Source organism: Lacticaseibacillus suihuaensis (assembly GCF_054785075.1).
This window is the reverse complement of sequence record NZ_BAAGBJ010000004.1, coordinates 1-115,343: the sequence shown is the minus strand read 5'-3', so window position 1 is coordinate 115,343 and position 115,343 is coordinate 1. Positions and strand designations below refer to the sequence as shown.

The window sequence follows — 115,343 nt, the reverse complement described above, 5'->3', positions numbered from 1 at the left end:
TTGGGCTACGGGCTGGGCGAGACCATCTGGGCGGCGACCTTGGCCGAGGTGGTGGCGCTTTTGGCGCTGGGCCTGTTCAACTGGCTGACGCTGCGCGTGAGCTGGCGGCTGGCGCCTCACGCCGGCCGCACGGCGGCGCTGGTCAGCCTGCCGGCGCTGGGCGTCGCGGTGATCCTGGCGGCGACCACGCGCTGGGGGGCGGTGCAGCAAACCGCGGCGGTGGCGGCCGGTACCGTCTTGTACAGCCTGGTCGGGGCCGCCTTGCGCGAGGGGCTGTTTCGCGGGTTGCTTTTGCCCAGCATGCTGCGCCGCGACCGGCTGTGGTACGCGGTGTTGATCGGCGGCATCGTCGAGGCCTGCATGACGCTTGTGATGTCTTTGACTGGGATGTCCGGCTACGCCATCTTGGCCCAGGGGGTCGCGGCGTTGGCCTTCAGCTTCGTCTACGCGGCCTTATACCTGAAAACCGGCAGCCTGCTGTGGGGCATCGGCCTGCATGCGGTGGTCGACGTGGCGACCACCTTCAACGCGGCCGGCGGCGGTCCGCAGTCGGGGACGCTGTACGGCGTGATGCTGGCGCTTGACCTGCTCGTCGCCGCCGCGGCCTGGGTGGTGCTCTTGAGGACCCAAAAGGCCGCGGCGCTGGCGGCACTGGGGCTGTCGGAGGACTGACTGGAAGCAACTGGCGTAATACGACTAAAACGGCACAGAGACCGCCAAAGAGGCGGCTGTGCCGTTTTTGATTGGGTCACACAAAAAGGCCCCGCATGTCTGCGGGGCCAGGCGTGTGGCCGAGGGGGCTCGGTCGCACGTGGTGTTTGAAGGTTAGGCGGCGGTGAGGTGGCTCACCGCCGGCCGGTGGTCGCGCCTGGTACACAGGCGCAACGGGAATTTCAACTCACGCACTTGGCGTGGTTACGCCTGGGTCTTGCCCTCAGCGGCCAGCTGCTTGCGGTAGGCTGCTTCTTCCGGCGCGTTGCAGTAGACGAAGTGGCCTGGCAGCAGCTCGACGAACTTCGGCTTGTCGGTTTCGTAGTGGTGCTGGCTTGGATCGTAGACGATCGGCTTGATGTGCCGGGCAATCTGCGGATCCGGCACCGGCACGGCCGACAGCAGCGACTGCGTGTAAGGGTGGATCGGGTGGCGGAACAGCTCTTCGGTCTCCGCCAGCTCCACGATGCGGCCGGAGCGGATAACGGCGATGCGATCGGAGATGAAGCGAACGACGGAGAGGTCGTGGGCGATGAAGAGGTAGGTCAGCTGGGATTCACGCTGGAACTTCTTCAAGAGGTTCAAGACCTGGGCACGAATCGAGACGTCCAGGGCCGAAATCGGCTCGTCGGCGACAACCAAGTCGGGCTTCATGATCAGGGCCCGGGCGATGCCGATGCGCTGACGCTGGCCGCCCGAGAATTCGTGCGGGTAGCGGTACAGCTGCTCCGGCAGCAGCCCGACTTCCTCGAGCATGGTGCGGACCTTGTTGATGCGGTCTTCTTCGTTCTCGAACAGGCCGTAGTTGTACAGGCCCTCGGAGATGATGTAATCGACCGTCGCGCGTTCGTTCAAGGAGGCGGTTGGGTCTTGGAAAATCATCTGGATCTTGCGTTCCAGTTCGTGCTTGGCCTTGCCCTTCAGGCCGCCGTTGATCTGCTGGCCCTCGAAGGTGATGGTGCCGTTGCTGGTCGGGTTGATGCCCAGAACCGCGCGGCCGATGGTGGTTTTACCGGAGCCGGATTCACCGACAAGCGAGAACGTTTCGCCCTTGTAGATGTCGAAGTTGACATCCTGGACGGCGACGAACTTGCCGAAGGTGATCTCCAGGTCACGGAGCGATAGGAGAACTTCTTTTTCAGTCGTCAACGTGCTCACCCTTCCCATAAGTCGTGTTTGCCAAAAGCTTCTCGTGCAGGTTCTGAATCAGTTCCGGCTTTTCAACCTTGGGCGCCCGGGGATCCAGGAGCCAGGTCTTGGCGTAGTGCGTGTCGGAGACCTTGAACATCGGCGGGTCGGCCTTGAAGTCGACCGCCATCGCCCATGGGTCGCGCGGCGCGAAGGCGTCGCCCACGATGTCTTTGTACAGTGACGGTGGGGTACCCGGAATGGAGTAGAGTTGACCGCCGCGGGTCGCAAGTTGCGGCAGTGAAGAGAGGAGACTCCATGTGTACGGGTGCTTCGGGTCATAGAAAATTTCGTCGCAGGTGCCGACTTCGATGATGCGCCCGGAGTACATCACGGCGATGCGATCCGCGATCGAGGCGACAACGCCGAGGTCGTGGGTGATGAAAATCGTCGTGAACTTGTATTCCGCCTGCAGCTCGCGGATCAGCTCCAGGATCTGGGCTTGAATCGTCACGTCAAGCGCGGTGGTCGGCTCGTCGCAGATTAGGATGTCCGGGTGGCAGGCCAGGGCGACCGCGATGACGATGCGCTGGCGCATGCCGCCGGAGTACTCGAACGGGTACTCGTCGTAGCGGTTCTTGGCGTTCGGGATGCCGACCTTGTCCATCAGGTCGATGGCCATGGTCTTGGCTTCCTTCTTGCCCTTGCCCTGGTGCTTGATGATGACTTCGGAAATCTGGGAGCCGATCGTCTTGATCGGGTCCAGCGAGGTCATCGGGTCCTGGAAAATCGTGGCGATCTGCTTGCCGCGGATGCCTTCCCAGTCCTTGTCCTTCTTCAGGGTTTCCAGGTGCTTGCCGCGGTAGTCGATGGTGCCACCGACGATGTCACCGTTGCCTTCCAGCATCCCGGTGAAGGTCTTGGTGAACACGGACTTGCCGGAGCCGGACTCGCCAACGAGGGCGAAGATTTCGCCTTCGTGCAGCTCCATGGAAACATGGTGGATCGCTTTGAGAATCTTGCCGCGAACCTTGAAGTTCACGGACACGTCGTCAACTTTGAGAATTACGTCGTCTGCCATAGTATTACCTCCCTAGTAAATTTTGACTGCAAAGCTTAACGGTGCGTCCGTGGATCGGATGCGTCGGCCAGGTTCTGACCAACCACGTAAAGCGAAATGGTGATCAAAGCCAAAACCAGAACCGGCAGCCAGAACAGGTAAGGGTAGCTGGTGATGTATGGCGCGTAATCGGAAATCAGACGGCCCAACGACGGCACGTTTTGGCTCAGCCCAACGCCTAAGAAGGACAGGAACACTTCGTAGGAGATGAAGCCAGGCAGCGTGGTCGACGCGTTGGTCACGACAACCGAGGTCAGGTAAGGCAGGATGTTGCGGAAAATCATCCGCACGGTCGGGGTCCCGAGGGTCCGGGAGGCGATGTTGTACTCACGGTCACGCATGATCATGACCTGAACACGGATGAAGTAGGCGGTCCCAATCCAGCTGGTGACGGTCATGGCGAAGATCAGGTTCCAGAAGCCGGAGCCGAAGGTGTAAGACAGCACGATGACGATCAAAAGGCTTGGGACGTTGCTGATCACGTTGTAGACTTCCAGCATGATCCGGTCGACCCGCTTGGAAACACCCCAGATGGCGCCGACCAAAACGCCGATGACCATGGTGATCAAGGTACTGATGACCCCGATGGAAATCGAGGTGCGAGCCCCGGCCCAGATGGCGTCAAACAGCGACTTACCATCCTTGTCGGTCCCGAACCAGTACTGCATGGACGGCCACTTGAAGCGGCGGGACAGGTCGTTCACGCCGGTCACGTCGGTCAGGCTGTAGCCGGAAAACATCGGCTGGATGAAGGACATGAGCAGCACGACAACCATGACAACCAGGACGATGATGGTGATCTTATTGGAGAAGAATTGGCGGCCAACCGAGCGCCAGTACGAGTACTTCGGCGTGTCGATTTTTTCGCTTGCCTCTTCATCCAGCTTGACCAGCTTGAAATCGGAATCTTTGATCTCTGGATTTTCCATCACTAATCATCTCCTGACGTTGTAAGTTTGATGCGTGGATCGACGACGACCATCAGCAGGTCACCCAGCAGGACGGACAGCACCCCGATGGTCGTGAAGATGAAGACCAAGGCGATGACGACCGTGTTGTTGTGGGCGAGAATCGAGGTCGGCAGCATTTTACCCATCCCGGGCATCGCGAAGACTTGCTCGGTGATGGTGGCGCCGCCGATCAGGCCGATGATCGAGCCTGGAATCCCGTTGACAATCGGAATCGACGCGTTCTTGAAAATGTGCTTGCGGTAGATTTCGCCTTCGTTCAGGCCCTTGGCCCGGGCGAAGTTGACGTAATCGGACTGCTGCTGGTCGATCATGTAACGACGGAACCAGATGACCAACCCGGAGACCCCGAGCAACCCGAGGATGACGGACGGCAGAATCCAGGAGCGGATGTCACCGGCGCCGTAAGTCGGGAACAGGCCCGGCAGACCGAAGCCGTTGGCCCCGACGTAGCGGAACGCGAAGATGAAGGCCAAGGAAGGAATCGCGATGAAGGCGGTGACGATGGCGGTACCGATGCGGTCGAACAGGCGGCCCTTGTAACGCGCCATCAAAATGGCCATTGGAATGGCGATCAGGTACTGGATGACCAGCGCAATCATGCCGGCGCGGAACGAGGTGCCGATCATCGACGGGTCGCTCATGGTCGAGGTGGTGCTGGTGTAATCATCCTTGAAGCGGTCGTAGGTCATTTCGTCGCGCTGACTCTTCTTCTGGTAGGCACGGGTGTAGACGTTGTTGGACAGGTTCAAGGTCTGGCCGTTGAGCTTGTACTGCTTGGCCACGGTCTGGCCCTGACCACCACCGATGACCTGGCTGACCTGGTTGCCGGCGTAGGTCGGGTAGGAGATCCCGAGGTCGAACTTCAGGAAGTTCTGGTGAATGTACGGGAACTTGTCGTTGAAGTAGATCTGGTAGCGGTACTTGGTGCCGGAGCCGACCAGAGCCCAGCCGACCAGCGGATCCTTTTGAATCTTCAGGTAGCGCTTGAGGCCGGGGTTGGACTTGTCGTGAATCGCCCAAGGCGTGTCAATCTGGATCAGGCGGCCGTAGAAGCGGCCGAGACGCTCAAAGATCGACAGCTCGCGCGTGGCGTAGTAGTCCTTGCTGCGCTTGAAGCGCTGGATGGTGTAGCCCGTCTTCTTGGCCCAGGCATCGAACAGCGCCTTGTTGGCGGCGGTGTGGGCGGTGGTGGCGGTCTTCTTATCGTCCTTCTTCACTGCGGCGATCAAAGACTTGGTGTCCTTGTACTCGATATAGTTCATCTTCTGGAACGCATTGTTCTGGTAGTCGACGTACTTATCGGGGGTCGCAAGCAGCTTGCGGATGTTCGGGTCGTCCTTGAGCACATCGCTTCGGGGAACCAGTGAGTAAATGATGATGTACGAAAGCGTGGTCACCAAGAAGATACTCACAAGCGAGCGCAGGATCCGGAAAAACAGATATTTCTTCATATAAAGTCCTCTCTCTCTTTTTCAGAAGAAAAAGGGCTGGTCACCCGAAAGTGCCAACCCTTCAACGCACTTCTAAGTTCTCATTATACTACCCTTGAACTTAGTTTTGGTTTTCCTTTGCGATTTCCGTACGCTTTGCTTGCCATGCGGCTTTCGCCTTGTTGAATTGCTTGGTCGTAACGGTCTTCTTTTGAAGCTTCATGAACTTGAAGGTTGGGGCAACGGAACCGCTCCAGCTGTAAGCACGGGTGTAAGGCACGACCTTCGTGACAGATGGGGTACCACCATCGGAAACCAGCGGAATCTGAACGGCGGAGTCGTTGAACGTTGCTTCGGCCTTAGCGAAGGCTTCGTAACGGGCGTTGACGTCATCCGTGATGGCCTCAGCCTTTTCGAGCTGGGTCTCAAGCTTGTCCAGACCAACCGTCTTTTCGACAGACTTGGTCTCGGCGTTCGCGTTGCCTGAGGATTCGGCATCCAGGCCCAGGGTGATCAGAGAAGAACCGGTGGATGGCTTGTAGACATCCAGGTAGGTCGATGGGTCTTGGTAGTCAGGAGACCAGCCGGAAGCGGTGGACAGGTCGAAGTCGGAAGCCTTGCCGGCGGTTGCGGCGTAGGTTGCGGCGTTGTACTTGTCGAGGTTCAGCATCTGAACGTCAACGACGACGTTCTTCTTGCCGAGGGACGCTTCGATGGATTCCTTGATGGACTTCGCGGAGTTGACCAGACCTGAAGAGGTCTCAAGTGTTGGGTAGTCCAAGTGGATTGGCAGGCTGACCTTGGAGCCGAGTTCCTTGATCGCCTTGGCGAAGTAGGTCTTGGCCTTAGAAGCGTTGTAGGTCGAGTTGTTACCATCGGTGTAGTCGATGTCGCCGAAGGCTTCCTTGTTCAGGGCCTTGGTGTCGGCGGAAACGACATCGCCGTAAGCCTTACCGTCCACGTTGACGAAGTTGTAAGGGGTCCAGGTGTTACGCAGGGCCTTGGTGGCCGCAGCCTTACCGTTGGTCTGCGCGTTGTAGGCGCCCTTGTCGATCGCGAACTGCACGGCGAGACGGAAGTTCTTGTTCAAGATCGCAGCCTTGGTTGCGGACTTTTGAGCGCTGGTCGTCTTGCTGGTGTCGTGGTAGGACTTGCGGTTCAGGTTGAACGTCATGTTGTAGGTCGCGGCACCTTGGTCGGACCACACGATGTTGTTGCCGTCTTGCTTTTGAACCGTCTTGTAAGATGGGTTAGCAGGGTAGACACGGGCGGTACTGAATTCGCCCTTCTTGAAGGACTTGTACAGACCATCCGGATCGGAGCCGTCGTTGAAGGTCAACTTAACGTCTTGAACGTGAACGTTCTTCTTGTCCCAGTAGTTCGGGTTAGCCTTGAATTCGATGACGGACTTCGCGGTGAAGTTCTTCAGGATGTAAGCCCCGTTGTACAGGATGGCGTCGGCGGAAGCCTTCCCGAAGTTCTTGCCCTGTTGCTTCAGGAACTTCGCGTAGACTGGGTACATAACACCGTACGTGGTCTTGGATGGGAAGTAGGATTCAGCCTGGTTCAAGGTGTATTGAACGGTGTACTTGTCAACGGCCTTGACGCCGACATCGTCGAAGTTCTTGTCCTTGCCGGAGATGTAGTCGGCCAGACCCTTGATGGAGTCTTGAACGACGTACAGGGTTTCGGACTTGCCGTCAACCGCGTGCTTCAGGCCGGTGACAAAGTCTTGGGCGGTCACGTCGGCAACCGTGTTGCCTTCGCTGTCGGACCACTTAGCACCCTTGCGCAGGTGGAAGGTGTAGGTCTTGCCGTCCTTGGAGACGTCGTAGGACTTCGCCAAGGCGCCTTCGAGTTCGCCGTACTGGTTGGTCTCAAGAAGGCCATCTTCCCAGTTTTGCAGCTGATCGGAGTTCGTCGCACGAGAGGTGATCGTGTAGTCGAACGTGTCCGGGTCGGTAGAGTAAACGTACTTATAAGTTGTAGGTGCGGCCGACTTCTTCGCGGAGTCACCGTTACTGCTCTTGCCCCCACATGCTGCCAGTGCTACTGCACATACAAGACCGACAGCGAGCAGTCCAGATTTCTTTTTAGTATCCAAATTGCAAACCTCCAAACAATTTTTTGACTTGGCATTGATTGCCGGGTCATTTAAGAATTGTTCAAATTATAAGTCCATGAGAATTTGGTGTCAACTGAATCTGCGAAGAAATTTCAAATAATTTTCTCATATGCCGCCAAATGGGCATTCCTGGGGCAAAGTTTTTTTCCGAGTTTGACGAAATTGTGACCATCCACACACAAATTCTTATTTGTGTTCTCCAGCCGCGGACAATTGTTCAACCGTGGCGAGACGGTGGCCGGGGAAAATTAAGTTTCTTAGCAAGTGCTTAGGAAAAAACGGTGAGAAGGCGAGGCCCAAAAAAGGCACCGCCTCGCTGAGAGGCAGTGCCTGGGTGTGGTTGTGTCGCGTGGCGCCCTTATTCGGCCGCGGTCTCGCTGGCCACCGGGGCTTCTGCCGCGTCGTCCGGCGCGAACGTCGGCAGCCCGGCCAGCAGGTGGAACTTGCGCATCGCGGCCATCGCGGCCAGCACCAGTCCAATCAGGATGACGCCGGTACCGGCCATCAGCCAAAAGGCGGCGACGTGGTCGAACAACACGCCGTAAAGCAGCGTCCCAAGCGGCATCAGCATCATCGACAGCGCGGATTGCAGCGAGAACACGCGGCCCTGCATGTTGGCGGGAATCAGCTGCTGCATGTAGGTGCTGAGCGGTGTGTTGACGAACACCAGCAGGATGCCTTGCAGGGCGTTCAGCACCAGGTAAAACCCGGTGTTGACGCCGCTGCCCCAGCCGGTCAACGTCGGCAGCCCGAGAACCCCCATCAGAAGCGACAGGCCGAGCAAAAAGGCGTAGGAAACGTAGATGGGATGGTGACGCAGCGTGATCTGCGACAGCAGCAGGCCCCCGAGAAACATTCCGACGGCAAAGGCCGAGTCCGTCCAGCCGTACTGCGTGTTGGACAGGTGCAGCGTGTGAACCAAGACGTAAGGCAGCCCGACGTTGAGGGCGGCGAAGAAGAAGTTGATGGCGGCGCCGGTCGCCGTCAGCAGCAGGAAAATCGGCCGGTCGAGCAGGAAGCGGAACCCTTCGGCGAAGTTGCGCCAGAGGCTGGGCTTGACGGGGGCAGCCGGGGCCGTGGCGGTGGCGTCGGTCGCTGGCTCGGTGGTCGTCGCCGGCTGCGTGGTGGCAAGCGCTGCGGCCGCCGGTTCGGTCGTGCTTGGCTCAGCAGGGGCGTTTGCGGCTGTCGCGGCGGTGGCGGTGGTTTCCGACTGAGTGGTGGTGGCGGTTTCCGCGGCGGTCGCGGCTTCACCGGCGGTCGCCGGTACCGCGTGGAAGTTCAGGGTCAGGATGCCGACCAAGGCAATCAGCTCGAAGCCGACTTCGATCAAGGCGAAGCTGCCGATGGCCACCAGCGTGTAGACCAACGCGCCGATCACCGGGGCCAGGAAGCTGGCCAGGGACTGCAACGACTGGTTCAGCGAGTTGACGTTTTGCAGGTCCGTTTTGGCGAAAAGCTGCACCAGGCTGGCGGTCAGGGTGGTGCTCAGGAAGCTGTCGGTGATCTGCAGCAGCACGATCAAGGCGATCAGCTCCTGGTAGTAGGCGGCCGGCCACAGGGCGAAGGCGGCGGCAAAGGCGATCAGCCCGAGGGTGGTCCCCAGCTGCGCCAGAACCATGATCGCGCGGTGGTTCTTGGTGTCGACGATGTAGCCCAGCAAAGGCGTCAGGCACAGCGACACCAGGGGGCCGGTGATCAGGCTGATGCCCATGCCCAGCGCCGAGCCGGTGCGTTGGAGAATGTAAAGGCCGATGGCGAACGACAGCATCCCCGAGCCGAAGGTGCCGGCGAAGCGGATGATCAGAATCTTGATGGTTTGTGCAGATAACTTGCGCATGATTGCCTCCTGCGGTGCGATTTTTGGGTAAAAAAAACACACCCCACCCCATGTGAGGTGTGTCCTTACTTTTAATTAGATGTAATGGATCGTGACGTCGCCGATTTTGAAGTCGCCGGTCAGGTAAACCGTCGGGCCGGTGCCGGTCGGCGTCACGCCCTTCTCCTCCAAGTCGCCGATGAAGGCGTTGAGGTGGGACTCGATGCGCCAGTCGCGCGGCACGTACAGGGTGACGTCGCCCATGGAGCCTTGAATGTCGATGGTCGCCTGCTCGGCCGTGATCTTGGCCTCGTCGAAGTAAACCTTGGCGTCGCCCATGGAGACGCGGATGCTGGCGTGTTCGAAGTGGTCGGATTGGATGTACCGCACCGCGCTGCCCATGCGAACGTTGACGTCGACCTGGTCGTCGTGCGTGGTGGTGGTGCTGTCGGTGAAGCGGTGGTCGTCGCCGATTTCGATTTTGCGGCCGCCCTTGGAGACGAAGGTGAAGCTCGGGTGGCGCTTCTTGTGCAGCGGCGCCAGGATCAAGGACAGCCCGATGCTGAGCAGGGTGGCCCCACCCAAAAGCGTCCAAGGCACCAGGGGTTCAATGCCCAACGGCTTGGCCCAGACCATGCCGAGAAAGGCCAGGGCGAACACGACCACCGGGGCGGAAAGGTCGAAGAGGCCCTTCAAGGCGGCGGCGCCTAAAATCAGGCTCAACAACCACGGCCAAAAGCCGATAGAAAAGCTCAGCCAGCCCATTTTGCTGGCGACCAGGACCCCGGCGCTGGTCAGGAAGAACAGGCCCCAAAACAGGCGGCTCAAACTGGTTTTGACGTTCATCACGCATTCCTCATTTCATCTAGGCGTTCTAACAGTTGCTTGGCGTTGCGGCGGGAGGCGAAGACCTGCTTGTGCGAGCGGTGAAACGACACCTCGCAGTTGGAAATCGAGCGGTTGACCGCGGCGACCTGCTTCAGGTTCACCACCGTCGACTTGGCGACCTGCAGGAAGCTGTGCGGCAGCTCGTCCAACGTCTCACGCAGCGTTTTTTTGCTGGTGTAAATCTCGTCGGTGGTGTGAATTTGCAACTGCCTTGATTCGGTTTCGATAAACAGCACGTCTTTCAGCGGCAGGTAGTACTCGGTGCCGCGCTTGTAGCAGGCGATGGTCGCGGGTTGCGGCGCCAGCAGCTCCTGGAGACGCGCCACGGCCGGGTCGTCGGGACGGCCGTGGATGACCACGGTGACGTCCGTTGCGGCGGGATCCGGAACAAACTGAATTTTCATGGCGAGCCTCCTTTCGTGAGAGGGCAAAAAAGCGCGGGTTTAGCGGGACGCCTAGCCTAGCTGTGGCACTTGGGCCTGAGAACTTGGCCCGAGGGCCGCGGCGTAGCTAGGTGATCCCGCGTTGCGCTTTGAAGCCCGTTTGGTGAGAGGGTAAAGCCGAGCGGTTAGCCGACCGGCTAGCGCGGGGCGGGGCAATGGGCCCGAACTTGGCCCAATGCCCCGCCCAAGCTGGACGCGCCGGCGATGCCCGGCGGCGCCCGTGTGGTGAGCGGGCAAAGCGGCGCGAACTTAGCGGGTCGGGTAGCTTAGCACTGGCGCTAGGGCGGCCCTAGATAGAAAGAACGGCGCGACGCGAACCCAGTTCGGCGGTGCGGTCTGCGATTTGCGGTCACCGCTGAGCCAAGAGAGAGGGGGTGGCTCAGAGGCGGCCGCAAGTCGCAGGTCGGCGCCTGTTCAATGCTCAGTCTAGCAGAGAGCGGTGCAATTTCACTCAAGCAGTCGTTGAGCTCCTGCCTGCATGGTCTATTACACACCTTGCGTCCGGTGAACGGAAGAATTCCTGCGCGAGCGGTCCAAAACAATGCGCAAGTGGTCTTGAGGATTGCGCCTATTTAATAGAAGAAAGCGCTTCATTTTCGGATTAAATCTGTGAGAACGCTGGCATTTCGCTGAGCGTCCTGCTATTCTTAACCCAATCATACCACGAGGGGGAGATGCAATGAGGCACGATTCGGCATGGTGGCATTACGTCGTTCACCGGTACCTGGCGGCGGCCTACGCGCTGGTGTACCTGCTGGGGACGCTGCTGTTTTTCAAGCTACACTTCTACCGATTGGCGGCGACCAACGACCCGGCCTACCGGGCGCGACACGCCAACTACACGACCTGGGGACTCAACCGGCTGCAGGGCAATCTGACCGCGCTTCATGCGCCTTGGATGTGGCTGCTGTTGCTCGCCGGGGTGGGGGTGGGAATCTGGATTTTCCATAATAGTAAGGGGATGCCGGTTCGCGCCTACGCGGGGCTCGTGATCGCGGTGGCGGCCGCGGTGCCGCTGCTGCCGCCTTACAGCGAGAACCTGATGGCGCGATTCTACATGGCCTGGGGCATGATGGCGGTCGGCGTCTTTTGGCAGCAATTGGTGGCCAAGGACGTCGCCCGACCGCGTCGAGCAATGGGATGAAAGCGTTCGCGGATTCGACCCTTAATGAGTAAAAATGAAGGAGCAGTGAGAAAATGCTGACCTGCGAGAATTTACGCTTTGGCTTCCGGCACCATCCCGTCTTGACCGACATCAGCTTCGAGCTGGCCCCCGGCGAAATCGTCGGCCTGGTGGCGCCCAACGGTACGGGCAAAAGCACCCTGCTGCGCAACCTGACCGGGCTGTTGACGCCGCAGGCCGGCACGGTGACCCTGGACGGGGCCGACGCCAGGCGCCAGCGCCGTGCGTTTTTGCGCGGCCTGTTCTTCCTTGAAGACGGGCAGGGGTTATTACCCACCCTGACGGCCCGGGAGCACTTCGCCTACGTGAAGGCCGCCTGGGGGTCCACCGTCGGCATCGACGCGGTGCTCAATGCCTTGCACATGACCGCTTACGCGGATAAGCGCGTCGGCCGGATGTCGTTGGGGATGCGCCAGCACGTGCTGTTGGGGCTGTACATGATCGCCGATGCCCAATACCTGCTGTTCGACGAGCCGCTCAACGGGCTGGACCCGACCAGCATTCGCCTGTTCACGCAGATTTTCACCAAGCTGAAAATGCGCGGCAAGGGCATCATCATGTCGTCGCACCAGCTGGGCAACGTGACGGCGATGGCCGACCGGGTGTTTTTCCTCAAGGATACGCGGTTGCAGGTGTTCGACGCCGCGGCGATCGACTTGGACGCCACCTACGACGCGCTGTACGGCGTTCAGGAGGCGGATTGGTGACGGCCGGGTGGCGCTTCGCCTGCTGGCGCGTGTTTCGCGGCCGCGCCTGGTGGGGGCTGCCGCTGTGCCTGTTGGTGATGCTGTTGTGGGGCAACTTCCAGCGGGTGCGTGAAACCACGACGATGAGCAACATGCCGGAGTTCTCCGCGATGTACTCGCTGCGCTACCGCTACGGCGAGGCGCTGAACACCTGGCGCCAGCAGCCCAGGCCGCGGCCGGTTTTGACCAATCCCAGCGTCAAGCAGATGGAAAATGACGTCGATGCGACCGACGCCTTGAACCGCATGGTGCGGCTGGACGAGTACGACAACCGCGCGGCGCTGGTGCGAGCGGAGCTTGCGATGGACCGCTACTTCCTGCGCCAGGCCGCGGCCGGCCACGGCAACACCGACATGGACGTGCTGACACTGCAAAAGCGCGTGGTGGAGCTTCTCGCCAACCAAAAGGCGCATCGCACCCAGTACTACAGCCGCGAGCGGCGGCTGCCCGGTGCGTTGAGCCTGGCGCGAAGCCTAGCCACCGACACCCCGAGCAGCTGGTTTGCGGTGCTGTTTTGCTTTTGGGCCGGGTTGTTCATTTTGCCGGACAAACGCGGCGGCGCCAGGGCGCTGCTTGACCTGGCGCCGGTCGCAAAGGGCGACGTTTACTGGCGCCGGGCCGCGTTGGTCGGTGGTTACGGCAGCGTGGCGATTGTGCTGGCGGTCGCCGCGGCGCTTGGTGGCTCGATCCTCTTGGCCGGCACGGTCGGGTGGCAGTACCCGCTGGTTTACTCACCGGACGGCAGCCACGCGGCGCTGATGACGGCCGGGGCGTTCATTGTGCAGGCGACTTGCTGGCTGGTGGCGGCCTTTCTTCTGACGGTCGGGCTGGCCACGGTCATCCAGTTGCTCACGCGGCAGCTGATGGTGTCGCTGTTGGCCTTGGTCGCGCTGGTGCTGGTCGGTAGCGCCAGCGGCTGGGGGTGGCTGCCGATGAGCTACCTGGACCTGCCGCGGGTGCTTTTGCCGGCGAGCGGCTACGCGCTGCCACTGCGGCTGCCGGCCGCCGCCGCCTTAATGGCCGGCTGCGGCGTCTTGCTGGCGGCGCTTGGCGGCTGCTGGGCGAACCGCCGCCAGCGGCTGTGAGGGGGATGACAATGGGAGAATTTCGGTTTCAAGGGCGGTTTTTGCGCCGCCGCTGGCAACTTTGGCTGGTGCCGCTGCTTTTGGTCGTGCTGCTGGCCGTGCCGTTGGTCAAAAAATCAGTCAGCATCCAAAAAACCAACCACGCGGCGCTGGTCAAGGAGCTGTCCTTTAGCGTGACGGCGACGACTATCAAGGACCTGAAGCAGACGATTAAGGCCGACCCGGGCGAGTCGATCACGCAAAATGCCAAGGATTCGCTCAAGGCGGCCCGGCAGCTGCAAAAGGCCGCGGCCCAAAACGACACCTGGGCCTACACGTTGGCGTTGGCCAAGTACCGCAAGCTGGGCGGCAGCGCCGATCCGGTGCTGGATGCGCTGGTCAAGCGCCACATCCCGATGGTGTCCTTCTACGCACCGCACAAGCCGGCCTTGAACGCGCTGCCGCGGCCCAAGCCGCTGTGGCTCCTGGTGGTGCTGGCCTTTGGCATCGCCGACGCGCTGAGCGCGTTGACGCCGCGGCAGGAGGACCTGATTGCCTTGGTGCCGCGAGCCAAAATCGGGATTTTCTGGCGGCGGCTGGCCTGGAGCTTTATTTGGACCTTCGGCAGCTTTTTGGCGGCCAACGCCATCGTGTTCGCCTACCTGGCGGCTCGCGGCGGCGTCGGTCACCTGAACTACCCGGTGGCCAGCCGCATCACCGGCACCTACCCGCTGTGGCAGGAACTCGCCGCGTATCTGGCGATGATTGCGGCCTGGACGGCGCTGCTTTGCGCGGTGGCCGGGTTGGTGCGGTGCCTGACGGCGAAATTCACCAGCGTGTTGGCGGTGCTTTTGGCCGTGCTGCTGCTGAGCCAGACCACCGTGTTTCAAAGCGTGAACTTCCCGCACCTGGCGCTTTACTGGCTGCCCAATTATGTGGACATCGGGACCCCCATTGACCTGACGCTGAGCGTGACACCGCTTGAGGCCGCCGAGTGGGGAAGCGTGCTGCTGCCGCTACCCCAGGCGCTGGTCCTGATGCTCGGGGCCGCCGCGGCGCTGGGCGGCGCTGCGACCCTGCTGGTGAGCCGCAGGCGGTGGCGGTGATCCCGCAAGCACCGGTCGCGTGTCCTCTCACCACGCTGTTGCGTGATGCGCAAAAAAGGCTCAGCTCTTGCAAGTTGCAGGAGTTGAGCCTTTTTGGCGGCCATCACGTCGCGCAGGCGGCCGGGGGAGTGGTCACCACCGCGGTGGCAATGGTCGGTGGTTGTGGCTGTCAGCCGCAACCACCTGTGCGATTACAGGGTGAAGGCGACGGTCAGAACTTGGTACGGCGTGGCGGTCAGCGTCACGCTGCCGTCTGCCGCCGGCGTCAGCGCCTGGCGCGGCGTTTCGTCCAGGCGGGTCAGGCCAACTGCCTTGGCCGCAAAGTGTGGGGTGACCGTGAGCGTCGTGTCGATGCCGGTGAACTCGTGCAGGCGCAGGATGACGCGGGTCTGATCCTCCGAGAGCTTGATTGCGTCGACCTCGACGTCGTCAGCGCCTTGCAGCGTGAAGAGTTGCGGCAGCTCGGCGTCCGTTTGGCTGACGGCCAGCGGGGCGTTGAGCAACATCGCCTGCTGCTCGACTTGCCCCTGGGCAAAATCACCGGCATGGGCGAACAGACTGTAGGTGAAGCGGTGTTCGCCTTGGTCGGCTGCGGTGTCCGGGTAGGTGCCGGCCTTGATCAAAGACAAGGACAGGGTCTGGTTGAGGGCCGCGTAGCCGTACTTGCAGTCGTTCAGCAAGGCGACGCCGTAATCCGGCTGCGACAGGTCGGCCCACTTGTGGCCGACGACCTCGAACCGTGCGGTGTCCCAGCTGGTGTTTTGGTTAATCGGGCGGCGCAGGTTGCCGTACTGAATGTCGTAAGTGGCAAAATCGGTGCGGATGTTCAGGTCAAACGCGGTCCGAAGCAAGAGCTCCTGCTCGTGCCAGTCGGCGACGGTGTCAAAATCGATGCGGCGGCTGTCTTCGGCCAAAATCAGCTTCTGGGTGACCGTTGAGCGGTCGAAGCGGTAGGTGAAGGTGACCACGGTGGCGGCGTCTTGCCGCTCACTTGTGATGCTTGCGGCGGTCAGGTCCACGCTTTTGGCCACGTAGTCCTCATCGATGTTCCAGTTGTCGAAGTTCATCGGCCGGTCCTCGTAGATGGTCAGGCGGTTGCCGACGTGGCCGGGCAGTAGGACTTCGCGCTGGTTATCCTTGTCGAAGACGCGGGTCAGCTGACCGGCAGCATTCCACGCCACCAGGTAGTGGGTGGATTCGATGCTGTCGCCGGACAGTGCCTGGCTGCTCAAGGTTGCCGGCGTGAAGGAAAGCTTGGTGCTGGCCAGCGGCGCCAGCGGCACGTTGATCAGGCGGTAGCCTTGGTCTTGGCGGATTGCCGCCAGCGGGGTGCCGTCGGCCAAGGCGAAGCGGCCCTCACGCGGCTCATCAATTGCGGCCTCACCAAGCGCCAGGGTGCCGCTTGGGTTGGTCAAAGTCAGCGCGGTACCGCCGGCCGGGGTCAAATCGGCGATGGTCTGGGTCATGGTCGCGACGTCGGCGTGAACGTCCTCGTAAGTTTCCTGAATCGCAGAACCCGGCAGAACGTCGTGGAACTGGGTCTTCATCAAGATTTCCCAGGTGCGGTTCAGGTCTTCCTTGGGGTAGGCGACGCCGTCGAAGACGCGCTGGATCGTGCGAGCCAGCTCCAGGTTTTTGAGCGCGAACTCCAGCTTGCGGTTGGCGCGTTTGACGAACGCCTGGGAGGTGTAGGTGCCGCGGTGGTACTCCAAGTACAGCTCGCCGGCCCAAACCGGGTACTGCTCACCGTTTTGGGCGACCTGGTCCTCCAAGGTGTCGAAAAAGTCGTCGACGCGTTCGTTGTGAATGCGCGGCATGCCCGGCAGCTCGTTAATCACCCGAATGTTTTCGACCATCTCGCGGGTCGCACCGCCGCCGCCGTCGCCGAACCCGTAAGGCATCATGATGCGGTGGTTGAGCTGCTTATCCTTGTAGGCGCGGTAGGATTGCAGGATGACCCGCGGCGTGATTTCGCCGTTGTAGGTGTACTTGAACATCTCGGGCTTGCTGTAATCGTAGGTGACCTCGGTGGTGGTCAAGAAGTACGTCAGCACCTCGGAACCGTCCAGACCGCGCCAGACGAAGGTGTCGTGCGGCGCCCGGTTGGTGTCGTTCCAGGAAATTTTGGAGGTGACGAAGTGATCGATGCCAAACCCCTTCATGATCTGCGGCAGCGCGTAGGAGTAGCCGAACACATCGGGCAGCCACAGCACGGTCTGCTTGGCATTGAGTTTGTCGTTGAAATAAGCCGACCCGTACAGGAACTGGCGGGTCAGGGATTCGCCGCTCGGCAGGTTGGTGTCGGGTTCGACCCAGGTGCCACCGTCGGCCTCCCAGCGGCCGTCCTTGGCGTAGTCCTTGATCTGAGCGAACAGCTCCGGGGCGCGTTGTTCGATGAAATCGTGAACCTGCGGGGTGGAGTAGAAGAACTTGAATTCCGGGAACTCTTTGAGCAGGCGCAGCGCCGTGGTGAAGGACCGCGTGGCCTTTTCGGCGGTGTGGCGATAGCGCCACAGCCAAGCGACGTCGATGTGGGTCTGCCCGATGGCCGCGACATCAAAGCCGAGCTTCTGCCCGGCATGGGCCTTGGTGAACGCGTGAATCTCGGCCAAGGCGGCGGTGCAGGCCGCCGTGATCGCCGCGGTGTCGGCGGTGGCCCAGAAGAAGCGCTTGAAGGTGTTGCGAACCAGCCGCACGTAATCGTACTTGAGCGGCTCGTCATCGGCCAGCTCCGGGATCAGGTCGATGATGTTCCACAGGTAGGTGTAGGCGTCGCGAATTGGCATGCGTTCCCGCCCCACCGCCGCGGTTTTGATCGCGTAGTGCTGAATTTTCTTTGGCCCGCCGCCTTCAAGGCCGGACCACATCAGAACCGACACCACGTTATCGCCGCCGAACTCGGCGGGGTCCAAAAACAGCTCCTCATGGTTGGTGTCGACGGCCTGGTACCGCTCGCCGTTGATGTAGGCCAACCCTTCGTAGCCGTCGTTGTAACCGTCGCCGGTGCGGCCAAGATCCAGCCGCACCACCGCACGTTCCGCAGCCGTCGGGTCCAAGTGCAGCGGGAACTGCAGCCAAAAGTACTGGTCGCGGCCCTCCCACTGGGTGCCGATGGCGGCGTCCTGCCAGTCGGCCTCGGCTTCGGTCGGCACGGCGCGGTGATCGGCCCGGGTGTCGTGCCACATGCGCAGACCCGACAGGTCGGTGAAGCCGGTGTAACGGGCGGCCCCCAGCAGCCGCAGCTGCTGCCGCGCCTTTCTGGCGTTAAAGATCTCGATTGAATCGTTTCCCTGGTAAGGCATTTTTTCCTCCTCGCGGCGCATCGCACGCCTTATTTTCACCAGATTATAGCCGAATTTTCATCCATAAACAATGAACTGAGGACAAAATTTGTCTATGAATCCTAGAATTTGCGCTGGGTAGGCAGCTGTCTGCAAGGGGCGAACGACTTCGACGCAATCGCGCGATTATGAAATTTCGAGAAGCGTGGCGTTCTCACGGGTAAGCCTCACCCCAGTCCGTGAGGTGGGGTGGAATTTTGGGCACACAAACGCCTCCAGCCGGGTCAACCGGTTGGAGGCGCTTTGGTTTTTAGACACACACCGCGGCGCGGCAAAGCCGGCGAGGTGTGTGTCACGCGTATGCGAGAGGGGATGGTGCTCGACGACCCAGCCAATTTCTGGACTCAAACCAGTTAAGCTGTTTTCTTTTACGCGAATTTCTTCGTCGCTAGACACTCACGCCGCGGACGTGGTCGACATAGGTCGACGTTCATCAGATGAGGATGAGGAAATTGGCCGGGTCGTCGCCGTGCATGGATCACCCATGCTTGAAGTCTATCATGTCGCGCCAGCAAATGCAAGCGTTTTTATGCCGAGCGAATTGTAAAAGTTGTGTAAATGGGGCATATAGGTAACCAAAAAACATTCCTACAAGCATATAAAGTTACAAATTAGCTCATTTGAAATATAATTATTACGGAGGTGAGGGGATGACAAAGACGTTTTTTCGGGCTTTGGTGACTGGCGGATATTTGGGCGAGGCCATTATCAATACTGAGCGACTGCAGCCGGTTCAGTTACTCGAGGTACGGTTTTTGGCGTTGCTGGATGGGGAGGGCAAGACGCGACAGGAGACTGATGAGATCGGGTTTGTCGCTTTCACCGCAGCCTTCACGCTGGCGCCGGTGGCCTGGGGTGTGGGAGACGAGTTCTGGGCGACCGGGGAGATGGGGTTTGTGCAACTGAAACTGGTCGGGAATGCCATGCGGCGCGTTCAAACTCTAAGGCATCGCACAAGGACGCATATTGTTGCGGCGGCCAGCGGCCTTGCCAAGCGTCACCCCAAGTCGCCGGCCTGGCGCCGGCTGACCGCGGCGTTTTTGGCCGACGAGATCACATTCGACCAATTCGTGAAGCGGGAGCTGGCGCTGATGGCGCGGTGGCAAGACATTGTGCCGCGAGCGGCGCTGGTTCGACGGCAAAATGCGCTGCAGGCCGAGCTGACGCGCAAGCTCGAGGCGCTGGCTCCGTCAATGCCGCTGGTGCAGGTCCCGCGTGAGGTTCACCGGCTGCAGTTGGGCGGTCACGACGCGGTTTACCCCAAAACCACGGTGAGCGACCACGCGCTGGCGCGAGACCCCAATTACCAGCGCATGGTGTTGGGACGCATCATGCGCCAGGCCACCTACCGCAAGCAGCACGGCATCGCGACGCCAATCCCAAGCGATGCATCCCAGGTGAGGCGATGACCATGGCAACCAAGCAGCCTAAGAATCAGGTGGCCGCCACGCTGACGGTGACCGGCGGCAGTGTGGTGACCGCGCTGCGGCCGGCCGGCGATGTGTTCAAGGCACTGTGCCTGATCACGGCGGTGGAAAGCGTGACCGCAAGCGGCGACGCGGCCACCCAAGACGATGGGATGACGGTCAGCACCACGCTTTTGCTGCCGTTCACCGCGACGCTGGCGGCCGCCCGGGTCAATCCAGGCGATGAGCTGCAAGTCGGCGGAACGCTGGCGCTGCTCAACCGCCTGGATCCAGATTACGCGGGGGTGGCGCTGCGGCTGCAGGATGAAAACCTGCGCCGGGTGCGTCACCTCAGCAGTCGGTGGCAGCGGCGCCACGGTTTTGTCCCGGGGCTCGCTGCCTTGGACGCTCAGCTTTCGGCCGGCAGCCTGACCTTTGGCGATTACCAAAAACGCGCGGCGGCCTGGGTGCCGGATGCCAAGACCGCAAACTTCGTGGCGCTTCAGGCCGCCCAACGCAGCGTGATGGCCAGGCAGCACGGCCGCCTGGCGCCTCACGCAAGACTGTTGTCGGCCATCTGGAAACCGGTGCTGTTGACCCCGCCGACCAGCACCAGTGCGGCGCCGCCGCTGCGTATTGACCGCGAGCGGCTGACCGATTCGGCTTACCTTGAGCGGCTCTTTGGCGCGTGGCTGCGCAATGCCGAGAATCCGCAGTCGTGATCCGCGGCGGGAGGCGTCGCACTTGGTCGTCCCGCGGTTGGACTGCGACTTGCAGCCCTGAATCGCTCTGCCGCTTTGAACCGCTTTGGGCCCTGCGTCGGTTCGTGGCCCTGAACCGGCTCGCGCCCTTGAATCGGTTCGCATCCGTTCGTCGGTTTGCAATTCTGCGTCGGTTCGCGACCTTGCAGCGGCTTTCGGCCCTGAACCGCGGCGGCCTGACCGTCATCTGCGGCCGCCGCTCGACAATCAAAACGCGCCTGTCGCCGCCCTGAAGTCCGGGTGATGCGACAGACGCGTTAAGTTGGTTGACCCTCGGTTTTGGCCACGAAACGGCGAATTAACGCGGTCAGGACCCGCTTGGTTTTGGCCGGGTCGCTGGTGGCGTTTTTGAGCTGCATGTCGATGGCCTCGGTGTCCCAGCTCCAGCCGACGGTGTCGCCGAGCAAGACCAGGTAGGTGGCGAACTGCGGCGGCTCGTGAACGATGGTCAGCGTCGCCGCCGGGTCGGTTTTGTCCACCGGGTCGATGGCCAGCGAGGCGTAGATCTCGCACATGGGAAAATCGCCCATCAGCGAATCCGCCAGCTGCTCGGCCAGCTCCTGGTAGGTCATGGCCGACCACCGAACGCCGCTTGGGCGGCCTCATCGTAGCCGCGCTCGCGGTTGATGCGGCCGAGCAGCGCCTGGTCGTGGGTGATCGTTTCGCCGGTTTCGCGCAGGTGGCGGTACAAGTCGGCATAAGGCAGACCGGCGGCCTCGGCCCGGGCGATTTCCCGGGAAATATCGTAAGGCACCTTGCGGAACGCGACGTCGAGCCGCCCGGCGGGGTCGATGGTGAGGAGGGCGTAATGGGCGCGTTGATCCTTGAAAAACTGCGGCCACGGGCTGTACGGCTGACCGACTGCGCCGGGATTCACAATCAGCTGACCTTGTGAACTCGACCGCATGAGCTGCTGGTGCGTGTGACCGTACACGGCGAGATCGGCATCGCCGACCAGCGCGTCGAAGGCCGGCTGCGGCTGGCTCGGGTAAAGCGAGCGGCCGTCCGGGGCCAGCCGCGAGTTGTGGGCGGCGACGATGGTCAGGCCGTTGACCTGGCGGGTGGTGACGAAGGGCCGCGCGGCGACCTGCTGCCACTGGGTGCTAGAGAGGTGGCGCTGGGCGTACCGGGTCAGCATCGCCAGGTAGACCACGGTCGGACCGTCAAGCGGCTGGGTGCCGTCGGCGATTTCAAGCATCGCGCCTTCCCAGTTGCCGTTGAGCCACACGCCCGGGTGCCGGGCCTCAAGCAGCGCCACCAGCCCCGCGGTGCTTGGGCCGGGCAAAAACAGGTCGCCGAGAAACCAGGTCGCGGTGGCGCCTTGCGCGTCGGCATCCGCCAAAACGGCCTCCAGCGCGGTTTGGTTGCCGTGAACATCGGCGAGTAAGGCGATGCGTTGTGTTGTGTCAGCCATCTGTAACACTCCTTTGACGAGATTCGCTGCCTTAATCCTACACTATTTTGGCGGCAGGTAAAGTCTGAGGTACAATGCCTGCAGGAGGTGGCACATGACAACAGACAAACTCGATGAACTGTGGGACCTATACGACCGCGACTTTCGCGTCTGCGGCACCCAGCGGCGCGGCGACGCGATGCCGGTCGGTTTTTACCATCTGACCGTGGCGGTGTGGGTGTTCGCGCCGGACGGGCGGGTTTTGATTCAGCGGCGCGGCCACCAGAAGCTCAACCAACCCGACACCTGGGATGTCGCCGCCGGCGGCTCGGCGCTGCAAGGCGAAACCGGCGCCGCGGCGGCCTCCCGCGAGCTGCAAGAGGAGCTCGGGCTGACCGTGCCGCTGACCGCGGCCGACTGCTTTGCCACCACCTGGTACCGCGACTGGGTCGAGCAAAGCTTTGCGGTGGTGCTGCCCCACTTGTTGCGTGAGCCACTTCACCTGCAGGCGACGGAGGTTGCCGACGCGGCGCTGGTCCCTGCGGCTGACGCGGTGGCGCGGCTGACGCGGCCGAACCACGGCGGGTGGCAAGCGGTGCTGGACGCGGCCTGGGCGCAGGCCAGCCGTTAGTCGCAGGTGCCGGCACCGCGGCCGGTCGCGATACCGCAGACGCAGACGCCACGAAGCGCCGCTGCGGCAGATGTAGACCCAGACGCAGACGCCCCGCAATGCCACTGCCGCAGACTCAGACGCTAAGGCTGCCGTTCACCGCGGCTGCTGGGCCGACACACAAAGGCCTGTCAAATCCGAATTTGCCGGGTTTGGCAGGCCTTTTACAGTTTTGCGCGGCCTGATGAAGCGGCCGCTTTGAGCCTGAGGCAGCCGTGCAGTCGTACCCGGCCGCCTAGCGCGGCCGCTGCGGTTCGCGGTGGCCGTACGTCAGCAGGCCGCCGATGAACAGCGCGAGGCTGGCCAGCGCCAGCAGGTCGAAGCGGCCCGTCGTGGTGACCTGGCCGGTTTCGAAGTCGTGGTTCTGCAAGAACGCGGCAATCAAAAAGCCGTTAGCGACCACCGCCGCGGCCTGCGCCAGGACGTAGCCGGCCAGGCGAGCGGTCAGCGCCCGGTGCTCGCCGGCCCCAAGCACGGCCAGCATAAGCTGCAGGCCCAGCACCAAGGCCCCGGCGGCAAAGAGCAGGGTTTCAACTTTTGTCATCGCACTCCCTCCTTTTGCGCCAGAGTCTAACAGGCGGCGGCGCGAACCGTCAAGCAATCTGCTTGCAAGCCCCGTGCGACGGCCTTTTCGCCGATCAATTGTGGCAAGCTGGCGACCGCAGCCCAAAAAAGCCGCGATGCGGCGGCTTTTTGGTCAGTTCGATTGCGTTGGAGTCTGCGGGGTTTCGGCCTGCAGGCGCCGGTCGTAGGTGCGGGTGGCCGGCAACAGCCAGGTCACGGCGCCGCAAAGCAGGGTGCCGACGCCGGCGATGACGAAGAGGGTCGCCACGCCGAAGCGATCCGCCAGCGGCCCGGCGAAAATCAGGCCGACCGGGCCGGTCAGGCTCATCAAGGCGTTCAACACGCCGAGGACGCGGCCGAGCCGCTCGGGCGGGAAGCTCTGCTGGATCATCGCCATCAAAAGGGTGTTGAAGAACGGCGTCCCGATGCCGGCCAGTGCGTTGAGCCCGACGAACCACCAGAAGGCCTTTTGGGTGCCGGGCAACAGGCCGCTGGCGCCGATGGTGACGCCCAAAATCAGGTAGGCGAAGATGATCGGCCGCATCCGGTCGCGCCACCTGCCGAACAGCCCGATGATGGCGCCGCCGAGGAGCATCCCGGCGGAGTAGACGACCTCGATCAGGCCGGCCTGGCCGACGCTGCCGTGGAAGTGCTGCATGGTCATCAGCGGGTACAGGCTCGCCGCCGGCATGAACACCAGCGTGAAGGCCATGCCCAAGACGGTGATCGCCCAGAGGCCGCGGCGGCCCCGCAGCATGGTGAAGCCGGCCTTGGTGTCTTGCCAGACCGGGGTGCCGGCATCCGCGGCCGGGCGGTGGGGGATGCGAACCGGCAACAGCATCAAGGTACCAAGCGCCGCGCCCAGCACGTCCAGCAGGATCAGCCAGCGAATGTCGACGAGGCTGAACAAGAACGCGCCAAGCGCCGGTGCAATCAGCATGTTCGCCGACTGCACCATGCCGAGCTGTCCGTTGATGCGCGTGAGCTCGGCCTCGGGCACCAGCGTCGGGATCAGCGACTGAATCGTCGGCATCTGGAAGGTCTGGGCGATGGCACGCATCGCCAAGCTGACAAAAACCAGCCAGAGCGGAAACCGGTCGTGGCCGATGAAAAATAGGGCCAAGGCGAAGGCGGCGACGACCCAATCGGCGCCGATCAGCAGCCTTTTTTTGTGGGTGCGGTCGATGAAGCCGCCGACGAACGGGCTGAGCAGTACCATCGGCAGCATCCCGACCAGTGTGGCGTAGCTCAAAATCGTGGCCGAGCCGGTTTGCTTGGTCAGGTACCAGATGATCGCGTATTGAACAATCATGGTCGTGATGCCGGAGAGAAATTGACCGCCGAGAAACAGGTTGATGTTGCGGCGCCAGTGGGGCATTGGGCTCATGTTGGGACCTCCAAGTGTTGTGTGTCACTTCATTATATCAGGCGAAGCAGCCCTTGACATTCGTTTTCCCGCCGGCTACAATTCAGGTAATTTCTTGGCCCAAGTAGGCGTACTCAGAGAGCGGTGGGAAGCTGGAAACACCGTGTACAGTGCCGAATCCTAGCCGAGCCTTCAGTTAAATCCGCAATCAAAAGCGCAAAGCCTAGCTTTGAACGAGAATGGTACCGCCCGGTGGGGTGTCTCGATCAAAGCGGGCTTTTTTGCGCAAAAGGAGTCGCTCATGCGTGTTCTCAACTGCCGCCGGGTGGTGGTCAAAATCGGCACCAGCAGCCTGATTCACCCCTCCGGCACCATCAACCTGCAAACCATCGACCGCCTGGCCTACGCCTTGGCCGCCTTGACCAACCAGGGGCTGGCCGTCGTTTTGGTGACCTCCGGGGCCATCGGGGTCGGGCTCAACCGCCTGCACCTCAGTGAGCGGCCGGTCGCCATCGCCGCCCAGCAGGCGCTTGCGGCGATCGGCCAAAGCGAGCTGATGCGCCTGTACTCGCAGCGCTTCGCCGACTACGACGCCCAGGCCGCCCAGCTGCTTTTGACGCACGATGTGTTCGACTACCCGGTGTCGCGCCAGCACGTGCTGGACACCATCGACGCGCTGCTCGCCGCCCGGGCGATTCCCGTGATCAACGAGAACGACTCGGTCGCCGTCGATGAGCTCGACCACCGCACGACCTTCGGCGACAACGACCAGCTGTCGGCGCTGGTGGCCACGCAGATCGACGCCGACCTTTTGATCGTGATGTCCGACATCGACGGCCTGTACACCGCCGATCCGCGCAGCGACCCGGCGGCCTCGCGCATTCCGCGGGTGACCGCGGTGTCTGCGGCGCAGATTCAACGGGCCGGCGGCACCGGCAGCCGGTTTGGCACCGGCGGCATGGTGACCAAGCTCAAGGCTGCGTCGACGATGCTTGACGCCGGCAAGCAGATGGTGCTGTGCAGCGGCGCGGATCCGCGGGTGCTGCTGCAGGTGGTGGCCGGTGAGCCCATCGGCACCTGGTTTGCCCCAGCCGAAAAGGAGGACGTGAAATGACGAACTTAACCACCATGGGCCAGGCCGCCCGAGCCGCGGCGACGCAGCTGGCCCTTTTGACCACCGATGACAAAAACGCGGCGCTGCTCGCAATGGCCGAGCAGCTCGAGGCGGAGACGCCGGCGATTCTGGCCGCCAACGCGCAGGACCTCGCGGCGGCCGCGACGGCGCCAACCAAGTTCCTGGACCGGCTGCGGCTGACCGACGCACGAATCGCCGACATGGCGGCCGGAGTCCGGGCGGTGGCGGCGCTGCCGGATCCCACCGCGCGGCGGGACGCCGGCTGGGTGACCCACGCCGGCCTCGAGATCCAGCCGCGCCGGGTGCCGCTGGGCGTGATCGGGATGATCTACGAGGCGCGGCCGAACGTGACCGTCGACGCCGCGGCCCTGACGCTCAAAAGCGGCAACGCGGTGATTCTGCGCGGCGGTCACGAGGCGCTTGTGACCAACCGGGCCCTGACCGCGGTGGTGCAGGCGGCGCTTGCGTCCTGCGGGTTGCCGCAGACCGCGGTGCAGCTGGTGGGCGACGCCAGCCGCGCCAGCGCCACGGCCTTGATGCACCTGGACGGCTACTTGGACGTGCTGATTCCGCGCGGCTCCGCCCGGCTGATTCAGGCGGTGGTGCAAGAGGCGACCGTGCCGGTGATCGAAACCGGCGCCGGCAACTGCCACATCTACGTCGACGCGGCGGCCGACCTGGCGATGGCCGAGCGCATCGTGGTCAACGCCAAGGTGCAGCGGCCCAGCGTCTGCAACGCCGCCGAAAAGCTGTTGGTGCATGAGGCGATTGCGGCAAAGGCGGTGCCTCGGTTGGCCCAGGCGCTGGCCGCACACGGCGTAACGCTGCGGGGTGACGCGGCCGCCTGTACCCTTTGGCCGGCGATGACGCCGGCGACGGAAGCGGATTGGGACACGGAGTACAACGACTTGATCATGGCCGTGAAGGTGGTTCCCGACCTGAACCATGCAATCGCCCACATCAATCAGCACGGCACCCGCCACTCCGAGGCCATCGTCACCAACGACTACGCGGCCAGCGAGCGGTTCCTCAACGCGGTCGACGCCGCCTGCGTCTACGTTAACGCGTCGACGCGCTTCACGGACGGCGCGGAATTCGGCTTCGGCGCGGAAATCGGCATCAGCACCCAGAAGCTGCATGCCCGGGGGCCGATGGGGTTGGCGCAGCTGACCACCATCAAGTACGCGATTCGCGGCAACGGTCAGGTTCGCGGCTGAGCCAATCGTTGCGATAACCAACTGCTTTAAAATAAAAAGTTAAAAATTATTTTTACCATAACCCGGATTTTGATATACTCTAGTTATCAAAATATTGGGAGGGCTTTCACATGACCAACATCACGAAGGGGGCCGTCGTCAAGTGCCAGGCGAACGGCAACATGGAACACGACTTCATCGGCACGGTGACCAAGTGCTACGAGAACTCCTGCCTGGTGCAGATCGACGAGTTCGACCCCAAGGACCGCATGAATGCGCGTGAGCTTTTGCACATGACGGTGATCGCCAACAAGCGCATGGAGGTGCTGGTGCCGGGCCAGCCCGAGCCGGCCGAAGCGCCGATCATCTCCGCCAGCTGAGTGTCTTGCCCCCGTTGTGGTATAATAGGAACAGTTGCGACACTTAGGCAAAGATACGGGGGAAAACATGGCACAAGAAATTACAGTAGGATCGACGGTCGACGTCAAGAAAAGCGCGAACGTGCCGCTGTCCTTCACCGGCACCATCGAGAAGTTGTACGCCAACTCCGCGATGCTGACCATCGACAAGTTCGACAACGCGGATGCCGAGGTCGTCGAGGACCTGAAGCACAAAACCGTTGTGAACTACAAGCACATGACCCAAAACGGCAAGGCCGTTCAGCCCCCAAAGCCAGACGACGCCAAGTAGGGCTGATTCCCAACGGCGGCTGCGCCATATCAAAAACACCCGCGATGCGAGACCGAAGCCGTGGCTTCAGTCTTGCATCGCGGGTGTTTGCGTTCATGTCGTCAAGATAGACTCTGGCCCGGGATCTAGCTACGCCTCGTCGCTTGAGGCCAGGCCCGGGCCTCAAGCACCACGGCTAGGCTACCCGTCCCGCTAAAGGCGCTCGGGCTCACGCTCTGATGCTCAGCCCTTCCGCGCTAATCGTCAGCGGCAGGACCGTACCGGCTGTCAGGCGTTCGCGCAGCCGCACCAGGAAGTCGGGCAGGGCGGCCGGCGCCAGGCAGATCAGGGCCGGGCCGTTGCCCGAGGCGAAGCAGGCGAAGCCGCCGGTGGCGACCACCGCGCGGGACACCATTTCCGCATGTGGGTAATAGCTGGCCGTGACCTGCGCCTCCAGGGGAAAATGCCGCCGCAACCAGGTGCCGTCACAGCGCTGCATCGCCGCCAGCAGGTCGGCGATGGCCGGTGGCGCCAGGGTCGGGCGAGCCGGCACCGCGACGGCCGGCACCTGCGTCGGCAGGTAGACGGCGCCTTGTAGCCCGGCGATGCTCAACGGGGCCGTGCCGGTTTCGCCCTGCTGCAGGCCGCCGCCGGCCAGGGCGGTGCGAATGGCCAGTTCGTCCGGCTCGAAAAAGGCGGTGTGGGCGATCTGCTCGTTTTCGCTCAAGGGGTGGTCGCCCAAGGCGCTGGCCAGGCTGACCCCGGCCAAGGTGGCGGCCAGGGAGCTGCCCAGGCCCATGCCGGTCGGCAGCGTCGAGGCGACCGACAGCTGGTGCGGCTCCAGCCCCGGCGCCACCGTCTGCGCGACGGCGACGATGAGATTGGACTCATCGTGCGGCAGGGTGGGGTCGGCGTGTGCGACCTCCCACTCGTACCAAGCCGGCCCGACCGTCACCGTCACCCCGCGGTCGATCGCGAAGGCGAACGCCGGCTGCACCAGGGACGTGACCGTCCCGGGGACCCAGATTTTCATAGACAACACGCTCCCAGAATTCGATTAGATGTAACTAAGTATATCTAACCATTATCTCATTTTCCACCCATTTTCAAAAAAATTTGAATCAGGGTATAATGGAAGCTAAGAAAACCGGGCGTCGCCACGCTCGCGAAAGGTCGCCACATGGTCGAATTAGTTCTGCTCCGGCACGGAGAAAGCACCGCCAACTTCACGAACACGTACACCGGCTGGTCGGATGTCCCGCTGACCGCCAAGGGTGTCGCCCAGGCCCAGGCCGCCGGCGCCGCGTTGGCCGCGACCGGCATCCAGTTCGGCCACGTTCACACCTCGGTTTTGCAACGCGCCATCGCGACGGCCTACCTGGTGCAGGACGCGATTGGCCAAAACTGGCTGCCGATCACCAAATCCTGGCGGCTCAACGAGCGGCACTACGGCGCCTTGCGCGGCCTGAGCAAGCAGCGAACCCGCGAGCTGTTCGGGGCCAGCCAGGTGGCGGCCTGGCGCCGCAGCTACTGCGATCTGCCGCCACTGTTGGCCCATGCCCAAGGTGGCCGGCGCTACGCCGGCTTTCCTCGGGCCATCGTGCCGCGGGGCGAAAGCCTGCAAGACGCCGAAGCCCGGCTGGTGCCGTACTGGGTGGATGCGATCGCCCCGCGGCTGATCGCCGGTGCCCCGCAGCTGGTGGTTGCCCATGGCTCGACGCTGCGAGCCCTGATCAAGTACCTGGAAGGCATCAGTGACGCAGCCATCGACGGGGTCGAGGTCGCTAACGCCCAGCCGATTGTCTACGAGCTGGACGCCCAGCTGAACATCCTGAGCAAGCGGGTGCTGGCGACGCATTGACGCCGCCATTTTTGGGGTTGCGGTTCCGTTATAGCGGGGTTAAAATATAACCGTTATAACACGAGATTTGTAAAAATCGATTAGCTAATCACATGAAATAATTATCACAGGCCGCGAGTTGCATATTCGTAACGCGCGTGGCGATGACTATTTTGGGGGTTGGCTATTTTTTTGCGCCAAAATGGTGAGGGACGCCGATTGTGAAATCGGTAACGGAGGTTGAGATATGTTACAAAGAGTGCAAACCACCCTGATGGGGTTGGTGGCGCTGCTCGCGGTGGCGGTCGGGTTCGCCTGGCGACCGCAGCCGGTGGCGGCCGCGGGGCAGCCGCTGCAAACCGTGATTGTGAAGAACGGTGAGGCCAACGGCTACGATTTGATTTTGAAGAACAACCGCGACCGCGACTACCGCAACGTGACGGTGACCGCGACGCTGCCCAAGGCGCTGGCCGGCCAAAGCGGCAAGCTGACCTGGCGCATCGCCAAGTTCGGACTGAGCGGCCAGCAGCGGCTGCCGTTCACGATTCACCCGCGGTCGGGCCAAGTCACCGTGGCGACCAAGGCGGCGCAGGTTCACTACGCGCAGTTTCAAGTCTGGTGGGTTGCGGCCGGCGCCTTGATGGTGCTGATCGGCGGCACTGGGGCCTTTTGGCTCTGGCGGCGGCGCAAGGCCGCGCTTTTGCTGCTTTTGGTCGGCGCCGCGGGTGGCGGCCTGGCGCTGACGCTGCTGCAGCCGGTGGCCGCGACCGACGAGACGCACGGCCAGGCCCGTTTTACCCGCGATGGTCAGGTCTACACCGTGACCACGGCGATTCGCTACGACGCGGCCGGCGCGACCCGGCTGGTGCCGTTCACCGCCCGGGTGAGCGGCGAAAAGGCTGCTCGCGTGACCGTGAGCGACCGCGACGCCAAGACCAAGCGAACTATCGCGCTGCGCGGCGGGGTCCTGGCGACCCGGCTGATCAAGTCGCACCGCTACCGCATCAGCGGCGCCGGCCTTGACGCGACCCTGACGCCCGGCGGCCGCAACACTTACAAGGTGAAGGCGGCAACCGGCCAGCTGCAATTGGGCGAGGCCATTGTCAAAAACGGCGGCACGATGGTGTTGAAAACCACCGCAACCGCTCTGCAGACGGCGGCCGGCTACCGCATCGACCCGGCCCATTCACGCGTGATCGTCGACGGCGTGACCAGCGATTACCGTGTCGGCGACCGCCTCTACCTGCCACCGTTCGGCTACAACTACGGCGGCGCCGCGGTTCGCGTCACGGCCGTCGATGCCCAGGCGACCCAGACGAGCCTGACCGTCACCGACGCCAAGGTCGACGCGGTGGTCGCAACGGTGGATGCGCCCAAGACCAAGGTGTCGGTCACCCAGGCCGTATTCGTCCCGGCCCCAGGCGTCAAGGTGTCCGGCCAGCCCGTGGCCGGGGTGGGGATGGCGAAGATGGGGTTTTTGACCATCGACCATTCCGCCAAAGGGGTCGCGGCCGATGAGTTGACAACTGAATGGCCCAAGGAGCATGGAGAAGACACCGCCATTACGCTCAGCAATACGCTTGAGACGTCGGGGACTATTGAGACGTCGCTCCATGCCGATTTCCTTTTTCGAAAGTTCAACGCAAGTCTCTCCGAAAAGCTTGAGATTAGCAACGAAGCGAGCGTTGAAATTAAGGGCAGTACCAAGAATCTCAAGGCGTTCAAGAAGTTGACCGACGGCCTCAAAATTGGTGAGATGTACTTTCCACTTGCGATACCTGGCCTCAGCATCCACGCGCCGGTGAAGCTGTCCGTCACATTTGATGGCAGCGTCACGGCGAGTGTTGACGCAGGGGTGACGCAAGAGGCCTCCGTCACAGTAGATAATGGTAAAGTGAGATTTGACCCGAAGCTTGAGGCGACGTCCGGCGGCTCAATCGACATGACCGGGAAAGTGACCGTCGGCGCCAGCATCTCGCCAGAGGCGGTGGTTTTGGAAAGCGCCTCGGTCGTTGGTATCGAAGGGTTCTCAGGCCTCGAGGTGGTCGGCGACGCGAACTTTGAATTCGGGACAGATCTGGTCAAGCTGAAAAACACCACGGCTACTGATGTCTCGATCGAGGGCAACCTGGTCTCAAGTTTGAAGGCTGAGAGCAAACTGCCCAAGCTGTGGAAGGGCGATTCACTGGAAAGCAATGAATGGACATTAAAGTTGGGGTCGTTCAAGTACAGCACCAAGGACGAACGGGAGAAGAAGGCGGCGGCCCAAAAGAAAGCAGACAAAAAGAAGAAAGCCGACGATAAGAAAAAGGCCGAAGCCGCCGCCAAGAAAAAGGCGGAGGCGGCGGCCAACGATCCGCGCAAGCTGCTGGCGGGGAAGGCGTTTCAGATGATGCTTGAGCAGGTCGACGGCAAGGACCCGCTGGACGTCTTTCCGCAAGACGAGCCGACTGGGTGGGACCAGGCACCGGGGTGGGTGACGAAAGTGCCGTATCCGTTCGGCTACTTCATCGACGACCACCGGATGAAGGTCAGGTACTACAGTGGGAGTGGGCCGGTGGCAACGGTGACCTACACGACCACCGGCAACCGGCTGCGCTTCAAGGACCAGCAGGGCGTCGCCTACGCCATTCCGTTCACCGTGACGAACGGGCAGGTGAAGTTTCAAAACGTGGTGCAAACTCATGCTGAGACCAAGAAGACGTACAAGGCGACGCTGTCCTTCACTCTCTCCGACGACGCCGCCCAGATTCAGCAGATTCCGGGCTTTGAGAAGCCCTGACCGCCGAATGGAGGTGTTAGCCACTCCCGTTAGTCACCGTTGAGCCTCTCGGTTGGCGCGTGTCGCCGACTGTGCTAACGTTTTACCCAGAGCGTGTCAGAATCGTTGAGCCAATCTTTGAAAAAGGGTCACCGGTCGCGCAAAACAGCGCGGCGGCCCCATTTTTGCGGATTAGCTTTTTTGATGCGTCAAACGGAGTTGAAGTAGGGGGATTGGATGATGAAACGAGGAACACGCGCGGCTGTGGTGGCGCTGATTGCGCTGATCGCAACCGCGGTCGGCCTGTCCTGGCGACCGCAGCCGGTGGCGGCGGCCACCGCGCCGCTGCAGACGGCCATCGTCAAGAACGCGACGGCCAACGGCTACGATTTGATTTTGAAAAACAACAGCGACCGTGACTACCGCAACGTGCAGGTGACCGCGACGCTGCCCAAGGCGCTGGCCGGCCAAAGCGGCAAGCTGACCTGGCGCATCAAGCGCTTCGGGCTGAGCGGCCAACGGCGGCTGGCCTTCACGGTGGCGCCGGGCTCGGGCAAGGTAACGGTGGCCGGCAGCGCCGCGACGGTTCGCTACGCCGGCCACGCGACCTGGTGGCTTGCGGCCGGCGCCGTGGTGGTGGTGCTCGGCGCTGGCGGGGCGTTTTGGCTGCTGCGGCGGCGCCGCGCGGCGGTGGCCATCGTGCTGATTGGGTTGACCGGCGGCGGTCTGGTGCTGGCCCTCGGGCAACCGGTGGTCGCAACCGACGAGACGCGCAGCCAGGTGCGGTTCACCCGCTCGGGCAAGGTATACGCGGTAGCCACCCGGATTCGCTACGACACGGTGGCCACAACACGGCTGGTGCCGTTCACCGCCCGGGTGAGCGGCGAAAAAAATACGCGGGTGACGGTGGCCGACCGCGACGCCAAGACCGAGCGAACCCTGTCGCTGCGAGGCGGTGTTTTGACGACGCGCCTGGTCAAGTCGCACCGCTACCGCATCCGCGGCGCTGGCCTTGATGCAAATCTGACGCCCGGCGGCCGCAACGCCTACAAGGTGCAGGCGGCCACCGGCAAGCTGCGGCTCGGTCAGGCGCTGACCAAAAACGGCGGCACCCTGGTGTTGAAAACCACCGCGGCCGCGCTGTCAACCGCGGCCGGCTACCGCATCGACCCGGCTCACGCCCGGGTGGTTGTCAACGACACCACGGTCGATTACCGCGTCGGCGACTGCCTGTACCTGCCGCCGTTCGGCTACAACTACGGCGGCGTCGCGGTGCGGGTGACCGGCGTTGTGGTCCAGTCGACCCAGACCGTTTTGACCGTGACCGATGCCAAGGTCGACGCGGTGATCGCACTGGTGGATGCGCCGCAGACCACGGTGTCGGCTGACCAGGCCGTGTTCGTCGCGGCCCCGGGCGTCACCGTGTCCGGCCAGCCGGCGCAAGGCGTCGGGCTGGAACACACCGGGTGGTCACACGCGGGAACCGTGTTTGACGCCGAGGCCAAGGTGGTGAAGGCGCAAAAATTCAGCTTCGAGTACAAGTACCAGACCAAAAAGGCCGCCGCCGCTAAGAAAGACGACGACGACAGCGATACCGGATTTAGCATCAGCGACGAGATGGCGGCCTCGGGGGAGGTCAACTTCTCGGTTCACACCGATTTCATTAAGCACAAGACCAAGACCAAGCTGGCCGACACCGTGACGTTCGGCAACACGCTTGAGGTGAAGCTGGCCGGCGACACCAAGGACGCACCTAAGAACTCGTTTTTTTGGCGCTTAGCGGAAGGCCTGCCGGTCGGTACCCTGCGCTTTCCCACGCCAGTCTGGGGCGTCAGCGTCGAGCTGCCGGTCAACCTGGTGCTCGATTTGAGCGGCGAGCTCACCGGCACGTACAAATTCGAGATCGCCCAAAACGGCTCGCTGACCTTCCAAACCGGCAAGCAGTTCAAGCATCAAAGCAAGACCGACATCTCATCTTCCGGCCAAGTCGAGGCGAAGGGAACCGCGCAGTTGGGCTTCCGCGCCAAAACCAAGCTGATGATCGCGCAGTCGGTGTCGCCGGCCGACCTCGACGCGTTCGCCGGACTTCAACTCGAGGCCGACGGGACTTTCACGTTCGCCAAGGGCAAGGTAGTGCCGCACTCCGCCCTGTCGGCGGCCGGGTCAATCGAAGGCGACGTGCTACTGACCAGCAAGGCCGAAAGCGAGCTGCCGATGCTTTGGCACGGCAAAAAAGTGCAATCCAGGGAGCTTGAGTTCAAGTACCAGCTATTCAAGCTCGACGGCGAGACCGGAACCAAGAAGAAGGCCGCTGACAAGGCAGACAAGGTAGACAAGACGTCCTCGAACGCCGATGACCTGACCAAGCAGTTGGTCGGCAAGTCCTTCCAGTTGATGCCCGAGCAGTTCGACGGCGAACCTTTCGCCAAGGCGTATGCCGAGGACAAGGCGCCATACACCCTGAATGTCAGTTGGCCCTTCGGCTATTTCCTCGATGATCACCAGATGCGCGTGGGGTGGCTGGGTCGCAACGCGATGGTCGAAAACGAGCCCTACACCATCAGCGGCAACACGCTGCACTTCGAGGACTGGGACGTGCCGTTCAAACTCGTGAATGGTCAAATCACGTTCGGGAACTTCGACTGGACCTGGCACTGGACCGGCGACGACAAATACGCCGGCGACCACAAGATGGTGCTCAGCTTCACGCTCGGTAACGACGCCGCCGAATTCAAAAAGTACCCGGGCTTCTAGCCACAACTGAACACAATCACCGAATTGGGCCAACCGGGTCGCCACCGGCTGGCCCTTTTTGGCGTGGCGCCGGCGACTTGGGTCCGGCCGTTGCAACTGCCCGTCTGTTAACGGTATCAGGCCACGGCCGCACGATTGGGACCGGTAACAGCGGCCGAATGCTTGTGCCGCTCGCCGGATTCCCATACGCTGGTATAGGTAAGAAAAGTCGCGGCGGCTCGCGTAGCCCGGTTGCGCTTCGTACCGCGCTACCCGGCGAACCGCGGTGGTTCGGCCCGGCCCCGGCGGCCGCCTCCGCGTCACCACCGGCCGTGCCGCGACTTCAGGCTCACGCACATGAACAGGAGGTATCCCCATGACGACTTGGTCCGATCAGGCCATCATTTATCAGATTTACCCCAAGTCCTTCCAGGATTCTAACGGCGACGGGGTCGGCGACCTCAACGGCATTCGCCTGCGGATTCCCTACCTCAAGGCGCTGGGGGTGACCGCGGTGTGGCTCAACCCGATTTTCACCTCGCCGCAGGTCGACAACGGCTACGATGTCGCTAACTACTACGCCGTCGACCCGCAGATGGGGACGATGGCCGACCTGGAGGCGCTGGTTGCAGCCCTTCACGCCGCCGGCCTGCGGGTGATTCTGGATTTTGTGATGAATCACACCTCCGACCAGCACCCTTGGTTCCAGGATGCAATCCAGTCGCCTGACTCGCTGTACCGCGACTACTACATTTTCGCGGGGCAAAACAACCGGCGACCCAATAACTGGGGGAGCTTCTTCGGCGGTTCGGTGTGGACGCCGGACCCCGCCGGCTCCGGCCAGTCGTACTTTCACCTGTTCGACCGCCGGATGCCCGACCTCAACTGGGCCAATCCCGAGGTGCGACACGCGATGCAAGACGTCGCCGACTTTTGGCTGGCTAAGGGCATCGACGGGCTGCGGCTGGATGCGTTCATCCACATCGCCAAGGCGCCGCTGGCCCAGGATTGGCCGACTGCGGCCGGAGACGACGCGCTGGTGATCGCCGAGCCGTTTTTCGCCAACCGGCCGCAGGTGCAAGACTGGCTGCGCCCGTTTTGCCAGCACATCAAGGCCGACTACCCGGACGCGGTGTTGCTCGGCGAGGCGGCCAGCGCCAGCGTCGACCTGGCGGCGGCCTACACCGCCAAGTCCAATCAGCTGATGGACAGCGTGGTGACCTTCCGCTACTTCACGGACCGGCCGGTGGCGAACCCGCAGCTGCCGGCGGCCTACCAGCCCCGCGAGATGGATTGGCTGGCGTTCAAAAGGGTCCAGGCGACCTGGCAGCAGACGCTGGTCGCCCCACCGACGCTGTACTGGAGCAACCACGACATGGCGCGGCTGGCGACGCGGGTGGCGCATGATCCGCTTCAGGCTCGCAGCCTGGCCATGCTGATGTACCTGCAGCGCGGCATTCCGATCATCTACTACGGCGAGGAGCTGGGGATGCAAAACCTGCGGCTGCCCAACGCCGCGGCCTTCGCCGACGCGACCGTCACCGCCTTCGTGGCCCAAGTCGCGGCCGCGGGGGGTTCGGCTGGCGAGGCGCTGGCCTGGGTCAACCGCACCCACAAGTTGCCGGCCCGGGGCCCGATGCCTTGGGGCGACGCCGGGGTCGCCGGCGGTGAGGCCGCCGGTGCTGGCGCCGCGGCCCAGGCGACTGGTGCGACCGCACCGGATTCGGCGGCGACACACTCGACCACACCGGATCCGGCGGCCGCACAGTCAACTGCGCCGGATGCCGCGGCCGCACAGGCGACCACACCGGATGCGTCGGCGGCACCCGATGCGGTCACCGCTCGCCAGGATGCCGCGGCGGCCGGCTTCACGACCGGCACCCCGTGGCTGACCGGTCAGGCCGCCGCCACTGACACCGTCGCCGAGCAAGCGCAGGATCCGAACAGCCTGCTGGTTTTCTACCGTGACCTGATTGCGCTGAAGAAGCAGCCGCTGTTTGCCACCGGCAGCTACCACCTGCTGAACACGGCCGACACCATTTACGCCTACCGCCGCGACTACAAGGGCCAACAGGCGTTGGTGGCGGTCAACCTGAGCGCCACCCCGGCCGTGCTGCAGACGCCGCTGGCCGGGCTGGCTCGCCGGCTGACTGCCGGCTCGGTCACCCGCCACGGCGACACGCTGAAGCTCGACCCCCACGCCGGCGTGGTGCTGACGACGCGCTAGCCGGCCGCTGACCTGAACGCACCAAGACACTCACATGCAAAGGAGACTTCACCATGAACATTGCTGCCATTGCCCATCGGCCCGAAAGTGAGGACTGCTTCCTGATCGATGAGTCGACGCTGCGGCTGCGGCTTCGCACCGCCAAAGACGTCACCGCCGTGCGGGTCGTGTTCGGCGACCCGTACTGGCAGGTGCCAGACACCGCGACCGCCGCCGCTGCGACTCAAGACGCCGCCCCGACCGCCCAGGCCCCGGCGGCGCAGGGCCCAACCCGCTTCGGGTACCAAACGTTGCCGCTGCGGCGGCTCGGCGAGGGCCAAAGCCACGCCTACTGGGGCGTTGCGCTGACCGCGCCATACGCCAGGCTACAGTACCTCTTTGAGGTCAGCGCCGCCAGCGGTACCGTCGCGTTCGGCGACCGAGGGCCGCGGCCGGTGGGGGAGGCCACCCGCCAGGACATGGGCAACTACTTTCGGGTGCCGTACTTCCATGCGATCGACCGCGTCCGGGTCCCGGCCTGGGTCCAAGACACCGTGTGGTACCAGATTTTCCCCGAACGCTTCGCCAACGGGGACAAGACCAACGACCCGGCCGGCACCCTGCCGTGGCGGCCAAAAGACCACCCGGGCCGCGACGACTACTACGGCGGCGACCTGCAAGGCGTGTTGGATCACCTCGACGACCTGGTCGCACTGGGGGTCAACGGGCTGTACTTTTGCCCGGTGTTCAAGGCGACGTCCAACCACAAGTACGACACCATCGACTACTTCGAGATTGACCCGGACTTCGGCGACAAGGCGCTGTTCGCCAAGCTGGTCCACGCGGCCCATGATCGGGGGATGCGGGTGATGCTCGACGCCGTGTTCAACCACCTGGGGGCCCAGTCCCTGCAGTGGCAAGACGTGTTGCAAAACGGTCCCGAGTCGCGTTTTGCCGGCTGGTTTCACATCCACGACTGGCCGCTGACGCCGTACCGCGACCCGACGCAAGGCGCTGGAACGCCGCAGTTTGACACGTTCGCCTTTGGCCCCAACATGCCCAAGCTCAACACCGCCAACCCGGCCGTTCAGGACTTCCTGCTTGAGATCGCGACGTACTGGGTCAAGCAATTCGACATCGACGCGTGGCGGCTGGACGTCGCCAACGAGGTCGACCACCACTTCTGGCGCCGCTTCAAGGCCGCACTGGTCGCCATTAAGCCGGATTTTTACATCCTCGGCGAGGTCTGGCACTCGGCGCAGCCCTGGCTCAACGGCCTGGAGTTCGACGGCGTGATGAACTACGCCTACACCCAGCAGATCGAGGACCATTTTCTCACCCACCGGGCGACGGCCGGCCAGCTGTGCGAACGGCTGCAGGACCAGCTGATGCAATACCGCGACCAGACCAACACGATGATGCTCAACATGCTGGACTCCCACGACACCAAGCGCCTTTTGACGGTGGCCGGCGGCAACGTCGACTTGGCCTTGCAGGCGCTGGCCTTCACCTTCCTACAGCCGGGCAGCCCGTGCCTGTACTACGGCACGGAGATGGGGATGACCGGAGCCGACGATCCGGACGACCGCAAGCCGATGGACTGGACGCAGCTTCACGCCAGCACCTGGCAGCGCGTCGCCGCCTTGGTCGCCTTCCGCCGGCAACACACCGCGCTGCTGGCCCGAGGCACCACGGCGCTTGGCGTCACCGAGACCGGGCTGCTTCGGGTCACCCGGCGGCTGGGCACGACGCAGGTCACCGGCTGGTTCAACACGACGAAGGCGCCGCAGCCGCTGGCGGCCACCGCGGCGCTGAGTCAGGCCGCAGTCGCCGATCAGCTGCGGCCGGGGGGCTTTGCCCTTGAGGTCCAGACCGATTCTGATAGCGGTAACAGGGACTGATGAATTGTAAAAACGGTTTCACCCCGCCAAACTGATAAGTGTAAAGCGAAACGGAGTGAAGAATATGAGCGAACCTGTGATCAACCGATTGTTTGACATCGCGCCTTGGCGCCTGACCACGCACCACCTGGACCGGGCGAACATGCGCCTGGCCGAAAGCCTGACCGCCATCGGCAACGGCTACATGGGGATGCGCGGGAACTTCGAGGAGGGGTACTCCGGCGACTCGCTGTCCGGGACCTACCTGGCCGGCGTCTGGTTCCCGGACAAGACCCGGGTGGGGTGGTGGAAGAACGGCTACCCCGAGTATTTTGGCAAGGCGATCAACGCGCCGCGCTTCGCTGACCTGCGCGTCACGATCAACGACCACGCAATCGACCTGGCGAAGGTGCCGCACCGCGATTTCACGCTGGATTTGGACTTGCACCAAGGGCTTTTTACCCGGCAGTTCACCGTGACGGTGGCCGAAGCGACGGTTCGCCTGACCTTCCGGCGCTTCGTCAGCATCGCCATCAAGGAGGCCGCCTACTTAAGCCTTCAGGCCGAGTGCCTGGCCGGCGCCGCCACGGTCGAAGTCGCGGCCGGACTCGACGGTAACGTGACCAACGAGGACAGCAACTATGCGGACCGCTTCTGGCAGCCGCTGGTGGAAGACGCAACCGCCGGCACCATTCAGCTGCAGACGCGGCCCAATCCCTTCGACGTTCCGCAGTTCACCGTGCTGTACCAACAGGCGCTGCGCCTGGACGGCCAGCCGGTGCAAGGCGTTCGTACCACGGCGCCGGGCCAGCTGCAGGAGGTCGTCAGCATCCCGCTGGCCACCGGCGAGGCGGCGAGCTTGGAGAAAAACGTCGTGGTGCTGACCAGCCGCGACGTCGCCCCAGACGCGCAGCCGGCCCAAGCCGCCGCTTTGATGAGCCAGGTCCAGCAGCCGAGCTTCGCGCAGGCTTTGGCCACACACACCGCGGCCTGGGCCAAGCGCTGGGCCACCAGCGACGTGGTAATCGACGGCGACGTGGCGGCACAGCAAGGCATCCGCTTCAGCATCGCCCAGCTGTTCATGACCTACTACGGCGAAGACACCCGGCTCAACGTCGGGCCCAAGGGCTTCACCGGCGAGAAGTACGGCGGGGCGACCTACTGGGACACCGAGGCCTACGTGGTGCCGATGTACCTGGCGGTGACGCCGCCAAGCGTCACCAAGGCGCTTTTGCAGTACCGCCACGACCAGCTGCCCGGGGCGTATCACAACGCGCAGCAGCAGGGGCTGGCCGGCGCGTTGTTCCCGATGGTGACCTTCAACGGCATCGAGTGCCACAACGAGTGGGAGATCACCTTCGAGGAGCTGCACCGCAACGCCGCGGTGGCCTTTGCGATTTATCAGTACACCGCCTACACCGGCGACGAGCGGTACGTCAATCACGACGGCATCGAAGTGCTGGTCGGCATCAGCCGCTTTTGGGCCGACCGGGTCCATTTTTCCAAGCGGCGCGGCCTGTACATGATCCACGGCGTCACCGGCCCCAACGAGTACGAGAACAACGTGAACAACAACTGGTACACCAACCGCATGGCGGCCTGGTGCCTGGAGTACACGCTTGCCCGGCTGCCGCTGGCCGACACGGCCGTGGTCGCGGCGCTTGACGTAACCGAGGACGAGAAGGCGCTGTGGCAGGACATTCAAGACCGCATGTACTACCCGGTTGACACCGAGCTGGGCATCTTCGTTCAGCACGACACGTTCCTGGACAAGGACCTGCGCCCGGCCAGCACCATTCCGGCGGCGGAGCGGCCGATCAACCAGCACTGGTCCTGGGACCGCATCCTGCGGTCGCCGTTCATCAAGCAGGCCGACGTGCTGCAGGGCCTGTACTTCCTGAACGACCGCTTCACCCGCGAGCAAAAAGAGGCGAACTTCGACTTCTACGAGCCGCTGACGGTGCATGAAAGCTCGCTGTCGGCCTCGATCCACGCGATTCTGGCCGCCGAGCTGGGCAAGGCGGATAAGGCCGTCGAACTCTACGCCCGCACCGCGCGGCTGGATTTGGACAACTACAACCACGACACCGAAGACGGGCTGCACATCACCGCCATGTCCGGCGGCTGGCTGGCGATTGTTCAGGGCTTCGCCGGGATGCGCTACGTCGGCGGCCACCTGAGCTTCAAGCCGTTTTTGCCTAAGCACTGGCAGGGGTACCGCTTCGCCTTGACCTACCGCGGCCGCCAGCTGGCCGTCGCGGTGGCCCCGAGTGGCACCACGGTGACGCTTGTGGCCGGCGAACCGCTGGCTGTCGAAGTCGCCGGTCAGGTGCGGCACCTGACCCAGGAGGTGGCCGATGCTTAAAGGCTTGATCTTTGATCTCGACGGCGTGTTGGCCGACACCGCCCGGCTGCACCTGGCGGCCTGGGGCTCAGTGGCCCAAGACCTCGGCATCACGCTGCCGGGCGCGGCCGGTGACGCGCTGCGCGGCCGCTCGCGGGAGGAATCGCTGGCGATTGTGCTCAGCTACGGGCCGCCGCGCGACTACTCCGCCGCCGAACGCGCCGCGCTTGCGGCGACCAAGAACGACCGCTACCGCCAGGCCATCGCGCATCTGACGCCCAAGGACCTGCTGCCGGGCATTCCGCGGCTGCTGGCCCAGGCCAAGGCCGGCGGGCTGACCATGGCGATCGCCTCGGCCTCCAAGAACGCGCCAGCGATTCTGGAGCGGCTGGCGATTGCCGCTGACTTCGCCGGCGTGGTCGACCCGGCCACGCTGCACCGCGGCAAGCCGGACCCCGAGATTTTCGTCAAGGCCCAGGCGCTGCTGGGCCTGACCGCCCGGGAGGTGGTCAGCTTCGAAGACGCCAGCGCCGGGGTGGCGGCGATCAAGGCCGCCGGGCAGTTCGCCGTCGGCATCGGCGACGCGCAGGTGCTGCACCGGGCCGACCTGGTGGTGCCAAGCACCGCCGCGCTGGACCTGGCTGCGATTCGCACCGCCTTTGGCAAGGCGGTGAGCTGATTGTTTTACTTCACCTAGTTCATCATGCGACACTTAAGTTAAGGGAGTTAACTTGCGAGCCGTTGTCGTCGCCGGGCGACTCGCGAACCTGTGACGGCGGCACGTTGGCTCGGCCATCATCCAATAATTGGGGAGGAATCACTTATGAGTTCATGGAAGAAAGTTCTGTTGGGTACCGTCACGCTGGCAGCCACGGTTGCCCTGGTTGCCTGCGGGAAGGGCAGCACGACCTCAAACACGACCAAGAAAACCACCACCCAGGCGGTTTCGGGAACGGTCAAGCTGTGGGTCGACACCACCAAGGTGCCGTACTACAAGACAATCGTGCAGGACTTCAACAAGAAGTACCCGAAGGTCAAGGTCACCGTCACCCAAAGCCCGAACGGCTCCGCCAACGCCAAGACCGACGTCGGCAAGGACCCGAGCAAGGCGGCCGACGTCTTCGAGGTGCCGAACGATCAGCTGGGCTCGATGGCCGATCAGGGCTACATCAACCCGCTGTCGCCGACCGCTGAGAAAACGGTCAAGGCCGACATGGTCCAAGCCGCCGCAGACGGCGTGACCTGGAACGGCAAGATGTACGGGTACCCGACCTCGCAGCAGGCCCAAACCGTGTACTACAACAAGTCCAAGCTCACCGCAGACGACGTGAAGTCCTGGGATACGATGACCAAGAAGGGCGTTTTGGCCACCGACTTCACCAACGCCTACAACTTCTACCCCGTGTTCCTGTCGGCCGGGACCTACCTCTACGGCAAGGACGGCGAGACGCTGAAGGGCACCGACGTCAACTCCGACAAGGGCGTAGCCGCGATGACCTGGTTCGCCCAGCAAAAAGCCAATAAGGGCGTGATGCAAACCAGCAACGCCTTGAACCAGTTGAAGTCCGGCAACGCCGCCGCCATCCTCGACGGCCCTTGGGACGCCGCCAACATCAAGAAGATCCTCGGTGATAACTTCGCCGTGGCGCCTTACCCGACCATCAACGTCGGCGGCCAGGAGGTCCAGATGCAGGCGTTCCTCGGCATCGGGTGCTTCGCCGTCAACTCCCACACCGCAACCAAGAACCAAAAGGCCGCGGCGACCTTGGCCGAATTCGTGACCAACAAGGCCTCCCAGCTGGTGATTTACAAGAACTCCGGCGCCATCCCGGTTGACAAGTCGGCCCAGGCCGACGCCACCGTTGCCGCCGACCCGGTGGCCAAGGCCGTGATCACGATGAGCGAAACCGGCTACTCGACCATCATGCCGAAAATGACCCAGATGGCGACTTTCTGGAACCTCTCCGCACCGCTGATTAACGGCGCCTACAACGGCTCGATCAAGCCTGCCCAATACGCCGACAAGCTGCAGACATTCGTGGATGCAATTTCGAAATAACCAGGGCGTAGCCGGGCGTTTAGACGACCGGCCAGCGTAAGGGTGGCGCTTGGGCCGAACTTGGCCCAAGTGACGGCCTTAGCTGGGCGAGTCGCCGATGCCCGGCGGAGCCCGACGATAAGCGTGACCCGAGGCGGGTTTAGCGGGTCGACCAGCGTAGGGCTGGGCGTTGGGCCGTTCCTTGGCCCGGCACCCGGACCTAGCTGGACGCACCCGCGTTGCCTCGAGGAGCGCGTTAACCAGGGCGTAGCCGGGCGCATTTAGCGGGACGCATAGCGTAGGGGTGGCGCTTGGGGCGTGACCTTCGCCCCAAGCGCAGGCCCAAGCTATGCGCCCCCGCGTTGCCCGGCGGAGCCCGACGAACCCGTAAGCGTGACCCGAGGCGGTTACACGCCCGGGATTCGCCGCACCACCCGTTTTGCGCCAAGCTCCTAGCTCGCGTCGCCCACCCGCGGTGGGCGGCGTCATGGTAGGCGCTTTGGACAACCACCTGTTTGCGCCGCACCGGCCCATCATGGTCAATTGGAGGGAGAAATATGTTTAGACACAAGAGCAAGTCACCGAATGCCGTGACCTACGGGGAAGTGTGGCAGAAGGGCGACGCCAGCTTCAAGCTATCATTCATCGTCATGGGCCTCGCCCAGCTGGTTCACAAGCAGTGGGCCAAGGGCCTCGCCTTTTTGGGCATCCAAGTGGCCTTCATCGCGTGGTTCATCGCCAGCGGCATCAGCGCCTTGATGATGCTCAGTAACTTGGGCGAGATCAAGTCCAAGCAGGTCGTGTTCGATGAGGCCCAGGGGGTCTATCTGACCAAGCTGCCGGACAACTCCTTGGTCATCCTGCTGTTCGGGGTGCTGGCCGTCCTGATCGTGCTGGGCATGATCGGCCTGTACGTCGCCAACCTCCGTTCGGTCAAAAAGCTCTACACCCAGATCAAGCTGGGTGAGCCGGTGCCGACCAACCGCGAGGAGCTGCACAGCCTGCTGGACTCGCGGCTGCACAGCACGTTGCTTGCGATTCCCATCATCGGCATCGTGTTGTTCACCATTTTGCCCACCCTGTACATGATTTCCATGGCCTTCACCAACTACGATGGCAAGCACCCGATCGGCTTTTCTTGGACCGGCTTCAAGGCGTTCGGCAACGTGCTGACCGGTGATCTGGCCGGGACCTTCTTCCCGGTGCTGGGCTGGACGCTGGTCTGGGCAGTGGCGGCCACGGCGACCACGTTCTTCTTCGGGGTGCTGCTCGCGATGCTGATCGAATCCAAGGGCATTCGGCACAAAGGGTTCTGGCGAACGATTTTCGTCATCGTCTACGCCGTGCCGCAGTTCGTGTCGCTGCTGATGATGGCGCAGTTCCTGGACCTGCAAGGGCCCTTGAACAACCTGTTGATGAACTGGCATCTGATCTCAAGCCCGATCAACTTCATCGGCGCCTCGGCCAGCTCGCTGGTCGCGCGGATCACCGTCATCGTGGTCAACATGTGGATTGGGATTCCGGTGTCGATGCTGGTGTCCACGGCGATCATCCAGAACCTGCCGCAAGACCAGATCGAGGCGGCGCGAATGGACGGGGCCTCGGCCTTCCAGGTTTTTCGCTCGATTACCTTCCCGCAGATTCTGTTCGTGATGTCGCCGGCCTTGATTCAGCAGTTCATCGGCAACATCAACAACTTCAACGTGATCTACCTGCTGACCGGCGGCTACCCGATGAACAACAACTACAACGGCGCCGGCGACACCGACCTGTTGGTGACCTGGCTGTACAACCTGGTCTTCGGGCAGACGCAGCGCTACAACGCCTCGGCGGTGCTGGGCATTTTGATCTTCATCCTGAGTGCCACATTCTCGTTGATCGCGTACCGGCGAACCAACGCGTTTAAGGAGGGTTAACCATGAATTCCTATCGTGCCAAAAGGCGTCTGTCTCTGATTCTGCGTTACGCGCTGCTGATCTTGCTGGCGGTAGTCTGGATTTTTCCCATCGTCTGGATCATCTTGGCGAGCTTCTCGTACAACGACACCGGCTTTGTCTCGACCATCTGGCCGGAGCAGTTCACGCTACAAAATTACATCGGGATTTTCAGCAGCGACCAGTTCCCGTTCGTCTACTGGATTAGAAACACCCTGTTCGTCTCGTTGATCACCACGGTGCTGTCAACCTTCGTCACCATCTGCGTGGCCTACGCGCTGTCTAGGCTGCGCTTCCACTTCCGCAAGCCGTTCCTGCAGATCGCGCTGGTGCTGGGGATGTTCCCGGGCTTCATGTCGATGATCGCCTTGTACTACATCCTGAAGAACTTCAACATGCTGAACCTCGGCGGCCTGATTCTGGTCTACGTCGGCGGAGCGGGGCTTGGGTTTTACATCGCCAAGGGGTTCTTCGACACCATTCCGGTGGCCATCGACGAGGCGGCGATCATGGACGGGGCGACCAAGTGGCAGGTGTTCCTGCACATCGGGCTGCCGATGTCTCGGCCGATCATCGTCTACACGGCTTTGACCGCGTTCATCGGGCCGTGGATCGATTTCATTTTCTCCGGCATCATTCTGAGCTCGTCGGGTAACGCCAAGGACTACACCATCGCGTACGGCCTGTACAACATGCTGCACAGCACCCGCGGGGCGTCGACCACGTACTTTACCCAGTTCATCGCCGGGTGTGTGATCATCGCCATTCCTATCACAATCCTCTTCGTCATCATGCAGAAGTTCTACGTCAACGGCATCACCGCCGGGGCGGATAAAGGCTGATCATCCCACAAATCTTGTCAAAAAGACGTCTGAGTGGCGACTCGTTGCCGACTCAGACGCCTTTTGCCTAACAAAGTGGCGGCGGTTCGCAGATTGGGCCGGGCCAACCGGACGTGCTACAATGGAATGAGAATTGGTATAGGGAGTGATGGGATGGTTACGCTATCGGATGTGGCCAAGCAGGCGAATGTGTCCAAAATGACGGTGTCGCGGGTGATCAATCACCCCGAGCAGGTGACCGCCGAGCTGCGCGGCCTGGTCGAGGCCGCGATGAAGACGCTGGATTACCGGCCCAACAGCGCGGCCAAGGCGCTGGCGCAGAATCGCACCAACGTGGTGAAGTTCCTGATCCTCGAGGACGTCGACACCACCGAACCCTACTACATGAGCCTGCTGTTCGGCATCGCCAAGGGACTGGACCGTCAGCAGTACGCCTTGCAGCTGGTGACCGACCGCAATCGGCTGTGCGTCGGCAACGCCGATGGGTTCCTGATTACCGGGGCGCGAACCAAGGACCAGCCGTGGTTGGACCAGCTGCAAAAACCCTTGGTGCTGTTCGGCGAGAACCGCTACGGCTACGACTTCATCGACACCGACAACAAGCTGGGGACCCAGCAAGCGACGGAACACGCGCTGGCCAAGAACTACCAGTCGATTATTTTCATCGGTATCGACGTCAAGGAGCCCTTCGAGTACTCCCGCGAGGCCGGCTACATCAACACGCTGCAAAAACATCGCCAGGTGCCGCGGATTCACCGCATGCCCAACCACAGCCACGCCTCGCAGCAGTTCATCGCCGAGAACTGGCGCAAGTTCGCGCGAAACACCTGCTTCATCTGCGCCTCCGACCGCCTGGCCATCGGCGTGGTCCGGGCGATTGCGGCCCAGGGCGGCCGCATCCCGGCGGATTTTGGCGTCATCGGCTTCGACGGCGTCTTCTTGGATCAGGTCTCCAACCCCAAGCTCACCACCGTTCAGCAGCAGGTGCCAGAGCTGGGCGAACACCTCGCGCGGATGCTGCTGGCCAAAATCGGCCAAAGCGGGGCCCAGCAAGGCGAGGTGCTGCTGACGCCGACGCTGGTGGCGCGGGGCACCACGCGCAACTAGCCGGCGGGGCTCACCAGATAGTAGGGGGCGTCGCTGAGTTGCTCGGTGACGCCAACAACGCCTCGGTGAGGCGACCGGGCCTGTCGTGCTGACAGGCGGCCGCCTCACCGAGGCGTTTTGTTATCGCTATTGCACTTGTTGGAAAAGCCCCCACTTGAAGGCGTAAAACAAAAGGGTCGTCGAGACGCTGATCGCGGCGAGCAAGGCGTAGCAGCCGGCCAGGTGGACGAAGCCGCGGCGAAAGTCGTGCAGACGAAAGGCGCGGTAGAGAATTTCGGCGCCAAAGACCGCCCCGATGCCGTAGATCAGCACCTTTTGCGTGGCTAGCAGCGTGGGGTTGAAGGTCGGGTTGAACCACTCGGGATGCGCGGTGCCGGCGATGAACAGGTATAGGACCCAGGCCGTGTAGACGAACGAGCCCACAAAGGCGAGCCAGCGGCCGACGCGGCTGAAGTTGAACAGTCGCGACTTGAACATTAACAGGCCCGTGACCAAGGGGTTGAAAATCACCACCGGTAGCGCGGCCGCCGCAATCAGGATGACAACGATTGGGCCAAGCGCGTTGCCGACCAGGCCGCTGACGGCGTCACCGGCACCGCCGGCACTACTGGACTGCCCGTTGGCGTAGTACTTGCCGCAGATTGGGCAACCCTTGGGGCCGGAACCCACTACGCAGCCGCAGTAGGGACACAGATCAGAATTCATGTTAGAACCTCCCAGACACCAGAAATTTTGCTCACGCGCGTTGCGGCACCGCCGAATAAAAAACACTGTAATTCTTGCAGATATGTAATAAAATAGCGGCTCTGCGGTGCGGTAACGCGACGCAATGGGTACATAATAACACGCATCGCGGCCGCCGACACACGATTTGGCAATTAAATGGGGCGGTCGTTCACCCATGGCGTAATCTGTTGGCGGGACCAAAAAAGCACCCGCCGGCTGGCGAGTGCTTCGGTGAAACTTAGGCCAAGGCGCCCATCGGGTCCCATGGCTTCAGGACGGTCGGCTGGTCGTATTCGGCCTTGATCGTGTCTTGGATGGCGGCAGGCAGGTACTTCTTGTTCACAACGACCTGGTAGACGTAGTTGTCGAACCAGTCGTCGGAAGCGACGAAGTAGCCCTTTTGGCCGGCCTTGTCGCCCCAAGAGTTCTCGATCTTCCACTTGGTCGGCTTGCCGTCGACGATGTCAACGCCGGTGATAACCATTGCATGGGTCATCAGGCTTTGACCGTAGTCCAGGCGTTCTGCCTTGGTCATGTCGAAGTCGGAAGCGAACAGCGCGTTCTTGTCGTACAGCGCGGTGTCGAGGATGCCGAGCTTGCCGTCGGATTCCTTACCGACATCGGAGCCGAACCAGACCGTTTCGCCTGCTTCAAGCTGCTTGATGGCAATCTGCTTGAAGTCGTCGATCGCAAGGTTCAGGTGGCGAACTTCGCGGCCGCCGATGACGTTACCCAGCATTTCAACCGTGTACAGGTGGTTGTAAGGCTTGTCGGCGGTCGGCGCGTTGATGACGGATTGGTAATCGTCCGTGTTCCAGCCGATGTACTTTTCAAAGAAGGTCTTCGGGGTCAGGTCGCGGTCGATGTGGTATTCCTTGTCATCATCGCGGTACTCGAAGTCGAACTTGGTCGGTGGGGTCCCCAGGGAGTAAGCCAAAATGCGGTAGTCGTCGGAGAGCATCTTGGACTTAGCTGCTTCGATTTCGTCGGCGGACTTGCCGGCTGCGACCAGGCCGCGCAGCGTAACCGCGTCCTTGCGCAGCTTCTGGTTCAGCACCGCGTTCATCTGGCCGGAGGCGCTGGAGGAGAAGGTTTCAGGCATCACGTACTTCGGCACGATGCCGTACTTGTCGATCAGAGCCGTCAGCATGTCCCACTGACCGCCATCGCCCTGAGGGTTGGCCATCAGCCAGGCTACCTTTCGGGAATCGATGTCTTCCGTCGCCGTCTTGATGACGTTCTCGTAGAAGTAGTTGGACTTTTCGAACTTGTCCCAGAAGAACGTGTAGTTTTGGGACAGCTCGAAGTCCTTGATCTTGAACTGGGCCTGAATCTGGTGACGCATGGTGTTCAGCGCCGCGAACATCCAGCAGCGGCCGGACTGCTTCTGGTTGGCAACCGCGCCGGTTTCAAGGTCGATGGAGAAGGTCTGCTCCATCGTGGTTTGTGGCAGGGTGCTTTCAGCAGACTTCAAGATGCCGTTGTTCATCACACCGCGCTGAAGCACGTCGCTAGCCGGCGTGTTTTCAAGGGCGGATTGGTACTGGGAAATGTTCTCAGCAGAAATAGCCTTAGACATTAGAGTCACTCCTTTGATTAGAAATCGATGATATCTTTAACAGACTTGACCAGTGTATCACACTTAATGAAAACGAAAAACCCCCGCCGCTCAGCCAATTCTCATTAACAGGCGGCGGACCGCCGGTTTCGGGTGGCCACGATGGGCGACTTGGTGACGCGCTTGCGGGGCGGCCGCCGCCGAACCGTCGGCTACTCGCCGGTTGGCCGCAGCACGTCGGCGTATTCCGGCGTGGTGTCGAAGGCGTGGCGTGCGTAGGTACACAGCGGCTCGATGGTTTTGCCGCTGGCCCGGGCCTCGTCGACCACGGCACGAACCAGCTTGGCCGCGATGCCCTGGCCGCGCAGCGATGGATCGACGAAGGTGTGGTCGATGACGAAGGCGCGGCCGTCGTCGATGTCCGGGTAGGTCACCTCGGCGACCAGCTTGCCGGCGTCATCCGTCATGAAGTAGCGGTTGGGCGTGTGTTGGAATGCCATGTTCATTTCCTCCTTAATTGTCGTTCAACGTAATCGTAACAATTCGCTATAATTCTTTCAAGAACCAGAACTCGCCGGGTGCGGCGTGGTAAAATGATACGCGACCAAAAGCACACCATTATGGAGGAAAACATGCACACCAGAGGATTTGAAATTGTTTCCGAGTTCGCCGACGCCGGCGTCAAGCTGCCGGAGCGGCAGACCCAAAACGCGGCCGGCTACGATTTTTTCGCCCGTGAGGATTTCGTGCTCAAAAGCGTCTGGCGCTACGACTTCATCCGCCTGTTTCGCCTGATCAAAAACGAGCACCCGCTGACCGACAGCGACTTCAAACGCGCTGGCAAGATTCTCAAGCCGCTGCTGGTACCGACCGGCGTCAAGGCCTACATGCAACCCAACGAGGTGCTGATTCTGGCCAACCGCTCCAGCAACCCGCTCAAGCGCGGCTTGATCATCCCCAACGGCATCGGTGTGATCGACGCGGATTACTACAACAACGACAACAACGAAGGTGAAATCTTCATTCAGATGGTGAACCTCTCGCCCAAGGACGTCGTGATTCAGCAGGGCGAACGCATCGGCCAGGGCATCTTCATGCCGTACCTCCTGGCCGACGGCGACCTGGGCAACACCAACACCCGCACTGGCGGCTTCGGCTCGACGAAGTTTTAGCCGCGCGGTTTTCGCGACCCGGCTCGAAGTCTCTTGGCTGCGAGTCCCGGTCCGAGCAGGCCGCGTTCGCGTTGGGTGACGCAGCCCGTTTCGCGAGCGAAGTCGCAAATTTTGCGGGGCGAGGCCGCTTCAGGCACCAGGCATTGGCACCAGCGGCACCACACCCGATTCGATTTTTTAGGAGGTCGACACATGGCTAAAGCCAAAACACAGTACGTCTGCCAGAACTGCGGGTACATCTCCGCAGGCTACCTCGGGCGTTGCCCGAACTGCGGCACGTGGAACTCACTGGTTGAGGAGACGTTGAGCAGCGGCCCCAAGCCGGCGCCTCGCACCACCACCGGTGGCAGCCGGGTGCGGCCGGAACGCATCGATGCCGTGCAGTTCAAGAAGGAAAAGCGCGTGGAAACTGAGCTGTCCGAGCTCAACCGGGTGCTGGGCGGCGGCATCGTGCCGGGTTCTTTGATTCTGATCGGCGGCGACCCCGGCATCGGCAAGTCGACGCTTTTGACCCAGGTCTCCGGCTTTTTGGCCAAGGCCGGCGGCAAGGTCTTGTACGTGTCGGGGGAGGAAAGCGCCAGCCAGATCAAGATGCGAGCCAACCGGCTGGGCGTCGGCGACTCGGGGATGTACCTGTACCCCGAAACCGATATGCCGAGCATCACGGCGGCGATCGCCGACATGGCGCCGGATTACGTGATCATTGACTCCGTGCAGACGATGAACGTGCCGGACATGTCGTCTGCGGTCGGCTCCGTCGCCCAGATTCGCGAGGTGACGGCCGAGCTGATGCGCATTGCCAAAACCAACCAGATTACGATTTTCATCGTCGGTCACGTCACCAAGGAAGGCGCGATCGCGGGGCCGAAAATCCTCGAGCACATGGTCGACACCGTCTTGTACTTCGAAGGCGACATGCACCACACCTACCGGATGCTGCGGTCGGTCAAGAACCGCTTCGGCTCGACCAACGAAATCGGCATTTTCGAGATGCACGAGTCGGGTCTGGCGGAGGTCGCCAACCCCAGCGAGATTTTCCTCGACGAGCGGCTGGAAGGGGCGACCGGCTCCGCGGTGGTCGTGTCGATGGAAGGCACCCGGCCGATTCTAGTCGAGCTGCAGGCGCTGATGACGCCGACGATGTACGGCAACGCCAAGCGAACCAGCTCGGGCCTGGACCACAACCGCGTCAGCCTGATCATCGCCGTTTTGGAAAAACGCGCCAACCTGATGCTGCAAAATCAAGACGCCTACCTCAAGGCGACCGGCGGGGTGCGGCTGGACGAGCCGGCCATCGACCTGGCGATGGCGATGGCGATTGCCAGCTCCTACCGCGACAAGGAGATTCCGCCGACCGACTGCTTCGTCGGCGAAATCGGCCTGACCGGTGAGGTGCGGCGCGTCAACCGCATCGAGGACCGCATCAAGGAGGCCGCCAAGCTCGGCTTCACCCGCATCTTTGTGCCCAAGAATAACCTGCAGGGCTTCACTGCCCGTGATAAAATCAAAGTGATAGGTGTCACAAGCGTCGGCGAGGCCCTCCAAAAGGTCTTGGGCGGCCGCGACTGATGCCAATCCGCGGCCGAACCGCGAGGCTGTCGGACCGCAAACCAGAGTGGAAAGGGCGAACATAGCGGGAGCGCATAGCTACGCCGCGTCACTTGAGGCCAAGCCCAGGCCTCAACTGCCACGGCTAGGCTATGCGTTCCGCTAAAGACGCTCGGTTCCACCCTCTCTTGAAAGGAGGAATTCCATGAATACTAAGAAACACATTATTTCCATTATTTTCGCTCTGGTCGGGGTCGGCCTCGGGCTTGGGGTTTTGCCAGCGCTGTGGGATCTTTTCAACGTCGAAAACGTGACCTGGCTGACCAATCCAATCGTCGATGCCCTGCTCGGCGCCTTAATTTTCCTGATTCTCGCCGAGCTTTCCGCCGGCTGGATCCTGCGGCAGCTCAAGGCGGTCGAGACCTACCTCAGCAATCAATCGCCGAGCTACCTGCTTTTCGGGAGCTTAGGTACCATCGTTGGCCTGGTGTTAGCAGCCCTTATTTCAATCACCACATCCAATCTTCCCGGGCCATGGGGGACCGTTGTTTCCATCGTCTTGATGCTCGTCTTGGGCTACTTAGGTTTTCGCACCGGGACCACCCGCCGCGACGAGTGGCGCAAGCTGTTCAATGCCCGAGGCAAAAAGCCTGAGCCGGAATCCGGCGAGGTGCTGGAGCGTCGCGCCGGTGAAAACTATCGCAAGTTCAAGCTGCTGGACACCAGCGTCATCATCGACGGCCGGGTGCAAAGCATCGCCAAAATCGGCTTCATCGAAGGGACGCTTTTGGTACCGACCTTCGTGGTGCATGAGCTGCAGCTGATCTCCGATTCCGCCGACGCCTTGAAGCGCGGCCGCGGTCGCCGGGGCCTGGACATCATCAACCAGATGAAGGCCGACCCCGACATCCATGTCGAAATGTACGACGGCGACTTCGAGGACATGACCGAGGTCGACTCCAAGCTCCTGAAGCTCGCCAAGTTGCTGGACGGCGTGGTCATCACCAACGACTACAACCTCAACAAGGTCGCCCAGTTCCAAAACGTGCCGGTGCTGAACATCAATGCGCTGGCCAACGCCTTGAAGCCGGACCTGATTCCTGGCGAGGGCCTGACCGTCACGGTCATCAAGTCGGGGACCGAGCGTCAGCAAGGTGTCGCCTACCTCGAGGACGGCACGATGGTCGTGGTCGAAGACGGCCAGTTCTACATCAACAAGCCGCTCGACGTGGTGGTCACAAGCGCCATCCAGACGGCGGCCGGCCGCATGATTTTCGCCAAGCCAGCCCACCAGCAAAAATCGCTTCGCGAACAGAATCCAGATCCCAAGCCAGCCGGCAAGAAGCCGACCCGCAAGTAAGCCAACGCCCCGCAATCGCGATGATTGCGGGGCGTTTTGGCGAACACCAGTGGATGTAAAATGCTAAAATGGAGAAGAGCGAATGCCGGTGTGGTGGGATTTGTTTAGTATGTTCCCCGCATGTGCGGGGGTGATCCCTCGATGATCGGCATCGTCAACGGCGCCATCGAATGTTCCCCGCATGTGCGGGGGTGATCCCATCTCACCCAAAGGCAACTCCAGTCCTGACCCATGTTCCCCGCATGTGCGGGGGTGATCCCGCAAGTCCTTCACCCGCGAGGTTGGGCTAGGCATGTTCCCCGCATGTGCGGGGGTGATCCCCAAGTGGTGGCCCTGGGCAAAGAGCTGACCAGATGTTCCCCGCATGTGTGGGGGTGATCCCTGGAACCAAGTCGCGGATGCCATCCCGGGTGCGTGTTCCCCGCCTCTGCGGGGGTGCCTTGTATTATTGTATTCCGGAATACAATAATACAATTTCATAGGCGAAGGGTCGCCGCCGCAATCGATAACGCGTCGCCTCACCGCAAGGCTGATTCGATAAGCAGGCTGCCATCGCTACTCCGGCCACCGTCACTCCGGCCACCCGCCGCCGTGGCGGTGGTTTTTTGCCGGTTTTCCTCACGAACCTGCCGCGATGTCACAACGCCGTGCCTTGGGAAAGCGCCGCCATCGTGGTAAGCTACCGGTGAGACATTACTCATGGAGGTCAATCATGCTGACAACAGATAAGTTCGGTGAGGTCGCCGGCCACGCGGTCACGGCTTACACCATTGAAAATCACAACGGGGTTCAACTCACGGTGCTGGATTACGGTGCCACCTGGCATGCGCTGAACGTGCCGACGCCAGACGGGTCGCACCAGAACCTGATTTTGAACACCGACCTGGCCGGCTACGCCAAGCCGGACGGCTACTTCGGCAAGGCCATCGGACGCTTCGCCGGCCGCGTTGGCGCCGGTCAGCTGGTGCTGGACGGCCAACCGGTGGCGGTGCCGGCCAACGAAGGCACGACGACGCTGCACGGCGGTCCCAACGGCTTCAGCACGTTGTTTTTCAAGGCAGCGGCCGCCGCAGACCACGTGACCTTCACCCGCACCGTGACGCCCGAGACCGACGGCTTCCCCGGGACGCTTGAGGTCAGCGTGACCTACACGCTGACCGAGGCCGACGAGGTGGTGATCGACTTCACCGGCGCGACCGACCAGACGACGGTGTTCAACCCGACCAACCACGTCTACTGGAACCTGAACTCGGCCGACGACACGATTGAAAACCACACGCTGCAGCTGGCCGCGACCAGCCACTACGAACTTGAACCGTCCAAGGTGCTGACCGGCGCCGTGGTGGCCAACGCTGACACGCCTTACGATTTTCGCGGGCCGCGGCTGCTTGGACCGGCGCTGCGCGACCTGCAGGTGATTCCAGAAGCGGGGCTGGACGACGTGTTCGCCATTGACGACCACGCTGCAACCGAGCCGGTGGCCGTGTTGAGCCAGGGTCAGCGCCAAGTGACGATGTACTCCGCTCGCAACGCGGTGGTCGTGTTCACCTCCAACCACTTCGGTGACGAGCTGCACTTTTTGCGTCACCAGTCGCGGCCGTACGTCGGCATCGCGATGGAGGCGCAGACCAGTGCCGCCGGGTTGGTCGACCCAGACCTCACCCAGGCCACCTTGGCCGCTGGCACCTCGCGCCACGAACAGATTCGCTACGCCTTCAAGTACTAGGTCAGCGCCATGGAAGCGACAAGCGAGCGATTGATTCTGCGCAGCCCCCAGCCTGAGGACTGGCCCGGCTACCTGGCCTTGGTGCAAAGCGACCAGGCGATGGCCTGGGGGGCGTTTGGCAACCAGCGGCCGCAGACCACGGAAGAGGCGATTGGCAGCTTCGCCAAGTTCTACCTGCCCCCAAACGCCGGCAGTCTCGCGGTGATTCTGCCGGCCACCGGGCGGCTGATCGGCGTGATGACGGCGAGCAAGCAGTGGATCGGCACCTGGGAGTGCGGCTATCTGTTTCACCCCGACTTTTGGCACCACGGCTACGCGACCGAGGCTCTGCGACTGGAACTTGACTACCTGTTCATCAGTGAAAACGCGCCGTACGTCTTCGCGGAGTACGTCCAGGGCAACGAGCCGTCCCGCCGCGTCCTGGCCCGGGTGGGGATGAAGCCGGAAGGCACGGCGCGGTGCGGCTTTCTGCTCCGCGGCGAGCTGCGCGACTTGTGCCGCGTCGGGCTGACACAGGCCGAGTGGCAGGCGCAACAGGCGCCGTCCGACAACTGAGTTACCTTAGCAAGGAAGCCCCCACACGCATGGTTTCGGCGTGTGAGGGCTTCTTTGGTTTGGATATGGGTGCGGGTGTTAGGACCGCCTCGCTGCGGTTAGGAAGCCGCGCGGCTGTGGCGTTCCTGAATCGTGACCAACCGCTGGTCGAGGTTAGGATCGTCTTGAATCAGCTCGCCGATGGACTCGGCGGTGATACGACCGGAAATCGGGTTTTTGACCGAGTCGATGTGGCTGACCACCTCGGCGTCGATGTCTCGGCAGTACTCGAAGGCCAGGTCGGTGCGAAGCAGCTTGCAGTTGACCAGCCGCAGCCCGTCGATGTAGCACAGGCCCTGGTCGGATTCGATGGTGCAGTTGATCAACGTGAGGTTCTTGGTGTTCCACGCGAGGTACTCGCCGTTGATGGTCGAGTCGTAGATGGTGACGTTCTCGCAGTTCCAAAAGGCGTCCTTGGTCACGAAGGTGGAATCATGCACTTCGACGTTCTTGGCGCCATCGAAGGCGTAGTTGCCGACCAGATCGAGGTGGGAGACGCGAATGTTTTCGCTGTCGGCGCCGAAGTAGTCACCGCTGGCCTGGACGTGGTCGAGCACGATGTCGTGGCAGTGCCATAGCGTCTCCTGGGCGTCGGCCAAGTGAACGTTGCGCAGCGTGATGTGACCGCTGCGGCGAAACTGCTTGGGGGCCTGGATGGTCGAGTCGGTGATGGTGATGTCGTCGGTGTACCAGATGCCGGAGCGGCTCATGGTTTCAAAAATCGAATCGCTCACCGTGATGTGCTGGCTGTACCACAGCGGGTACTTGTATTTGAACACATCGTGGCGCAGCGTGAGGTTGCGGCTTTCCTTGAGTGGCGACTCGCCGGCCGCGAAGGTGGAGTCGGTGATGGTAGCGTCGTGCGTCGCAAACAACGCGCGTTCGCCGGTGAAGTATTGTTGGTTATAGTTGGTCATGTGCATCCTTTCGTTGAATCCAATCGCGCAACCCCCGCGTCAGCCGGGCCAGCCCGTCTTCAAGCAGTGGGGTCGGGCAGGCGATGTTCAACCGCAGGAAGTCGCGGCCGTTGCCTCGGTAGTCGGCCCCGGCGCTGACTTTCAACCCGGTGTCTTCGAGCAAAAAGGCGGCCAAGGCGGTCGAGTCGTGGCTGACCGCACTGGTGTCCAGCCACAGCAGGTAGGTCGCATCCGGCTGCACCAGTGCCACCGGCAGCTTGGCCTCACTCAGCCGCTTTTGGACCAGCGCCAGGTTGGCCTGCAGTTTCTCGCGCAAGGCGGCCAGCCACGCGTGACCCTGGGTGTAGGCGGCGATGGTGCCGGGAATCGCCAGCAGGTTGGGCTCGTTGACTTCGTCGGTGCCAAGCCCCCGGGCGACGATGGCGCGAAGCTGTGGGTTGGGCACGATGACGGTGGCCGCGTGAAGCGCCGCGACGTTGAAGGTCTTGCTCGGCGAGCACAGCATTACTAGGTGGTCGCGCAGGTTGGCCGGCAGGGTGACCGTCGGCACGTAATCGGTCGCCCCCAGCCGCAGGTCGCCGTGGATCTCGTCGGCCACCAGGGTGACGCCGTTTTGCAGGCACAGCGTGGCGATGCGGGTCAGCTCGGCTCGCGTCCAGATGCGGCCGACCGGGTTGTGCGGGTTGCACAGCACCATCGCGGTGGTCAAAGGCTGCGCGAGCTTGGCCTGAAGGTCGGCGAAGTCGATCGCGTAGGTGTGTGCGACCGGGTCGTAGACGAGATCCGAGCTGAGCGTGTGGCGGCCGGAGTTTTCAATTGAGTTATAAAACATGTTGTACACCGGGGCGGTGACCACCACGCTGTCGCCGACGTTGGTGACGCGGCGCAGCGTGGCCGACAGGGCGGGAATCACGCCGGTGGCAAAAAGCAGCCAGTCGGCGTCAAGCGTGGCGTGGTGTTCCTGGGCATACCAGTCGCTGACGGCCTGAAAGTAGTCCGCGTGGGGCTCCTCGTAGCCGAACACGCCTTGGGCGACCTTGGCCTGCATCGCCTGTTGGATCTCCGGTGCGACCTGAAAGTCCATGTCGGCGATCCACATCGGCAACTCGCCGGGGTCGCCCGACCACTTGATGGAATCCGTGTGGCGCCGGTCGATGGTGCTGGTGAAATCATACATGCTGGATTGTGCCTCCCTGAGTGTTTTGGGTGTGATGGGCGAAGGGGTTCAGGTCGGCTTCGTCATAGTGGTCGATTTTGGCGGCCAGCCGGTCGTAGGTGCCTTGCACCGCCTGCAGCTTGGCCGCGATGACGGTCAGCTGCGTCTGGAGCAGCTGCTTGCGAGCGGCTGCGGTTTGCGGCCCGGCCTGGTACAGCGCGATGTAATCGCACAGCGCCTCGATGGAGACGCCGGCGTTTCGCATGCACTTGGCGAAGTTGCACCAGTCCAGCTCGGCGGGGCCGTAAGCGCGGTAGCCCGCCGCCGTTCGCGGCACCGGTGGAATCACGCCGACGCGTTCCCAGTAGCGCAGGGTGTCGGCCGACACGGCCAGCGTGTCGGCCACGGCTTGAATGTTCATGTTGTCGCCTCCGTTTCTCCTCTATCCTAAACCTTGGAGGGGACTCCAAGGCAACCCCGTTCGCCCATTTTCTGCAAAAAAACACCCCTGAGCAGGGGTGAGTGGGTCAAAACAGGCTGGTCCGAAGCTTCTGCCGCAACCTCGCGACCAGCGCCGGGTCGCTGACGGTGTCGGCGATCACGGCCATAATCGCGTCGAGGCTCGGCGCCGCCGCGACGGTAGCAGCCAGGTGAGCATTGACGTGTTGCACCAGCTCGTGCTTGTCGGCCGCGGCCATCAACGGGCTGACCACGAAGCACGGCTTGTTCAAGAGGTACAGGCGGCTGGTGTAAGACGTGGTGAAGATCAGGTCGAAGCTCGCGGCCTCAAGCGCCGGCAGACTGGTGAAGGCGCGGAAGGTCAGGTTGGGAAACAGCGTGGTCAGCATGCGCAGGGCCAGCTGCCCGACGCCCAGGCCGCTGGGGCAGTAGAACGCGGCGGTCGGCTGGGTCGGCCGCGGTGCGGTCACGCCGCGGCTGGCCGCGACCAGGTGCATGGTCAGGTAGGCGACCTCGGCCGGCGGCACCAGCCCGACTTCGGTGCGGTCCGAGCAGACCGACGCCACCGCGGCGAAGGCCTTGGGGTAGCTGGCCTTGACCTGGGCCGTCAGCGGGTTGGCGACCGGGTAGTCGAAGCGCATCCGAAAGTACATCCCGCGAAAATGCGAGTACAGCTGCGCGACCACCGCCGTCTCATCCGCGAAATGGGTCATCGTGATGGCGGCGTAACGCCGCACCAGGTGGGCCGCCAGCGGCCGCAACCGGTTGTCAATGCGACCGCGAGCTGCGGTGCCGCTGGCCAGGCACAGCACTAGCAGGGTGACGTACTGCACGGCCACCGGCTGGGTGATACCAAGCGCCTCAAGCAGCGCCTGGGCGAAGCGGTGTTCGGGCAGGTCGGCCAAGGCGGCGCCGTCGACGCCGCGCGGCAGGTAGTTCGGTGCCAGGCGCAGCCGCCCGACCAGGAACAGCAGCAGGTCGTTGAGCTCAAGCAGTCGGTGTTCGGTGAAGGGGATGCCGTGGTCGCCGGCGAGGTCGCGCAGCAGGCGCAGGTTGGTCAGCCGGTCCAGCGGCTGAATCAGCTTGGCGAACAGCCGCAGCAGCCCGGTTTGGTGCCTGGCGCTGGCGTGGACGATTACGTCCATCAAAAAGGCGCGGATGTTGCGCTCGGCGCCGGTCAGGCGGTAGCCGTTTTGCCGGTCGTAGGAGATGTTCAGGCGGCTGGACTTGAGGCTGGCGCTCAATGCCTTGAGGTCTTTGGAGATGGTCGATTGGCTGACCTGCAAGGCATCGGTCAGGTGAACCAGGGCTAGGTACTCGCCGTGGCAAGCCAGCATCAGGGTCAAGAACAGCTGGCGTTCCTCGGCGTTCAGGGCGTAGGTGTCCAGGCGAATCAGGCGGTCGGTCGTGCGAAGGTCCAGGAGGTAGCGGTAGGCCTGCGGGGCCAGGGTGACGGCCGGCCCGTCTGCGGCCAGCTGCGGCAGCTTCTGGCCGGCCAGAAGCTGGTTGAGCTTTTCGATGGCGTAGTCAACCTGGCGTCCGGTCAGGTCCAGGGCCGACTGGAGCTGGGCCTTGCCCTGCGTCGGCGACTGGATCAGCGCGTCGATGATCAGAATCTGTTTGGCGTCGAGCATGACGACCTCCTTTCGTGACCTCAAATGAGAAGATACCTCATTATACAACAACGGACAAAGCGGGAGGAGGCCGCCTTCAACCACTTGTGTAGACAAGTTTTGGCTAGCCAAATATTGGACTAAACCAATTCAAGCGTTCTCACCGGTTGCCGTCGCCGGCGGCCGCGGCGAGTGGCGTAGACCAATCCGTATGTAAATCTAGTCTCAAGCTAGTTTGTAAAATATATTAACGAATTATGTTGGCGGTGCCACAAAATGTGAAAGCACTTTCGGTTGAGTTACGCGCCGTTTGGGCATAAAAATAAAGAGTACTCAAGTTGTGCGGCGCCTGTGCGTCGGCGACATGAGGAAGATGTTGAACAAGCGTCGCGAGCGTTTCGCGGCGGCGGAGGCATTATGCAGGTCCAAGTTCTAGAGCACGAGCACATTTTTGCACCGCACCCCGCGGGTCAGTGCCACGCCTCGACGGTTGCCGTCCTGGCGCCTGGCGTGATCGGGGCCGCCTGGTTCGGCGGCAGCGAGGAGGGTCACGCAGACGTGGCCATCTGGTTTGCCACCCTACAGGACCACCAGTGGTCTGAACCACGCAAGGTTGCCGACGCGCCGGTCGCGTGTTGGAACCCGGTGCTGTTGGCGGAGGACGGGCTAGTCACGCTGTTTTACAAGCGCGGCGCCGAGATTCCCACCTGGCAGACGCTGGTCATCCAATCAAGCGACGGCGGCGCCACGTGGTCTGAACCACGTGAGCTGGTCGCCGGCGACCACGGCGGCCGCGGCCCGGTCAAAAACAAGTGCCTGCGGCTGCAAAGCGGCGACCTGCTGGCCCCGGCCTCGACCGAGGCTGGCGAGTGGAACTGCTTCGTCGATCGCTTCGACGGCACGACCTGGCAGCGCTCGGCGAATGTGCCGCTCGACCGCTTCCGCCTGCAAGGCACCGGCATCATTCAGCCGACGCTTTGGCAGTCGGCGGATGGCACGGTGCATATGTTGATGCGAAGCTCGGAGGGCTACGTTTTTCGCAGCGACTCCAAGGACGACGGCCGCACTTGGGCTCAGGCCTACGCGCTGGATGTGCCGAACAACAATTGCGGCATCGACGTGGCGCGGCTGGCCGATGGGACCTTGGTGCTCGCCCACAATCCGGTGAGCGGCAACTGGGCCGCCCGGACGCCGATGATTCTGGCGACGTCCACGGACGACGGGCGGCATTTTGACCCGCTGCTGTGGCTCGACCACGTGCCGGCGGATAAGAACATCGTGGCAGCGGAGTTCTCTTACCCGGCAATTGTGGCCAGCGGCCAGGACGTGTACGTCACGTATACGTGGAAACGGGCGACCATCGCGTTTTGGCACCTGCGGATCGCCGCAACGCTTTGACAACATCTCGACTGCAAGCGGTTTGGGCCGCTTGTAACTTGGTAAACTCTAGGGAGGAATTATGATGCGTAAGTGGACGAAAGGTTTGGCTTTGGCCGCATCGCTTTGCGCAGTTGGCCTGATGGCGGCTGCATGTGGGAAGAGTGGTAGCGGTTCTCAGGCAAAGACCGTGGTCACGATGTACCGGCCCGGCAACAAGCTGAAGAACAACACTGAGATGACCAAGCTCATCAACAAGCAGATTCAAAAGCAGTACCCGAACATTGAACTGAAGATCGTGCCGATTAGCTGGGGCGATTACCAGTCCAAGTTCAACGTGATGCTGACTTCCGGTGATCCGTTCGACCTGGCCTTTGCTCAGCAGTACCAGGCGACCGTGCAAACCGGGGCCTACGCCGACCTGACCAGCCTGATCAAGAAGTACGCCAAGAAGGCCTACGACAACGTGGACCCGTCGTACTGGCAAGGGATTTCCTGGAACGGTAAGATTTACGGCTTCCCAACCAACGCGAACTCCTTCATCAACCAGACGGTTACCCTGAACGGCAACTTCCTGAAGAAGGACAACATCTCCACCAAGGGCGTGAAGTCCCTGCAGGACGTGACCCCACTTTTGGCCAAGTTCCACAAGGCCAACCCTTCGGTCACCCCGTTCGCCGTGTCTAAGGGTTACATCACCATCGACCCAGGCTACGAGTTCCCGCTGTCCAACACCCTGCCTTTTGCCATTGACCAAAGCGGCAAGAGCAACAAGGTCATCAACCAGTACAACACCAAGCAGCTCCAAAAGAACCTGAAGACCATGCACGAATGGTACCAGGCCGGCTACATCGCTAAGGATGCCGCAACGTCCACCACGGTTTACAACCTGCCGGACGACACTTGGTTCCTGCGGACTGAAGCCGTTGGGCCTTACGACTACGGCAACTCCGCGCTTGAAACGGCCGCGATGGGCAAGCCGATCACGACAATCAACATCGCCAAGCCTTACAAGTCCTCTTCCGATGCCCAAATGGCGGTTTACGTGGTTTCCAAGACTTCCAAGCACAAGAAGGAAGCCGTTCAGGTGCTGAACGCGATCAACACCAACAAGAAGCTTTTGAACACCATGGTCTGGGGTATCCAGGGCAAGCAGTGGCAGTTCACCGACAAAGCCAAGGGCAAGGTTAAGACGCTCAAGGGCTACCAGGCCGACACTTACTACGGCGCTTGGATGACCGGTAACAACAAGCTGCTTTACACCAAGAACACCGTCACCGATGCGCAGGTCAAGCAGCGTGATGAATCCATCAAGAACACTGCGGAATCCGCAGCGCTGGGCTTCATGCCTGACACGACGTCTGTGAAGACCGAAATGTCCAACATCACCAACGTCATGAGTAAGTACAACGACATCCTGAACACCGGGACCGCCGATCCGCTGCCAACCATCGCCAAGATGAACAAGGAACTCAAGGCCGCGGGTTACGACAAGGTTCAAAAGTTGCTGCAAAAGCAGTACGACAAGTGGCTTGCCGAAAAGAAGTAGTCTGAGCTAATCTGAACATCCTACACGAAAACACTGCGTTGACCGACTTATGGCGGTGGACGCGGTGTTTTTGCAGCTATGAAGGAGGAACACGATGTTTCCATACCAAAAGCCAACGCTGACCATTCGCGCCCGGGTCAAGGACCTGCTGGGCCGTATGAACACGCAGGAGAAAATCGGCCAGGTCAACCAGCACCTGTACGGCTGGCAGAGCTACGAACGCACCGAAGACGGCTTCAGCTTGACCGACGGCTTCAAGCAGCACGTCGCCTGGGGGGCGGGGCTTGGCGCGTTGTACGGCGTTTTTCGCGCCGATCCCTGGAGCCAAAAGGATTATCAGACCGGCGTTCGGGCCTGGGAGTCGGCCAAGCTCGCCAACCTGATTCAGCGCTACGTGATCGACCACTCGCGGCTGGGCATCCCGACTTTGATCGTCGAGGAGGCACCGCACGGCCACCAGGCGCTTGATGCGACCGTCTACCCGACCAACCTGGCCAAGGGCAACACCTTCGACCCGGCTTTGATCGAGCAAAGCGCGTCGCTGCAGCGCCAGGAGCTTCGCGCCAAGGGGGTCAACCTCGCCTTGGTCTCCACGCTGGACCTGATGAAAGATCCGCGCTGGGGCCGCGCCGAGGAGACCTTCGGCGAAAGCCCGACGCTGACCAACGCCTACACCCGGGCCGTGATCGCCGGCTTCCAAGGCGACCTGATTCAAGACGACTTCTGGGACCGGCCGGTGGCCAAGGACGCCGCAAGCCACATGGGCGTGGTGATCAAGCACCTGATCGGCCAAGGCGAGGCGCTGGGCGGCCACAATTCCGGCACCGTGCCGATGGGGGCCCGGGAGTTCGCCGATGTCTACGCGCCGCTGCTGGATGCCGTGCGTCACGCAATCGGCGTGATGGCGGCCTACAACGACATCGACGGGGTGCCGTGCCACGCCAACCGCGAGCTGTTGACGGCGCAGCTGCGCGGCCAGCACCACTTCCAGGGGCTGATCATGGCCGACGGCACTGCGCTGGATCGGCTGACCGACCTGTACGGCAGCGTCACGGTGGCCGCTGCCAAGGCGTTGCATGCCGGCGTCGACTTGAGCCTGTGGGACGACGTCTACACGCAGATTGAGGCGGCAATCGAGGCCGACGACACCGTGCTGGCCGACCTCGACGCCGCCGTCGCCCGGGTTTTGGCCACCAAGTTCGCGCTGGGGTTGTTCGATCACCCTTACGTGGCCGAAACCACGGCGGCCGACTTCCAGTCCTTGGCGACCACGGCCAGGGCCAACAACCTGGTGCTGGCTCAAGAAAGCATGACGCTGGTCCAAAACCGCGGCCTGCTGCCGCTGACCCGCGGCGCCAACATCGCCGCCATCGGCCCGCACGTCCAAAACATTTACCACTGGTTGGGCGACTACACCGGACCGCAACTGCCCGAGCATTACCGGACGCTGCCACAGGCGCTGAACGACTACGCCGGCAGCGTCACGACGGTACTGGGGTCGGCCGTGCGGGTCGTCGAACCCGACGACCACTTGATTCAAGAGGCGCTGGCCGCCGCGGCCAAGGCCTCGGTGATTGTGCTGACGCTCGGCGGGTCCAGCGCCCGCGATTTTGATATGCAGTTTCTCAGCAACGGCGCTTTGGAAAGCGGCGGCGTCAAGGCCAACACCGACACCGGCGAGAACATGGACGTCGCCAGCCTCACCCTGGGCGGCGACCAGCTGCGGTTGCTTCGGGCCCTTCACGCCACCGGCAAGCCAATTGTCGCGGTGATGGTGCAGGGGCGGCCCTACGACATCAGTGAGGTCATGCAGCTGGCCGACGCGGTGCTGGTCGCCTGGTACCCGGGCCAGTGCGGCCCCCAGGCGGTGGCGGATCTGCTGTTCGGTGCGGCTGAGCCGACCGGCCGGCTGCCGATCAGCTACCCGCACAACGTCGGGCAACTGCCGGTGTACTACTACCAGCGCCACGTCGCCAAAAACGACAACTACTTCGACGAAAGCGGAGCGCCGCTCCTACAGTTTGGCACCGGCCTGAGCTATTCGCCGGCCGCAGTCACCGGGCTCACCGCCACCTACGACGGCAGCCAGGCGACCGTCACCGCCACCGTCGCCAACCCGGACGAGAAGCCGGCGGTCGTGCCGGTCATCGTGTTCATGAAGCAGCGCGGCACCACGGCGCTGCCGCAGGAGAAGCGCTTGGCCGCCTTCACCCGTGTCAAGGTGCTGGCCGGGGCCACCACCACGGTCGCTTTGACCGTGACCAACGCCGAGCTGGCCTACACCGATGCCCGCATGCACCCGGCACTGCCGGCCACCGTCACGTTCGAGACGGCGACGGCCGCGCAGCAGGCGACCATCAAGCTCGCCTAAAGACGCCACAACGGCAACCAACCCTGGGCTGGTTGCCGTTTTTGATTGCTGCGACACGCCAGACCTATCGTTCCCGCGGCGAAAGAGTGGGCTAAAATGCGCGGCGCCGCCGTCAGCGGCCGGATGCGGCGAGACCGTAATTGGTCCGGTCCACCGCTGCGAAAACGCTGACATTGGGCCTTGGGTCGCCGTCGACTTCGTGGTAAGCTACCCGTGTGAGGCGACTGGTGTGGACCGGTCGCCCAGAAAGGATGCAAGTGATGGACACAAGGGACTGGCGGGGCTGGCAGCTGGCGGGGTTTTTGCTGCTGTCGATCACGCTGAACGCGCTGGGCAACGGGCTGACCGTCTGCCTGAACCTGGGATCGGCGCTTTGGACGGCCAGCTCGGTGAACCTGAGCCACGCCACCGGGATGTCGCTGGGGAACATGATGATGCTGATGGGGGCGGCGGTGATCATCACCAACGCTTTGATCATCGGCAAACTGCAGTGGCGGCGAGTATTAGGCAATCTGGTGTTCATGACGCCGTTCTCCTACTTGGTGCAGGGGGCAACGCGGCTGATTCAGCTGACGCCGGTGCAGAGCCTGCCGCTATGGGCCCGGGTGCTGCTGGATTTTGCCGGCATCAGCCTGGTCGGGATTGCGGTGTCCCTGTACCAGCGCGTCAACATCATGGTTCACCCTAACGATGACATGATGCAGATCGTGCGATTCAAGTTTTTCAAGGGTCGTGCGGTGCTGGCCCAGTGGGGGACCTACCTGATTCCCCTGACTCTGATCGCGCTGTCGGCCATCTTCACGCACCGCGTGTGGGCGGTCAACCTCGGCACGGCCTTTGCGCTGATCTGCCAGGGCTCGATTGTCGGCTGGGCCGACCTGCACGTTTTCCCGGCGCTGAAGCACCGCCACATCGACGGTGTCATCGTCAACCGGCAGGATTAACATCAAACTAAAAACGCCGGCTTCCCGGATTGCGGGGAGTCGGCTTCTTTGGCGTGGCGTGGCAGCGAGTGGTCATTGGGGCGGCCCCGGCTTGGCGGGTCGCTTACGGTTGCGCCTCGCTGGCCGCCTGGTGCATACGGTGGCGGTAGCTCAAGGGCGCTACGCCCATGTAGGCCTTGAAGGCGTGGTGGAAGGTCTTGACGCTGCCGAAGCCGCAGGTGGCCGCGACGATCGGCATTGGGTCGTCCGAGTCGACCAGCAGAAAGCAGGCCTTCATCAGGCGGTAGTCGGTCAAAAAGCGGCCGAAAGTGGTGCCGGTGTTTTTCTTGAAAAACCGCGCGAAGTACTGCGGGTTGAAGCCCAAGACGCTGGCGATGCCGGTCAGCGTGATTTCGGATTCGTAGTGGTCATCGATGTAGTCGTAAATCGTGTTGAGCTGCTGCATCGCGGTTTTGGCTCGCAGCGCCGCGCCGTCGTCGCCGGCCGGTGCGGCGCAAGGCGGCACCGCCTGGTCCAACAGGTCTAACAAAAGGTAGAGGTGACCCAGCACCGCCAGGCGGTTCAGCGGGTCCTGTGCGGCGGCGAACAAGGCGTTGAGCGCCCGGTTGAACGCTGCCACCGTCGCTCTGGGCCAGTCCTGGCTGCAGGGGCGGCGAGTGGTGAATAGCCGCGCGAGGTCCGAAACCGACCGTTGCATCGCCTGGGTGTCGAACACCCCGAGGTCGAACTGGTAGACGTTTCGCAGCGAGTTGGGCGCCGGCAGGAAGTAGTGGGGCTGGCCGCTGGCGATCAGGAAAACATCGCCGGCGTTGAGCTGCACCACCCGGCCGGCGACCCCGATGCGAATCGCGCCGGCGACGGCCTGGATGATCTCGATTTCCTTGTGCCGGTGCGGCGCGACCGGGCCCAGTCCCAGGTCGGGGAAGGCGCGGAAGGTCAGGGGTTCGTGCCAGGGCGGAATTTCGATGTAAGTGGACATGGCGGCCTCCAAAGGTCATTTTTCGGGAAAATAGCGTCAAGCACCGGGGAGGAAAGCGCTTCACCTTCACATTATAATGAACTCGATTAAAACAATCGAGGAGATGAACGGAATTGACATTAAAAATTGGCATCATCGGCTGTGGCGGCATCGCCAACGGTAAGCACCTGCCTTCCCTGCACCAACTGGACGTTGACCTGGTGGCCTTTTGTGATCTGATTCCCGAACGCGCCGAAAAGGCCGCGGCGGAGTACGGCGTTCCCGGCGCCAAGGTGTTCACCGACTACCGCGAGCTGTTGAAAGAGGACCTCGACGTCGTTCACGTGCTGACGCCTAACGCCGCCCACGCCCCGCTGACCATCGCGGCGCTTGAGGCCGGCTGCCACGTGATGTGCGAAAAGCCGATGGCCAAAACCGCAGCCGAGGCCAAGGCGATGCTGGACGCGGCGCGTCGCACCGGCAAGAAGCTGACCATCGGCTACCAGAACCGCTGCCGCAAGGACTCCTTGTACCTGCACGAGGCCTGCGAAGAAGGGCAGCTCGGCGACATCTACTTCGCTAAGGCCCACGCGGTGCGGCGCCGTGCCGTGCCGACCTGGGGTGTTTTCCTGGACCACGAGGCGCAAGGCGGCGGTCCCCTGATCGACATCGGCACACATGCGCTGGACCTCACCCTGTGGATGATGAACAACTACGAGCCGGCGATGGTGCTCGGCCAGACCTACCGCGAGCTCGGCGACAACCCGCACTCCGCCAACGCTTGGGGCCCGTGGGATCCCAAGAAGTTCACGGTCGAAGACTCCGCGTTCGGCTTCGTCAAGATGAAGAACGGCGCGACGATTTTCCTTGAATCCAGCTGGGCCTTGAACACCCTGGACGTCAAGGAGGCCAAGACCACGCTGTGCGGCAACAAGGGCGGCGCCGACATGGACCACGGCCTGACCATCAACGGCGAGGACCACTCGACCTTGTACCAAAAGGAAATCGACCTGAGCACCGGCGGCGTCGCCTTCTTCGACGGCGCCGGCGACGACCCGGCCTTGACCGAGGCCCGGCAGTGGATCGCGGCGGTCGAAAACGACACGGAGCCGCTGGTCAAACCGGAGCAGGCCCTGGTGGTCACCCAAATTCTCGAGGCCATCTACAAGTCGGCCAAGACCGGCCAGCCGGTGGTGTTCTAGCCAGGGCGGAGCCGGGCGCAGTTAGCGGAACGTATAGCCTAGCCGTGACGTTTGAGGCCCGGGCTTGGCCTCAAGCGACGCGGCGTAGCTATGCGCTTCCGCGTTGCCCGGCGTAGCCCGACGATCAGCGCGTGGAACGCGGCGTAGCTAGCCGCTTCCGCGTTGCCTCGTGGAACGCGTTTACCAGGGCGGAGCCGGGCTGCGGCCCGGACGCCCCACTGCTTCCGGCTCCGGGTCGGGGCGGCGGAACGCGTGGGGCTCTCTGGAGCCCGTTCCGGTCTCCAGACCCGCCCTTCCTGTAAGCCGGCAAGTGCGGCCGGCTAACAGGAATTTCACGCTGGCTCGCCCCGGCCCTCCGCCTCCAGCAGTGGGGCATCTGGGCCTCCGCCCTACCTAGTGGTTTTATCCACAGTCAGTGGCATTTGAGGTTAACTATCGACGGATTGTATTGTCAGATACGCCCTAGCCTTGGCGGCCTGATGCAGGCGTTTGGCTGAAGACGCCGTGTAGCCAGCCGTTCCCGTGTTGTTCGGCGTAGCCCGACGAAAAGCGTGTGTGACGAGGTGCCTGCGCGAAACGCTTTGTCAGCGGTTACCCCTTGCGTGAATTGAATTGGAGGAAAACACATTGATTAAAGTCACAATCTGGAACGAATTTCGGCACGAGAAGTCGGAGCCGACGGTGCAGGCCGTCTACCCCGAAGGCATTCACAAGCAGCTGGCGAGCTTCCTTCAGGCACCGGATGTGCAGGTTCGCACCGCGACGTTGGACGAGCCGGACAACGGCCTGCCGCAAAGTGTGCTCGACGACACCGACGTCCTGCTGTGGTGGGGCCACATGGCGCATGGCGACGTGCAAGACGCCACGGTCGACCGCGTGTACAATCGCGTGATGGCCGGTATGGGGCTGATTGTGCTGCACTCCGGGCACTTCTCCAAGATTTTCAAGAAGCTGATGGGGACGACCTGCAACCTGAAGTGGCGCGAAGACGGCCACCACGCGCGGATCTGGAACGTCAAGCCGAGCCACCCGATTGCCGCCGGCATTCCCGACCACATCGAGCTGCCGCAAGAGGAGATGTACGGCGAGCAGTTCGACGTGCCGACGCCGGACGACCTGATTTTCATCTCCTGGTTCCCGGGCGGCGAGGTGTTCAGAAGCGGCATGACCTACCACCGCGGCAACGGCAAAATTTTCTACTTCCAGCCGGGCCACGAAACCTTCCGCAGCTACTACCTGCCGGAGGTGCAGCGCGTGATTCAAAACGCGGTGCGGTGGTGTGCGCCAGACGACCCGCGGCCGCGCGTGTTTGATCACTACCAGCCATTGGAGGACTTGGACTGATGAAATCCGGATTGCAGCTTTACAGCATCGGCGCCGCCATGCAGCAGGCACCGATCACCACTATCGAGCAGGTGGCCAAAATGGGCTACCAAGGCGTCGAGTTCGCCGGCTACTTCGATCAGCCGGCTGAGGCGCTGCGGGCGACGGTCAAGGACGCGGGGATGCAGATTGCCGGCTCCCACCTGAACTACGAGCAGCTGGTCGAGCACCTCGAGGCCGTGATTGCCTACGAGCGGCCGCTGGGCAACCGGCGCCTGATCGTGCCTTGGGCGGCCTTTGACACGATTGAAGAATGGGACCGCGCCTTCGCCTTGCTGGAGGAGGCGGGGCAAAAGGCCCACGGTCTGGGCTACGAGCTGATCTACCACAACCACGGCCACGAGTTCATGACCTTCCCGGGTGTCGACCTGCTGGATCGCATGTACCAGGCGACCACGCACGTGAAGTTCGAGGTCGACGTCTACTGGCTGGCCTACGCCGGCATCGACGTGCTGGCCTGGCTTGAGGCCCACCAAGACCGCGTCGCGATGCTGCACATGAAGGACCTCGCGACCTTGGACGGCGAACGCCAAAGCGTCGAGCTGGGCACCGGCGACCTGCCGCTGCGGCAGTACACCGAATTCGCCAAGGCTCACGGCATCGAGTGGCTGGTGGTCGAGCAGGAGGCCTTCGCCCAAGACGAGCCGCTGGTCGCCGCGGCCAAGAACGCGACGTACCTCAATAATCTGATCAAGGAGGTTGAACGATGAAGTTAGGCGTTTTCACCCCAGTTTTCAACGCACTATCCTTCGACGACATGCTGGACAAGGCCCAAAGCCTGGGCCTGCAGGCGATCGAAATCGGCGCCGGCGGCAACCCCGGCACCGCACACCTGGACCCGGACGCCTTGCTGGCCAGCGCCGACAAGCGCCACGAGTACCTGGCCAAGGTTGAGGCGCATGGGCTGACCATCTCGGCTTTGAGCTGCCACAACAACCCGATCTCGCCGCTGCCGCAAGTCGCGCAGCAGGCCGACGAGACGTTACGCAAAACCATCCGGCTGGCCGAGTTGATGAACGTGCCGGTGGTCAACGAGTTCTCGGGCGTCTCCGGCGGCAACGAAACCGACACCCAGGTCAACTGGCCGACCATCGCCTGGCCGACGGAGTACCGCGATTCCTACGAGTTCCAGTGGGAGAAGCGCCTGATTCCTTACTGGCAGGGCATCAACGATGTCGCCACGGCCGCGGGGATCAAGATCGGCATCGAGCTGCACGGCGGGTTCCTCTGCCACACGCCTTACACGATGCTGAAGCTGCGCGACGCCACCGGCCCGGCCATCGGCTGCAACCTCGATCCGAGTCACATGTGGTGGCAGGGCATCGACCCGGTCGCCGCCATCAAGATTCTGGGCGCGGCCGGGGCCCTGCACCATTTTCACGCCAAGGACACCTACCTGGATCAAGACAACATCAACATGCACGGCCTGACCGATATGCAGCCTTACGAGTCGCTGAAGACCCGGGCTTGGACCTTCCGCACGGTCGGCTACGGCCACGGGCTCAAGGACTGGCGCGACATGATCTCGGCCCTGCGCCTCTACGGCTACGACTACGTGGTCTCCATCGAGCACGAAGACCCGCTGATGTCCGTCGACGAAGGGTTGCACCGCGCCGTCGCCAACCTCAAGTCCTGCCTGATTGAAGAGACGCCAGGGGCGACCTGGTGGACCGGCGACACGATTTAGTCAAAACGCACAAAGGAGTAATCTTGTGAAAAAAATCATCATGGGTATCGTCGGCTACGGTGGCATGGGCTCGCACCACGCCCGGAACCTGATCGCGGTCGAACCCAACGTCGAACTCAAGGGGGCCTACGACATCGACCCCAAGCGCCAAGAAGCGATCGCCGCAGACGGCTTCAAGGCGTATGACAGCTACGACGCACTGCTGGCCGATCCAGACATCGACTTGGTGCTGGTCGCAACGCCGAACGACCGCCACAAGCCGCTGGCCATTCAGGCGCTTGAGGCCGGTAAGAACGTGCTGAGCGAGAAGCCGGCGATGATGTCGCCACAGGAGCTTGAGGACGTGCTGGCCGTGGCCAAGCGCGTCGGCCGCGAGTTCTTCGTTCACCAAAACCGCCGCTGGGACCCCGATTTTCGCATCGTGACGGCCCTGGTTGAGCAGCAACAGGCCGGCGAGGTCTTTCGCATCGAATCGCGCGTTCACGGCGCCAACGGCATCCCCGGCGACTGGCGCCACTACAAGCAGTACGGCGGTGGCATGATCCTCGACTGGGGCGTTCACCTGCTGGATCAGCTTTTGTACCTGCTGGATGGGCCGATCGTGCGGGTGCAGGCAGAGACCAGCCAGGTGCTGGGCAACGACTGCGACGACGGCTTCACCGCGACCTTGACCTGGGCCTCTGGCATCACCGCGGTGGTCGAGGTCGGCACAACCAACTTCATCAAGCTGCCGCGCTGGTACGTCAAAGGGGCGGAAGGCACGGCGCAGATCACCGACTGGGACCTGAGCGGTGAGGTGGTCGTCGCCACCGGCATCGACACCTCGGCCCCGGAGCCGATTCAGGCCGGCGTCGGGCTGACCAAGACCATGGCGCCGCCGACCGAGGCCGCGATTCGCCGCGAACCGCTCCCGGCCGGGGTGCCGCTTGAGCCGAGCTTCTACGAAAACGTCGCGGAGGTGCTCAACGGAAAGAGCGAGCGCATCGTGCAAAACGCCGAGGTGCTGCGGGTGCTGCGCCTGATCACGGTGATTTTTGAGGCGGCCGAGACCCATCAGACCCTGCCATTCGAATAGCTGACACGGACGCCTGCCGCATGCGGTGGGCGTTTTTTGGTTGCGGCGAGGCGTGTATTTTCGGCCAAAAACCCGTATAATGTAAAGAAAAAAGAGACTGGTGGTAGTTATGGAAATCGTCCAAAAGGCGCCAGCCAAGATCAACCTCAGCTTAGACGCGCTGTACCGCCACCAAGACGGCGAACACGAGTGGCGGATGGTCATGACCGCGGTTGACCTGGCCGATTACGTCCACATCCAGCCGGCCACGGCCCTGCAGGTGACCACGGACAGCGGGTTTTTGCCCGAGGACCCGCGCAACCTGGCCTACCAGGCGGCCAAGGCGCTGGCCAAGGCGGCCGGGGTGACGGCCGGCGCCAAGATTCACATCGAAAAACACATCCCGGTGGCCGCGGGGCTGGGCGGCGGCTCCTCCGACGCCGCGGCGGTGCTGCGGGGGCTCAATGACCTGTGGCACCTGGGTTACAGCAAGGCCAAGCTGGCGGCGATCGGCCTGACCGTCGACTCCGACGTGCCGTTTTGCGTCTACTCGCAAACCGCGCTGGTGCGAGGGCGCGGCGAGGTCGTCCAGCCGCTGGGACCACTGCCCAACTGCTGGGTGGTGCTGGCCAAGCCCAAGGTGTCGGTGTCGACGCCGAGCATCCTGAACGCAATCGATTACTCGCAGCCACTGCCGCGGCCTGACACCGGCATGGTGCTTGAGGGCATCGCGCGGCGCGACTTCGCCCAGATGGCCAGCGGCATGTGCAACAGCCTCGAGCAGCTGACCGCCAGCCGCCACCCGGAGATCACCGAGCTCAAGCACCGCTTCTTGAAGTACGGCGCGACGGTCGCGCAGATGTCCGGCTCCGGCCCCACGGTGTTCGCCTTGTGCGAGCAACAAAGCCGCGCCGCCCGGGTGTACAACAGCATGAAGGGTTTTTGCCACGAGGTCTACCTGGTTCGCCCGTTGGGGTGAGCCCAACCGCCGTGCCGGCAGCGGGCGGCGGTTTTTTGATGGGCTGGCCGCGGTCGGCGGGATGGCGAATGCGAGAAGCCGCCTTGCTTGGACCTTAGGCGCATGATTACTTCGGGATGGATGCAATGAAAACGCTGAGACGAACCGACGTTGCCCGATACGCTTGTGAATCGCCTGGGAGGGCGTACAATTATCGCTGGAAGTATCTAACGGATATGCAATGTGAGGGGATGATCGCGATGTTCTTCTTGAGGCAACCGCGTGAACTGTTCGAACATGGGCTCGACTTTGGCGGCCGCAGTACCCGACTGACCTACTGGCTGACCACACTTTGGCTGGTCCTCGGGTTCCTGGTGTTTGAGGGCTCGTCAACGGCCTACCGTTGCTCCTGATGCGGACGGGGACCCCTGGAGGCGGGGGTTCCCTCATCCTAGGAACCGTTGTCGGCGTGGTGGTTGTCGCCTTCGCGTTGCTGGCGGTGGCCTGCATCATTCCGGTGCTGGCCCTGCACGAGCGGCGCTACCGCGACACCGGGCTTTTCGGCTGGCTGTTTTGGGTGTGGTTCGCCGCGACGCTTATCGTTAGCAGTCGAGGCAACGGGTCGTTGATTCAACAGCTCCTTTTTCTGATCGATCTGGTCATCACCGTGCTGCCGACGGATTGGGTCAAGGCGGTGGCCAAGCGGCGTCAAGGCGCCATCGATTAACGTTACCGGCGACGGCGAACCTGGGCGCTTGTCAGACAGTGGAAGGGGGCTTGGCCGCTTTGCACTGTGTGGCAGGCGCCTTTTTGGATTGAGCACCGCCCTGCCAGCGGTCTCACACAGCGAGGCCGCCGCGTTCGGCAGAAAGGAGTCTTACCATGGATCTCAGCGCATCAACCTTTCAGCTGCCGGCCGCGGCGAGCCTGACGCCGGCCCAAAAAGCCGTTCAGGCGGCGCTGTTGGACTTCATCGCGACGCATCGCGGCGCTGAGCAGGCCGCGGTGTTTGTGCTGGAAGGCGATGCCGGGTCGGGCAAAAGCGCGGTGCTGGCCGCCGTTTTTGCCGCCTTGCAGCACCGGGCCCGGCGGCGTGGCGACGCGTGGTTCGGGATGCACAACAAGCTGGTAGTCAACCACAACGAGATGCTCAAGGTCTACTGGGAACTGGCCGCCCAAGATCCGCTGCTGCACAAGGCCGACTTTCAAAAACCCACGCCGCTGCTCAACCGGCTGGCCAAAAAGGGTGAGCGGCTCGACGTCGTGTTCGTCGACGAAGCCCAGCTGTTGCTGAGCCAGCCCGACCCCTTCAACAACTTCCGCGGGGGCGACCAGGTGACGGCGCTTTTGGGCGTCGCCGCCGTGGTCGTGCTAGTGGTCGATTTTGGCCAGGTGGTCAAGCTCAAGTCGCGCTGGACCAAGGCGACGCTGGACCGGGCGTTGGCCGGCCACGCGGTGGTTCACCAGCACCTGGCCGGGCAGCTGCGGGTGCAAACGCCCGGCGTCAGCGCCTGGATCAACGCGTTCAACCGAGGCGAGCTGCGGCCGCTGCCGAGCCGCGGGGTGCGGGTGTTCACCGACGGGCAGCCGCTGGCCGACTGGATTGCGGCGCAGGACCGGCGGGTGGGGCTGTCGCGGCTGCTTGCGACCACCGATTTTCCCTTCCGGGTCTTTGGCGCCAAGGACTGGTTCGTGCAGGCCGGAACGCTGCGGCTGCCTTGGGACCACATCAACTTCACCGACCGGCCCTGGGCCAGCCGGCCGGAGACGCTGCACGAGGTCGGGTCGGTGTACACCATTCAGGGCTTTGACCTCAATTACGCCGGCGTGATCCTAGGGCCGAGCTTCGGCTACGACGCAATCGGCGACCGGGTCGTGGTCGACCCGTCGCGCTTCGAGGACCAGACGGCCTTTCGCCGTCGGGCCGACCTGCCGGACGACGCGGCGGCCAAGCAGGCGATTGTGCGAAACGTCGCCAACATTCTGATGAAGCGCGGTCGGCTGGGGTTGGGCCTGTTTGCCACCGACCCGGCGCTCTTGCGGCGGCTGTTGGCGCTGGGTCACGCGGCGGCCGAATGAGGCGCTGCGCGTCCGTGGCGGGGCGGGTGCGGTGGCCGCTGCGCCTCGCCGGTGGCCGGCCGCTGCCGCCTCCTGCCGGCTTCCGGCTGGCGGTGGGGTTTGGCGACGGTGACCCGGAGTGACGGTGTTGGGCCGAGGGTCGACGGCAAACCGGGGGGGCGGTTGACTTTCCTTGTGATGCCCGGCACAATGAGGGGTGAATACAAGGGGCGGAATACTGGGTGGTCGCGCCGCGGTTTTTGAACCGCCGGCGCCGGTCTGGGGAGACCGGCAAGACCACCGCCACCGCACCGGCGAAGGAGGAGTCGCAATGAAGCATCAACCAAGTCAGGCCTTTCGGTGGGGCATCGTGCTCAACGCCGGCTACATCGTGGCGGAGGTGGCCTTCGGGGTGGCCGTCGGGTCGATCGCGCTGGTGGCCGATGCGATGCACAACCTGAGCGACGTGCTGGGGCTGGGCATCGCGTGGTTCGCCGACTGGCTGTCTTGCCGGCAGCCGACGCTCAAGCGAACCTATGGCTACAAGAGCTCCTCGATTCTGGCGGCCCTGATCAACGCGGTTTTCCTGCTGGTCGCGATGGGCGCGATCATCGTCGAGGCGGCCGGCCGCTTCGCTCACGCCGAGCCGATTCAAGGCGGCATCGTGATGGCGGTGGCCGGCGTCGGTATCCTGGTCAACGGGGTGACCGCCCTGATGTTTCACGCCGGGCAGTCGCATGACTTGAACATTCGCGGCGCCTTTTTGCATATGGCGGCCGACGCTGGGGTCTCCTTGGGCGTGGTCATCGCCGGCGGGTTGTACCTGCTGACGGGCTGGACCTGGCTTGATCCGCTGGTGTCGATTCTGGTCGCGCTGGTGGTCCTGGTCAGTACCTGGGGGCTGCTCAAGGACGCGGTCAACCTGGCGATGGCGGCGGTCCCTAAGGCCATCGACTTGGCCAAGGTTCACGCGCTGATCGACGGCTTCCCGACGGTGGTCGGCTGCCACGACCTGCACGTCTGGGCCCTGAGCACCACCGATGTCGCGCTGACGGTGCATGTCACCCGCACGACGTCTTGCAACAACGACCAGTTCCTCGAGCAGCTGGGGCACAAGCTGCGCCACACCTTCGACATCGCGCATGTGACGATTCAGGTGGAGTACGGCGACTACCAGCCGCTGCAGGCGACGGACAACCCGTACTGAGGACTGGGCGCGTGAGTGAAAAGGCCGGCGACGGCCTTTTTTGTTGCGCAGGCGACCGGGCGACCCCGCGGCGGCTGGACATATTCTGTCTGGATACCGGCGAAAGCGGAACGAGCCGCGGGGCAAAATCCGGGTTTTACCGGATAGTTGCGAACAATTGCGAGAAATTGGCCGAAATATCTCGAAATTCACGGAACAATCCCGTATAATGTTGAAGATTGGTGCAATAGTTAGCACGATAATCCAAATATTCGGAGTTGGGAGATAACACTATGAAAGTTCGGCGCAGTAACCGCCTGATCGACATGACACGCTACCTGATGGAGCGGCCCCACACGCTGGTGCCGCTGACCTTTTTCTCAAAACGCTACGACTCGGCCAAGTCCTCGATCTCAGAGGACCTGGCGATCGTTCGCCACACCTTCGCCCAGCGCGAAACCGGCATCCTTGAGACGGTGCCTGGTGCGGCCGGCGGGGTGCGGTTCATCCCGACCATCGGCGAGCACGAGGCGACGGGCTTCATCACGGACATGGCGACGCGGCTTTGCGAAACCGATCGCCTTTTGCCCGGCGGTTACGTGTACCTGTCCGACCTGCTCGGGACCCCGGATGTACTGCGCCAGATTGGCCGCCTGATCGCCACCCAGTACCTGGGGGCGCATGTCGACGCCGTGATGACCGTCGCGACCAAGGGCATTCCGATCGCCCAAAGCGTCAGCCAGTACCTGAACGTGCCGTTCGTGATCGTGCGGCGCGACTCCAAGATCACCGAGGGCTCGACCGTCAGCGTGAACTACGTGTCGGCCAGCTCCGCTCGCATTGAGAAAATGGAGCTGAGCAAGCGCAGCCTCCCGGCCGGGTCGCGGGTCCTGATCGTCGACGACTTCATGAAGGGCGGCGGCACCGTCAACGGGATGCGCAGCCTGATCGCGGAGTTCGACGCCAACTTGGTCGGCATCTCCGTGTTCGCCGAGGGCAACTTCTCGGGCGACCGCATGGTGACCGATTACACCAGCCTGATTCGCGTCGACGAGGTCGACACCAAGGCCAACACGCTTCACGCGGTGGCCGGCAACTACTTGGCCCAAAACGCGGCGCATTTCGCCGACCTGGCGAAGCGGCAAACGGTATAAGCGCAAAAAGGTGCGGGGAACGCACCTTTTTATTTACAATTAAGTTAATGGTACGGTGAATTGCAAGTTCGGCGAATCCGCCTTATAGTGTTCAGGTAAGCAAACCAAAGGAGCAGATTATGGCAGAAAAATACACGATCATTCTGGCCGCGGGCAAGGGGACGCGGATGAAGTCGAAGGTTCACAAGGTGCTGCAGACCCTGTGCGGCAAGACCATGGTGGACCACGTGCTGACCGAAGTCGAGAAAATGCACCCGACGGAGGTCGTCACCGTGATCGGCCACGACGCCGACGCGGTGCGGGCCAGCCTGGGCAACCGCAGCCAGTACGCGCTGCAGGAGAAGCAGCTAGGTACCGGCCACGCGGCGCTTCAGGCGGAGCCGATGCTCGGCGGCAAGGACGGGGTGACCCTGATTGTGTCCGGCGACACGCCGCTGTTGACGGCCGAGACCTTTGAGAAGCTCTTCGCCTACCACCAGGACAAGGGGGCCGCGGCGACGATCTTGACGGCGCAGGCGCCGGATCCGACCGGCTACGGCCGCATCATTCGCAACGACTTGGGCACCGTGCAGCGCATCGTGGAGCAAAAGGACGCGACGCACGAAGAGGCGCAGGTCACAGAGATTAACACCGGCGTTTTCTGCTTCGACAATAAGCGCCTGTTCGAGGCCTTGCACCAGATGAAAAACGACAACGCCCAGGGCGAGTACTACCTGACCGACGTGATCGAAATTCTCAAGCGCGAAGGCGCCGTGATTGCGGCCTACAAGATGCCCGACTTCAGCGAGTCCATCGGCGTCAACGACCGCGTCGCGCTGGCCGAGGCGACCCGTGTGATGCAGGCGCGAATCAACCGCCGCCACATGCAAAACGGCGTGAAGCTGATCGACCCGGCGACGGCCTACATCGACGCCGACGTCGTGATCGGCGCCGACACCACCGTCGAGCCCGGCGTCCAGTTGATCGGCCACACCGTGATCGGCGAGGACTGCGTGATTGGGTCCCACTCCAAGATCGTCGACTCGACCATTGAAGACGGCGTCACCGTCACCAGCTCGACCATCGAGGAATCGGTGATGCACAAGGGCTCAGACATCGGCCCGAACTCCCACCTGCGGCCGCAGTCGGACATCGGTGAAGACGCGCATCTGGGCAATTTTGTCGAAATCAAAAAGGCGACGATCGGCCCTCGCACCAAGGTCGGCCACCTGACCTACGTCGGGGATGCGACGCTTGGCTCCGACATCAACGTCGGCTGCGGCGTGGTCTTCGTCAACTACGACGGCGTCAAGAAGTGGCACACCACCGTCGGCGACCACAGCTTCGTCGGCAGCAACTCGAACATCATCGCCCCGGTCGCCTTGGCCGACCACAGCTTCGTGGCCGCCGGCTCGACCATCACCGACGACGTGCCGTTCCACGCGATGGGCATCGCCCGGGCCCGGCAGGTCAACAAGGAAGACTTCTGGTCCCGCACAGCCCTGGCCGACGACGCCGAATGGAATAAGTGACAAGACTGGCCGCGGGGAACCGCGGCCTTTTTGGACCCAGAGCGGAGCCAGGCGGGTTTAGCGGAACGCATAGCCTAGGCGTGGCACTTGAGGCCCGGGCTTGGCCTCAAGTGACGCGGCGTAGCTATGCGCTTCCGCGTTGCCTGGCGGAGCTCGACGAGACCCAGAGCGGAGCCAGGCGGGTTTAGCCGGACGAGTAGCGTGGGGTTGGGCATTGGGCCCGGGCTTGGCCCGGTGGCCGACCCGAGCTAATCGTTCCGGCGTTGCTCGGCGGAGCTCGACGAAACCAGAGCGGATGGCCGCGCAGTTAGCGGGACGGGTAGCCTAGCCGTGGCAGTCGGGGGCCGGGCTTGGCCCTAAGCTCCAGCTCGGCGACACCGGATCAAAGTGGCGGCCATGGGGCTGCGATGCCTGGAGTTACCCGCCGGCGGCCGTCGTCTAAAATATTTTCTGAAAATCACCCAACCCGCGGCCACCGGGTACGTCACGCCATGGCCTGGCGAACACAGTTTGCCGCGCGGTGGTGACACAGCGGTGGTTTTTCACGCAGCCTGCGGGAAAAACCCGCAAAAGGCGTAATCTCTGTTATAATCAAGGTATCAATGCCCAGAATCCGACTGGCCGCCGCGGCCGCCTGGGGATTTGCGGCCATTTTGATGGCACTCATTCAAAACATCATGGAGGAAACCATGCCTTACTCTGACCCAAAGTTGAAGATTTTTGCCTTGAACTCGAACAAGCCGCTGGCTGAAAAAATTGCGGCCGAAGTTGGCGTTGAACTCGGGAAGTCATCCGTGAACCGGTTCAGCGACGGCGAAATTCAGATCAACATCGAAGAAAGTATCCGTGGGGACGATATCTACCTGATCCAGTCCACCTCAGCCCCGGTCAACGACAACCTGATGGAGCTGTTGATCATGATCGACGCGCTGCGCCGGGCCTCCGCCCACACCATCAGCGTGGTCATGCCTTACTACGGTTACGCCCGTCAGGATCGCAAGGCGCGGTCGCGCGAACCGATCACGGCCAAGCTGGTCGCCAACATGCTCGAACGCGCCGGTGCCGACCGCGTCCTGGCGCTGGACCTGCACGCCGCCCAGATTCAAGGCTTCTTCGACATTCCGGTCGACCACTTGATGGGGGCGCCGCTTCTGGCGGATTACTTCATCCGCAACGGCTACGCCAACGCCGATACCGTGGTGGTTTCCCCTGACCACGGCGGCGTGACCCGGGCCCGCAAGCTGGCGGAGTTCCTCAAGGCGCCGATTGCCATCATCGACAAGCGCCGGCCGCGGCCGAACGTCGCCGAGGTCATGAACATCGTCGGGAAGGTTGACGGCAAGCGCTGCATCATCATCGACGACATGATCGACACCGCCGGCACCATCACCCTGGCCGCCCAGGCGCTGAAGAACGCCGGTGCCACCGAGGTGCTGGTCGCCGCGACCCACGCGATTTTCTCCGGTCCGGCCGTCGAACGCCTCGAAAACTCCGTGATCTCGCAGGTCGTGGTGACGGATTCGATCAACCTGCCGGAAGAGAAAAAGATGGACAAGCTGGTCATCGTCTCCGTCGGCCCCCTGATGGGTCGTGCGATCACCCGTATCCAGGAGAACAAGCCGGTTTCCCCGCTGTTCGAAAACCGCTTCACCAAGTAATTCAGACAAGCCAACACCCCGCATTCCAGTCGCTGGAATGCGGGGTGTTTTGTGACCCGGCGGAAACGGTGGCGCCGGACCGCTCGAGCGACGAAGTTGGTTGGCGCCGGTGCGGGTCCTGCGGCTGGTGGCGAGACGACCGGTTCCACCGGCCGCTCACCACACCGCGTGTTGCGCGTTGGCCTGCCACTGCGCAAACAGCCGGTGGCGGTAGCTCGTCTGGCCCAGCCTGGCGGGGTCGATGGCCAGCTGGCGCATCATCGCGCCGCCGGCTATGAACTGATGAGCGGAGACGCCGGCCAGCAGGTAGACCGGCCGCGTCAGCGCCTCGCGGCTGGTGACGTAGCGGTTCCACGCGGCCTGACGCGCTTCGGCCAGCTTGGCGTTCTCGCCCAGCAGCGTCGCGACCTGGGCCTGGTAGGCGGTGAAGGTCAGGCGGCCGGCCTGCAGCCGCTTGCCCAGCGTCGTGAGCGGGGCTTGGAGGGCGGCGGTCCGGGCCGGTACCTGGTCGGTAGCTGACGTGGCCGCCCGGGTCACCGAATGGTTCGCGGTTGACGCGGTCACCTGGTCGTTGGTTGACGCGGCCGCCCGGTCGGCGGTTGCCTTGACCGCCTGGTGCGAGGACGCGAGGCGAGCGGTGGCTGCCGCGGCTTGTTTGGCCTGCCGCCGGGTCAGCGCGGTGATTTTGGCCACCGCCACCGCCCGGGCCTGGCGCAGCGCAGCGACGCGCTTGGCCGCGATGACGCGAACCAGCCGGAGCCGGCCGGTCAGGCTGCCTTGCCAGCCCAGGCTGAGCTGCAGGCGAACCAAGGCGGCGTCGAAGGCCAAAAGCACCGGCACGTGTGGCTTGAGGTACAGGTCGCCGCTGAAGGTTTCTTCTTGCGCGTTGACTTTTTCCACGGCGGTTGCGGCCGCGACCGTCACTAACAGGCCGTCTTGGGCGTGGGGGCGGTCGCGGTCATCGAGCACCCAAGCGCTGGTCGCGCGGTCAACCGTGACCTCAAGCCGCTGGCGCTGCGGCCGCGGCCGGGTCTGCGCCAGGCTGGCGTGAAGCTGGATGCGGTAAGGCGTGAGCGGCGACGGTGCGGGGCTTGGCGGATCCAGCGGCAGCCCGGGATTGGCGTCAGCGGCCGGGGTGATGGTCGCCAGCAGCGCCGCCTGGTAGGCTGGGTCGGCCAGCCTGGCAAAGTCGACGGGGTAGACCGGCCGCTCGTCCGGCGGCGCCGCTTGAAGCAGCCTTAGTTGGGTCGGCTCGGCGATCACCAAGTGTTCCGGCGCCAAGGCGTCGAGTTCGGCGTAGACCTGGCGCATCAAGGCGATTTGGGCCTGCTGAACATGGGCGAGCTGAAGGCGAATTTTGGGCGGTAGCGGTCGGGCCAACGCCTCGACACGTTCCTGAAAAACGGCGAAGCCCAGCCGTCCGGCTTGATAGTCCGTGATGAGTTCGGCAATCATGCGTCGCCGTGCCGGCTTGTGAACCCACGTTAACCAGTTGGCGACTGCTTGGCCGGTGGTTAGTCGTGCCGTGTCGACGATTCGACGAATGGCAGTCAATGCGGCTACGGTTGGGAGTCCGCGCCACATTTCAAGGGTACCGGTGATCTGCAGCTGATCTCCGGTTCGCCACAGCAGGCCTAAGGGGGCGGTGGTGGGTTGAAAGGCGAGGTACGCTGGCGCCGCCGAGAGTTCAAACGTGGCATCTTCTGCCAGCGTAATCGCGGAGACGCGAACGGCTAGCCAGTGGCGTTGTACCGGTTCGAATGAAGGTGTGAGCAAATAACCGGAGTAGCCACCAGTAATCGTTGCAGTTAACCGCAGGGGGATTTTTGTCATTGAAGCACCTACCTTCCCGTTTTCGCCAGTATAACCGGCAATGGCCAAAATGTAACGAAATCTGCCTGAGGAGAACGTGTGAGCTTTAAAATTGACGGATGAATTGGCAGGGCTTACACTGATTTCAGATGATTGTCAACGGGCAGAGAAATCGCTGTGGCCGCAGCGATTGTGTCTCTACTGCTTAGGGGGAAGGTCCGGAGCATAAGCATCTCCAGTACCCCCACTCATGCCATGCCGTACCTGGCAACAACGCCGACGTTTTCGTGCAACGGCCTCCTCCGATTGGGGCCGACCACCAGGGTGTGGACCACCATCTTCCTGCCGCACAGTCCGGTGCCTACTCGCTTGCGAGGTAGCTGCGGTGCTGAACTGACAGGGGGCTTGTACCAGCTGGCACCGCGAGCCGACCTGTGCCGGCTCACAGGGGCCCAACCAGCGTCAATCACCAATCAGAAAGCCTTAGCCGCCGAGCGCCTGTCGCTGGGTGGCTTCGGCGCGTCCGGCGCAACGCCACGGTTGCGCCGGACGCTTTTTGATTGGCCCCATAGCAAGCAAACAGCACCCGGCCGCAATCCGGTCGGGTGCTGTTACTGGCGCTTCTTTTCGGCCTCGCGCTTGAGGAGGTCGGCGATGATCTCAGCCAGCGTGTGGGTGGCCATGCTGGCCTCGGCGTCGCGCTGCACCGAAGCGTAAAGGCTAGTCAGTGTGTCTTGGATGTTGCCGCCGACCCGGCACAGCGGGTTGGTCTTGGGGTCGATGTGCAACAGGTCGGGTTGCCCTTCGACGGCGCGGTAGACGTCCAGCAGGGTGATGGCGGCCGCCGGCTTGGCCAGCGTCGGGGCGACCTTGCCGGGCTGGCTGTTGAGCAGGCCGGCCTTGACCAGCTTGGCCATCAGCTGCCGCACCGCGCTGGGGTTGGCCTCAACGCTTCTGGCGATTGCGGTGCTGGACAGGTCGGTGCCGGCGTATATCTGGATGTAAGCGAGAATGTGAACCGCGTCGCTCAGCTTGTGCGAGTACTTCATGCCAGGTCGCCTCCCACCGGCTGCGGCCGGTATGCGCGGGTCAAAAACGCGGCCATGCCCTCCGGCTCGTCGCCGGTCAGCCGGTGGTAATCGGCGCTCACCCCGGCGAGCAGGCCCAGGGCCCCGGCGGCGTACATGCTGGCAAGCTCTGCCCCGTCGCCTTCCGCGGCGTAAATGCGGCCGAATTCGCGGTTAGACACCGGCGCGTACCCGATCGGCCGGCCGGAGACTTTGCTCATGATGCGGCCCAAAGCCGGCATGGACAGCGCGGTTGACTGGCTCAGCAGGTAGCTTTGGCCCCGGTCGCGCAGGGCCGGCTGGGTCGCCAAAGCGGCGATCGCGTTGGCGCTGTCGGCTTGCGTGATGAAGCTGAGCTTTTGGTCCCCGACCGGGTAGATCAGCGCCTGGCGCTCGATCAGCTCGGGCAGGTACGGCACCAAGGGGTCGGCGTACAGCGCGTTTTTGACCACGGCGTAGGTCAGGCCGCTGGTCGCCAGGCGCCTTGGCGCATACGCGTAGTACGGCGACATGACGAAGGGATTTTGCTCCTGGTCGGCAAAAAAGCTGACGAACACGACCCCCGCGACCCGAGCGGCGGTCAGCGCCTGAATCGTGTTTTCGAATTCCTGGATGCGCTGCGCGAGGTCGTAGGTCTTGCTGGGAATGACAATCACCACGTCCTGGCCGGTGAAGGCCGCCGTCATGCCGGCGACGCTCAGGTAGTCGCAGGCGACCACGCGAACGCCTGGGGCGAATCGTCCGGCCGCCTTGGCCGGGGTGTGGACGGCGGCGGTGACGGCGGTTGCGCCAACGCGTTCGCTGAGGCGTTCGACCACTCGCGAGCCGAGGTGGCCGGTGGCACCGGTGACAAGATAGTTCATGGTCAGTCCTCCTTAAGTAAGTGGTGCGTCTTGAGGTAGCGCCGCGCGACGGTGGCGGCCTTGCGGTGCTGCACCGTGACCTGGTAGTTCATCCGCTGCATATCCTGAGTCGAGATGCGGCCCTTCAGCCGGTTGAGGCTTCGCACCACCTGCGGATGCGCCTTGGCGAAGCTGGTCAGCATCAGCGGCGACCCTTGGTACGGCGGGAAAAAGGCCTGGGTGTCCTTGAGCAACACGAGGTGGTATTTGCGAATCTGCGGGTCGGTGGTGTAGGCGTCGGTGACGTCGAGGTCGCCTTGGGCAAGCGCCTGGTAGCGCAGCGACGGCTCCATGGTTTTGACGTCGGTGAAGGCCAGGTGGTAGGCCTTTTGCAAGCCGGGGTAGCCGTCTGCCTGCTGGTAAAAATCGGGGTCGAAGCCGGCGCGAAGTGCGGGATGCGCGGCCAGGTCGGCGATGGTCTTGAGGTGGTACTGGGCGGCGGTTTGGGCGGTGACGGTCAGGCCGTAGCCGTTTTGGTAGGCCATCGGCGGCATGAGCGTCATGTGATACTGCCGCGCAAGCGCCGCCTTGCCGTCTTGATAGGCCTGGGCCGGGTCGTGGCTGATCGCCTTGGGGGATTTAACCAAGGACTGCAGCACGGTGCCGGTGAACTCGGGGTAGAGGTCGATCTGCTTGGCCTTCAGCGCCTTGAACAAGAAGCTGGTGCCGCCGAAATTGCGCTTGAGCACGACGTTGAGGTGGGGCTGGTCGGCCTCAATCAGGTCCTTGTACAGGTTGATCAAAATCTCCGGTTCGCCGCCCATTTTGCCGGCGATCGTGATGGTCTCGGTCTTGGGGGCCGTGAGGGTCACGGTGGCGTAAGCGCCGCCGCCGACCACCACTAGCGCCGCCAGGCCGGCCAACAGGTGGCGCAGCTTCACCCGGGCGAGCAGCTTGATCAGGCCGCTGGCGATCAAGGCCAGGGCCGCCGACAGCACCGCGCCGATCAGCAGTGCCGCGTTGTTGTTGCTTTGAATCCCTAGCAGGATATAGGTCCCAAGACCGCCGCCGCCGATCAAGGCGGCCAGCGTCGCGGTGCCGATGATCATCACCACCCCGATGCGGATGCCGGAGATGATCATCGGGGCGGCCAGCGGCAACTGGACCCGCAGCAGCTTGTAGCGGCGAGAGACCCCCATTGCGTCGGCGGCCTCAATCAACAGCGGGTCGATGTTGGTCAGCCCGGCGTATGTATTTTGGAACACCGGCATGATCGCATACAGCACCAGCGCGATGATCGCCGGCACCGTGCCGATGCCGACGAAGGGAATCAGGAGCCCGAGGATCGCGAGGCTGGGGATGGTCTGGATGATGCTTGCGACCTGCAGCACGAACTCGCCGGCGCGGCGGTGGTTCATCAAGGCGATGGCCAAAGGAATCGCGATGACGATGGTCAACAGCGTGGCGATGGCGGCCACTTCGATGTGCTGGCCCAAGGCGACCAGCAGCTCGTGGCCGTTGGCGCGGGCGTAGTCTAGCGTTTGGTTAAGCATGTGCCGCCTCCTTGGATAGGGTGGCCAGGTAGCCGATCAGGTCGCCGGACCGCAGCTCATAGCCTGCGACCTGCACGACCAGGGCCGGATTAGCCTGCAGCGCCGCCGCCCAATCGTAAATCGAGGCGCCAGCGGCCCAGGGCTCACCGCCACCTGAAAGCGGGCCCCCGAAGCCGGCCGCCAGCACCTGGGCCAAGTTGCGCTCGCTTGCAATCACGTCCTTGAAGAAGTCGGCGACAAAGGCGTTGGCCGGATGCGCCAAGACCGCGTGGGGCTCGCCGACCTGCTGCAGCTGGCCGTTGTGCAAAACGGCCATGCGATCGGCCAGCCGCAGCGCCTCTTGCATGTCGTGGGTGACGAACAAGATGGTGGTGTCAAGCTGCTGATGCAACCGCAAAATCAGGGCCTGCAGCTGGCGCTTGGCCACCGGGTCAAGCGCCGAGAACGGCTCGTCCATCAGCATCAAAGTCGGGTTGGCCGCCAAGGCGCGAACGATGCCGACGCGCTGGGCCTCGCCGCCGGACAACTGCGCCGGTCGGCGGTCGGCGTACGTTTTGGGGTCTAGATCCACCAGCCGCAGCAGGTGCTCGAGGCGCGGGCGAATCTTCGCCTTGGGCCAACCCAGCGCCTCCAGCTGCACCGCCGCGTTTTGCATCACGGTCATGTTGGGGAACAAGGCGCTGGATTGCAGCACGTAGCCGATGTGGCGGCGCAGCGTCTGCAAGTTGCCGGCGGCGACGTCAACGCCGTCGAGCAGCACCTGGCCGCTGGTCGGCACGACCAGTCGGTTGACCGTTTTGAGCAGCGTCGTCTTGCCGCTGCCGGACGGGCCGACCAGCACGAACAGCTCGTGTGCGTCGACGCGCAGGTTGACGGCCTGCAGGGCGGCCGTTTCAGTGTATTGCTTGGTAATGTTGATGAATTCGATCACGTAGTCTGCCTCACTTGTCTTTGCTTGGACCTGTTGTTTTAATATTAACACCCAGGCCGTACGATGCAAGTTATTTTGAAAATAACTTGTTGCCGCAACAAAAACGCCTGACCGCAATCGCGTTGATTGCAGTCAGGCGCAGTGCATGGTAGTGGCCCAAAGCCTCGCGGGACTAGCCCACGATCAGGTAGGACTTGATGGCCTCGCGGCGGTCCATCGCCTCGTAGGCGGCCTGGATGTCAGCCAGCTTGAAGGACTTGGTGAAGACCTTGCCCGGGTGAATCTCACCCTTCAGCACGGCGTCGAGCAGCAGCTTTTTGTCGTAGGTGGTCACCGAGGCCGGGCCGCCGGCGATGCTGGTGTTGCGGAAAAAAAGCGGCGTCAGGTCCATCTTCGGGTTGTGCGGCACCCCGACGCGGCCGACGGTGGCACCGGGGCGGCCGCACTTGACGGCGGTGGCGACGGCCTGCTCGGTGCCGACGCACTCAAGCACCGCATCGGCACCAACGCCTTGGGTCAGGCTCATCACGTGAGCGACCCCCGTGTCGTCGCGTTCTTCGACGATGTCCGTGGCGCCGAATTCTTGCGCCAGGGCCTGGCGGTCGGCGTGGCGGCTCATCGCGATGATGCGCTTGGCACCGCGCATTTTGGCCGCGATCACGCCGCACAGGCCGACCGCGCCGTCGCCGACGACCACCACGGTGTCACCGGCCTGGACCCGGGCGACCCGAGCGGCGTGGTAGCCGGTGGCCATCACGTCGGCCAGGGCCAAAAGCGACTTGAGCATCGCCTCGCTGTAGTCTTCGGGCTTGCCCGGCACCTTGATCAGGGACCACTCGCCGTGCTGGTAGCGCATGTACTCGGCTTGGGCGCCGTCGCTGAAGTTGTCGGCGTGGCTGAGGCAGCCGCCCTCGAACCCGGCGCGGCAGGCGGCGCAGTGGCCGCAACCGTGGGTGAACGGCGCGATCACGAAGTCGCCTGGCACCAGCGTGGTGATGGCGTCACCGACGGCCTCGACTACGCCGATCGCCTCGTGGCCGCTGTTTTGGGAATGGGCGGCCACGTCGTCTTGGCCGCGGAAGCCCCAGAGGTCGGAGCCGCAGACGCAGGCGCGAACGACGCGAATGATTACGTCGTCCGGCGCCTGAAGCGTCGGCTTGGCGACGTCTTCAATGGCGACTTGACCGGGTTGGATAAAAATGGTGTCTTTCATGTGTTGCCTCCATGGAATGTGTTGTGGTAGATGCGGTGAAACCTGACACCGCCAGCGCCGCGGCTTGATGCCGCTTGGATCGGTCCAAGCCCGGCAGCGGTCGGTCCCACCACACCGGTTGTCGCTAGCATAGCACCTTGGAGTGGGTCTAAGGCAAGCGGCAGTTGCGCTTTTTTTGCGCAGTAGCAAAAAAAACGCCTGACCACAGGTTGCGGTCAGGCGGTGAGAATGGGTTGTTCGGGTGTTGCAGCAGCGTCACGCCACAATCCGCCCCCCGATGTTCAGCCGGTTGCGGCCGGCGCGTTTGGCCTCGTACAGGAAGTGGTCGACGCGCTTGTAGACGTCCAGGTAGTTGAGGTCGGCGGGAATCGCCTCGGCGAGGCCGACGGACACCGTGATTGAGAACGTGTGATCCGCCGCCGTGAAGGTCAAGGCGTCGAGCTTGGCCTTCAGCGCCTGGGCCACCTCAAGCGCCGCGTCTTGGGGCAGGGCGGTGACGGCGATGCAAAACTCCTCGCCGCCCAGCCGGTAGGCCGCGGCGGTTTGCGGCAGGGCCTGGGCGAAGGCCGCGGTGGCTTGGCCGACGCCCTTGAGCACCGCGTTGCCGACGAGGTGGTCGTAGGTGTCGTTGATCCGCTTGAACCAGTCGATATCAAGCTCCAGCAGCGTCAGGCCGGTGCCGTTTTGGCGGTAGCCGGCGTAGCGGGTGTGCATGTCGTGGTCGAAGGTGCGAAAATTCTTCAGCCCGGTCAGCTCGTCCAGCTCGATCTGCGACTCGACGCGCAGCTGGCTCACGAGAAGCATCCGGAAGTACTCGTAGGCGCCAACGGCAATCACCACAAAGGCGATGATCTGCCGCGACCAAAAGCCGGCAAAGTCCAGGCTGCCGCCGATCACCCACATCAGCCCCATCGCCAGGGCCCCGGCCAGCGCCAGGCTGCCTAGCATCACCGCGTGGTTGCGCCAGAAGCGGTAGCCGCCAAAGCTGGCGAAGCCCTGCACCAGAATCAGCCCGGCGAGCAGCGCCAGAACGCCGGCGTCGGCCGGCCGCCCATGAACCAGGTGTAGCCCAGCGTCTCCAGCACCCCGATGACGAACTGCCAGCGGTTGGCCAACAGCAGATCGAAGATGAAAATCGCGACCACCAGCAGGTTCAGCCCGGTCCAGTGCAGCCCGAGCAGCGGCGTGGTGAAGTGGCTGTTCAAGGCCGCCAGCACCAGCGCGTAACCGGTGTAGGCCGCGGCCAGCAGGATCTCCAGCAGGTCGTGGTACTTGGCGACCAGCGGGGTCTTGTTGTCCCAAATCCAGTAGATGAAAGATAAAATACCGAACAGCACCACCAGGTTGGTGACCGTGCTGAACCCAAAACTCAAGGTGACCCATGTGGCTTCGCTCACGTGACGACCCGCTTTCCCCAAGCGGCGACCGATGCGGCCGCCAGCGGTTGTATAACTTCATTCTACTTGATTCACGCCGGCGATAACAGGGGCAAGCGGCGGCTAGACACAATGTGGCTATTTATATAGAAGATTTCGGTCACGCCAAAACCCCTTCGCGAGGGGGCGAAGGGGCGAGTCGGACGTTAATCGGCGGGTTACAGGCGCTTGAACACCGGAATGCGTTCGAGCGGGGCGGCCGCCGTGACGGTTTGGCCGCCGGCGTAGGTCTGGCCGTCGTCGACGTTTTGCCACGAGCCGGCCGGCAGGTAGACGCTGCGGTTGCGAACGCCAGCATGCAGCACCGGGGCGACCAGGTAGTCGGCCCCGAACATGTACTGGTCCTGCAGCTCCCAGGCCTTCGGGTCGTCCGGGAACTCGTAGAACATCGTCCGCAACAGCGGGGCACCACTTGCCGAGGCCTGCTTGAACAGGTCGGCGACGTAAGGCTTGAGGCCGTCGCGGATCTTCAGCTGGTCCTTCATGATCGCAAAGGCGTCGTCGCCGTAGCTCCACAGTTCGTTGGGATGCCCGGTGTAAAGGCTGCCGCCGCCGTGATCGGAGTCGGACAAAGCCGGAATGTCGTGGGGACCGCGGTCGCCGTGCATCCGCACGAACGGGGTGTAAACGGCGAACTCGAACCAGCGCAACAGCAGCTCCTTGAAGCTCGGATCCTTGACGTCGTCGGTCATGAAGCCGCCGATGTCGGTGGTCCACCAGGGAATGCCGGCCAGGCCCATGTTCAGCCCTGCGGCCACCTGGTCCTCAAGCGCGGCGAAGGTGCTCGGCACGTCGCCGGACCAGATCAACGTTGAATACTTTTGGCTGCCGGCCCAGCCGGACCGCACCAGGTGCAGGCGCGGCTGACCCGGCCGCTCGGCCTCGATGCCGTCTTCGAAGGCACGGACGTACAGCTGCGGGTAGATGTTGGTGACCTCAAGCGCCGGGCCGAGGTAGTAGCGGTAGTTGTCGTAGTCGTAGACCGCGTAGTCGGGCTCGGCGTTGTCCAGCCAAAAGGCGTCGATGCCAAAATCGTAGTAGTTGGCCTTGCACTTCTCCCAGATGAACTTGCGAGCCGCCGGGTTGGTGCAGTCGATCTCCAGGCAGTCGCCTTGGAAGTCGTAGGTCTGAATCGAGCCGCGTTCGGTGCGAATCAGGTAGCCCTTGTCGTACATCTCGCCGAAGTTTTCGGACTTGCGGTCGACGGATGGCCAAACGGAGACGACGACCTTGGTGCCCATCGCGTGCAGTTCGTCGCACATCGCCTTGGGATCCGGCCAGTAGTCGCGGTCGAAGTGCCAGTCGCCTTGGCGGGTCCAGTGAAAGAAGTCGATGACGATGATGTCCAGCGGAATGCCGAGCTTCCGGTACTTGCGGGCGACCTCCAGCACCTCGTCTTGGGTGCGGTAGCGCAGCTTCGATTGCCACAGCCCGAGCAGCTTGTCCGGCACGGCCGGGGCCCGGCCGGTCACGGCCGTGTAGTTCTCGACGATGTGGGCCGGGTCATCGGCGACGGTCAGCCAGTAGTCCAGCTGCTTGGTCGCAGCCGCATGCCACTCGGTCATGTTCTTGCCGAAGGTGACGGAACCGACGCCGGGGTGGTTCCACAAGAAGCCGTAGCCCAGGCTCGACACGGCGAAAGGCACGGTGACCTGGGAGTTGCGCTGGGCAAGCTCCAGGGTGCAGCCTTTGAGGTCGAGGTATTTTTGCTGGTACTGGCCCATGCCAAAAATCTTCTCGCCGTCGTTGGAATCAAAGCGCAAGGTCAGCCCGTAGTCGCCGCCGACAATCGGCTTCCAGTCACGGGCGATGATCTTCAGGCAGCGCGACTCGTCGCTTTCGGTGCCGAAGTACGAGCGGTAGTACTCGCGCAAAATCAGCTTGCCGTCCCGGAAAAAACTCAGGACCCCGGCCGCGTTGACCGTCGCCTGCAGCCGGCCGTTGGTAATCGCGGCGGTGCCGGCCTCATCGTTAATCGTGATGGCGGCCTGGCGCTGGGCAGCCGGCACCGGCTCGCTTAGGGCCCAGTCGTTGGCCGTAAAGGTCGGGTACTCGGTGACGCGAACGCGCAAGGCGTCTTGGCCCCAGGCCTCCAAGCGCAGCGTTTCGTTTTGGTGGCCGATCACAAGGGCCCCGTTATCATTGGTGTATTGCATGGTTTGCCTCCGTATTAACACGTTGATGATTTCGTGAAATCGCTTATAATGCTAATATAAGGCCTGAAGCCGGCCGTGACTTGAATGAAATTGACCACTTCTAACACGATATTGACAAGGAGGCTGCCATGCCCAATCTGACGTTACGCGAACAAGAACCCCACGGCACCGCGCTGTTTCCGCTGCGGGTGCATGAATTCACCACCGATGCGCTGCGCAGCGAGCGGGTGCCGGCCCACTGGCACCCGGAATGCGAGCTGCTGGTGGTGATGGAAGGGGAAGCGGCGCTGCACGTCGACGGCCGGACGGTGGCGCTTGGCCTGGGCGACATCGCGCTGCTGTTGCCCGATCAGCTCCATGCGATTACCGCGCCGGTCGGCACCCCCTTTGGGTTTTACGCCATCGTCTTTGACCCGGTGTTCATCCGCTCGGCGGCGCCGGATGCGGTGCAGCAGCGTTACTTGGACCCGGTGCTGCAGCACCGAGTGACGCTGCCCGTCAGGTTTGCGCCGGCCGATGCCGCCTACCGGGCGCTGCGCCGGGCCCTCGACGCGATTCGCGTCAGCGGCACGGCGGAGCAGCCGGGCTTTGAGCTGAGCGTGAAGGCGCAGCTCTACCTGGTTTGGGCGGCGCTTTGGGCGGCGCGGCTGGGCGTGACCCCGGCCGCTTCGGTGCCAAGCGCCCATGTCGACCTGGCCAAGGCCGTGATGGCGACCATTCGCACCCATTACGCCGAGCCCTTGACCTTGGCGGGGCTGGCCGACGAATTCAGCCTGTCCAAAAGCCACCTGTGCCGAATTTTCAAGGCGGCGACCAAGGCGACCGTGACGGATTACCTCAATGACCAGCGCATCGAGCAGGCCCAAGCCCGGCTGCGCGACACGTCGCTTGCGGTGGGGGAAATCGCCGGGCAGTGCGGCTTCAACAACATCTCCTACTTCAACAAGCTCTTCTTGCGCCGCTGCCACCAGACGCCTCGCGCCTACCGCGCCGCGCATCAGGGGTAGGCCGGGTGGGAGCACCAACCTGAGGCGAGCCGGCGCGGCTGGCTGCTGGTCGGCCGCCGCGTCAAAACGGCTGACGCGGGTCAACACCGGTGCCACAATATTTTTCGCGCGTTCCTTCAATAAGGGGCGCGTTTTTTGTGTCGCCGCTTAAAAATGAATGCGCTTGCGTTCGCCGCAAAATACGCTATGATGAACCTGAATCTTGTTCGTAAGCTATACGAACGAACCTTTAGGAGGCCATGATGACATATCAAAATCCTGTTGTGCCGGGCTTTTACCCGGATCCGAGTGCCATTCGCGTCGGCGACACCTACTACTTGGTGAACAGCTCGTTCAACTACTTTCCCGGGGTGCCGCTGTTTGAAAGCCACGACCTGGTGAACTGGACGCAGATCGGCCACGTCCTGACGCGGCCGAGCCAGCTGCCGCTTGGTGGCTCCAACACCAGCGGTGGCATCTACGCCCCGACGTTGCGCTACCACGCCGGGCGCTTTTACATGGTCACCACCAACGTCGATCACAACGGCAACTTCTACGTCTACACCGACGACATTCACGGCGAGTGGTCCGACCCGATCCCAGTCGAGCAAGGCGGCATCGACCCGTCCCTGTATTTTGAAGGCGACAAGGCCTACTTCATGAGCAACGGCGACGACGACGAAGGTAACCACGGCATCACCCAGTGCGAAATCGACATCGCAACCGGCAAGAAGCTCACGCCGTCCAAGGTGATCTGGACCGGTGCCGGCGGCCGCTACCTGGAAGGGCCGCACCTGTACAAGGTTGATGGGTACTACTACCTGCTGGCCAGCGAAGGCGGCACCGAGTACGGCCACATGATGGTCTACGCCCGAGGCGACGCACCGTTCGGCCCATTCGTTAACTACGCCCACAATCCGGTGTTGACCAACCGCAACCTCGGCGGCTACCAGATTCAAGGCACCGGCCACGCCGACCTGGTCGACGACGGCCACGGCCACTGGTTCCTGATTCACCTGGCCTTTCGCCAGCTGGACCGCTGGATTCAACAGCACACGATGGGGCGTGAAACCTACCTGACGCCGGTCACCTTCGACCAAGACGGCTGGTTCACCGCCGGCGACCACGGTACCACCCGGGCGACCATGACGGCCCCGGGGCTGGAAAACGTGCAGCAGCACTCGCCGCTGGTGCCGCTGAGCTTCCACAACACGACCATCGGCCGCGAGTGGGTGACCCTGCGCGAACCGGACAACGACCGCTACTGCTTCGATCAGTCCGTGCTGGCGATGCGGCCCAACCAGGCCGCGCTTGAGGAGACCCAGGTCAGCCCGACCGCCTTGTTCATGCGCCAACGCGCCTTTTTCTCGACGGTGCAAGTGACCGTTGACGTGCCGGCCAACGCCGCCGGGCTGAGCGCCTACATGACCGAGGCCCAACACTACGACGCGATCGTTGAGCGGGTCGGGGACCAGGTGAAAGTCGCCCGGCGCCTGCGCGTCGGCCCGGCCACGACGCTGGATCACGTGCGGCTTTTGCCGGCCGGCCCGGTGACCCTGGGCCTTGAAACCACCAACTACACCTACCACTTCTTCGCGGAAGCCCAAGGCAAGCGCTACGACCTCGGCGAGGCTCAGGCCCAGTACCTGTCATCCGAGCTGGCCGGCAATTTCACCGGTGTGATGCTCGGCTTGTTCACCGAGCAAACCGACGCGCCGGATGCCGACTGGATTACCTTCACCGACTTTTCGCTGACGTTCCCAAAGGAGGATGACGCGCAATGAACGCACGAGATAAGGCCACCAAGCTGGTTGCCAAGCTGACGTTGGCCGAGAAAATCGGCCTGCTGTCGCGGCAGCAAAAGCCGGTTCCGCGGTTGCACCTGGGGGCCTTTAACATCGGCGGCGAAGCGGCTCACGGCATCGTCGACCGCGAGCGATACCACCTGACCAGCCTGCCGATTCCCTTGACGCTCGCCCAGACCTGGGACCCAGAGCTCGCCCAACAAGCCGGCCACGTGGTCGGCACCGAGGCCCGAGCCCTGTACAACATCACCGGCCGAACGGGGCGGCTGATGCCTTGGGCCCCGACCATCGATATGGAGCGCGATCCGCGCTGGGGCCGCAACGAAGAGGCTTACGGCGAGGATCCCAGGCTTGCCGGCAGCGTGGCCGGGGGCTACATCGACGGGATGCAAGGCGACGGCGACTTTCTGCTGGTCGCAGCGGCGCCGAAGCACTTCATGGCCAACAACACCGAGGCCAAGCGCGGCAGCGAATCCAACTCGCTGACGCCGCACATGAAGCACGAGTACTACCTGCGGCCCTTCAAGTTCGCCTTTCGCGACCACCACGCCCAGTCGATGATGACCGGCTACAACGGCGTCAACGGGGTGCCGATGATGCAGTCGCCGGAACTGAAGGCGACGGTCAAAGGCGCCTGGGGGATGGACGGCTGCATCGTGACCGACGGCGGTGCCTTGACCCTGAACGTCGAGGATTACCACTACTACGACCGCTTCGAAGACGCGCTGGCTGACGCCTTGAAAAAGGGCATCGACTGCTTCGTCGACGAGCCCGACAAGGTCGAAGCCGCCGCTTTCGCCGCCTTGGCCGAGGGACAAATCAGCGTTCAAGACATCACCCGAGCCGTCACCAACACGCTGACGGTTCGCGCCCGGCTGGGGCAGCTGGAAGACGTCGAGCCCTTCGCCGAGTACGACCAGGCGACCATCGGCACCGCCGCCAGCGACGCGGTGGTGCAGGCGGTCACGGCCGGCGGCACGGTCCTGCTTGAAAACCACGACAAGACGCTGCCGCTGACGGCCCAAGACCGGGTGCTTTTGACCGGTCCCGCCGCCGATCGCTTCGTGCGGGACTGGTACGCGACGCTGCCGCAAAACACCGAGACGCTGTCGCAGGGCCTGCAAAAGGCCCTGGGCTCACGCCTCGACGTGGTCAACAGCAACGACTTTGCGACGCTTGCGCTGGATCCGGCCGTGCCGGCCCAGCCGGGGCTGGCCAAGTTGACCTACGAAATCGAGCGGCTACAGGAAGGTCAGGTCTTCTTGCGCGATCGCGCGAGTCACCGCTACCTGCGCCTGACCGAAGACGGCCACCTGGAACTCAACGGTACCGAGGTCTACGACTGGGTAATCCGCGAAGCTTTCGTGTTGGACGGGGACGGGCAACTGTTCGCCGTGGCGCATGATTTTGCCGCCAGCGACCGCAACTCGCTTCACGCCGGCGGTCGCGGCCGCCGCATCGGGCAGGTCACCGTGGTGGACGCGGGGCAGGCCCGGGTGCTGGCCGCCTTGCCGGGCCACACCAAGGCCGTGGTCGCCGCGGGCAACCACCCGCTGTTGATCGCGCGGGAAACCGAGGACCGCCCGGACATCGCGCTGCCCCAGGCCCAAGAGGCCCTGATCGACGTGGTGCATGACACCGGGGTGCAGACGGCGGCGGTTCTGATCGCCGGCTACCCCTTCGACGTCTCCAAGCTGCGCTGCGACGCCTTGCTGACCGTGGGTTACGCCGGCCAGTCGCTGGGCACCGCGCTGGCCAACGTGTTGACCGGCGTCACGCCACCGACGGGCAAGCTCGCCCAGACCTGGTACAACGCCGCCTGGCAGGGCGGGTCCATGCGCGAATACGACATCGAAAAGCGCCGCTTGACCTACCAGTACGTCGACCAAGCGGAGGTGTCTTACCCGTTCGGCTACGGGCTGACTTACGGCCAGCTGCGGTTGCTGGAGGCCGCGGTTCACCGCGCCGACACGCGGTTGACCATCAGCGTGGATGTCGCCAACCACGAGGACTTTGCCGTGACCGACACCGTGCAGGCCTACCTGAATGCGACCAACCTGGCCGGCCGCGCCGATCGCCGCCAGCTGGTGGCCTTTCAGAAGCTGACGCTTGAGCCAGGCGCCACCGCCCAGCTGACGTTAACGGCCGACCTCAAGGACTTCGCCTGGTACGACGGCAAGCGCCGCCGGCCGTTTTTCCCGCTGGGTGATTACACGCTCAGCGTCGGCTTTGACGCCTTCGACCACGCCGCCGTGCTGGGCTTGCCGCACCTCGGCCAGGCTGAGGTGCCTTACGACCTCGCGCAGCCGCTGGCGGCCCGGGCCTTTGACGCAAGCGAGGCGGCCACTGTGACCACCAAGGCCGCTCACTACGAAGTCGTGGCCCTGGCACCCGGCGGCCAGGTGACGTATGATCACCTGCGCATCAATGGTGCCGTCGCGGTTTGGCTGTATGCGGAACAAGGCGGCAAACTAAAAGCCGCGTCGGGGAACGAGACGGCCGAGACGGCGTTTGAGGGTGCAGGTTGGTTGCAACCAATAAGCCTGGCCTTGACTGGCGGACTAGACCAAACACTGCGGCTGAGCGCCGATGTGCCGGTAACACTAGTCCGCATGAACACTGGGGTTACGGCCTAATTTCAAATTGGTTAGTAAATTATATTTACAAATCAACGAAAGCGATTTATAATACTCAATGTTGAAGCGCTTACAGCTTTTTTTCAGATTTCGTCGGTGTATTTGGCCAGGATCCGCCGGTACGCGAAGGCCTTGATGTATTGCCAGAAGGCGAAGCCGAAAATCAGGAACATGGCGCGACCAATATTAGTCAGGTAAAAGATGGCGAACGCGCATCCGTCGATCGCAATCAGAAGCAGGACCCAAAAGAAATTGGGAATGATCATCAACACGGCGTTCTTGAAGGTCTGCCGCACGGTGTTTTGGAACAGGCCGATCAAAGGCATGACGAGCTCGACCGTGAACACGAGCACCACGGCGGCCAGCACCATCAAGACCAGCACCGGGGTGGCCAACAAGCTGGCGTTGCCCCGCCAAAAGGCGATGTTGAAGCCGAACACGGCGGCGAGCACCAGCACGATCAGCCAGGCCCCGGTGGCCTGCAGGAAGTTTTGCTTCAAGTTTTGAAGGTATGTTTTTGTAAGCGGTGTCGCCTCGATTCGCAGGTAGCGCTGCTGCGTCGCGTGCATGGCAGTGAGGGCGGCCCCGATCGTGACGATCGGCAGGCACGTGAGCAGAAACACCCAGTTGAGCAAGGCGAAGCTGGCCAAGGTACCCATGAAGCGGAAGAACGAACTGTTCGGGTTAAACTTCAAAACAATCACCTGTTTTCTAGATTTGTGATAACGCTGTCCATCATAGCCTACTAATTTCGTACCTGGCAAGTCTATTTATTTCGAGGGGGATCATCATGCAAAACGTCACCGCGGATCAACCGATCACAGATAAGGAGCGTCAAAAGCGGCACCAAAAGGCCGCCGCCAAGCGCGGGAAGCAGATGTGGTTGCTGCTCGCCCCGTTCCTGATTCTCGTTGTATTATTCTCATACCTACCACTTTTCGGCTGGGTATACGCCTTTTTCGACTATGAGCCACCTATTCCACTGTCCCAAAGCGAGTTCGTGGGGCTGCAGTGGTTCAAGATGATGGTTCAAAACCAGACGCAGATGCACCAGATCTTCCAGGTGCTGTTGAACACGTTCGCGATGAGCCTGTTGAACATCGTCACTTCGTTCTTCCCGGTGCTGTTCGCCATCGGCCTGAACGAAATCCGCAACAAGCACTTCAAGAACATCATCCAGACGCTGACCACGCTGCCGAACTTCATCTCCTGGGTGCTGGTTTACTCCATCGCCTTTGCGATGTTCTCCTCGGGTGGGATGGTCAACGACCTGCTGCAAAACCTGCACCTGATCACGGAGCCCTTGAAGTTCCTGGACTCTGACTCCCATGTCTGGCTCAAGATGCTTTTGTGGAGCACCTGGAAAGGCTTAGGGTGGGGCTCGATCATCTACCTGGCGGCGATCACCGGCATCGACCCGGAGCTTTACGAGGCTGGGCGTGTCGATGGCGCCAACCGCCTGCAGCTGATCCGCTACATCACGGTGCCTGCCTTGATGCCGACCTACTTCGTCATGCTGATGCTGGCCGTGTCCAACTTCCTGAACAACGGGATGGATCAGTACTTCGTCTTCCAAAACGCGTTCAACCAGACCCACATCCAGGTCCTCGACCTCTACGTTTACAACGTCGGGATGGGCCAAAACAGTCTGTCTTATGCGACGGCGATCTCAATGCTCAAGAGTCTGGTCTCCGTGGCCTTGCTGTTCATTGTGAATAAGGTCTCGCAAAAGACGCGTGGCGAGTCGATCATCTAGTCGGAAAGGAGCGCATCATGAGTAATATCGAAAAAAACGAAGTCACGAGCGGCGAGCGCGTGTTCCGCGTGTTCAACGTGATCTTCTTCATCATCTTCACGCTGTTGTGCATCTACCCGTTCTACTACCTGATCATCAACAGCATCTCGGCCAACAACCTGTCGGCCAACGGCCTGATCAACTGGTGGCCTAAGCACATCCAGTTCGAAAACTACGTGCAGGTCTTCAAGCTCGACGGCCTGGGCACCGCGGCCTTGGTCTCCGTCGCCAGAACCGTGCTGGGCACGGCTTTGACCGTGTTCGCCTCCGCCTTCATGGGCTTCATGTTCACCCGTGAGAAAATGTGGAAGCGCAAGTTCTGGTACCGCTTCGTCATCATCACTATGTACTTCAACGCCGGCCTGATTCCAATGTTCATCACCATGAAGAACCTGGCCTTGACCAACACGTTTTGGGTTTACGTGCTGCCCGGCATCGTGGCACCGTTCAATATCATCTTGGTGAAGACCTACATCGAAAGCCTGCCGCGTTCGCTTGAAGAGGCGGCCGAGCTGGATGGGGCCTCAACCTGGCAGGTGTTCTGGCAGATCATCCTGCCAAGCTGCACTCCGATTCTGGCGACCGTCGCGATCTTCTCCGCCGTTGGTCAGTGGAACTCCTTCCAAGACACGCTGATTTACATCACCGACCAGAAGCTCTACTCGCTGCAGTACCTGCTTTACCAGTACATCAACCAGGCCAGCTCGCTGGCCGCCATGGTCAAGAACTCGGGCGGTGGCCTGAGCTCCGTCGCGGCGGTTGCCACGGCGCAGACCCCGACCTCGATTCGCATGACCGTGTCGATCGTCGTCGTTCTGCCGATCATGTTCATCTACCCAATGTTCCAGCGTTACTTCACTAAAGGGATCATGCTTGGTGCCGTTAAAGGCTGATTGCAATGATGTTTCACCGCTTTTAATTCATAAATTTGGCGCGACACGCCAAAGAGGGGGACTAAGAATTATGAATAAGAAACGCGTTTTGTACACGTTGGTTGCCGCAAGCGCATTGCTTCTGGCTGCCTGCAGCAGCAACTCGGGTTCCAAGACCACCAGTAAGGCGGAAAAAGACGACGGCAAAATGATGACCGTCACCGTCTACGATGATCTGGCCAACTACCAGGGGACGCCCAAGGGTTGGTTCGAAAAGTATGTGGAAAAGAAGTTCAAGATCAAGCTCAACATGGTCGCACCTAACGTGGCCGGCGGCGGCAACACGCTGTACGACACCCGCACGGCGGCCGGCAACTTGGGTGACATCATCATCACCGGCACCAACCACGTCGCCAAGCTGGCCAAGGCCGGCCTGCTGACCGACATGACGCCTTACATGAACGGCAAGACCTACCTGAAGAAGTACAAGGGCGCGACGGACTCGATCACCAAGCTCGCCAACAAGAAGGGCATCTGGGGCATCAACTCCAGCGTTTCTTCTAACTCGCCGACCACGCCTTCCGAAGGCCTGGAACCAACCACGGCGCCTTACATCCGCTGGGATCTTTACAAGGAAATCGGCTACCCGAAGATCAAGAACACCGATGACCTGATCAACGTCTTGAAGAAGATGCAGGCCCAGGCCCGTAAGGACGAAGGCAAGACCGACATCTACGCGATCTCCCTGTTCAAGGACTGGGATTCCACAATCATGCAAAACGCCGGCCAAAACCTCGCGTTTTACGGCTACGAAGTCAACCAGGGCTTCGTCCTCAGCAAGGGCAACAAGTACCAAAGTGTGATCGACTCCAACAGCCAGTACGTCAAGGGGCTGCGCTTCCTGAACAAGGCCAAGCAGGCCGGGTTGGTTGACCCTGAATCGACCACCCAAAACTGGGATACCTTGTACTCCAAGTACCAAAACGGCAAGGTCCTGTTCTCCTACTGGGCCTTCCAGGGCCAAGGGGCTTACAACACCGCGGCTCACACGGCAGCGGGCAAGGGCTTCGAGCTCGCACCGCTTGAAAACGCCAAGATCTACAGTGTCGGCTCCATGCCAGACGGCAACAGCACCTTCATCGGCATCGGCTCCAAGGCCAAGAACAAGGCCCGTCTGGTCAAGTTCATCAACTGGCTGTACAGCCCAGAAGGTGTCCAGGTTCAACAGGCCCAATCCACCGGTTACTCTGCTGGCATCAAGGGCTTGACCTGGAAGATGCAAAACGGCAAGCCGGTCTTGACCGCCTTTGGTAAGAAGGCCTTCCTTGAAGGCGGCACCGTCAAGATGCCAGCCGAATACGGCGGCGGCACCTGGAAGGACGGCATCTCCACGCTGAACTTCGTCGCGGTCAACCAGTATGACAAGGATCCTTCGACTGGCTACAAGTACGGCTACGTCACCTGGCCTTCCGTCTTGAAGCTCAACGCCACCAAGCTCTCCAAGGACTGGAGCGAGCACATGGGCGGCGCCACCAGCTCCATGGCTTACCTGACCAAGAACAACAAGCTGCTGGTCGGTGCCGGCGTTTCCTACACCGCGCCTGAGGATTCCTCTCAGATCAGCACCATGCGCGGCACCATCGGCACCCAGGTCAAGAACACCAGCTGGAAGCTCGCGATGGCCAAGAGCGATTCCGAGTTCAACAGCCTGCTGGCCGGGATGCAAAAGACGGTCAAGGGCTTGGGTTACGATCAGGTCTACAAGGTTGACCTGAAGAACTCCAAGGCTAAAAACGCCCTTCGTGCCAAGCTGATCAAGCAGTACAAGGAAGAGAACTAACCACCTGATTTTTGAATCGCAGTCACATTCGGTGTGAGGCCGTTGCACGGGAACGTGCAACCCGCCTCATCCGGTTGACCCGCCTTATGTGTAAGGCGGGCGACCCGGGTGAAGCGCGTCACCGCGATTCGCAAGACCACCAACAAGAACAAATAGGCTGAGCCGACGGCCACAACGGATCGTGTGGACATGAATAGGGTGCAAGACGGTGTGTGCGGTCTTGCACCCTTTTATGTTGAGTCGGCGCCGCCACGGAGGGGAAAAACATGCTGTTTGAACCAAATGCCACCATCGTCTGCGCCGGCGATTCCGTCACCGACGCCGGCCGCAACTACCAAGCCGAGCCGGCCGGCTGGGATTCCTGGGGCCAAGGCTACGTCGCGTTGCTCAACGCGGCCCTGACCGCTGGGCTCCCGGCCTCGCGGCTGGCCGTGATCAACGCCGGGGTCAACGGCGACACGATCGTCAAGCTCGCGGCCCGGTGGGACCGAGATGTCCTGGCTCACCGGCCTGATTACGTGTCGATCATGATCGGGATCAACGACGTCTGGCGCTTCTTCGACAGCCAGTTTCGTCGCCGCGCCGACCTGGTGGACGTTGACCTGTACCGCCACACTTACCAGGACCTGATCGACAAGACCCAGGCCGCCGGGGCGACGCCGTTGCTGGTCAGCCCGGTGATGTGGGAGCTGAACCAAGATGACCCGATGCGCCACGCGCTGCTCGACTACCAGGCTGCGGCACGTGAGCTGGCCGCGGCCAACGGGCTGCTTTACATCGACGCCCAGGCCGGCGTCGACCGCTTCTTGAAGCAGGCCAGCGTCTTTGGCATCACGATGGACCGGGTCCACCCGAACCTGCAGGGCTCGGCGGTGATCGCCAAGGCATGGCTCGACGCGGTCGTTTTTGATTGGAGGGGGTAACATGGCACACACGTTCAAGGAGATTCAGGCGGTCAACGCCGCCGGCCGCTACCACGCCGACTGGGCCAGCATCGGCCAGCACCCGGCGCCGTTGTGGTTCCGGCAGGCGAAGTTCGGCATTTTCACTCACTGGGGCGTCTACACCGTGCCCGAGTATAGCAATGAGTGGTACTCGCGCAACATGTACATCAAGGGCTACCCGGCCTTCGAGCATCACGTCGCAACTTACGGACCGCAAAAGGCGTTCGGCTACAAGGACCTGATCCCGTTGTTCACCGCCAAGCGCTTCGACGCGACCCAGTGGCTGGACCTGTTCCAGCAGGCCGGTGCCAAGTATTACTTCCCGGTGGCCGAGCACCACGACGGTTTTCAGATGTATCGCTCCGCCTTGTCGCACTGGAACGCCTACGAAATGGGGCCGCACCGAGACGTTTTGGGCGAGCTGCGCCAGGCGACGCTGGACCACGGGCTGCACTTCGCCTTGTCCAGCCACCGCGCCGAACACTGGTGGTTCATGGGCCACGGCCGCGAATTCGATTCCGATGTTCACGAGCCGCTGCACAAGGGCGACTTCTACTGGCCGGCGGCGCCGGAGCCCGACAACCAGGACCTGTTTTCCAAGCCTTACCCGACCGCCGAGTTTCTCGAGGACTGGGTCGAGCGCGTCTGCGAGCTGATCGACAACTACCGCCCGGAGCTGTTGTACTTCGACTGGTGGCTGCAACACGCCGCCTTCAAGCCCTACATGCAAGCGCTCGCCGCCTATTACTACAACCGCGCCGCCGAGTGGGGGGTGCCGGTCAGCATCTGCTACAAGTACGACGGCATGGCCTGGGGTGCGGGCATTCCAGACGTGGAACGCGGCGGCTTCGCCCAGCCGACGCCGTTTTACTGGCAAACCGACACCGCCATCGCCAATAACTCGTGGTGCTACACCGATTCGCTGGACTACAAGACCGTCAATGAGGTGCTGATCAGCCTGCTGGACGCCGTGGCTAAGAACGGCAATCTGCTGCTCAACGTCGGCCCCCGTGCCGACGGGTCGATTGCCCCCAAGGACCAAGAGATTCTCAAGGCGATCGGCGCCTGGCTTGACGTCAACGGCGAGGGCATCTACGGCAGCCTGCCTTGGAAACAGTTCGGCGAAGGTCCGACGAACCTGAGCGGCGGCATGTTCGAGGATCTGTCGGCCTTGCACTACGGCCAGCAGGACTTCCGCTACACCGCCAACAACGGCGCCGTCTACGCCTACGCGCTGGCGCCGGGCGAGGCGAAGGAGCTGGTGCTCACCGCCTTTCGCGCCTTTGACGAAAAGAACCAGCCGCCGTTTCACGGCGTGATTCGCTGCGTGACGCAGCTGGGCGGCGGCGCCTGCGACTGGCACGTCGAAGCAGACGGGATGCACGTGACGATTCGCCCCAGTGCCGACAACCGGCCGGTCGGGCTCAAAATAACGATGGAGTGACAATCATGCAAACATTCGTACACACAGTGTCGACGCCACTTTCAAACAGCGCCAAGGTTTACGGCTACGTGCTGGACAATTTTGCCGAGATGGACGAGAACCGGGTTCGCCCGACCATCGTCTTGTGCCCGGGCGGCGGCTACGTGATGACCTCCGACCGCGAGGCGGAGCCGGTCGCCGTGCGGTTCTTGGCGATGGGCTACAACGTCTTTGTCCTGCGCTACAGCGTCGCGCCGGCGCGATACCCGGTCGCCTTGCTCGAGCTGGCCACGGTGGTCCAAGACGTTCGGGCCCATGCCGCCGAGTACCACGTCGACCCCAACAAGCTGATCATCGCCGGCTTCTCGGCCGGCGGTCACCTGGCCGCCGACTTTGCCACCCAGTGGCACCAGGACTTGGCAACGCAGTACGGCTTTGATCCCGAGGCGATTCGCCCCAACGGCCTGTTTCTCGGGTATTCGGTGATCACCTCGGGACCGCTGGCGCATCACGACTCCATCAAGGCGCTGCTCGGCGACGACTACGGTGATCCCGCGCTGATGGCCAAGGTCTCGCTTGAAAAGCAGGTGACTCAAGATGCACCAAAGACCTTCCTGTGGACCACGGCGACCGACGACTGTGTCCCGATGGAAAACTCGCTGATGTTCGCCAGTGCCTTGCAACAGGCCGGCGTGTCGGTCGAGCTACACATTTTCCCCAAGGGCGGTCACGGCCTGAGCCTGGCCACCGCGGAAACCGCCATCGCCGGCAACGGCTACGGCATTCAGTCACAAGTCGACGCCTGGCCGCAACTTTTTGCCGCCTGGGTGGCCAACAACTTCTAGGAGGATACGATGAGTTATTTATGTTTCGATGTCGGCGGCACCTTCGTCAAGTACGCGACCTTCGACGCTGACGCCAATTTTTTGAGCAAGGGCAAGTACCCGACGCGCTGCGAGGACCCGGAGCAGTTCTTCGCGGACATGGCGGCGATTGCCAACGCGGATCCGGCGATCACCGCCATCGGCATCTCCTTTCCCGGCTTCATCGACGTGACCACCGGCGTCGCCGTGCGAGCCGGCGCCTTGGGCCAGCTGGACGGCTACAACCTGATCGAGCACTTCGCGGCTCACCTGGACCGGCAGTTGCCGATTCACGTGGAGAACGACGCGAAGTGTGCCGCCTTGGCCGAGGGGCTCAACGGCAACGCGGTCGGGCTGACCGACTACGCGGTGTTGACTCTGGGCACCGGCGTCGGGTGCGGCCTGGTGATCAACGGCAATCTGGTTCATGGCAAGCACTTCCGCGCCGGTGAGTACGGGATGTCGGTCACGGACTTCACCACCCGCGGCTTTGCCACCCTGCACGACATGGCCTCGACCAGCTCGCTGGTTCGCGCCTTCGCCAAAAGCAAGGGCGTGGCCTACGAGGCAACCAGCGGCGAGGCGCTGATGGCCGACCTCGCCAACCCGACGACCCGCCAGGTGGTTGAGGACTGGGCCGATCACGTCGCCGTGGCGATTTACAACCTGGTGGCGACCACCGACCCCGAGCGGATCTTGATCGGCGGCGGTATCTCCAAGAACCCGTTGATTTTGCCGTTCATCGAAGCCGCGCTTGAGAAGAACCCGTTTTGGGTCAAGGACTACCGCACCCCGGTTGTGCTGTGCAAGCACGACAACGATGCGGGGCTGCTCGGCGCCTTGGCCGTGGCCAAGCAACACTAAAAGGAGGCTACTATGTACTACGACAAACTCAAGGACTTCCCACCGCACTTCTTGTGGGGGGCGGCCAGCGCTGCCTACCAGGTGGAAGGCGCCTACGCCGAAGACGGCAAGGGCCCATCGATTTGGGACACTTACGCCCACACGCCCGGCAACACCTTCAAGGGCACGACCGGCGACGTGGCGATCGACCACTACCACCACATGAAAGAAGACGTCGGGCTGATGGCGAAGCTTGGGCTCAAGGCCTACCGCTTCTCCGTGGCCTGGAGCCGCGTGATTCCAGACGGCGAAGGGGCCGTCAACCCGGCGGGGCTTGATTTTTACCGCCGGCTGATCGCCGAGCTACGCCACAACGGCATCGAGCCCGTTTTGACCCTTTACCACTGGGACCTGCCCCAGGCGCTTCAGGACAAGTACGGCGGCTGGGAGTCGCGAGCGGTGATTCCGGCCTTCGCCAAGTACTGCCGCACCCTGTTTGAGGCGTTCGGCGACTCGGTCAAGTACTGGGTCACGATGAACGAGCAAAACGTGTTCACCGGCATGGGCTACCGCTGGGGCAACCACCCGCCTAAGGTTCAAGACGTGCGGCGGATGTACGCCGCCAACCACATCGTCAACCTGGCCAACGCGACGGCGATCAACCTGTTCCACGAGCTGGTGCCAGGCGGCCTGATCGGACCGAGCTTCGGCTACGGGCCGGTTTACCCGCTGACCGGCGATCCCAACGACGTGTTGGCCGCGCTGAACGCCGATGACTTCAACAACAACTGGTGGCTGGATGTCTACTGCCGCGGCGAGTACCCGTACTTCATGCGCCAGCAGCTGACCCGGGCCGGGCTGATGCCCGAGGTCACCGACGCAGACGACCAGTTGCTTAAAAGCGCGAAGCCGGACTTCTTGGGTATCAACTACTACCACGGCGGCACGGTGCAGCAAAACCGGCTGGAAAAGCCGGTGAAAGACGCCGAGCAAAAGGACTTCTCCGCCACCGATCCGTACCTGATGCAGCCCAAGGGCGAGCAGGCGCAAAACCCAGAGGTGCCGATGTTCAACTCCGTCTCCAATCCGTACCTGCAAAAGACGGATTGGGGCTGGGAAATCGACCCGGTCGGCTTCCGCGTCGCGCTGCGCCAGGTCTACGAGAAGTACCGACTGCCGCTGTTCGTCACCGAAAACGGCCTGGGGGCCAAGGACGAGCTGGTCGACGGGCAGGTCAACGACGACTACCGCATCGCCTACCTCGAGGACCACGTTCGCACGATGAAGGAAGCAATCACCGACGGCGTCGACCTGATCGGCTACTGCGCGTGGAGTTTCTCGGACATTTTGTCTTGGCTCAACGGCTACCGCAAGCGCTACGGCTTTGTCTTCGTCGACCGCGACGACGACTCGGAAAAGGACCTGCGGCGCATTCCCAAGAAGAGCTTCACCTGGTACCACGACTTGATTCAAACCAACGGGGCGGCGATTCAGCCCGGCAAGTAGGCAAGTCGAGTAAGGAGTAATTATGCAAGCGAACCGGAACCTCGTGCGGGTCCTGAACGTCCAGCACGTGATGCAGCAGGTGTTCAACGACGGCCCCATCTCCCGCAGCCAGATTTCCAAGAACCTCGGCCTCAACAAGGTCACGGTGTCAGACATCGTGTCCGAGCTGATCGATTCGGGGTACCTGTTGGAGTCGGGGCAAGGCGACAGCACCCGCAACGGTGGCCGCAAGCCGACCATCCTGCGCTTCAACGCTAACCTCGGCTACGTGGTCAACTACGACATGGGCCAGGACTTCATCGACCGCATGATCAACCGCCTGGACGGGAGCGTGGTCTCCGTCGAGCGGTTTCCGGCACGTGACATGGCGATTGAGGACCGCCTGGCCTTGATGGTCAGCATCGCTCACACCGACGCGCTACCGGCCGGGGTCCCGCTGCTCGGTGTGGCCGTGGCGATTCACGGCATCGTCTACCAAAACCGGGTGCTTTACACCCCGTTCATCGACTTCAAGGACCAAGACATCGCCAAGCTTCTGTGGCAAAAGCTCAAGGTGCCGATTGTGCTGCAAAACGAGGCCAACCTCAGCGTCATCTACGAGCGGGACTTCGAAAGCCACGACGCGATCGACAACATCGTCTGCATCAGCATTCACAGCGGCATCGGGGCCGGCATCATCTTGAACAACCGGCTGTACACCGGTAAGCTCGGCGAGGCCGGCGAAATCGGTCAGACCATCCTGTACGACCGGGCCCTCAAGGCGCATCAGACGCCGACCACCATCGAGAGCCTCTGCTCCGAAACCGCAATCGTCGAGCGGCTGCGGCAGGCGGCAGGCGACCCGCGGCTGACCCGTGAGGACCTGGTCGCGCGGTACCGGGCCAACGACCCGCTGGCAATCACCATCCTGGATGATTTTTGCTACGACATCGCCAACATCATCTACAACACAATCATCACCCTGGATCCGCGGCGCGTGGCGATCAACTCGCAGCTGATCGCGTCGGTACCTGAGCTCCTGCCGGCCATCACGGCCAACATCCCGCACCTGACCACCCAGGAGACCAAGATCTACCTGGTCGACGACGTTCGCAATTGCACCCTGCTTGGCGCCTGTGCGACGCTGATCCAGCAGCTGCTGGCGGTGGGGCCCGGCGAGCTGAACTTCCGCCGCCGTCCGGCCTGATCCGCGGCGCCGGCCAAAAAGTTCAGAAAAGTCGTTGGGATGGCTTGTGTTTGACAGCTGAAAGCGCTACAATTCACCTGTAAGTTAAATATACTAACTAACCTAAAAATGGCTAACAAGAAAGGAAACTTTTGCATGGCTAAGACATATTTTCCAAACGTTGACAAGATCCCGTTCGTTGGCACCAGCAGCCTGAAGTCCGGGCTGAACTACCACTACTACAACGCCGATGAGGTGGTCGGTGGCAAGAAGATGCGCGATTGGCTGCGCTTCTCCGTCGCTTACTGGCACACATTCGGTCAGCAGCTCAACGATATCTTCGGCGACGGCACTGCCATTCGGCCTTGGAACGGCCTGACCGGCATGGACCTGGCCAAGGCGCGGGTCGAGGCGGCCTTTGAGTTCTACGACAAGATGGGCGTCGACTTCTTCTGCTTCCACGACCGCGACATCGCCCCAGAAGGCGACACGCTGCGTGAAACCAACAAGAACATCGAAACCATTACCGACATGTTCGTCGACTACCAGAAGCAGACCGGCATGAAGGTGCTTTGGAACACCGCCAACATGTTCACCAACCCTCGCTTTGTCTCCGGCGCGGCTTCCAGCCCATTCGCCGACATCTTCGCCTTTGCGGCTGCGCAGGTCAAGGAAGGCCTCGACACCGCCAAGAAGGTCGGCGCCGAGAACTACGTGTTCTGGGGCGGCCGCGAAGGTTACGAGACGCTTTTGAACACCGACATGCTCCGCGAACAGGAGCACCTGGCCAAGTTCTTCCACATGGCCGCCGACTACGCCAAGGAAATTGGCTACACCGGCCAGCTGCTGCTTGAGCCAAAGCCTAAGGAACCGATGATGCATCAGTACGACTTCGATGCCGCCACCACCATCGCCTTCATGAAGACTTACGGCCTGGATGGCACCTACAAGCTGAACCTGGAAGGCAACCACGCCAACCTCGCCGGCCACACCTACCAGCACGAGATCCGCACGGCGCGTGAGGCAGGCCTGCTCGGTTCCCTGGACGCCAACCAGGGCGACAAGCTGATCGGCTGGGACATCGACGAGTTCCCATCAGACCTGTACGAAGCAACGCTTGCGATGTACGAAGTCGTTGAAAACGGCGGCCTGGGCAAGGGCGGTCTGAACTTCGACGCCAAGCCACGTCGCTCCAGCTTCACGCCGGAAGACATGTTCTACGGCCACATCGTCGGCATGGACACCTTTGCCGCCGGCCTGAAGGTTGCGGAGCGTCTGCACGAAGATCGCGTCTTCGATGACTTCATCAAGGACCGTTACGCAAGCTACGACGAAGGCATCGGCGCAAGCATCGAGGCCGGCAAGGAAGACTTCAAGTCCCTGAACGACTACATCATCGACAAGCCACAATCCGCGCTGCTGGCCGCCACCAAGTCCGGTCGCCTCGAGGAGCTCAAGGACACCCTGAACCACTACATGATCGAAACCCTGAAGTAATCCCAAGATTGAACGTTAACTCACCGCGACCATCCCCCCGGTGATCGCAGCACATGCGGTCGTGTGACATTCCCAGAATGTTGCACGACCGCTTTTTGAAAGAAGGAGGATTCTCATGGCACTTAAAACCTTGCCGCTGCTGTTTGGCGGCGACTACAACCCCGAGCAGTGGCCCGAGGCGACCTGGGAGGCCGATCTGATCAAGCTGCAGGCCGCCCACATCAACTCGCTGACCTTGAACGTCTTCTCTTGGGCGTTGCTTCAGCCCAACGAGGCGACCTACGACTTCAGCCTGCTGGACAAAATCATGGCGCTGGCCGCCAAGTACCAGATGAAGGTGGTCCTGGCCACCGCGACCGGCGCGATTCCGGCCTGGGTGATCGAGAAGTACCCGGATGTGGCGCGAACCGATATCGACGGCCGCCACGCCCGGCAGGGGATGCGCCACAACGCCTGCCCGAGCTCACCGAACTTCCAGCGGCTGGCGCAAGCGCTGGTGTCTCGGCTTGCGGCCCGGTACCACGATTACCCGGCCCTGGCCTGCTGGCACATCAGCAACGAGTACGGTGGCCAGTGCTACTGCGATAACTGCGCCGCGGCCTTTCGCACCTGGCTGCGCGGCCACTACGCGAATCTCGCGGCGGTCAACGCCGCTTGGAACAGCAACTTCTGGGGCCACACCTTCCACGACTGGTCCGAGATCCTGCCGCCGATGCACCTGACGGACATGATCGACGCCGGCGCCGACAAGCCGGTGTTGGCCGGGGCGGCGCTTGACTACCGGCGCTTCCAATCCGATGCCCTGTTGGCCAACTTCAAGCTGGAGAAGGCGGCGATTCGCGAGGTCGACGCGACCACCCCGATTACGACCAACCTGATGAGCACCCAAAAGGACTTGGATTACTTCCAATGGGCCAAGGAAATGGACATCGTCTCTTGGGACAACTACCCGAGCTTCGACACGCCAGCCAGCGAAACCGCGATGAAGCACGACTTGATGGCCGGGCTGCGCCAGGCGCCGTTCATGCTGATGGAGCAGACCCCGAGCCAGCAGAACTGGCAGCCGTACTGCGCGTTGAAGAAGCCTGGTGAGATGCGGATGCTGTCGTACCAGGCGGTCGCCCATGGCGCCAACACCGTGCAGTTCTTCCAGATGAAGCAATCGCAAAACGGTATCGAGAAGTTCCACGGCGCCGTGATCTCCCACGCCGAGGCGACCGGCACCCATGAAACCCGCGTTTATCGCGAGGTCAAGGCGCTTGGCGCCGAGCTCGCGGCGCTGCCGGCCGACCTGTTGGCCAGCCGCAACCACGCCAAGGTTGCCGTCTTGTTCGACTGGCCGAGCTTTTGGGGCGTTGAGTACGCGACCGGGCCGAGCCGCCAGATGGATTACGTCAAGCAGGTCCACCTGTACTACCAGATGTGCTACGACGCGGGGCTGGACGTCGCGATGATCGGCAAGGAGACGCCGTTTGATGGCTTCGCCGCCGTCATCGCCCCGGTGATGTACACCACCTCCGAGGCCCTGTCGGCCAAGATTGCAAGCTACGTGCAAAGCGGCGGGACCTTCGTGACCACCTACATGTCCGGTATCGTCGACGACCACGACAACGTTTACCTCGGCGGCTACCCGGGCAGTCTGCAGGAGGTCTTGGGGCTTTGGAACGAGGAGTTCGACGCCCTGCCGCCCGAAACGACGATCAACGTCGCGCTGGGGGCCGACCAGTCCTGCTCGGCCAGCTCCCTGTGCGACGTCACGCACCCGACCACGGCCAAGGTGCTGGCGACCTACGACGACCCGCAGCTGTTCTACACCGGGGCCCCGGCAATTTGCCAAAACGACCTGGGCCGCGGCCACGCGCTGTACGTCGGCACCCAGCTGGACGCTACCGGGCTGCGCTCTTTGTTGACCAAGATCGCCGCGGCGGCCGGGCTTGACCTCAGCGTGGCTAAGCCGTTCGCAGGCGTCGAGGTGACGCACCGTTACAGCCAGCAGGCGACTTACACCTTCGCCATCAACACGACGGCCCAGGCCTGCGCGGTGGCCAACCCGGCCCCAACCGGCGCCGACCTGCTGAGCGGGGCGACCCAGCCGGCCACCCTGAACCTGCCGGCTTTTGGCGTGGCGATTCTGAAGACGCCTCGCGCGTAATCGCAAGCGGCGGCGAGTGATTCTAATCTCGCCGCCGTTTTGGTCCCGGTAAAGCGGTTGCGGCGAGGGAGGTATGGTAAAATAAGGCTATTAACGGTGCGATATGGGTGTCAGGTCAGACTGACGCACGGTGAGGAGTACAGGATGCGGACAGATAAGAATCTTTTGCGGGTGCTTAACGAAAAGCGGGTGTTGACCGAGGCGTTCAACCGCGGCACGATTTCGCGCAGTCAGATTTCCAAAAACATCGGCCTGAACAAGGTCACGGTGTCGGATGTGGTCGCCAACTTGATCGAGAAGGGGTACTTGATCGAGCAGGGGCAAGGCGACAGCACCCACAACGGGGGGCGCAAGCCCACGATTTTGACCTTCAACCGCGATCTCGGCTACATCATCACGATGGACTGGGGGTACGACTACCTGGTGATCGCAGCTGCCCGGCTGACCGGTGAGCTTTTGATCGAGGAAGGCATCGAGATTCGCGGCCTGAATTTTGACGCCGTGCTCAAGGTGATCACCGACTGGATCGCCGATTACGACCGCGCGACCCCGCCGCACCTGCCGCTGTTGGGCATCGTGATCGCCGTTCACGGCATCGTCCACCACAACCAAGTGACCTTCTCGCCGTTCATCGACCTGGGCGGCGTCGACATCGCGCGGGTGCTTGAGGAGACCTTCACGGTGCCGGTCCGGCTGCAAAACGAGGCGAACCTGGCGGCGGTGTACGAGCGCGACTTCGAGCGGCGCCGCGAGGACGAAAGCCTGGTCTGCATCAGCATTCACAAGGGGATCGGGGCCGGTATCATCATCCACGGCAAGCTGTACACCGGCCGCCACGGCGAGGCCGGTGAAATCGGCCACACGGTGGTGTACAACCAAGCGTTCTTCGCCAACGGGCAGACGACTACGATTGAAAGCATCTGCTCGGAGGCCGCCATCGTCGACCACGTGCGAGACCGCCTCGCTGATTCGACCATTACCCGCGACCGGGTGATCGCCTTGTACCAAGCGGGCGATCCCGTCGTCGAAAAGGAGCTCGCGCGGTTTTGCCGCTACATCGCCAATGTGATCTACAACATCACCGTGGCGCTGGATCCGCGGCGGGTGATGATCAACTCCGGGCTGATCGCCAAGCTGCCGCCGCTTTTGACCCAGATTCGCAAGGACCTGCCCAGCCTGACCGCCGAGGCCACCGAGATCGACCTGGTCGACGACGTGCGGCACTGCGTCTTGCTGGGCGGCTGCGCGATGCTGACCCATGACCTCTTGAACATCGAGTCCGGCCAGCTGACCTTCGGCACCCAAGAGAACGCGCTTGCGCCCGACACCCCTCAGGCCTGACGCGGCCCCGACTGAACGCACCGCCAACCGGCGGTGCGTTTTTCTCTGTCCAGCGGCGTGAAAGGGCTTGCGTTCACCGGGTGTAACCGCTACAATTTAGGGGTAAGTAAAGATAACTAACAAACTCAAAACGCACGGAAAGGAGTCGCAGGGACAACCCTGCGTCACACAATTATGGAATACGTCATTGGGGTCGATTTAGGAACAAGCGCGGTCAAGGTTCTTTTGGTCACGCGGGAAGGCGCCGTGGTTGCCACCGGTTCGCGGCCGTATCCGCTGAGCCAGCCACAGCCGGGCTACAACGAGCAAAATCCCGATCACTGGGTCGAGGCGACGGCCGGGGCAATCAAGGATGTGCTGGCGCAAAGTGGCGTCCAAGCCGAAGACATCAAGGGGTTGAGCTACTCCGGGCAGATGCACGGCCTAGTGCTGCTGAACGCTGCCGGTCGGCCGTTGCGCCCGGCCATCCTGTGGAACGACACCCGCACCACCAAGCAGTCTGAGGAGATCATGGCCACCATGGGCCAGACCTACCTTGACATCACGCGCAACCGGCCGCTGGAGGGCTTCACGCTGCCCAAGCTGCTGTGGGTCAAGGAGAACGAGCCGGAGATTTTCGCCCAGGCCACCACGTTCCTGTTGCCCAAGGACTACCTGCGCTACAAGATGACCGGCAAGATTCAAATGGAGCTGTCGGACGCCGCCGGCACGGTGATGCTCGACGTCGCCGCCGGCCGCTGGAGCAGCGCCGTTTGCGCGGTCTTCGACCTGCCGGAAAGCCTGTGCCCACCGTTGATTCAGGCGACGGATCAGGCCGGCACTCTGACTGCGACCTTCGCGGCTGCCGTCGGCCTCAAGCCGGGGCTGCCGGTGTTCGGCGGTGGTGCGGATAACGCCTGTGGGGCCATCGGGGCCGGCATCACCAATCCCGACCGCGGCATGTGCAGCATCGGGACCTCCGGGGTGGTGCTGGGCTACGAGCCGGATGTCACCCACGATTACCACGGCGACCTGCACTTTTTCAACCACGCGATTCCCAATGCCTACTACTCGATGGGGGTGACCCTGGCGGCCGGCTACAGCCTGAGCTGGCTCAAAAACACGTTTGCGCCGGATGACGACTTCGACGACTTCATGCAGGCGACGATTGACACCGGCATCGGCGCCAACGGCCTGCTGTTCACGCCGTACATCGTCGGCGAACGCACCCCTTACGCCGACGCCGCGATTCGCGGCAGCTTCATCGGCGTCGACAGCCGGCAGGGCAAGGGCGACTTCATTCGCGCCGTGATGGAAGGCGTGACCTTCTCGTTCAAGGACATCCTGAACCTCTATGCGGCGCATGGCAAAACCTTCACCAAGTTGACCTCGATCGGTGGTGGGGCCCACAGCCCGTTGTGGCTGCAGATTCAGGCCGACGTGTTCGACAAACCGGTGGTTTGCCTGCAAAGCGAGCAGGGGCCAGGCCTTGGCGCCGCGATGATCGCGGCGGTCGGCCTGGGCTGGTTCGCAGACTTTGACGCCTGCGCCAAGACCTTCGTTCACGAGCGGCAGACCTACCTGCCCAATCCGGAGCACGTGGCCAAATACGCCAAGCTCTACAAGCTGTACCAGCAGGTTTACCCGCAGACCAAAGACTTGTCAGCCGCACTGGCCGAATTCCGCGCGTAAGTCAGGCACGTTGAGCCGATGGGAGACCATCGGCTTTTTGTGTGCCGTCACGCAAAAACGCCGGGGCCCATGTGATGTGAACCCATGGAGTTGGACAATTAAATAATTCGCTCATGCAGCGTTTTGAAGGGCAAGTTTTCGGCATTCAACTGGAGACTTGCCCTTTAGTCTGCCTTTCACTCGCCGCAGATTGTAAAA

92 protein-coding genes and 1 CRISPR repeat array (1 of these 93 running past the window's edge) are annotated in these 115,343 nt (G+C 62.5%); of the genes, 60 read left to right on the top strand and 32 right to left on the bottom strand.

Annotation, left to right across the window (positions count from 1 at the left end; translation table 11 throughout):
- A protein-coding gene (locus tag ACYVRZ_RS05215) for a CPBP family intramembrane glutamic endopeptidase (protein WP_461225437.1) crosses the window boundary here: on the top strand, positions 1 to 672 show its 3' portion. It extends 96 nt beyond the left edge of the window; the window shows 672 of its 768 coding nt (coding positions 97-768); its start codon lies off the left edge, out of view; its stop codon occupies positions 670 to 672.
- A gap of 243 nt (positions 673 to 915) precedes the next feature.
- Here ACYVRZ_RS05215 and ACYVRZ_RS05210 read toward each other — a convergent pair whose 3' ends face one another.
- From ACYVRZ_RS05210 to ACYVRZ_RS05175, 8 genes are all read right to left on the bottom strand, one after another.
- On the bottom strand, positions 916 to 1,878 hold the full coding sequence (locus ACYVRZ_RS05210; RefSeq protein ID WP_461225435.1) for an ATP-binding cassette domain-containing protein: 963 nt from the start codon (positions 1,876 to 1,878) through the stop codon (positions 916 to 918).
- A complete protein-coding gene (locus ACYVRZ_RS05205; protein ID WP_461225433.1) occupies positions 1,850 to 2,920 on the bottom strand; it encodes an ABC transporter ATP-binding protein in 1,071 nt (356 codons plus the stop codon). Before ACYVRZ_RS05205 ends, ACYVRZ_RS05210 begins: the two co-directional genes overlap by 29 nt.
- A 35-nt stretch (positions 2,921 to 2,955) precedes the next feature.
- Positions 2,956 to 3,888: an oligopeptide ABC transporter permease OppC gene (gene oppC, locus ACYVRZ_RS05200; RefSeq protein WP_461225432.1), complete on the bottom strand. Its 933-nt coding sequence runs from the start codon at positions 3,886 to 3,888 to the stop codon at positions 2,956 to 2,958.
- 2 nt (positions 3,889 to 3,890) lie between these two features.
- Complete coding sequence (locus tag ACYVRZ_RS05195; protein ID WP_461225431.1) at positions 3,891 to 5,381, bottom strand: ABC transporter permease; 1,491 nt, start codon at positions 5,379 to 5,381, stop codon at positions 3,891 to 3,893.
- 100 nt (positions 5,382 to 5,481) lie between these two features.
- Positions 5,482 to 7,464, bottom strand: a complete 1,983-nt coding sequence (locus tag ACYVRZ_RS05190; RefSeq protein ID WP_461225429.1) for a peptide ABC transporter substrate-binding protein — start codon at positions 7,462 to 7,464, stop codon at positions 5,482 to 5,484.
- A 379-nt stretch (positions 7,465 to 7,843) separates the two neighbouring features.
- Positions 7,844 to 9,322: an MFS transporter gene (locus ACYVRZ_RS05185; protein WP_461225427.1), complete on the bottom strand. Its 1,479-nt coding sequence runs from the start codon at positions 9,320 to 9,322 to the stop codon at positions 7,844 to 7,846.
- 75 nt (positions 9,323 to 9,397) lie between these two features.
- On the bottom strand, positions 9,398 to 10,147 hold the full coding sequence (locus ACYVRZ_RS05180; RefSeq protein ID WP_461225425.1) for a LiaF transmembrane domain-containing protein: 750 nt from the start codon (positions 10,145 to 10,147) through the stop codon (positions 9,398 to 9,400).
- Positions 10,147 to 10,593 (bottom strand): LytTR family DNA-binding domain-containing protein, encoded by a 447-nt coding sequence (locus ACYVRZ_RS05175; RefSeq protein ID WP_461225423.1) that lies wholly within the window; start codon positions 10,591 to 10,593, stop codon positions 10,147 to 10,149. Before ACYVRZ_RS05175 ends, ACYVRZ_RS05180 begins: the two co-directional genes overlap by 1 nt.
- Before the next feature lie 718 nt (positions 10,594 to 11,311).
- Between ACYVRZ_RS05175 and ACYVRZ_RS05170 the strand changes: the two genes are divergently transcribed.
- The 4 genes from ACYVRZ_RS05170 to ACYVRZ_RS05155 are packed head-to-tail and all read left to right on the top strand — an operon-like array spanning position 11,312 to position 14,731.
- Entirely contained in the window at positions 11,312 to 11,776 is a 465-nt protein-coding gene (locus ACYVRZ_RS05170) for a hypothetical protein (RefSeq protein WP_461225421.1), read from the top strand.
- Between the two features lie 53 nt (positions 11,777 to 11,829).
- A complete protein-coding gene (locus ACYVRZ_RS05165) occupies positions 11,830 to 12,522 on the top strand; it encodes an ABC transporter ATP-binding protein (protein ID WP_461225419.1) in 693 nt (230 codons plus the stop codon).
- Positions 12,519 to 13,646: a hypothetical protein gene (locus ACYVRZ_RS05160; protein ID WP_461225417.1), complete on the top strand. Its 1,128-nt coding sequence runs from the start codon at positions 12,519 to 12,521 to the stop codon at positions 13,644 to 13,646. Before ACYVRZ_RS05165 ends, ACYVRZ_RS05160 begins: the two co-directional genes overlap by 4 nt.
- Before the next feature lie 11 nt (positions 13,647 to 13,657).
- Complete coding sequence (locus ACYVRZ_RS05155) at positions 13,658 to 14,731, top strand: hypothetical protein (protein WP_461225415.1); 1,074 nt, start codon at positions 13,658 to 13,660, stop codon at positions 14,729 to 14,731.
- A gap of 191 nt (positions 14,732 to 14,922) precedes the next feature.
- Here the strand turns inward: ACYVRZ_RS05155 and ACYVRZ_RS05150 are convergent, their stop codons facing one another.
- Positions 14,923 to 18,033 carry an alpha-mannosidase gene (locus ACYVRZ_RS05150; protein WP_461225413.1) on the bottom strand — a complete coding sequence of 1,037 codons (3,111 nt, stop codon included), beginning with the start codon at positions 18,031 to 18,033 and terminating at the stop codon, positions 14,923 to 14,925.
- Positions 18,034 to 18,722: 689 nt separating this feature from the next.
- Between ACYVRZ_RS05150 and ACYVRZ_RS05145 the strand changes: the two genes are divergently transcribed.
- Positions 18,723 to 19,481 (top strand): hypothetical protein, encoded by a 759-nt coding sequence (locus tag ACYVRZ_RS05145; protein ID WP_461225411.1) that lies wholly within the window; start codon positions 18,723 to 18,725, stop codon positions 19,479 to 19,481.
- Complete coding sequence (locus ACYVRZ_RS05140) at positions 19,478 to 20,200, top strand: hypothetical protein (protein ID WP_461225409.1); 723 nt, start codon at positions 19,478 to 19,480, stop codon at positions 20,198 to 20,200. The genes ACYVRZ_RS05145 and ACYVRZ_RS05140 overlap by 4 nt, the downstream gene beginning before the upstream one ends.
- A 296-nt stretch (positions 20,201 to 20,496) precedes the next feature.
- Here the strand turns inward: ACYVRZ_RS05140 and ACYVRZ_RS05135 are convergent, their stop codons facing one another.
- Together ACYVRZ_RS05135 and ACYVRZ_RS05130 are read right to left on the bottom strand one after the other, a co-directional pair.
- Positions 20,497 to 20,811, bottom strand: a complete 315-nt coding sequence (locus ACYVRZ_RS05135; protein ID WP_461225407.1) for a hypothetical protein — start codon at positions 20,809 to 20,811, stop codon at positions 20,497 to 20,499.
- The gene (locus ACYVRZ_RS05130) at positions 20,808 to 21,653 is read right to left on the bottom strand and encodes a metallophosphoesterase family protein (protein ID WP_461225405.1); all 846 of its coding nucleotides are present in this window, start codon (positions 21,651 to 21,653) and stop codon (positions 20,808 to 20,810) included. The genes ACYVRZ_RS05135 and ACYVRZ_RS05130 overlap by 4 nt, the downstream gene beginning before the upstream one ends.
- A 94-nt stretch (positions 21,654 to 21,747) precedes the next feature.
- Here ACYVRZ_RS05130 and ACYVRZ_RS05125 point away from each other — a divergent pair, with 94 nt between their 5' ends.
- The gene (locus tag ACYVRZ_RS05125; protein WP_461225403.1) at positions 21,748 to 22,263 is read left to right on the top strand and encodes an NUDIX domain-containing protein; all 516 of its coding nucleotides are present in this window, start codon (positions 21,748 to 21,750) and stop codon (positions 22,261 to 22,263) included.
- A 274-nt stretch (positions 22,264 to 22,537) separates the two neighbouring features.
- Here the strand turns inward: ACYVRZ_RS05125 and ACYVRZ_RS05120 are convergent, their stop codons facing one another.
- Entirely contained in the window at positions 22,538 to 22,846 is a 309-nt protein-coding gene (locus ACYVRZ_RS05120) for a hypothetical protein (RefSeq protein ID WP_461225401.1), read from the bottom strand.
- A gap of 153 nt (positions 22,847 to 22,999) precedes the next feature.
- Positions 23,000 to 24,253 carry an MFS transporter gene (locus ACYVRZ_RS05115; RefSeq protein ID WP_461225399.1) on the bottom strand — a complete coding sequence of 418 codons (1,254 nt, stop codon included), beginning with the start codon at positions 24,251 to 24,253 and terminating at the stop codon, positions 23,000 to 23,002.
- Between the two features lie 280 nt (positions 24,254 to 24,533).
- On the opposite strand from ACYVRZ_RS05115, the gene proB reads away from it, so the two are divergent.
- From proB to ACYVRZ_RS05095, 4 genes are all read left to right on the top strand, one after another.
- Entirely contained in the window at positions 24,534 to 25,346 is an 813-nt protein-coding gene (gene proB, locus ACYVRZ_RS05110) for a glutamate 5-kinase (RefSeq protein ID WP_461225397.1), read from the top strand.
- Positions 25,343 to 26,584, top strand: a complete 1,242-nt coding sequence (locus tag ACYVRZ_RS05105) for a glutamate-5-semialdehyde dehydrogenase (RefSeq protein WP_461225395.1) — start codon at positions 25,343 to 25,345, stop codon at positions 26,582 to 26,584. The genes proB and ACYVRZ_RS05105 overlap by 4 nt, the downstream gene beginning before the upstream one ends.
- 110 nt (positions 26,585 to 26,694) lie before the next feature.
- Positions 26,695 to 26,943 (top strand): hypothetical protein, encoded by a 249-nt coding sequence (locus ACYVRZ_RS05100; protein WP_461225393.1) that lies wholly within the window; start codon positions 26,695 to 26,697, stop codon positions 26,941 to 26,943.
- A gap of 67 nt (positions 26,944 to 27,010) precedes the next feature.
- The gene (locus ACYVRZ_RS05095) at positions 27,011 to 27,253 is read left to right on the top strand and encodes a hypothetical protein (RefSeq protein WP_262315058.1); all 243 of its coding nucleotides are present in this window, start codon (positions 27,011 to 27,013) and stop codon (positions 27,251 to 27,253) included.
- A gap of 208 nt (positions 27,254 to 27,461) precedes the next feature.
- On the opposite strand, the gene ACYVRZ_RS05090 is transcribed toward ACYVRZ_RS05095, so the two are convergent.
- Positions 27,462 to 28,265, bottom strand: a complete 804-nt coding sequence (locus ACYVRZ_RS05090; RefSeq protein ID WP_461225390.1) for a GHMP family kinase ATP-binding protein — start codon at positions 28,263 to 28,265, stop codon at positions 27,462 to 27,464.
- Positions 28,266 to 28,412: 147 nt separating this feature from the next.
- On the opposite strand from ACYVRZ_RS05090, the gene ACYVRZ_RS05085 reads away from it, so the two are divergent.
- From ACYVRZ_RS05085 to ACYVRZ_RS05035, 11 genes are all read left to right on the top strand, one after another.
- Entirely contained in the window at positions 28,413 to 29,093 is a 681-nt protein-coding gene (locus ACYVRZ_RS05085; RefSeq protein ID WP_461225388.1) for a 2,3-bisphosphoglycerate-dependent phosphoglycerate mutase, read from the top strand.
- 226 nt (positions 29,094 to 29,319) lie between these two features.
- Positions 29,320 to 31,854 (top strand): hypothetical protein, encoded by a 2,535-nt coding sequence (locus tag ACYVRZ_RS05080; protein ID WP_461225387.1) that lies wholly within the window; start codon positions 29,320 to 29,322, stop codon positions 31,852 to 31,854.
- A gap of 219 nt (positions 31,855 to 32,073) precedes the next feature.
- Positions 32,074 to 34,587: a hypothetical protein gene (locus ACYVRZ_RS05075; protein WP_461225385.1), complete on the top strand. Its 2,514-nt coding sequence runs from the start codon at positions 32,074 to 32,076 to the stop codon at positions 34,585 to 34,587.
- Between the two features lie 355 nt (positions 34,588 to 34,942).
- Positions 34,943 to 36,793, top strand: a complete 1,851-nt coding sequence (locus ACYVRZ_RS05070) for an alpha-glucosidase (RefSeq protein WP_461225383.1) — start codon at positions 34,943 to 34,945, stop codon at positions 36,791 to 36,793.
- Positions 36,794 to 36,846: 53 nt separating this feature from the next.
- Complete coding sequence (locus ACYVRZ_RS05065; RefSeq protein ID WP_461225381.1) at positions 36,847 to 38,673, top strand: glycoside hydrolase family 13 protein; 1,827 nt, start codon at positions 36,847 to 36,849, stop codon at positions 38,671 to 38,673.
- A 79-nt stretch (positions 38,674 to 38,752) separates the two neighbouring features.
- Complete coding sequence (locus ACYVRZ_RS05060) at positions 38,753 to 41,017, top strand: glycoside hydrolase family 65 protein (protein WP_461225536.1); 2,265 nt, start codon at positions 38,753 to 38,755, stop codon at positions 41,015 to 41,017.
- Positions 41,010 to 41,675 (top strand): beta-phosphoglucomutase, encoded by a 666-nt coding sequence (gene pgmB, locus ACYVRZ_RS05055; RefSeq protein ID WP_461225379.1) that lies wholly within the window; start codon positions 41,010 to 41,012, stop codon positions 41,673 to 41,675. Before ACYVRZ_RS05060 ends, pgmB begins: the two co-directional genes overlap by 8 nt.
- A gap of 144 nt (positions 41,676 to 41,819) precedes the next feature.
- Positions 41,820 to 43,055, top strand: coding sequence for an extracellular solute-binding protein (locus ACYVRZ_RS05050; RefSeq protein ID WP_461225377.1), 1,236 nt, complete (start codon positions 41,820 to 41,822; stop codon positions 43,053 to 43,055).
- A gap of 536 nt (positions 43,056 to 43,591) precedes the next feature.
- Positions 43,592 to 44,950, top strand: a complete 1,359-nt coding sequence (locus ACYVRZ_RS05045; protein WP_461225375.1) for a carbohydrate ABC transporter permease — start codon at positions 43,592 to 43,594, stop codon at positions 44,948 to 44,950.
- A 2-nt stretch (positions 44,951 to 44,952) separates the two neighbouring features.
- Entirely contained in the window at positions 44,953 to 45,810 is an 858-nt protein-coding gene (locus ACYVRZ_RS05040; RefSeq protein WP_262315048.1) for a sugar ABC transporter permease, read from the top strand.
- A 153-nt stretch (positions 45,811 to 45,963) separates the two neighbouring features.
- Positions 45,964 to 46,917, top strand: coding sequence for a LacI family DNA-binding transcriptional regulator (locus tag ACYVRZ_RS05035; protein ID WP_461225373.1), 954 nt, complete (start codon positions 45,964 to 45,966; stop codon positions 46,915 to 46,917).
- Positions 46,918 to 47,043: 126 nt separating this feature from the next.
- On the opposite strand, the gene ACYVRZ_RS05030 is transcribed toward ACYVRZ_RS05035, so the two are convergent.
- The 3 genes from ACYVRZ_RS05030 to ACYVRZ_RS05020 form a co-directional block, all read right to left on the bottom strand.
- The gene (locus ACYVRZ_RS05030) at positions 47,044 to 47,622 is read right to left on the bottom strand and encodes a hypothetical protein (protein ID WP_461225372.1); all 579 of its coding nucleotides are present in this window, start codon (positions 47,620 to 47,622) and stop codon (positions 47,044 to 47,046) included.
- Between the two features lie 259 nt (positions 47,623 to 47,881).
- Entirely contained in the window at positions 47,882 to 49,222 is a 1,341-nt protein-coding gene (locus tag ACYVRZ_RS05025) for a C1 family peptidase (protein WP_461225370.1), read from the bottom strand.
- A gap of 191 nt (positions 49,223 to 49,413) precedes the next feature.
- On the bottom strand, positions 49,414 to 49,701 hold the full coding sequence (locus ACYVRZ_RS05020; protein ID WP_461225368.1) for a GNAT family N-acetyltransferase: 288 nt from the start codon (positions 49,699 to 49,701) through the stop codon (positions 49,414 to 49,416).
- A gap of 132 nt (positions 49,702 to 49,833) precedes the next feature.
- On the opposite strand from ACYVRZ_RS05020, the gene ACYVRZ_RS05015 reads away from it, so the two are divergent.
- The 5 genes from ACYVRZ_RS05015 (at position 49,834) to ACYVRZ_RS04995 (ending at position 55,562) form a co-directional block, all read left to right on the top strand.
- Positions 49,834 to 50,373 (top strand): dCTP deaminase/dUTPase family protein, encoded by a 540-nt coding sequence (locus tag ACYVRZ_RS05015; protein ID WP_262315043.1) that lies wholly within the window; start codon positions 49,834 to 49,836, stop codon positions 50,371 to 50,373.
- A gap of 192 nt (positions 50,374 to 50,565) precedes the next feature.
- Positions 50,566 to 51,942 (top strand): DNA repair protein RadA, encoded by a 1,377-nt coding sequence (gene radA, locus ACYVRZ_RS05010; RefSeq protein WP_262315042.1) that lies wholly within the window; start codon positions 50,566 to 50,568, stop codon positions 51,940 to 51,942.
- Positions 51,943 to 52,126: 184 nt separating this feature from the next.
- Positions 52,127 to 53,281: a PIN domain-containing protein gene (locus tag ACYVRZ_RS05005; RefSeq protein ID WP_461225366.1), complete on the top strand. Its 1,155-nt coding sequence runs from the start codon at positions 52,127 to 52,129 to the stop codon at positions 53,279 to 53,281.
- Positions 53,282 to 53,390: 109 nt separating this feature from the next.
- A CRISPR array of direct repeats spans positions 53,391 to 53,663; the repeat unit is 29 nt; unit sequence ATGTTCCCCGCATGTGCGGGGGTGATCCC.
- 330 nt (positions 53,664 to 53,993) lie between these two features.
- Positions 53,994 to 55,007, top strand: coding sequence for an aldose epimerase family protein (locus ACYVRZ_RS05000; RefSeq protein WP_461225364.1), 1,014 nt, complete (start codon positions 53,994 to 53,996; stop codon positions 55,005 to 55,007).
- Between the two features lie 9 nt (positions 55,008 to 55,016).
- Positions 55,017 to 55,562: a GNAT family N-acetyltransferase gene (locus ACYVRZ_RS04995; RefSeq protein ID WP_461225362.1), complete on the top strand. Its 546-nt coding sequence runs from the start codon at positions 55,017 to 55,019 to the stop codon at positions 55,560 to 55,562.
- Positions 55,563 to 55,660: 98 nt separating this feature from the next.
- On the opposite strand, the gene ACYVRZ_RS04990 is transcribed toward ACYVRZ_RS04995, so the two are convergent.
- From ACYVRZ_RS04990 to ACYVRZ_RS04975, 4 genes are all read right to left on the bottom strand, one after another.
- Positions 55,661 to 56,518 carry a DUF3737 family protein gene (locus ACYVRZ_RS04990; RefSeq protein ID WP_461225361.1) on the bottom strand — a complete coding sequence of 286 codons (858 nt, stop codon included), beginning with the start codon at positions 56,516 to 56,518 and terminating at the stop codon, positions 55,661 to 55,663.
- Positions 56,505 to 57,695 carry a MalY/PatB family protein gene (locus ACYVRZ_RS04985; protein ID WP_461225359.1) on the bottom strand — a complete coding sequence of 397 codons (1,191 nt, stop codon included), beginning with the start codon at positions 57,693 to 57,695 and terminating at the stop codon, positions 56,505 to 56,507. Before ACYVRZ_RS04985 ends, ACYVRZ_RS04990 begins: the two co-directional genes overlap by 14 nt.
- Positions 57,688 to 58,095 (bottom strand): MerR family transcriptional regulator, encoded by a 408-nt coding sequence (locus tag ACYVRZ_RS04980; protein ID WP_461225357.1) that lies wholly within the window; start codon positions 58,093 to 58,095, stop codon positions 57,688 to 57,690. The genes ACYVRZ_RS04985 and ACYVRZ_RS04980 overlap by 8 nt, the downstream gene beginning before the upstream one ends.
- Before the next feature lie 106 nt (positions 58,096 to 58,201).
- Positions 58,202 to 59,767 (bottom strand): BglG family transcription antiterminator, encoded by a 1,566-nt coding sequence (locus tag ACYVRZ_RS04975; protein ID WP_461225355.1) that lies wholly within the window; start codon positions 59,765 to 59,767, stop codon positions 58,202 to 58,204.
- 396 nt (positions 59,768 to 60,163) lie between these two features.
- Between ACYVRZ_RS04975 and ACYVRZ_RS04970 the strand changes: the two genes are divergently transcribed.
- From ACYVRZ_RS04970 to ACYVRZ_RS04955, 4 genes are all read left to right on the top strand, one after another.
- Complete coding sequence (locus ACYVRZ_RS04970; RefSeq protein WP_461225353.1) at positions 60,164 to 61,144, top strand: sialidase family protein; 981 nt, start codon at positions 60,164 to 60,166, stop codon at positions 61,142 to 61,144.
- Between the two features lie 64 nt (positions 61,145 to 61,208).
- Positions 61,209 to 62,672: an ABC transporter substrate-binding protein gene (locus ACYVRZ_RS04965; RefSeq protein ID WP_461225351.1), complete on the top strand. Its 1,464-nt coding sequence runs from the start codon at positions 61,209 to 61,211 to the stop codon at positions 62,670 to 62,672.
- Between the two features lie 94 nt (positions 62,673 to 62,766).
- Entirely contained in the window at positions 62,767 to 65,043 is a 2,277-nt protein-coding gene (locus tag ACYVRZ_RS04960; RefSeq protein WP_461225348.1) for a glycoside hydrolase family 3 N-terminal domain-containing protein, read from the top strand.
- Between the two features lie 260 nt (positions 65,044 to 65,303).
- Positions 65,304 to 65,987, top strand: coding sequence for a YczE/YyaS/YitT family protein (locus tag ACYVRZ_RS04955; protein WP_461225347.1), 684 nt, complete (start codon positions 65,304 to 65,306; stop codon positions 65,985 to 65,987).
- A gap of 103 nt (positions 65,988 to 66,090) precedes the next feature.
- On the opposite strand, the gene ACYVRZ_RS04950 is transcribed toward ACYVRZ_RS04955, so the two are convergent.
- Complete coding sequence (locus tag ACYVRZ_RS04950; RefSeq protein WP_461225345.1) at positions 66,091 to 66,966, bottom strand: AraC family transcriptional regulator; 876 nt, start codon at positions 66,964 to 66,966, stop codon at positions 66,091 to 66,093.
- Positions 66,967 to 67,079: 113 nt separating this feature from the next.
- Here ACYVRZ_RS04950 and ACYVRZ_RS04945 point away from each other — a divergent pair, with 113 nt between their 5' ends.
- The 12 genes from ACYVRZ_RS04945 (at position 67,080) to ACYVRZ_RS04890 (ending at position 80,796) form a co-directional block, all read left to right on the top strand.
- Positions 67,080 to 68,147 (top strand): Gfo/Idh/MocA family protein, encoded by a 1,068-nt coding sequence (locus ACYVRZ_RS04945; RefSeq protein ID WP_461225343.1) that lies wholly within the window; start codon positions 67,080 to 67,082, stop codon positions 68,145 to 68,147.
- Between the two features lie 627 nt (positions 68,148 to 68,774).
- Positions 68,775 to 69,491: a ThuA domain-containing protein gene (locus ACYVRZ_RS04940; RefSeq protein WP_461225342.1), complete on the top strand. Its 717-nt coding sequence runs from the start codon at positions 68,775 to 68,777 to the stop codon at positions 69,489 to 69,491.
- On the top strand, positions 69,491 to 70,240 hold the full coding sequence (locus ACYVRZ_RS04935; protein WP_461225340.1) for a sugar phosphate isomerase/epimerase family protein: 750 nt from the start codon (positions 69,491 to 69,493) through the stop codon (positions 70,238 to 70,240). The genes ACYVRZ_RS04940 and ACYVRZ_RS04935 overlap by 1 nt, the downstream gene beginning before the upstream one ends.
- Positions 70,237 to 71,217, top strand: a complete 981-nt coding sequence (locus ACYVRZ_RS04930) for a sugar phosphate isomerase/epimerase family protein (RefSeq protein ID WP_461225339.1) — start codon at positions 70,237 to 70,239, stop codon at positions 71,215 to 71,217. Before ACYVRZ_RS04935 ends, ACYVRZ_RS04930 begins: the two co-directional genes overlap by 4 nt.
- A gap of 25 nt (positions 71,218 to 71,242) precedes the next feature.
- Positions 71,243 to 72,292, top strand: a complete 1,050-nt coding sequence (locus ACYVRZ_RS04925; RefSeq protein WP_461225337.1) for a Gfo/Idh/MocA family protein — start codon at positions 71,243 to 71,245, stop codon at positions 72,290 to 72,292.
- Positions 72,293 to 72,401: 109 nt separating this feature from the next.
- Entirely contained in the window at positions 72,402 to 73,250 is an 849-nt protein-coding gene (ispE, locus tag ACYVRZ_RS04920; RefSeq protein ID WP_461225335.1) for a 4-(cytidine 5'-diphospho)-2-C-methyl-D-erythritol kinase, read from the top strand.
- A 448-nt stretch (positions 73,251 to 73,698) separates the two neighbouring features.
- Positions 73,699 to 73,956, top strand: coding sequence for a hypothetical protein (locus tag ACYVRZ_RS04915; protein WP_461225333.1), 258 nt, complete (start codon positions 73,699 to 73,701; stop codon positions 73,954 to 73,956).
- Positions 73,957 to 74,111: 155 nt separating this feature from the next.
- Positions 74,112 to 75,308, top strand: coding sequence for a DNA/RNA helicase domain-containing protein (locus ACYVRZ_RS04910; protein ID WP_461225331.1), 1,197 nt, complete (start codon positions 74,112 to 74,114; stop codon positions 75,306 to 75,308).
- A gap of 310 nt (positions 75,309 to 75,618) precedes the next feature.
- The gene (locus tag ACYVRZ_RS04905; protein WP_262315023.1) at positions 75,619 to 76,494 is read left to right on the top strand and encodes a cation diffusion facilitator family transporter; all 876 of its coding nucleotides are present in this window, start codon (positions 75,619 to 75,621) and stop codon (positions 76,492 to 76,494) included.
- A gap of 272 nt (positions 76,495 to 76,766) precedes the next feature.
- A complete protein-coding gene (gene purR / locus ACYVRZ_RS04900; protein WP_262315022.1) occupies positions 76,767 to 77,627 on the top strand; it encodes a pur operon repressor in 861 nt (286 codons plus the stop codon).
- A 119-nt stretch (positions 77,628 to 77,746) separates the two neighbouring features.
- Complete coding sequence (gene glmU / locus ACYVRZ_RS04895) at positions 77,747 to 79,138, top strand: bifunctional UDP-N-acetylglucosamine diphosphorylase/glucosamine-1-phosphate N-acetyltransferase GlmU (protein WP_461225328.1); 1,392 nt, start codon at positions 77,747 to 77,749, stop codon at positions 79,136 to 79,138.
- A 689-nt stretch (positions 79,139 to 79,827) separates the two neighbouring features.
- Positions 79,828 to 80,796, top strand: coding sequence for a ribose-phosphate diphosphokinase (locus tag ACYVRZ_RS04890; RefSeq protein WP_262315163.1), 969 nt, complete (start codon positions 79,828 to 79,830; stop codon positions 80,794 to 80,796).
- 156 nt (positions 80,797 to 80,952) lie between these two features.
- On the opposite strand, the gene ACYVRZ_RS04885 is transcribed toward ACYVRZ_RS04890, so the two are convergent.
- From ACYVRZ_RS04885 to ACYVRZ_RS04845, 9 genes are all read right to left on the bottom strand, one after another.
- Entirely contained in the window at positions 80,953 to 82,251 is a 1,299-nt protein-coding gene (locus ACYVRZ_RS04885; protein WP_461225326.1) for a hypothetical protein, read from the bottom strand.
- 968 nt (positions 82,252 to 83,219) lie between these two features.
- Entirely contained in the window at positions 83,220 to 83,657 is a 438-nt protein-coding gene (locus ACYVRZ_RS04880) for an Rrf2 family transcriptional regulator (RefSeq protein WP_461225325.1), read from the bottom strand.
- A complete protein-coding gene (locus ACYVRZ_RS04875) occupies positions 83,654 to 84,538 on the bottom strand; it encodes an NAD(P)H-binding protein (RefSeq protein ID WP_461225323.1) in 885 nt (294 codons plus the stop codon). Before ACYVRZ_RS04875 ends, ACYVRZ_RS04880 begins: the two co-directional genes overlap by 4 nt.
- Before the next feature lie 2 nt (positions 84,539 to 84,540).
- Positions 84,541 to 86,070 (bottom strand): ABC transporter permease/substrate-binding protein, encoded by a 1,530-nt coding sequence (locus ACYVRZ_RS04870; protein ID WP_461225321.1) that lies wholly within the window; start codon positions 86,068 to 86,070, stop codon positions 84,541 to 84,543.
- Complete coding sequence (locus ACYVRZ_RS04865; RefSeq protein ID WP_461225319.1) at positions 86,063 to 87,001, bottom strand: ABC transporter ATP-binding protein; 939 nt, start codon at positions 86,999 to 87,001, stop codon at positions 86,063 to 86,065. The genes ACYVRZ_RS04870 and ACYVRZ_RS04865 overlap by 8 nt, the downstream gene beginning before the upstream one ends.
- A gap of 172 nt (positions 87,002 to 87,173) precedes the next feature.
- Positions 87,174 to 88,214: a zinc-binding dehydrogenase gene (locus ACYVRZ_RS04860; protein ID WP_461225317.1), complete on the bottom strand. Its 1,041-nt coding sequence runs from the start codon at positions 88,212 to 88,214 to the stop codon at positions 87,174 to 87,176.
- Between the two features lie 255 nt (positions 88,215 to 88,469).
- Entirely contained in the window at positions 88,470 to 89,216 is a 747-nt protein-coding gene (locus ACYVRZ_RS04855) for a GGDEF domain-containing protein (protein ID WP_461225315.1), read from the bottom strand.
- Positions 89,217 to 89,221: 5 nt separating this feature from the next.
- Entirely contained in the window at positions 89,222 to 89,611 is a 390-nt protein-coding gene (locus ACYVRZ_RS04850; RefSeq protein ID WP_461225313.1) for a hypothetical protein, read from the bottom strand.
- Between the two features lie 197 nt (positions 89,612 to 89,808).
- Positions 89,809 to 91,806, bottom strand: coding sequence for a glycoside hydrolase family 31 protein (locus ACYVRZ_RS04845; RefSeq protein ID WP_461225311.1), 1,998 nt, complete (start codon positions 91,804 to 91,806; stop codon positions 89,809 to 89,811).
- 128 nt (positions 91,807 to 91,934) lie between these two features.
- Between ACYVRZ_RS04845 and ACYVRZ_RS04840 the strand changes: the two genes are divergently transcribed.
- The 3 genes from ACYVRZ_RS04840 (at position 91,935) to ACYVRZ_RS04830 (ending at position 97,233) form a co-directional block, all read left to right on the top strand.
- The gene (locus tag ACYVRZ_RS04840) at positions 91,935 to 92,813 is read left to right on the top strand and encodes a helix-turn-helix transcriptional regulator (protein ID WP_461225309.1); all 879 of its coding nucleotides are present in this window, start codon (positions 91,935 to 91,937) and stop codon (positions 92,811 to 92,813) included.
- Between the two features lie 242 nt (positions 92,814 to 93,055).
- Positions 93,056 to 94,576, top strand: a complete 1,521-nt coding sequence (locus tag ACYVRZ_RS04835; protein ID WP_461225307.1) for a glycoside hydrolase family 43 protein — start codon at positions 93,056 to 93,058, stop codon at positions 94,574 to 94,576.
- On the top strand, positions 94,573 to 97,233 hold the full coding sequence (locus tag ACYVRZ_RS04830) for a glycoside hydrolase family 3 N-terminal domain-containing protein (protein WP_461225305.1): 2,661 nt from the start codon (positions 94,573 to 94,575) through the stop codon (positions 97,231 to 97,233). Before ACYVRZ_RS04835 ends, ACYVRZ_RS04830 begins: the two co-directional genes overlap by 4 nt.
- Before the next feature lie 83 nt (positions 97,234 to 97,316).
- Here ACYVRZ_RS04830 and ACYVRZ_RS04825 read toward each other — a convergent pair whose 3' ends face one another.
- Entirely contained in the window at positions 97,317 to 97,928 is a 612-nt protein-coding gene (locus ACYVRZ_RS04825; RefSeq protein ID WP_461225303.1) for a YesL family protein, read from the bottom strand.
- 95 nt (positions 97,929 to 98,023) lie between these two features.
- Between ACYVRZ_RS04825 and ACYVRZ_RS04820 the strand changes: the two genes are divergently transcribed.
- From ACYVRZ_RS04820 to xylB, 13 genes are all read left to right on the top strand, one after another.
- On the top strand, positions 98,024 to 98,989 hold the full coding sequence (locus ACYVRZ_RS04820; RefSeq protein WP_262315006.1) for an ABC transporter permease: 966 nt from the start codon (positions 98,024 to 98,026) through the stop codon (positions 98,987 to 98,989).
- A gap of 17 nt (positions 98,990 to 99,006) precedes the next feature.
- Positions 99,007 to 99,921 (top strand): carbohydrate ABC transporter permease, encoded by a 915-nt coding sequence (locus ACYVRZ_RS04815; protein ID WP_262315005.1) that lies wholly within the window; start codon positions 99,007 to 99,009, stop codon positions 99,919 to 99,921.
- Positions 99,922 to 99,991: 70 nt separating this feature from the next.
- Positions 99,992 to 101,740: an extracellular solute-binding protein gene (locus ACYVRZ_RS04810; protein ID WP_461225300.1), complete on the top strand. Its 1,749-nt coding sequence runs from the start codon at positions 99,992 to 99,994 to the stop codon at positions 101,738 to 101,740.
- Positions 101,741 to 102,006: 266 nt separating this feature from the next.
- Positions 102,007 to 102,663: an SGNH/GDSL hydrolase family protein gene (locus tag ACYVRZ_RS04805; RefSeq protein ID WP_461225298.1), complete on the top strand. Its 657-nt coding sequence runs from the start codon at positions 102,007 to 102,009 to the stop codon at positions 102,661 to 102,663.
- Position 102,664: 1 nt separating this feature from the next.
- The gene (locus ACYVRZ_RS04800; protein ID WP_461225297.1) at positions 102,665 to 104,128 is read left to right on the top strand and encodes an alpha-L-fucosidase; all 1,464 of its coding nucleotides are present in this window, start codon (positions 102,665 to 102,667) and stop codon (positions 104,126 to 104,128) included.
- Positions 104,129 to 104,133: 5 nt separating this feature from the next.
- The gene (locus tag ACYVRZ_RS04795) at positions 104,134 to 104,952 is read left to right on the top strand and encodes an alpha/beta hydrolase (protein ID WP_461225295.1); all 819 of its coding nucleotides are present in this window, start codon (positions 104,134 to 104,136) and stop codon (positions 104,950 to 104,952) included.
- A 9-nt stretch (positions 104,953 to 104,961) separates the two neighbouring features.
- Positions 104,962 to 105,834: an ROK family protein gene (locus tag ACYVRZ_RS04790; protein ID WP_461225293.1), complete on the top strand. Its 873-nt coding sequence runs from the start codon at positions 104,962 to 104,964 to the stop codon at positions 105,832 to 105,834.
- Positions 105,835 to 105,846: 12 nt separating this feature from the next.
- Complete coding sequence (locus ACYVRZ_RS04785) at positions 105,847 to 107,319, top strand: glycoside hydrolase family 1 protein (protein ID WP_461225291.1); 1,473 nt, start codon at positions 105,847 to 105,849, stop codon at positions 107,317 to 107,319.
- 22 nt (positions 107,320 to 107,341) lie between these two features.
- Positions 107,342 to 108,505 carry an ROK family protein gene (locus ACYVRZ_RS04780; protein ID WP_461225289.1) on the top strand — a complete coding sequence of 388 codons (1,164 nt, stop codon included), beginning with the start codon at positions 107,342 to 107,344 and terminating at the stop codon, positions 108,503 to 108,505.
- A gap of 135 nt (positions 108,506 to 108,640) precedes the next feature.
- The gene (gene xylA, locus ACYVRZ_RS04775) at positions 108,641 to 109,981 is read left to right on the top strand and encodes a xylose isomerase (RefSeq protein ID WP_262314997.1); all 1,341 of its coding nucleotides are present in this window, start codon (positions 108,641 to 108,643) and stop codon (positions 109,979 to 109,981) included.
- A 115-nt stretch (positions 109,982 to 110,096) separates the two neighbouring features.
- A complete protein-coding gene (locus ACYVRZ_RS04770; RefSeq protein ID WP_461225287.1) occupies positions 110,097 to 112,133 on the top strand; it encodes a beta-galactosidase in 2,037 nt (678 codons plus the stop codon).
- A 144-nt stretch (positions 112,134 to 112,277) separates the two neighbouring features.
- Positions 112,278 to 113,474: an ROK family protein gene (locus tag ACYVRZ_RS04765; RefSeq protein ID WP_461225285.1), complete on the top strand. Its 1,197-nt coding sequence runs from the start codon at positions 112,278 to 112,280 to the stop codon at positions 113,472 to 113,474.
- A 174-nt stretch (positions 113,475 to 113,648) separates the two neighbouring features.
- Positions 113,649 to 115,145 carry a xylulokinase gene (gene xylB / locus ACYVRZ_RS04760; RefSeq protein WP_461225284.1) on the top strand — a complete coding sequence of 499 codons (1,497 nt, stop codon included), beginning with the start codon at positions 113,649 to 113,651 and terminating at the stop codon, positions 115,143 to 115,145.
- Positions 115,146 to 115,343: the final 198 nt, after the last annotated feature.

Bases quoted from the DNA above. Each gene is read 5' to 3' on its own strand.
- ACYVRZ_RS04950 (WP_461225345.1), bottom strand. From the start codon at position 66,966: ATGTCCACTTACATCGAAATTCCGCCCTGGCACGAACCCCTGACCTTC.
- ACYVRZ_RS05130 (WP_461225405.1), bottom strand. From the start codon at position 21,653: ATGGCTGACACAACACAACGCATCGCCTTACTCGCCGATGTTCACGGC.
- ACYVRZ_RS05150 (WP_461225413.1), bottom strand. From the start codon at position 18,033: ATGCCTTACCAGGGAAACGATTCAATCGAGATCTTTAACGCCAGAAAG.
- ACYVRZ_RS05090 (WP_461225390.1), bottom strand. From the start codon at position 28,265: ATGAAAATCTGGGTCCCCGGGACGGTCACGTCCCTGGTGCAGCCGGCG.
- ACYVRZ_RS04810 (WP_461225300.1), top strand. From the start codon at position 99,992: ATGAATAAGAAACGCGTTTTGTACACGTTGGTTGCCGCAAGCGCATTG.
- glmU (WP_461225328.1), top strand. From the start codon at position 77,747: ATGGCAGAAAAATACACGATCATTCTGGCCGCGGGCAAGGGGACGCGG.
- ACYVRZ_RS05040 (WP_262315048.1), top strand. From the start codon at position 44,953: ATGAATTCCTATCGTGCCAAAAGGCGTCTGTCTCTGATTCTGCGTTAC.
- ACYVRZ_RS04970 (WP_461225353.1), top strand. From the start codon at position 60,164: ATGCAGGTCCAAGTTCTAGAGCACGAGCACATTTTTGCACCGCACCCC.
- ACYVRZ_RS04815 (WP_262315005.1), top strand. From the start codon at position 99,007: ATGAGTAATATCGAAAAAAACGAAGTCACGAGCGGCGAGCGCGTGTTC.
- ACYVRZ_RS04785 (WP_461225291.1), top strand. From the start codon at position 105,847: ATGTACTACGACAAACTCAAGGACTTCCCACCGCACTTCTTGTGGGGG.
- ACYVRZ_RS05025 (WP_461225370.1), bottom strand. From the start codon at position 49,222: ATGTCTAAGGCTATTTCTGCTGAGAACATTTCCCAGTACCAATCCGCC.
- ACYVRZ_RS05180 (WP_461225425.1), bottom strand. From the start codon at position 10,147: ATGAACGTCAAAACCAGTTTGAGCCGCCTGTTTTGGGGCCTGTTCTTC.
- ACYVRZ_RS04805 (WP_461225298.1), top strand. From the start codon at position 102,007: ATGCTGTTTGAACCAAATGCCACCATCGTCTGCGCCGGCGATTCCGTC.
- ACYVRZ_RS05035 (WP_461225373.1), top strand. From the start codon at position 45,964: ATGGTTACGCTATCGGATGTGGCCAAGCAGGCGAATGTGTCCAAAATG.
- ACYVRZ_RS05105 (WP_461225395.1), top strand. From the start codon at position 25,343: ATGACGAACTTAACCACCATGGGCCAGGCCGCCCGAGCCGCGGCGACG.
- ACYVRZ_RS04935 (WP_461225340.1), top strand. From the start codon at position 69,491: ATGAAATCCGGATTGCAGCTTTACAGCATCGGCGCCGCCATGCAGCAG.
- ACYVRZ_RS05195 (WP_461225431.1), bottom strand. From the start codon at position 5,381: ATGAAGAAATATCTGTTTTTCCGGATCCTGCGCTCGCTTGTGAGTATC.
- ACYVRZ_RS05145 (WP_461225411.1), top strand. From the start codon at position 18,723: ATGACAAAGACGTTTTTTCGGGCTTTGGTGACTGGCGGATATTTGGGC.
- ACYVRZ_RS05020 (WP_461225368.1), bottom strand. From the start codon at position 49,701: ATGGCATTCCAACACACGCCCAACCGCTACTTCATGACGGATGACGCC.
- ACYVRZ_RS04960 (WP_461225348.1), top strand. From the start codon at position 62,767: ATGTTTCCATACCAAAAGCCAACGCTGACCATTCGCGCCCGGGTCAAG.
- ACYVRZ_RS05165 (WP_461225419.1), top strand. From the start codon at position 11,830: ATGCTGACCTGCGAGAATTTACGCTTTGGCTTCCGGCACCATCCCGTC.
- ACYVRZ_RS05045 (WP_461225375.1), top strand. From the start codon at position 43,592: ATGTTTAGACACAAGAGCAAGTCACCGAATGCCGTGACCTACGGGGAA.
- ACYVRZ_RS04995 (WP_461225362.1), top strand. From the start codon at position 55,017: ATGGAAGCGACAAGCGAGCGATTGATTCTGCGCAGCCCCCAGCCTGAG.
- ACYVRZ_RS04975 (WP_461225355.1), bottom strand. From the start codon at position 59,767: ATGCTCGACGCCAAACAGATTCTGATCATCGACGCGCTGATCCAGTCG.
- ACYVRZ_RS05080 (WP_461225387.1), top strand. From the start codon at position 29,320: ATGTTACAAAGAGTGCAAACCACCCTGATGGGGTTGGTGGCGCTGCTC.
- oppC (WP_461225432.1), bottom strand. From the start codon at position 3,888: ATGGAAAATCCAGAGATCAAAGATTCCGATTTCAAGCTGGTCAAGCTG.
- ACYVRZ_RS04885 (WP_461225326.1), bottom strand. From the start codon at position 82,251: ATGATTGCCGAACTCATCACGGACTATCAAGCCGGACGGCTGGGCTTC.
- ACYVRZ_RS04840 (WP_461225309.1), top strand. From the start codon at position 91,935: ATGCCCAATCTGACGTTACGCGAACAAGAACCCCACGGCACCGCGCTG.
- ACYVRZ_RS04910 (WP_461225331.1), top strand. From the start codon at position 74,112: ATGGATCTCAGCGCATCAACCTTTCAGCTGCCGGCCGCGGCGAGCCTG.
- ACYVRZ_RS04980 (WP_461225357.1), bottom strand. From the start codon at position 58,095: ATGAACATTCAAGCCGTGGCCGACACGCTGGCCGTGTCGGCCGACACC.
- ACYVRZ_RS05050 (WP_461225377.1), top strand. From the start codon at position 41,820: ATGAGTTCATGGAAGAAAGTTCTGTTGGGTACCGTCACGCTGGCAGCC.
- ispE (WP_461225335.1), top strand. From the start codon at position 72,402: ATGGAAATCGTCCAAAAGGCGCCAGCCAAGATCAACCTCAGCTTAGAC.
- ACYVRZ_RS05005 (WP_461225366.1), top strand. From the start codon at position 52,127: ATGAATACTAAGAAACACATTATTTCCATTATTTTCGCTCTGGTCGGG.
- ACYVRZ_RS04860 (WP_461225317.1), bottom strand. From the start codon at position 88,214: ATGAAAGACACCATTTTTATCCAACCCGGTCAAGTCGCCATTGAAGAC.
- ACYVRZ_RS04985 (WP_461225359.1), bottom strand. From the start codon at position 57,695: ATGTATGATTTCACCAGCACCATCGACCGGCGCCACACGGATTCCATC.
- ACYVRZ_RS04780 (WP_461225289.1), top strand. From the start codon at position 107,342: ATGCAAGCGAACCGGAACCTCGTGCGGGTCCTGAACGTCCAGCACGTG.
- ACYVRZ_RS05125 (WP_461225403.1), top strand. From the start codon at position 21,748: ATGACAACAGACAAACTCGATGAACTGTGGGACCTATACGACCGCGAC.
- ACYVRZ_RS05210 (WP_461225435.1), bottom strand. From the start codon at position 1,878: ATGGGAAGGGTGAGCACGTTGACGACTGAAAAAGAAGTTCTCCTATCG.
- ACYVRZ_RS04965 (WP_461225351.1), top strand. From the start codon at position 61,209: ATGCGTAAGTGGACGAAAGGTTTGGCTTTGGCCGCATCGCTTTGCGCA.
- ACYVRZ_RS05075 (WP_461225385.1), top strand. From the start codon at position 32,074: ATGAAACGAGGAACACGCGCGGCTGTGGTGGCGCTGATTGCGCTGATC.
- ACYVRZ_RS04795 (WP_461225295.1), top strand. From the start codon at position 104,134: ATGCAAACATTCGTACACACAGTGTCGACGCCACTTTCAAACAGCGCC.
- ACYVRZ_RS05120 (WP_461225401.1), bottom strand. From the start codon at position 22,846: ATGACAAAAGTTGAAACCCTGCTCTTTGCCGCCGGGGCCTTGGTGCTG.
- ACYVRZ_RS04765 (WP_461225285.1), top strand. From the start codon at position 112,278: ATGCGGACAGATAAGAATCTTTTGCGGGTGCTTAACGAAAAGCGGGTG.
- ACYVRZ_RS05085 (WP_461225388.1), top strand. From the start codon at position 28,413: ATGGTCGAATTAGTTCTGCTCCGGCACGGAGAAAGCACCGCCAACTTC.
- ACYVRZ_RS05070 (WP_461225383.1), top strand. From the start codon at position 34,943: ATGACGACTTGGTCCGATCAGGCCATCATTTATCAGATTTACCCCAAG.
- xylB (WP_461225284.1), top strand. From the start codon at position 113,649: ATGGAATACGTCATTGGGGTCGATTTAGGAACAAGCGCGGTCAAGGTT.
- ACYVRZ_RS05155 (WP_461225415.1), top strand. From the start codon at position 13,658: ATGGGAGAATTTCGGTTTCAAGGGCGGTTTTTGCGCCGCCGCTGGCAA.
- ACYVRZ_RS04990 (WP_461225361.1), bottom strand. From the start codon at position 56,518: ATGACCAACTATAACCAACAATACTTCACCGGCGAACGCGCGTTGTTT.
- xylA (WP_262314997.1), top strand. From the start codon at position 108,641: ATGGCTAAGACATATTTTCCAAACGTTGACAAGATCCCGTTCGTTGGC.
- ACYVRZ_RS05065 (WP_461225381.1), top strand. From the start codon at position 36,847: ATGAACATTGCTGCCATTGCCCATCGGCCCGAAAGTGAGGACTGCTTC.
- ACYVRZ_RS04800 (WP_461225297.1), top strand. From the start codon at position 102,665: ATGGCACACACGTTCAAGGAGATTCAGGCGGTCAACGCCGCCGGCCGC.
- ACYVRZ_RS04890 (WP_262315163.1), top strand. From the start codon at position 79,828: ATGCCTTACTCTGACCCAAAGTTGAAGATTTTTGCCTTGAACTCGAAC.
- ACYVRZ_RS05000 (WP_461225364.1), top strand. From the start codon at position 53,994: ATGCTGACAACAGATAAGTTCGGTGAGGTCGCCGGCCACGCGGTCACG.
- ACYVRZ_RS05030 (WP_461225372.1), bottom strand. From the start codon at position 47,622: ATGAATTCTGATCTGTGTCCCTACTGCGGCTGCGTAGTGGGTTCCGGC.
- ACYVRZ_RS04820 (WP_262315006.1), top strand. From the start codon at position 98,024: ATGCAAAACGTCACCGCGGATCAACCGATCACAGATAAGGAGCGTCAA.
- ACYVRZ_RS05135 (WP_461225407.1), bottom strand. From the start codon at position 20,811: ATGACCTACCAGGAGCTGGCCGAGCAGCTGGCGGATTCGCTGATGGGC.
- ACYVRZ_RS05095 (WP_262315058.1), top strand. From the start codon at position 27,011: ATGGCACAAGAAATTACAGTAGGATCGACGGTCGACGTCAAGAAAAGC.
- ACYVRZ_RS05100 (WP_461225393.1), top strand. From the start codon at position 26,695: ATGACCAACATCACGAAGGGGGCCGTCGTCAAGTGCCAGGCGAACGGC.
- purR (WP_262315022.1), top strand. From the start codon at position 76,767: ATGAAAGTTCGGCGCAGTAACCGCCTGATCGACATGACACGCTACCTG.
- ACYVRZ_RS04770 (WP_461225287.1), top strand. From the start codon at position 110,097: ATGGCACTTAAAACCTTGCCGCTGCTGTTTGGCGGCGACTACAACCCC.
- proB (WP_461225397.1), top strand. From the start codon at position 24,534: ATGCGTGTTCTCAACTGCCGCCGGGTGGTGGTCAAAATCGGCACCAGC.
- ACYVRZ_RS05115 (WP_461225399.1), bottom strand. From the start codon at position 24,253: ATGAGCCCAATGCCCCACTGGCGCCGCAACATCAACCTGTTTCTCGGC.
- ACYVRZ_RS04955 (WP_461225347.1), top strand. From the start codon at position 65,304: ATGGACACAAGGGACTGGCGGGGCTGGCAGCTGGCGGGGTTTTTGCTG.
- ACYVRZ_RS05175 (WP_461225423.1), bottom strand. From the start codon at position 10,593: ATGAAAATTCAGTTTGTTCCGGATCCCGCCGCAACGGACGTCACCGTG.
- ACYVRZ_RS05170 (WP_461225421.1), top strand. From the start codon at position 11,312: ATGAGGCACGATTCGGCATGGTGGCATTACGTCGTTCACCGGTACCTG.
- ACYVRZ_RS04880 (WP_461225325.1), bottom strand. From the start codon at position 83,657: ATGAAGTACTCGCACAAGCTGAGCGACGCGGTTCACATTCTCGCTTAC.
- ACYVRZ_RS04845 (WP_461225311.1), bottom strand. From the start codon at position 91,806: ATGCAATACACCAATGATAACGGGGCCCTTGTGATCGGCCACCAAAAC.
- ACYVRZ_RS05140 (WP_461225409.1), top strand. From the start codon at position 19,478: ATGACCATGGCAACCAAGCAGCCTAAGAATCAGGTGGCCGCCACGCTG.
- ACYVRZ_RS04875 (WP_461225323.1), bottom strand. From the start codon at position 84,538: ATGAACTATCTTGTCACCGGTGCCACCGGCCACCTCGGCTCGCGAGTG.
- ACYVRZ_RS05205 (WP_461225433.1), bottom strand. From the start codon at position 2,920: ATGGCAGACGACGTAATTCTCAAAGTTGACGACGTGTCCGTGAACTTC.
- ACYVRZ_RS04930 (WP_461225339.1), top strand. From the start codon at position 70,237: ATGAAGTTAGGCGTTTTCACCCCAGTTTTCAACGCACTATCCTTCGAC.
- ACYVRZ_RS04790 (WP_461225293.1), top strand. From the start codon at position 104,962: ATGAGTTATTTATGTTTCGATGTCGGCGGCACCTTCGTCAAGTACGCG.
- ACYVRZ_RS04905 (WP_262315023.1), top strand. From the start codon at position 75,619: ATGAAGCATCAACCAAGTCAGGCCTTTCGGTGGGGCATCGTGCTCAAC.
- ACYVRZ_RS04870 (WP_461225321.1), bottom strand. From the start codon at position 86,070: ATGCTTAACCAAACGCTAGACTACGCCCGCGCCAACGGCCACGAGCTG.
- pgmB (WP_461225379.1), top strand. From the start codon at position 41,010: ATGCTTAAAGGCTTGATCTTTGATCTCGACGGCGTGTTGGCCGACACC.
- ACYVRZ_RS04835 (WP_461225307.1), top strand. From the start codon at position 93,056: ATGACATATCAAAATCCTGTTGTGCCGGGCTTTTACCCGGATCCGAGT.
- ACYVRZ_RS05185 (WP_461225427.1), bottom strand. From the start codon at position 9,322: ATGCGCAAGTTATCTGCACAAACCATCAAGATTCTGATCATCCGCTTC.
- ACYVRZ_RS05015 (WP_262315043.1), top strand. From the start codon at position 49,834: ATGCACACCAGAGGATTTGAAATTGTTTCCGAGTTCGCCGACGCCGGC.
- radA (WP_262315042.1), top strand. From the start codon at position 50,566: ATGGCTAAAGCCAAAACACAGTACGTCTGCCAGAACTGCGGGTACATC.
- ACYVRZ_RS04830 (WP_461225305.1), top strand. From the start codon at position 94,573: ATGAACGCACGAGATAAGGCCACCAAGCTGGTTGCCAAGCTGACGTTG.